The organism is Nocardia uniformis NBRC 13702 (genome assembly GCF_001613345.1).
GTDB classification, from domain to species: domain Bacteria; phylum Actinomycetota; class Actinomycetes; order Mycobacteriales; family Mycobacteriaceae; genus Nocardia; species Nocardia uniformis.
The window spans coordinates 1-113,780 of sequence record NZ_BDCE01000057.1 but is presented as its reverse complement, the minus strand read 5'-3'; the positions used below and the strand labels follow the sequence as shown (position 1 = coordinate 113,780).

The 113,780-nt window shown below is 66.0% G+C and carries 111 protein-coding genes, 1 pseudogene and 1 riboswitch (1 of these 113 running past the window's edge); of the genes and pseudogenes, 54 read left to right on the top strand and 58 right to left on the bottom strand.

Annotated elements, in window-relative coordinates:
• Nucleotides 1-1,160, bottom strand: partial view of a radical SAM family heme chaperone HemW gene (hemW, locus tag NU1_RS20700; protein WP_084521672.1) — the 5' portion only. Its footprint begins 52 nt before the window's first position; 1,160 of the gene's 1,212 nt are visible here — the first part of the coding sequence; it begins with the start codon at nt 1,158-1,160; its stop codon lies off the left edge, out of view.
• A 175-nt stretch (nt 1,161-1,335) separates the two neighbouring features.
• Nucleotides 1,336-1,743, bottom strand: a complete 408-nt coding sequence (locus NU1_RS20695) for an SgcJ/EcaC family oxidoreductase (RefSeq protein ID WP_067523443.1) — start codon at nt 1,741-1,743, stop codon at nt 1,336-1,338.
• A 387-nt stretch (nt 1,744-2,130) separates the two neighbouring features.
• Here NU1_RS20695 and NU1_RS20690 point away from each other — a divergent pair, with 387 nt between their 5' ends.
• The 5 genes from NU1_RS20690 to NU1_RS20670 all read left to right on the top strand — a co-directional run bounded on the left by NU1_RS20690 (nt 2,131) and on the right by NU1_RS20670 (nt 7,993).
• Nucleotides 2,131-3,921 carry a nitrite/sulfite reductase gene (locus tag NU1_RS20690; protein WP_067523442.1) on the top strand — a complete coding sequence of 597 codons (1,791 nt, stop codon included), beginning with the start codon at nt 2,131-2,133 and terminating at the stop codon, nt 3,919-3,921.
• 15 nt (nt 3,922-3,936) lie between these two features.
• Nucleotides 3,937-4,656, top strand: a complete 720-nt coding sequence (locus NU1_RS20685; protein WP_067523559.1) for a phosphoadenylyl-sulfate reductase — start codon at nt 3,937-3,939, stop codon at nt 4,654-4,656.
• Entirely contained in the window at nt 4,653-5,588 is a 936-nt protein-coding gene (gene cysD / locus NU1_RS20680; RefSeq protein ID WP_067523441.1) for a sulfate adenylyltransferase subunit CysD, read from the top strand. Before NU1_RS20685 ends, cysD begins: the two co-directional genes overlap by 4 nt.
• Before the next feature lie 115 nt (nt 5,589-5,703).
• The gene (locus NU1_RS20675; protein WP_067523440.1) at nt 5,704-7,002 is read left to right on the top strand and encodes a sulfate adenylyltransferase subunit 1; all 1,299 of its coding nucleotides are present in this window, start codon (nt 5,704-5,706) and stop codon (nt 7,000-7,002) included.
• A 1-nt stretch (nt 7,003) separates the two neighbouring features.
• On the top strand, nt 7,004-7,993 hold the full coding sequence (locus NU1_RS20670; RefSeq protein WP_084521649.1) for a sirohydrochlorin chelatase: 990 nt from the start codon (nt 7,004-7,006) through the stop codon (nt 7,991-7,993).
• Nucleotides 7,994-8,152: 159 nt separating this feature from the next.
• Here NU1_RS20670 and NU1_RS20660 read toward each other — a convergent pair whose 3' ends face one another.
• Nucleotides 8,153-8,371 (bottom strand): hypothetical protein, encoded by a 219-nt coding sequence (locus tag NU1_RS20660; RefSeq protein ID WP_067523438.1) that lies wholly within the window; start codon nt 8,369-8,371, stop codon nt 8,153-8,155.
• Nucleotides 8,372-8,518: 147 nt separating this feature from the next.
• Here NU1_RS20660 and NU1_RS20655 point away from each other — a divergent pair, with 147 nt between their 5' ends.
• Entirely contained in the window at nt 8,519-8,959 is a 441-nt protein-coding gene (locus NU1_RS20655) for a nitroreductase/quinone reductase family protein (protein WP_157552657.1), read from the top strand.
• Nucleotides 8,960-8,979: 20 nt separating this feature from the next.
• Here NU1_RS20655 and NU1_RS20650 read toward each other — a convergent pair whose 3' ends face one another.
• Nucleotides 8,980-9,684 (bottom strand): nitroreductase, encoded by a 705-nt coding sequence (locus NU1_RS20650; protein WP_245720221.1) that lies wholly within the window; start codon nt 9,682-9,684, stop codon nt 8,980-8,982.
• Nucleotides 9,685-9,761: 77 nt separating this feature from the next.
• Between NU1_RS20650 and NU1_RS20645 the strand changes: the two genes are divergently transcribed.
• The 3 genes from NU1_RS20645 to NU1_RS20635 all read left to right on the top strand — a co-directional run bounded on the left by NU1_RS20645 (nt 9,762) and on the right by NU1_RS20635 (nt 11,785).
• Nucleotides 9,762-10,229 carry a winged helix-turn-helix transcriptional regulator gene (locus NU1_RS20645; protein ID WP_067523437.1) on the top strand — a complete coding sequence of 156 codons (468 nt, stop codon included), beginning with the start codon at nt 9,762-9,764 and terminating at the stop codon, nt 10,227-10,229.
• The gene (locus NU1_RS20640; protein ID WP_067523436.1) at nt 10,229-10,879 is read left to right on the top strand and encodes an HAD family hydrolase; all 651 of its coding nucleotides are present in this window, start codon (nt 10,229-10,231) and stop codon (nt 10,877-10,879) included. Before NU1_RS20645 ends, NU1_RS20640 begins: the two co-directional genes overlap by 1 nt.
• Before the next feature lie 144 nt (nt 10,880-11,023).
• Nucleotides 11,024-11,785 (top strand): SDR family NAD(P)-dependent oxidoreductase, encoded by a 762-nt coding sequence (locus NU1_RS20635; RefSeq protein ID WP_067523435.1) that lies wholly within the window; start codon nt 11,024-11,026, stop codon nt 11,783-11,785.
• Nucleotides 11,786-12,059: 274 nt separating this feature from the next.
• Here NU1_RS20635 and NU1_RS20630 read toward each other — a convergent pair whose 3' ends face one another.
• The 9 genes from NU1_RS20630 to NU1_RS20590 all read right to left on the bottom strand — a co-directional run bounded on the left by NU1_RS20630 (nt 12,060) and on the right by NU1_RS20590 (nt 23,131).
• Nucleotides 12,060-14,144, bottom strand: a complete 2,085-nt coding sequence (locus tag NU1_RS20630) for an Hsp70 family protein (RefSeq protein ID WP_157552654.1) — start codon at nt 14,142-14,144, stop codon at nt 12,060-12,062.
• Between the two features lie 770 nt (nt 14,145-14,914).
• Nucleotides 14,915-16,501, bottom strand: a complete 1,587-nt coding sequence (locus NU1_RS20625; protein ID WP_067523433.1) for an FAD-dependent oxidoreductase — start codon at nt 16,499-16,501, stop codon at nt 14,915-14,917.
• Nucleotides 16,502-17,506, bottom strand: a complete 1,005-nt coding sequence (locus tag NU1_RS20620; RefSeq protein WP_067523432.1) for an AurF N-oxygenase family protein — start codon at nt 17,504-17,506, stop codon at nt 16,502-16,504. It abuts the gene before it with no gap.
• 226 nt (nt 17,507-17,732) lie between these two features.
• Complete coding sequence (locus tag NU1_RS20615) at nt 17,733-18,734, bottom strand: Hsp70 family protein (RefSeq protein ID WP_157552651.1); 1,002 nt, start codon at nt 18,732-18,734, stop codon at nt 17,733-17,735.
• Nucleotides 18,735-19,054: 320 nt separating this feature from the next.
• Nucleotides 19,055-20,662: an N-acetylmuramoyl-L-alanine amidase gene (locus NU1_RS44065; protein ID WP_067523430.1), complete on the bottom strand. Its 1,608-nt coding sequence runs from the start codon at nt 20,660-20,662 to the stop codon at nt 19,055-19,057.
• 154 nt (nt 20,663-20,816) lie between these two features.
• Nucleotides 20,817-21,248 carry a Rieske (2Fe-2S) protein gene (locus NU1_RS20605; RefSeq protein ID WP_067523429.1) on the bottom strand — a complete coding sequence of 144 codons (432 nt, stop codon included), beginning with the start codon at nt 21,246-21,248 and terminating at the stop codon, nt 20,817-20,819.
• Between the two features lie 49 nt (nt 21,249-21,297).
• On the bottom strand, nt 21,298-21,888 hold the full coding sequence (locus NU1_RS20600; RefSeq protein ID WP_371859820.1) for a DUF6529 family protein: 591 nt from the start codon (nt 21,886-21,888) through the stop codon (nt 21,298-21,300).
• Nucleotides 21,875-22,504 (bottom strand): hypothetical protein, encoded by a 630-nt coding sequence (locus NU1_RS20595; RefSeq protein WP_067523428.1) that lies wholly within the window; start codon nt 22,502-22,504, stop codon nt 21,875-21,877. The genes NU1_RS20600 and NU1_RS20595 overlap by 14 nt, the downstream gene beginning before the upstream one ends.
• Nucleotides 22,505-22,546: 42 nt before the next feature.
• Nucleotides 22,547-23,131: a sigma-70 family RNA polymerase sigma factor gene (locus tag NU1_RS20590; protein WP_084521647.1), complete on the bottom strand. Its 585-nt coding sequence runs from the start codon at nt 23,129-23,131 to the stop codon at nt 22,547-22,549.
• A gap of 250 nt (nt 23,132-23,381) precedes the next feature.
• Between NU1_RS20590 and NU1_RS20585 the strand changes: the two genes are divergently transcribed.
• The 6 genes from NU1_RS20585 to NU1_RS20560 all read left to right on the top strand — a co-directional run bounded on the left by NU1_RS20585 (nt 23,382) and on the right by NU1_RS20560 (nt 27,837).
• Nucleotides 23,382-23,759 (top strand): Rv1352/Rv1906c domain-containing protein, encoded by a 378-nt coding sequence (locus NU1_RS20585; RefSeq protein ID WP_067523427.1) that lies wholly within the window; start codon nt 23,382-23,384, stop codon nt 23,757-23,759.
• A gap of 106 nt (nt 23,760-23,865) precedes the next feature.
• Nucleotides 23,866-24,096 carry a DUF397 domain-containing protein gene (locus NU1_RS20580; protein WP_067523426.1) on the top strand — a complete coding sequence of 77 codons (231 nt, stop codon included), beginning with the start codon at nt 23,866-23,868 and terminating at the stop codon, nt 24,094-24,096.
• A 106-nt stretch (nt 24,097-24,202) separates the two neighbouring features.
• Nucleotides 24,203-24,952 carry an SDR family oxidoreductase gene (locus NU1_RS20575; protein WP_067523425.1) on the top strand — a complete coding sequence of 250 codons (750 nt, stop codon included), beginning with the start codon at nt 24,203-24,205 and terminating at the stop codon, nt 24,950-24,952.
• A 65-nt stretch (nt 24,953-25,017) separates the two neighbouring features.
• Nucleotides 25,018-25,770: an alpha/beta fold hydrolase gene (locus tag NU1_RS20570; protein ID WP_067523424.1), complete on the top strand. Its 753-nt coding sequence runs from the start codon at nt 25,018-25,020 to the stop codon at nt 25,768-25,770.
• Nucleotides 25,771-26,012: 242 nt separating this feature from the next.
• Complete coding sequence (locus NU1_RS20565) at nt 26,013-26,504, top strand: hypothetical protein (protein WP_067523423.1); 492 nt, start codon at nt 26,013-26,015, stop codon at nt 26,502-26,504.
• Between the two features lie 190 nt (nt 26,505-26,694).
• Nucleotides 26,695-27,837, top strand: a complete 1,143-nt coding sequence (locus NU1_RS20560) for an AI-2E family transporter (protein WP_067523422.1) — start codon at nt 26,695-26,697, stop codon at nt 27,835-27,837.
• Between the two features lie 173 nt (nt 27,838-28,010).
• On the opposite strand, the gene NU1_RS20555 is transcribed toward NU1_RS20560, so the two are convergent.
• The 3 genes from NU1_RS20555 to NU1_RS20545 form a co-directional block, all read right to left on the bottom strand.
• Entirely contained in the window at nt 28,011-28,958 is a 948-nt protein-coding gene (locus NU1_RS20555) for an ARPP-1 family domain-containing protein (RefSeq protein ID WP_067523421.1), read from the bottom strand.
• A complete protein-coding gene (locus NU1_RS20550; RefSeq protein ID WP_067523420.1) occupies nt 28,955-30,277 on the bottom strand; it encodes a hypothetical protein in 1,323 nt (440 codons plus the stop codon). Before NU1_RS20550 ends, NU1_RS20555 begins: the two co-directional genes overlap by 4 nt.
• A 97-nt stretch (nt 30,278-30,374) precedes the next feature.
• Complete coding sequence (locus tag NU1_RS20545) at nt 30,375-31,232, bottom strand: helix-turn-helix transcriptional regulator (RefSeq protein ID WP_067523419.1); 858 nt, start codon at nt 31,230-31,232, stop codon at nt 30,375-30,377.
• Between the two features lie 68 nt (nt 31,233-31,300).
• Between NU1_RS20545 and NU1_RS20540 the strand changes: the two genes are divergently transcribed.
• From NU1_RS20540 to NU1_RS20530, 3 genes are read left to right on the top strand one after another with little or no spacing between them, the layout of a single operon-like run.
• Complete coding sequence (locus NU1_RS20540) at nt 31,301-32,947, top strand: AMP-binding protein (RefSeq protein WP_170264286.1); 1,647 nt, start codon at nt 31,301-31,303, stop codon at nt 32,945-32,947.
• 23 nt (nt 32,948-32,970) lie between these two features.
• The gene (locus NU1_RS20535; protein ID WP_067523417.1) at nt 32,971-34,701 is read left to right on the top strand and encodes an AMP-binding protein; all 1,731 of its coding nucleotides are present in this window, start codon (nt 32,971-32,973) and stop codon (nt 34,699-34,701) included.
• A gap of 51 nt (nt 34,702-34,752) precedes the next feature.
• Nucleotides 34,753-34,953: a hypothetical protein gene (locus NU1_RS20530; RefSeq protein ID WP_067523416.1), complete on the top strand. Its 201-nt coding sequence runs from the start codon at nt 34,753-34,755 to the stop codon at nt 34,951-34,953.
• 75 nt (nt 34,954-35,028) lie between these two features.
• Here the strand turns inward: NU1_RS20530 and NU1_RS20525 are convergent, their stop codons facing one another.
• Both NU1_RS20525 and NU1_RS20520 read right to left on the bottom strand, forming a co-directional pair.
• Complete coding sequence (locus NU1_RS20525; RefSeq protein ID WP_245720220.1) at nt 35,029-36,357, bottom strand: serine hydrolase domain-containing protein; 1,329 nt, start codon at nt 36,355-36,357, stop codon at nt 35,029-35,031.
• A gap of 471 nt (nt 36,358-36,828) precedes the next feature.
• Nucleotides 36,829-37,641, bottom strand: a complete 813-nt coding sequence (locus NU1_RS20520; protein WP_067523414.1) for an NmrA family NAD(P)-binding protein — start codon at nt 37,639-37,641, stop codon at nt 36,829-36,831.
• Nucleotides 37,642-37,842: 201 nt separating this feature from the next.
• Between NU1_RS20520 and NU1_RS20515 the strand changes: the two genes are divergently transcribed.
• Nucleotides 37,843-38,373: a phenolic acid decarboxylase gene (locus NU1_RS20515; protein WP_067523413.1), complete on the top strand. Its 531-nt coding sequence runs from the start codon at nt 37,843-37,845 to the stop codon at nt 38,371-38,373.
• Nucleotides 38,374-38,686: 313 nt separating this feature from the next.
• Complete coding sequence (locus NU1_RS20510; protein WP_067523412.1) at nt 38,687-39,514, top strand: alpha/beta fold hydrolase; 828 nt, start codon at nt 38,687-38,689, stop codon at nt 39,512-39,514.
• Between the two features lie 94 nt (nt 39,515-39,608).
• On the opposite strand, the gene NU1_RS20505 is transcribed toward NU1_RS20510, so the two are convergent.
• Nucleotides 39,609-40,037 (bottom strand): hypothetical protein, encoded by a 429-nt coding sequence (locus NU1_RS20505; protein WP_157552648.1) that lies wholly within the window; start codon nt 40,035-40,037, stop codon nt 39,609-39,611.
• Nucleotides 40,038-40,275: 238 nt separating this feature from the next.
• Between NU1_RS20505 and NU1_RS20500 the strand changes: the two genes are divergently transcribed.
• The 4 genes and pseudogenes from NU1_RS20500 (at nt 40,276) to NU1_RS20490 (ending at nt 42,638) form a co-directional block, all read left to right on the top strand.
• Nucleotides 40,276-41,523 carry an MFS transporter gene (locus NU1_RS20500; RefSeq protein ID WP_084521670.1) on the top strand — a complete coding sequence of 416 codons (1,248 nt, stop codon included), beginning with the start codon at nt 40,276-40,278 and terminating at the stop codon, nt 41,521-41,523.
• 51 nt (nt 41,524-41,574) lie between these two features.
• A pseudogene (locus NU1_RS42815) lies at nt 41,575-41,892 on the top strand (YdeI/OmpD-associated family protein); the annotation flags it as partial.
• Nucleotides 41,881-42,153 carry a YdeI/OmpD-associated family protein gene (locus tag NU1_RS42810; protein ID WP_249384811.1) on the top strand — a complete coding sequence of 91 codons (273 nt, stop codon included), beginning with the start codon at nt 41,881-41,883 and terminating at the stop codon, nt 42,151-42,153. The pseudogene NU1_RS42815 and the gene NU1_RS42810, both read left to right, overlap by 12 nt.
• Nucleotides 42,154-42,194: 41 nt before the next feature.
• Nucleotides 42,195-42,638 carry a T6SS immunity protein Tdi1 domain-containing protein gene (locus NU1_RS20490; protein ID WP_067523552.1) on the top strand — a complete coding sequence of 148 codons (444 nt, stop codon included), beginning with the start codon at nt 42,195-42,197 and terminating at the stop codon, nt 42,636-42,638.
• 57 nt (nt 42,639-42,695) lie between these two features.
• On the opposite strand, the gene NU1_RS20485 is transcribed toward NU1_RS20490, so the two are convergent.
• Complete coding sequence (locus tag NU1_RS20485) at nt 42,696-42,899, bottom strand: cold-shock protein (RefSeq protein ID WP_067523410.1); 204 nt, start codon at nt 42,897-42,899, stop codon at nt 42,696-42,698.
• Nucleotides 42,900-43,659: 760 nt separating this feature from the next.
• On the opposite strand from NU1_RS20485, the gene NU1_RS20480 reads away from it, so the two are divergent.
• A complete protein-coding gene (locus tag NU1_RS20480) occupies nt 43,660-44,604 on the top strand; it encodes an esterase/lipase family protein (protein ID WP_084521645.1) in 945 nt (314 codons plus the stop codon).
• Here the strand turns inward: NU1_RS20480 and NU1_RS20475 are convergent, their stop codons facing one another.
• The 3 genes from NU1_RS20475 to NU1_RS20465 form a co-directional block, all read right to left on the bottom strand.
• Complete coding sequence (locus tag NU1_RS20475; RefSeq protein ID WP_067523408.1) at nt 44,605-44,913, bottom strand: antibiotic biosynthesis monooxygenase family protein; 309 nt, start codon at nt 44,911-44,913, stop codon at nt 44,605-44,607.
• 50 nt (nt 44,914-44,963) lie between these two features.
• A complete protein-coding gene (locus NU1_RS20470; RefSeq protein ID WP_067523407.1) occupies nt 44,964-45,923 on the bottom strand; it encodes a GlxA family transcriptional regulator in 960 nt (319 codons plus the stop codon).
• Between the two features lie 272 nt (nt 45,924-46,195).
• The gene (locus NU1_RS20465; RefSeq protein WP_067523406.1) at nt 46,196-46,399 is read right to left on the bottom strand and encodes a hypothetical protein; all 204 of its coding nucleotides are present in this window, start codon (nt 46,397-46,399) and stop codon (nt 46,196-46,198) included.
• Between the two features lie 265 nt (nt 46,400-46,664).
• Between NU1_RS20465 and NU1_RS20460 the strand changes: the two genes are divergently transcribed.
• Complete coding sequence (locus NU1_RS20460; RefSeq protein WP_084521644.1) at nt 46,665-50,255, top strand: arabinosyltransferase domain-containing protein; 3,591 nt, start codon at nt 46,665-46,667, stop codon at nt 50,253-50,255.
• A gap of 263 nt (nt 50,256-50,518) precedes the next feature.
• Here NU1_RS20460 and NU1_RS20455 read toward each other — a convergent pair whose 3' ends face one another.
• Nucleotides 50,519-51,667: an alpha/beta hydrolase gene (locus tag NU1_RS20455; protein WP_371859819.1), complete on the bottom strand. Its 1,149-nt coding sequence runs from the start codon at nt 51,665-51,667 to the stop codon at nt 50,519-50,521.
• A gap of 278 nt (nt 51,668-51,945) precedes the next feature.
• On the opposite strand from NU1_RS20455, the gene NU1_RS20450 reads away from it, so the two are divergent.
• Nucleotides 51,946-52,260, top strand: a complete 315-nt coding sequence (locus NU1_RS20450; RefSeq protein WP_157552645.1) for a hypothetical protein — start codon at nt 51,946-51,948, stop codon at nt 52,258-52,260.
• Nucleotides 52,261-52,320: 60 nt separating this feature from the next.
• Here the strand turns inward: NU1_RS20450 and NU1_RS20445 are convergent, their stop codons facing one another.
• The gene (locus NU1_RS20445; RefSeq protein WP_067523403.1) at nt 52,321-52,524 is read right to left on the bottom strand and encodes a cold-shock protein; all 204 of its coding nucleotides are present in this window, start codon (nt 52,522-52,524) and stop codon (nt 52,321-52,323) included.
• A gap of 176 nt (nt 52,525-52,700) precedes the next feature.
• Here NU1_RS20445 and NU1_RS20440 point away from each other — a divergent pair, with 176 nt between their 5' ends.
• The gene (locus NU1_RS20440) at nt 52,701-53,105 is read left to right on the top strand and encodes a PIN domain-containing protein (RefSeq protein ID WP_067523402.1); all 405 of its coding nucleotides are present in this window, start codon (nt 52,701-52,703) and stop codon (nt 53,103-53,105) included.
• On the opposite strand, the gene NU1_RS20435 is transcribed toward NU1_RS20440, so the two are convergent.
• Entirely contained in the window at nt 53,074-53,673 is a 600-nt protein-coding gene (locus NU1_RS20435; protein ID WP_067523401.1) for a winged helix-turn-helix transcriptional regulator, read from the bottom strand. The two genes, NU1_RS20440 and NU1_RS20435, sit on opposite strands and share 32 nt — an antisense overlap.
• Before the next feature lie 94 nt (nt 53,674-53,767).
• On the opposite strand from NU1_RS20435, the gene NU1_RS20430 reads away from it, so the two are divergent.
• Nucleotides 53,768-54,979 carry a pyridoxal phosphate-dependent aminotransferase gene (locus NU1_RS20430; protein ID WP_067523550.1) on the top strand — a complete coding sequence of 404 codons (1,212 nt, stop codon included), beginning with the start codon at nt 53,768-53,770 and terminating at the stop codon, nt 54,977-54,979.
• Nucleotides 54,980-55,060: 81 nt separating this feature from the next.
• On the opposite strand, the gene NU1_RS20425 is transcribed toward NU1_RS20430, so the two are convergent.
• Nucleotides 55,061-56,278: a polysaccharide pyruvyl transferase family protein gene (locus tag NU1_RS20425; RefSeq protein ID WP_067523400.1), complete on the bottom strand. Its 1,218-nt coding sequence runs from the start codon at nt 56,276-56,278 to the stop codon at nt 55,061-55,063.
• 171 nt (nt 56,279-56,449) lie between these two features.
• Here NU1_RS20425 and NU1_RS20420 point away from each other — a divergent pair, with 171 nt between their 5' ends.
• The gene (locus tag NU1_RS20420) at nt 56,450-57,208 is read left to right on the top strand and encodes a GTP pyrophosphokinase (protein WP_084521669.1); all 759 of its coding nucleotides are present in this window, start codon (nt 56,450-56,452) and stop codon (nt 57,206-57,208) included.
• Nucleotides 57,209-57,435: 227 nt separating this feature from the next.
• Here the strand turns inward: NU1_RS20420 and ltrA are convergent, their stop codons facing one another.
• The 3 genes from ltrA to NU1_RS20405 all read right to left on the bottom strand — a co-directional run bounded on the left by ltrA (nt 57,436) and on the right by NU1_RS20405 (nt 60,482).
• A complete protein-coding gene (gene ltrA / locus NU1_RS20415) occupies nt 57,436-58,773 on the bottom strand; it encodes a group II intron reverse transcriptase/maturase (RefSeq protein ID WP_067523399.1) in 1,338 nt (445 codons plus the stop codon).
• Nucleotides 58,774-59,388: 615 nt separating this feature from the next.
• The gene (locus NU1_RS20410) at nt 59,389-59,595 is read right to left on the bottom strand and encodes a DUF397 domain-containing protein (RefSeq protein ID WP_067523398.1); all 207 of its coding nucleotides are present in this window, start codon (nt 59,593-59,595) and stop codon (nt 59,389-59,391) included.
• Nucleotides 59,592-60,482, bottom strand: coding sequence for a helix-turn-helix domain-containing protein (locus tag NU1_RS20405; RefSeq protein WP_067523397.1), 891 nt, complete (start codon nt 60,480-60,482; stop codon nt 59,592-59,594). Before NU1_RS20405 ends, NU1_RS20410 begins: the two co-directional genes overlap by 4 nt.
• Before the next feature lie 177 nt (nt 60,483-60,659).
• Between NU1_RS20405 and NU1_RS20400 the strand changes: the two genes are divergently transcribed.
• On the top strand, nt 60,660-61,049 hold the full coding sequence (locus NU1_RS20400; RefSeq protein ID WP_157552642.1) for a hypothetical protein: 390 nt from the start codon (nt 60,660-60,662) through the stop codon (nt 61,047-61,049).
• On the top strand, nt 61,046-61,330 hold the full coding sequence (locus NU1_RS20395) for a hypothetical protein (RefSeq protein WP_157552639.1): 285 nt from the start codon (nt 61,046-61,048) through the stop codon (nt 61,328-61,330). The genes NU1_RS20400 and NU1_RS20395 overlap by 4 nt, the downstream gene beginning before the upstream one ends.
• Before the next feature lie 39 nt (nt 61,331-61,369).
• Here NU1_RS20395 and NU1_RS41590 read toward each other — a convergent pair whose 3' ends face one another.
• Both NU1_RS41590 and NU1_RS20385 read right to left on the bottom strand, forming a co-directional pair.
• Nucleotides 61,370-61,588 (bottom strand): hypothetical protein, encoded by a 219-nt coding sequence (locus NU1_RS41590; protein ID WP_157552636.1) that lies wholly within the window; start codon nt 61,586-61,588, stop codon nt 61,370-61,372.
• A 205-nt stretch (nt 61,589-61,793) separates the two neighbouring features.
• Nucleotides 61,794-62,339: a hypothetical protein gene (locus tag NU1_RS20385; protein ID WP_067523393.1), complete on the bottom strand. Its 546-nt coding sequence runs from the start codon at nt 62,337-62,339 to the stop codon at nt 61,794-61,796.
• A gap of 149 nt (nt 62,340-62,488) precedes the next feature.
• Here NU1_RS20385 and NU1_RS20380 point away from each other — a divergent pair, with 149 nt between their 5' ends.
• Nucleotides 62,489-63,493, top strand: coding sequence for an AraC family transcriptional regulator ligand-binding domain-containing protein (locus tag NU1_RS20380; protein WP_169815111.1), 1,005 nt, complete (start codon nt 62,489-62,491; stop codon nt 63,491-63,493).
• Here NU1_RS20380 and NU1_RS20375 read toward each other — a convergent pair.
• Nucleotides 63,472-65,250 carry a hypothetical protein gene (locus tag NU1_RS20375; RefSeq protein ID WP_157552633.1) on the bottom strand — a complete coding sequence of 593 codons (1,779 nt, stop codon included), beginning with the start codon at nt 65,248-65,250 and terminating at the stop codon, nt 63,472-63,474. The genes NU1_RS20380 and NU1_RS20375 overlap by 22 nt on opposite strands.
• 126 nt (nt 65,251-65,376) lie before the next feature.
• Here NU1_RS20375 and NU1_RS20370 point away from each other — a divergent pair, with 126 nt between their 5' ends.
• Nucleotides 65,377-66,051 carry a hypothetical protein gene (locus tag NU1_RS20370; RefSeq protein WP_067523391.1) on the top strand — a complete coding sequence of 225 codons (675 nt, stop codon included), beginning with the start codon at nt 65,377-65,379 and terminating at the stop codon, nt 66,049-66,051.
• Nucleotides 66,052-66,086: 35 nt separating this feature from the next.
• Here NU1_RS20370 and NU1_RS20365 read toward each other — a convergent pair whose 3' ends face one another.
• The 3 genes from NU1_RS20365 to NU1_RS20355 form a co-directional block, all read right to left on the bottom strand.
• A complete protein-coding gene (locus tag NU1_RS20365) occupies nt 66,087-67,658 on the bottom strand; it encodes an SLC13 family permease (RefSeq protein WP_067523390.1) in 1,572 nt (523 codons plus the stop codon).
• Nucleotides 67,659-67,759: 101 nt separating this feature from the next.
• On the bottom strand, nt 67,760-68,434 hold the full coding sequence (locus NU1_RS20360; RefSeq protein WP_067523389.1) for an intradiol ring-cleavage dioxygenase: 675 nt from the start codon (nt 68,432-68,434) through the stop codon (nt 67,760-67,762).
• Nucleotides 68,431-68,949, bottom strand: a complete 519-nt coding sequence (locus NU1_RS20355) for a DoxX family protein (RefSeq protein ID WP_084521641.1) — start codon at nt 68,947-68,949, stop codon at nt 68,431-68,433. The genes NU1_RS20360 and NU1_RS20355 overlap by 4 nt, the downstream gene beginning before the upstream one ends.
• 72 nt (nt 68,950-69,021) lie before the next feature.
• Here NU1_RS20355 and NU1_RS20350 point away from each other — a divergent pair, with 72 nt between their 5' ends.
• Entirely contained in the window at nt 69,022-69,486 is a 465-nt protein-coding gene (locus NU1_RS20350; protein ID WP_067523388.1) for a MarR family winged helix-turn-helix transcriptional regulator, read from the top strand.
• Nucleotides 69,487-69,559: 73 nt separating this feature from the next.
• On the opposite strand, the gene NU1_RS41585 is transcribed toward NU1_RS20350, so the two are convergent.
• The 3 genes from NU1_RS41585 to NU1_RS20340 all read right to left on the bottom strand — a co-directional run bounded on the left by NU1_RS41585 (nt 69,560) and on the right by NU1_RS20340 (nt 71,527).
• Entirely contained in the window at nt 69,560-69,721 is a 162-nt protein-coding gene (locus NU1_RS41585) for a hypothetical protein (RefSeq protein ID WP_157552630.1), read from the bottom strand.
• Between the two features lie 83 nt (nt 69,722-69,804).
• Nucleotides 69,805-70,650: a DoxX family protein gene (locus NU1_RS43360; protein WP_245720219.1), complete on the bottom strand. Its 846-nt coding sequence runs from the start codon at nt 70,648-70,650 to the stop codon at nt 69,805-69,807.
• Nucleotides 70,640-71,527 (bottom strand): sigma-70 family RNA polymerase sigma factor, encoded by an 888-nt coding sequence (locus NU1_RS20340; protein ID WP_067523387.1) that lies wholly within the window; start codon nt 71,525-71,527, stop codon nt 70,640-70,642. The genes NU1_RS43360 and NU1_RS20340 overlap by 11 nt, the downstream gene beginning before the upstream one ends.
• Nucleotides 71,528-71,716: 189 nt before the next feature.
• On the opposite strand from NU1_RS20340, the gene NU1_RS20335 reads away from it, so the two are divergent.
• Nucleotides 71,717-72,175, top strand: coding sequence for a DoxX family protein (locus tag NU1_RS20335; RefSeq protein WP_212761873.1), 459 nt, complete (start codon nt 71,717-71,719; stop codon nt 72,173-72,175).
• A gap of 294 nt (nt 72,176-72,469) precedes the next feature.
• Here NU1_RS20335 and NU1_RS20330 read toward each other — a convergent pair whose 3' ends face one another.
• Nucleotides 72,470-74,113 carry an MFS transporter gene (locus tag NU1_RS20330; protein ID WP_084521639.1) on the bottom strand — a complete coding sequence of 548 codons (1,644 nt, stop codon included), beginning with the start codon at nt 74,111-74,113 and terminating at the stop codon, nt 72,470-72,472.
• A gap of 272 nt (nt 74,114-74,385) precedes the next feature.
• Between NU1_RS20330 and NU1_RS20325 the strand changes: the two genes are divergently transcribed.
• Nucleotides 74,386-75,285, top strand: a complete 900-nt coding sequence (locus NU1_RS20325; RefSeq protein ID WP_067523386.1) for a LysR family transcriptional regulator — start codon at nt 74,386-74,388, stop codon at nt 75,283-75,285.
• Between the two features lie 43 nt (nt 75,286-75,328).
• On the opposite strand, the gene NU1_RS20320 is transcribed toward NU1_RS20325, so the two are convergent.
• The gene (locus tag NU1_RS20320; protein ID WP_067523385.1) at nt 75,329-76,594 is read right to left on the bottom strand and encodes a glycosyltransferase 87 family protein; all 1,266 of its coding nucleotides are present in this window, start codon (nt 76,592-76,594) and stop codon (nt 75,329-75,331) included.
• 83 nt (nt 76,595-76,677) lie between these two features.
• Nucleotides 76,678-77,460, bottom strand: coding sequence for a helix-turn-helix domain-containing protein (locus NU1_RS20315; protein ID WP_157552627.1), 783 nt, complete (start codon nt 77,458-77,460; stop codon nt 76,678-76,680).
• 100 nt (nt 77,461-77,560) lie between these two features.
• On the opposite strand from NU1_RS20315, the gene NU1_RS20310 reads away from it, so the two are divergent.
• From NU1_RS20310 to NU1_RS20290, 5 genes are all read left to right on the top strand, one after another.
• Nucleotides 77,561-78,523 carry an alpha/beta hydrolase gene (locus NU1_RS20310; protein ID WP_067523383.1) on the top strand — a complete coding sequence of 321 codons (963 nt, stop codon included), beginning with the start codon at nt 77,561-77,563 and terminating at the stop codon, nt 78,521-78,523.
• 253 nt (nt 78,524-78,776) lie between these two features.
• The gene (locus NU1_RS20305; protein ID WP_245720218.1) at nt 78,777-80,495 is read left to right on the top strand and encodes an ABC transporter ATP-binding protein; all 1,719 of its coding nucleotides are present in this window, start codon (nt 78,777-78,779) and stop codon (nt 80,493-80,495) included.
• Entirely contained in the window at nt 80,492-82,207 is a 1,716-nt protein-coding gene (locus NU1_RS20300) for an ABC transporter ATP-binding protein (protein WP_067523381.1), read from the top strand. The genes NU1_RS20305 and NU1_RS20300 overlap by 4 nt, the downstream gene beginning before the upstream one ends.
• Before the next feature lie 10 nt (nt 82,208-82,217).
• Nucleotides 82,218-82,538: a type II toxin-antitoxin system RelE/ParE family toxin gene (locus tag NU1_RS40495; protein ID WP_084521638.1), complete on the top strand. Its 321-nt coding sequence runs from the start codon at nt 82,218-82,220 to the stop codon at nt 82,536-82,538.
• The gene (locus tag NU1_RS20290) at nt 82,535-82,876 is read left to right on the top strand and encodes a helix-turn-helix domain-containing protein (RefSeq protein WP_067523379.1); all 342 of its coding nucleotides are present in this window, start codon (nt 82,535-82,537) and stop codon (nt 82,874-82,876) included. Before NU1_RS40495 ends, NU1_RS20290 begins: the two co-directional genes overlap by 4 nt.
• A 142-nt stretch (nt 82,877-83,018) precedes the next feature.
• On the opposite strand, the gene NU1_RS20285 is transcribed toward NU1_RS20290, so the two are convergent.
• Genes NU1_RS20285 through NU1_RS20275 form a run of 3 tightly spaced genes read right to left on the bottom strand, consistent with a single transcriptional unit; the run spans nt 83,019 to nt 84,314 of the window.
• Nucleotides 83,019-83,228 (bottom strand): DUF397 domain-containing protein, encoded by a 210-nt coding sequence (locus NU1_RS20285; protein WP_067523378.1) that lies wholly within the window; start codon nt 83,226-83,228, stop codon nt 83,019-83,021.
• On the bottom strand, nt 83,218-83,427 hold the full coding sequence (locus NU1_RS20280) for a DUF397 domain-containing protein (protein WP_067523377.1): 210 nt from the start codon (nt 83,425-83,427) through the stop codon (nt 83,218-83,220). Before NU1_RS20280 ends, NU1_RS20285 begins: the two co-directional genes overlap by 11 nt.
• A complete protein-coding gene (locus NU1_RS20275; protein ID WP_067523544.1) occupies nt 83,424-84,314 on the bottom strand; it encodes a helix-turn-helix domain-containing protein in 891 nt (296 codons plus the stop codon). Before NU1_RS20275 ends, NU1_RS20280 begins: the two co-directional genes overlap by 4 nt.
• Before the next feature lie 232 nt (nt 84,315-84,546).
• Between NU1_RS20275 and NU1_RS20270 the strand changes: the two genes are divergently transcribed.
• From NU1_RS20270 to NU1_RS20260, 3 genes are all read left to right on the top strand, one after another.
• The gene (locus NU1_RS20270) at nt 84,547-84,939 is read left to right on the top strand and encodes a hypothetical protein (protein ID WP_157552624.1); all 393 of its coding nucleotides are present in this window, start codon (nt 84,547-84,549) and stop codon (nt 84,937-84,939) included.
• Complete coding sequence (locus tag NU1_RS20265; protein WP_067523375.1) at nt 84,926-85,231, top strand: hypothetical protein; 306 nt, start codon at nt 84,926-84,928, stop codon at nt 85,229-85,231. The genes NU1_RS20270 and NU1_RS20265 overlap by 14 nt, the downstream gene beginning before the upstream one ends.
• Before the next feature lie 151 nt (nt 85,232-85,382).
• The gene (locus NU1_RS20260; RefSeq protein WP_212761875.1) at nt 85,383-85,784 is read left to right on the top strand and encodes a hypothetical protein; all 402 of its coding nucleotides are present in this window, start codon (nt 85,383-85,385) and stop codon (nt 85,782-85,784) included.
• Between the two features lie 82 nt (nt 85,785-85,866).
• Here the strand turns inward: NU1_RS20260 and NU1_RS20255 are convergent, their stop codons facing one another.
• The 5 genes from NU1_RS20255 to NU1_RS20235 form a co-directional block, all read right to left on the bottom strand.
• Nucleotides 85,867-86,370 carry a DUF4189 domain-containing protein gene (locus NU1_RS20255; protein WP_067523374.1) on the bottom strand — a complete coding sequence of 168 codons (504 nt, stop codon included), beginning with the start codon at nt 86,368-86,370 and terminating at the stop codon, nt 85,867-85,869.
• A gap of 289 nt (nt 86,371-86,659) precedes the next feature.
• A complete protein-coding gene (locus NU1_RS20250; protein WP_245720226.1) occupies nt 86,660-87,148 on the bottom strand; it encodes a helix-turn-helix domain-containing protein in 489 nt (162 codons plus the stop codon).
• 257 nt (nt 87,149-87,405) lie between these two features.
• Nucleotides 87,406-89,643: an ABC transporter ATP-binding protein/permease gene (locus tag NU1_RS20245; protein WP_067523373.1), complete on the bottom strand. Its 2,238-nt coding sequence runs from the start codon at nt 89,641-89,643 to the stop codon at nt 87,406-87,408.
• Nucleotides 89,640-90,614: an ABC transporter permease gene (locus NU1_RS20240; protein ID WP_245720217.1), complete on the bottom strand. Its 975-nt coding sequence runs from the start codon at nt 90,612-90,614 to the stop codon at nt 89,640-89,642. The genes NU1_RS20245 and NU1_RS20240 overlap by 4 nt, the downstream gene beginning before the upstream one ends.
• A gap of 10 nt (nt 90,615-90,624) precedes the next feature.
• Complete coding sequence (locus NU1_RS20235; RefSeq protein WP_067523372.1) at nt 90,625-92,223, bottom strand: ABC transporter substrate-binding protein; 1,599 nt, start codon at nt 92,221-92,223, stop codon at nt 90,625-90,627.
• A 38-nt stretch (nt 92,224-92,261) separates the two neighbouring features.
• Nucleotides 92,262-92,390, bottom strand: a riboswitch (cobalamin riboswitch).
• A gap of 313 nt (nt 92,391-92,703) precedes the next feature.
• Here NU1_RS20235 and NU1_RS20230 point away from each other — a divergent pair.
• Nucleotides 92,704-93,696 (top strand): TerC family protein, encoded by a 993-nt coding sequence (locus tag NU1_RS20230; RefSeq protein WP_067523371.1) that lies wholly within the window; start codon nt 92,704-92,706, stop codon nt 93,694-93,696.
• Between the two features lie 125 nt (nt 93,697-93,821).
• Nucleotides 93,822-94,409 carry an Rv1733c family protein gene (locus tag NU1_RS20225; RefSeq protein WP_157552621.1) on the top strand — a complete coding sequence of 196 codons (588 nt, stop codon included), beginning with the start codon at nt 93,822-93,824 and terminating at the stop codon, nt 94,407-94,409.
• Nucleotide 94,410: 1 nt separating this feature from the next.
• On the opposite strand, the gene NU1_RS20220 is transcribed toward NU1_RS20225, so the two are convergent.
• Complete coding sequence (locus NU1_RS20220) at nt 94,411-95,841, bottom strand: YhgE/Pip domain-containing protein (protein WP_245720216.1); 1,431 nt, start codon at nt 95,839-95,841, stop codon at nt 94,411-94,413.
• Between the two features lie 193 nt (nt 95,842-96,034).
• On the opposite strand from NU1_RS20220, the gene NU1_RS20215 reads away from it, so the two are divergent.
• The gene (locus NU1_RS20215) at nt 96,035-96,904 is read left to right on the top strand and encodes a class I SAM-dependent methyltransferase (RefSeq protein ID WP_169815110.1); all 870 of its coding nucleotides are present in this window, start codon (nt 96,035-96,037) and stop codon (nt 96,902-96,904) included.
• On the opposite strand, the gene NU1_RS20210 is transcribed toward NU1_RS20215, so the two are convergent.
• The 3 genes from NU1_RS20210 to NU1_RS20200 are packed head-to-tail and all read right to left on the bottom strand — an operon-like array spanning nt 96,905 to nt 100,852.
• The gene (locus NU1_RS20210; protein WP_067523368.1) at nt 96,905-98,122 is read right to left on the bottom strand and encodes an aminotransferase class V-fold PLP-dependent enzyme; all 1,218 of its coding nucleotides are present in this window, start codon (nt 98,120-98,122) and stop codon (nt 96,905-96,907) included.
• Nucleotides 98,123-98,126: 4 nt separating this feature from the next.
• Nucleotides 98,127-99,446 carry a pyridoxal-phosphate dependent enzyme gene (locus NU1_RS20205; protein WP_067523367.1) on the bottom strand — a complete coding sequence of 440 codons (1,320 nt, stop codon included), beginning with the start codon at nt 99,444-99,446 and terminating at the stop codon, nt 98,127-98,129.
• Nucleotides 99,443-100,852 carry a Y4yA family PLP-dependent enzyme gene (locus NU1_RS20200; protein ID WP_212761877.1) on the bottom strand — a complete coding sequence of 470 codons (1,410 nt, stop codon included), beginning with the start codon at nt 100,850-100,852 and terminating at the stop codon, nt 99,443-99,445. Before NU1_RS20200 ends, NU1_RS20205 begins: the two co-directional genes overlap by 4 nt.
• A gap of 999 nt (nt 100,853-101,851) precedes the next feature.
• Between NU1_RS20200 and NU1_RS20195 the strand changes: the two genes are divergently transcribed.
• Genes NU1_RS20195 through NU1_RS20175 form a run of 5 tightly spaced genes read left to right on the top strand, consistent with a single transcriptional unit; the run spans nt 101,852 to nt 109,088 of the window.
• On the top strand, nt 101,852-102,364 hold the full coding sequence (locus NU1_RS20195) for a hypothetical protein (RefSeq protein WP_245720215.1): 513 nt from the start codon (nt 101,852-101,854) through the stop codon (nt 102,362-102,364).
• Complete coding sequence (locus NU1_RS20190; RefSeq protein WP_067523365.1) at nt 102,364-103,740, top strand: hypothetical protein; 1,377 nt, start codon at nt 102,364-102,366, stop codon at nt 103,738-103,740. Before NU1_RS20195 ends, NU1_RS20190 begins: the two co-directional genes overlap by 1 nt.
• A gap of 41 nt (nt 103,741-103,781) precedes the next feature.
• A complete protein-coding gene (locus NU1_RS20185; RefSeq protein ID WP_157552618.1) occupies nt 103,782-105,146 on the top strand; it encodes a vWA domain-containing protein in 1,365 nt (454 codons plus the stop codon).
• A 13-nt stretch (nt 105,147-105,159) separates the two neighbouring features.
• Nucleotides 105,160-106,278 carry an ATP-binding protein gene (locus tag NU1_RS20180; protein ID WP_067523363.1) on the top strand — a complete coding sequence of 373 codons (1,119 nt, stop codon included), beginning with the start codon at nt 105,160-105,162 and terminating at the stop codon, nt 106,276-106,278.
• The gene (locus NU1_RS20175) at nt 106,275-109,088 is read left to right on the top strand and encodes a DUF5682 family protein (RefSeq protein ID WP_067523362.1); all 2,814 of its coding nucleotides are present in this window, start codon (nt 106,275-106,277) and stop codon (nt 109,086-109,088) included. The genes NU1_RS20180 and NU1_RS20175 overlap by 4 nt, the downstream gene beginning before the upstream one ends.
• A 279-nt stretch (nt 109,089-109,367) precedes the next feature.
• Here NU1_RS20175 and NU1_RS20170 read toward each other — a convergent pair whose 3' ends face one another.
• Nucleotides 109,368-109,937: a putative immunity protein gene (locus NU1_RS20170; protein WP_212761878.1), complete on the bottom strand. Its 570-nt coding sequence runs from the start codon at nt 109,935-109,937 to the stop codon at nt 109,368-109,370.
• 276 nt (nt 109,938-110,213) lie between these two features.
• On the opposite strand from NU1_RS20170, the gene NU1_RS20165 reads away from it, so the two are divergent.
• On the top strand, nt 110,214-110,828 hold the full coding sequence (locus NU1_RS20165; protein ID WP_067523360.1) for a class I SAM-dependent methyltransferase: 615 nt from the start codon (nt 110,214-110,216) through the stop codon (nt 110,826-110,828).
• 253 nt (nt 110,829-111,081) lie between these two features.
• Here the strand turns inward: NU1_RS20165 and NU1_RS20160 are convergent, their stop codons facing one another.
• From NU1_RS20160 to NU1_RS20155, 3 genes are all read right to left on the bottom strand, one after another.
• Nucleotides 111,082-111,630, bottom strand: coding sequence for a hypothetical protein (locus tag NU1_RS20160; protein ID WP_067523359.1), 549 nt, complete (start codon nt 111,628-111,630; stop codon nt 111,082-111,084).
• Nucleotides 111,631-112,048: 418 nt separating this feature from the next.
• Nucleotides 112,049-112,225, bottom strand: coding sequence for a hypothetical protein (locus NU1_RS41580; RefSeq protein ID WP_245720214.1), 177 nt, complete (start codon nt 112,223-112,225; stop codon nt 112,049-112,051).
• 679 nt (nt 112,226-112,904) lie between these two features.
• Nucleotides 112,905-113,780: DUF4132 domain-containing protein (locus NU1_RS20155; RefSeq protein WP_218027848.1), on the bottom strand; the 876-nt coding region annotated here is incomplete at its 5' end.

Below are 113,780 nucleotides of genomic sequence, written 5' to 3'. Positions count from 1 at the left end.
GTCAGAATGAGGTGCTCTCCGGAGCGTTCGGCCAGGCCGTCGGCAATGACCCGGGTGGTGGCGGCGCGGCCGTCGGCGTCGAGGTCGGCCAGGGGTAGGCCGGTGCGGAGGCGGGCGGTGAGCATGACCCCTTCGGTGTAGCGCTCCTCGTCGGTGAGCAGTTCCCAGCCCGCGGCCGGAAGTACGCCGTCGGCGACTCGATCCGCGTAGCGCGCGGGGTGTTTCACATTCCACCAGCGGGTGCCGCCGACGTGGCTGTGGGCGCCGGGGCCCGCGCCGAGCCAGTCGCCGCCATCCCAGTAGCCGAGGTTGTGGCGGCAGCGGGCGGCATCGTTCGCGGCCCAGTTGGAGACCTCGTACCAGTCCAGGCCCGCCGCGCGCAGACGCGTATCGATGCGCTCGTAACGGGTGGCGAGGACGTCTTCGTCGGGGGCGGGGAGTTCGCCGCGGCGGACTCGGCGGGCCAGGGCGGTGCCGTCCTCGACAATGAGGGAGTACGCGGAGACGTGGTCCACGCCCGCCGAGAGCACCGCGTCGAGGCTGGCGTCGAGGTCGGCGTCGGTTTCGCCCGGGGTGCCGTAGATGAGGTCCAGGTTGACATGGTCGAATCCGGCGGCCCGGGCCTCGCGCGCGGCGGCGACGGCACGGCCGGGGGTGTGGGTGCGATCGAGGATTTTCAGGACGTGCGCGGCGGCCGACTGCATGCCGAGGGAGATGCGGGTGAATCCGCCGTCGCGCAGCCGCTCGAAGAATTCCGGTGCGGTGGATTCCGGATTCGATTCGGTGGTCACCTCGGCATCCGCCGCGAGGGTGAAGTTGGCGCGAATGGCGTCGAGCACGTTCGCGAGTCCGTCCCCACCGAGCAGCGACGGGGTGCCGCCGCCCACGAATACCGTCTCGACCTTCGGCGTCACGGTGGGCAACGCATCGAATTGCTTTGCCGCCGTTTCCAATTCCCCACGCAGCGCCTCGAACCAGGACTGCGGCGAGGACGAGGTCCCCAACTCCCCCGCCGTATAGGTATTGAAATCGCAGTATCCGCACCGCGTCGCGCAGAACGGCACGTGGACGTAGATCCCGAACGGCCCGCCACCGAAATCGCGCAGCGTCAGCACGGGCTGTTCCGCGGTGGTCGGTGCGGCGGTCCCGGTGGATGTCACCTCACCAGTGTGACCGGTCGCGCGGGTCACACCGCACTCGCCTCGACCGGCTGGCCAGTGCGAACAAAATGCCCGCCCGTGGGCGCTCACCCGACGCGCGGCGGGCGAGCTCGGAGCCCAGCGGCCCAGTGGTGCCGGGTGGCCCCTCTCCTACGGTGTGCCGGATGCCTTCGGCTCAGTGATCGACAACGGGGGTGTTCTGGGCGAAGGTGATCACCCAGCGACCGTCTTCCTTGGTCATGCCGTACAGCGGGGACCCTTCGGCGGAGAGTTCGCCGTCGTGGGTGAAGTACTGCTGGCGAACCTTGACGGCAGCCACATCGGGGCGGATGAAGCGGATGAAGAACGCCTCATAGGTGGCGTAGCCGTCCTTGGTGGCCCCGGGCAGGACCGCGCGGGTGAAGGCGGAGATCTCGTCGAGGCCATTGAGGAATTTGCCGCCGCCGGTGGTCCAGATGGCGTCGGGGTGGAACAGGGCCAGGAAGGCGTCGGCATCCTCGGCTCGCTGCGCCTTGTCGACGGCCGCGACGACGGCGTGCAGGGCTTCGATGTCGGCGGTGGTGTCGATGTCCGAAGTTGTCATGACACGATCTTCGAACCTCGACCCCACTCGAGGTCAAGCCGTGCACGGGTAACCGCCCTGCCTATGAGACGCGTCACAAATCCGGTCACGTGTCCAGGCGATTTCCCGGGAAAGTGCGGAAAATAGCCACGAGGGGTCGGAACGACCCCATTGAGGTGGCACAATAACCTCTATGACCGGACTTGGAGTACGACTCGTGGCGCGACGCCATGTCGACTTCAAGCGCGTCTGCAGCGCGAGCTGTCTGGCCGGAAGCCTCCGGTAGATCGGCTCCCCATTCTTCCCGGATCCCGGCGTCCTTCGACGTCGAGCGACCGGTTCGGCTGACATCGCCAGGCGGGAGCCAGCCCCTCACGCCTGCCCGTAAGACCCTCAGGAGCGACCCTCATGACGTCGAGCACCGACGCCACCAGTTCCGATCCCGCTCACTCCACCCGTCCCGAACGTCCCGCCGCCGAGCGACGGGTGCGTCCGGACCGTCCGCGTTCCGAAGCGCCCGTCGCGCCGCGCGAACGCACCGGCAAGCCGGTGCGACGCAAGTCGGAGGGACAGTGGGCGCTCGGCTACCGCGAGCCGCTGAACGCGAACGAGCAGAGCAAGAAGGACGACAACCCGCTCAATGTGCGCGCGCGCATCGAGAACATCTACTCGAAGCAGGGTTTCGCCTCCATCGACAAGGCCGATCTGCGTGGCCGCATGCGCTGGTGGGGTCTCTACACCCAGCGTGAACAGGGCTACGACGGCACCTGGACCGGCGACGAGAATATCGACCTACTCGAGGCCGAGTACTTCATGATGCGGGTGCGCTGCGACGCCGGTGCGCTCAGCGTCCGGCAGTTGCGCGTCCTCGGCGAGATCTCCACCGAGTTCGGCCGCGACACCGCTGATCTGTCCGACCGCGAGAACGTCCAGTACCACTGGATTCGGATCGAGGATGTGCCGGAGATCTGGCGGCGGCTCGAGGAGGTCGGCCTGCAGACCACTGAGGCGTGCGGTGACTGCCCACGCGTGGTGCTCGGATCTCCGCTGGCGGGTGAGTCCTTCGGTGAGGTGCTCGACCCGACCTGGGCCATCGACGAAATCGTCAAGCGCTACATCGGCGATAAGAAGTACTCGAACCTGCCGCGCAAGTTCAAGACCGCCATCTCCGGTCAGCAGGATGTGGTGCACGAGATCAATGACGTCGCGTTCGTCGGCGTCGAGCATCCCGAACACGGTCCCGGCCTGGATCTCTGGGTCGGCGGCGGCCTGTCCACCAACCCGATGCTGGCCCAGCGCCTCGGCGCCTGGGTGCCCCTCGAAGAGGTGCCGGATGTGTGGGAAGCGGTCGTCTCGCTGTACCGCGATTACGGCTACCGCCGCCTGCGCACCAAGGCGCGGATCAAGTTCCTGGTCAAGGACTGGGGCGTGGAGAAGTTCCGCGAAGTGCTCGAAACCGAATACCTCGAGCGCAAGCTCATCGACGGTCCCGCACCGGCGAAGCCCGAACGGCCCATCGATCACATCGGTGTGCAGAAACTGCGCAACGGTCTCAATGCCATCGGCTTCTCCCCCATTGCCGGTCGCGTCTCGGGCACCATCCTGCAGCAGGTGGCCGACGCGGTGGAAAGCATTGGCTCCGACCGCATTCGGTTCACGCCGTACCAGAAGCTCATTGTCCTCGACGTCGCCGACGACAAGGTCGAAGAGCTCATCGAGAAGTTGAAGCCGCTGGGCCTGCACGGCCGTCCGTCGCACTGGCGGCGAAACCTCCTCGCCTGCAGCGGTATCGAATTCTGCAAACTGTCGTTCACCGAGACCCGCAAGCGGTCGCAGGTGCTGGCTCCCGAGCTGGAGACCCGGCTGGCCGATATCAATGCCGACCTCGATGTGCCGATCACCATCAATATCAATGGCTGCCCGAACTCTTGCGGCCGTTCGCAAATCGCGGATATCGGCTTCAAGGGCATGCTCGTCGACGATGGCGAGGGGAATCAGATCGAGGGGTTCCAGGTTCATCTCGGTGGCAGCCTCGGGCTCGACAGCGGCTTCGGTCGCAAGCTGCGTCAGCACAAGGTGACCAGCACCGAGCTCGGCGATTACATCGAGCGCGTGGTGCGCAACTTCGTCAAGAACCGCGACGGTGAAGAGCGGTTCGCGCAGTGGGCTGTCCGCGCCGACGAGGCCGACCTGCGGTAGTTGGGAGAACTGGTCATGACAATGGAACCGACAACGAAACTCGCCGAAGCCGAACTTCGCGCCATCGCCGAGAAGGGCGCGGCCGAACTGGGTCCGAATGCCACCGCGCTGGAACTGCTGCAGTGGACCGAGGACACCTTCGGCAACGATTACATCGTCGCCTCGAATATGCAGGACGCGGTGCTGGTACAGCTTGCCGCACAGGTGCATCCGAATGTCGACATCCTCTTCCTCGATACCGGCTACCACTTCGCGGAGACCATCGGCACCCGCGACGCGGTAGAGCTGGTGTACGGCGTGAATATCGTCAATGTGGAACCGGAAAACACTGTGGCGCAGCAGGATGAGTTGCTGGGCAAGGATCTGTTCGCCCGGGACGCCGCCGAATGCTGCCGGCTGCGCAAGGTGGTGCCGTTGACCAAGTCGCTGTCCGGCTACAACGCCTGGGTGACCGGCATCCGTCGGGTGGAATCGCCCACCCGCGCCAATGCGCCACTGATCTCCTTCGACGAGGGCTTCGGGCTGGTGAAGATCAATCCGATCGCCGCCTGGTCCGATGAGGAGATGGCCGCCTATATCGAGGCCAATGGCATTCTCGTCAATCCCCTTGTGGAAGAGGGATATCCGTCCATCGGTTGCGCTCCGTGCACACGGAAGCCGGAACCGGGATCCGATCCGCGAAGCGGCCGTTGGGCTGGCCTCGCCAAGACCGAATGCGGGTTGCACGCCTCATGACTTCAATAGCTGTATCCGATGTCCGAGCTCCGCTCGAAGCAGAATTCGACACCCTGGCCGCGCTGGAGTCGGAGTCCATTCACATCTTCCGCGAGGTAGCGGGTGAGTTCGAGCGACCGGTGATCCTGTTCTCCGGCGGCAAGGACTCCACGGTGCTACTGCACCTGGCGCTCAAGGCCTTCTGGCCCGCGCCGCTGCCGTTCGCGCTGCTGCACGTGGACACCGGGCACAACCTGCCCGAAGTGCTCGCATTCCGCGATCATGTGGTGGAGAAGTACGGCCTGCGGCTGCATGTGGCCTCCGTCGAGGAGTACCTCGCCGACGGGCGGCTCACCGAGCGCCCGGACGGAATCCGCAATCCGCTGCAGACCGTGCCGCTGCTGGACGCCATCAATGAGAACCGCTTCGACGCGGTCTTCGGCGGTGGCCGCCGCGACGAGGAGCGTTCGCGCGCCAAGGAGCGCATCTTCTCGCTGCGCGACTCCTTCGGACGCTGGGATCCCAAGCGGCAGCGACCCGAACTGTGGAACCTGTACAACGGCAAGCACGCTCCGGGTGAGCATGTGCGGGTGTTCCCGATCTCCAACTGGACCGAACTGGATATCTGGCGCTATATCGCCCGCGAGGATATCGAGCTGGCCAGCATCTACTACGCCCACGAGCGCCCGGTGTACCAGCGCGACGGTATGTGGATGACCCCCGGCTCCTGGGGCGGCCCGAACGACAATGAGGAACTGCTCGTCAAGTCGGTGCGCTACCGCACCGTCGGCGATGGATCCACCACCGGCGCGATTCTTTCCGAGGCCGCCGACAACGAGGCGATTCTCGCCGAGGTGGCGGCTTCCCGACTGACCGAACGTGGCGCGACCCGCGGAGACGACCGTGTCTCCGAGGCAGCGATGGAAGACCGCAAACGAGAGGGCTATTTCTGATGCGTGTCATACCGCTCACCACACCGAACGTGGCGCACGGCGTCCAATCCTGGGCGGGAGACGACCGTGTCTCCGAGGCAGCCATGGAAGACCGTAAGCGAGAGGGCTACTTCTGATGTCCGACCTACTCAGACTGGCCACCGCCGGCAGTGTCGACGACGGCAAGTCCACCCTGGTCGGACGCCTGCTGTACGACACGAAATCCGTTCTCGCCGACCAGATCGACGCGGTCACCCGCGCCTCGGTCGACAAGGGCCTGTCCACCCCGGATCTGTCACTGCTCGTCGACGGCCTGCGCGCCGAACGCGAACAGGGCATCACCATCGATGTGGCGTACCGCTACTTCGCAACGCCCGCAAGGTCTTTCGTGCTCGCCGATACGCCGGGGCATGTGCAGTACACCCGGAATACGGTATCCGGCGCGTCCACCGCGCAACTGGTGATCCTGCTGGTCGATGCCCGCAAGGGTGTTATCGAGCAGACCCGCCGCCACGCCGCCGTCATGGCGCTGCTGGGTGTGCCGAAACTCGTGCTCGCCGTGAACAAAATCGACCTCGTCGATGATCCGGCGGCCGTATTCGCCACCATCCGTGACGAATTCGCGGCGCTGGCCGCCAAGCTCGGCTGGGCCGCCGAGGATGTCGTGGAGATTCCGGTCTCGGCGCTGCACGGCGACAATGTGGCCTCCCGCTCGGAGAACACTCCGTACTACGACGGGCCCTCACTCATCGAGTACCTGGAGTCGGTGCCGGTGGATGCCGACAGCACCCGCCACGAGGTCGGGCTGCGCTTCCCGGTGCAGTACGTAATCCGGCCGCGCACCGCCGAATACCCGGATTACCGCGGCTATGCGGGCCAGGTCACCGCGGGCACCGTCCGCAAGGGCGACGAGGTCATCGTGCTGCCGTCCGGCACCCGCACCACCGTCGAGCGCATCGACACCCCCAATGGCGAGCTGGCCTCGGCGCAGCCCGGCCGCAGCGTGACACTGATCCTGGCCAATGATGTGGACGTCTCCCGGGGCGACACCATCGTGGCCGCCGATGACGCACCCGAGCCGATCGATTCCTTCGACGCCACGGTGTGCTGGCTGGGCGATAAGCCGCTGCGCCCCGGCGCGCGCCTGCTGCTCAAGCACGGCACCCGCACCACCCAGGCCATTGTCGGCGCGCTCATCGAGCGTTTCGATGAGCAGCACCTGGCGGCCGCGCCCGATCCGGAGTCGCTGGCGCTCAATGACATCGGCCGGATCTCGGTGCGCGTCGCCGAGCCCATTGCGGCCGACGATTACAGCGTCAACCGCTACACCGGCAGCTTCCTGCTCATCGACCCGGCGGGCGGCAATACCCTGGCCGCGGGCCTGGTCGGCGATGTGCTGACCAAGGTCGAGGTCGGCGCGGAAATCGGGGTCTGAGATGAACCCGCCTCCCCACGGCCCCGCCTCGGTGGCGCCGTCGGGCGGCATCGGACAGCCGTCGCCCAACCGTTGCGCGGCGGCGTCCGAATTCACGCCGTTCGGAACGGCTTGCGCCGCGCCGGTGCCCACCGCTGGCGGAGTGCGCGCACCCGCGCTCATCGCGGTCGCACATGGAAGCCGCGACCCGCGATCGGCCGCGACCATGCATGCCGTGGTCGAGCAGGTGGCGGCCGCCCGGCCGGATATCGATGTGCGACTGGCATTTCTGGACCTCAGTACCCCCTCGGTGGATCAGGTCGTGGACGCCATTGCGGCGGAAGGCCATTCGCATGCCCTAGTGGCACCGCTCCTGCTCGGCAGCGCATTTCACGCGCGCGTGGATCTACCCGGACTACTGGCCGAGGCGCGCTCGCGACACCCGCGGCTACGGCTGACGCAGGCCGATGTGCTCGGGCCGGATCCGCGCCTCGTCGAGGCGCTTCGGGATCGGGTAAGCGAGTCGCTTTCGGACACACCGCCCGCGAGCGTGCCGCGTGCCTTCCCCGGCGGGCCATCGCCCCGCCTCACCTCGACGTGGGATCGCCCCTTGGAAGCCCTTGCCGCACAGGGCCGGTCACCTCATGGTCGACCGTCACAGCGGGTCGGCATCGCGGTAGCGGCCGTCGGTTCCAGCTCCGGCGCGGCTAACGCCCGCACGGCGCGGGTCGCACATCGGCTGACCGTGATGACGGGCTGGGATACCGAAATATGCTTCGCCACCACGGAACCGACCGTGGCCGAGGCGGTGGCTCGGCTGCGTGCTCGCGGGGCCGATCAGGTGCTGGTGGCACCCTGGTTCTTGGCTCCGGGCCTACTCACCGACCGGCTCCTGGCCAACGCCCCCGACCTGGCACACGCCGAGGTCATCGGAGCGCACCCGGCACTCACCGATATCGTCTGGGACCGCTACGACGCGGCGATCGCGATGCCGCTCACGCTGTCGGCCTGACTGTCGCACACCGGGCTGGAGGTCGCACCGGACAATGCCGCCGACCGGGCCGTCACACATATCGCGCGGCGGAGCACCAATCCATCCTGTCGGCCGAAGCGTTGTTCCTGCCCGGGAACCGCCTGGCCGACAGTGGCAATCGCGCCCATGCGGCACGTCCTACATGCAGGCCTTGTAGTCCTTGCCGAACGATCCGGTGACCTGCGAGCACATCGCGTCACCGTCACCCAGGATGGGGGCAGCGTGCGTGGCGTCGGGGGTGACTACCTCGACGGCAGGAGCTTGTTCCAGAGGAATCTCGGCCGAGGCGGGCCCGGCCACGAGGGCCGCAGCGCCGATTCCGAAGGCGATAACGCCGGTCCGCAGCATAATGCGCATGATGGAACTCCCTTTTGAAAGACCGTATTTTCACAAGTGTCGCCCGCACGATACCTACTGCGGACCATTCACGTCCCCGAAATCGAAACACCCGAGTACTCATCCGCGCGACACTGGTTCAAAAGCACCTCCGAACGGAAGTTCGCCATGAACCCAGCCATGAAGAAGATCGTCACTCTGGGCCAATCCGCCACGACAGCGCTCTACCGCAGAACCAATGGCAAGGTCGGCGGCTCGGTCAAGGGCCTCCCGGTCATGCTGCTGACCGTGCCGGGCCGAAAGACCGGGACACCGCACACGGTGCCGGTCGCCTACTTCGACCACGACGGCAAGTATCTGGTCTGCGGCTCCGCGGGCGGGATGGCGAACGACCCACAGTGGTTCAAGAACCTCCGGGCAGCCGAGCACGCCCAACTCCGCATCGGAGCCGAAACCACCGCGGCGGACGCGCGCGTCGCGGACGGGGCCGAACGGGACCAGCTCTTCCGCGAAATCGTCGAGCGGGCACCGTTTTTCGCCGACTACCAGCGCAAGGCCGGCAGCCGCTTCCTCCCGATAGCCGTGCTGACCCCGGCCACGAAGCCGTGAACCTCACGTCGTCCTGATCCTCATTCCGAGTGCCAGGTCACCACCTCGTCGAGATCCGCGCGGCGGGTGCGGAATCCATTGACCGGATGCTCGGAGTCGGCGTAGCCGAAGGAGATTCCGGCAACCACTCGACGATGCTCCGGAATCTCGAAGTACTCGCGTAGAAACGGCGAATAGCTCGCCAGCGCCGCCTGCGGTGCCGCACCCAGCCCGAGACTCTGTGTGCCCAAAAGGAAATTGCCGATATAGAGACCCGAGTCGACCGCGCCGTAGACGCCGAGATCGGCTTCGCTGGTCACGATCGCCACATGCGGGGCATCGAAGAGTTCGAAGTTGCGCACGGCCTGGCGCATGGTGCCGGCGTGGTCGCCCTTGACGATACCCACGCTGTCGTAGAGCTGGAATCCACACTCCCGGCGGCGATCCCGGAATACTCCGTCGTACTTGGCCGGGAAGTCGAAGTCCGATTCGGAAGCGGCGGTGGGTACATGCTCCAGGAGTTCCTTGCGAAAGCGATCGGTGCCCGCACCAGAGGTGACGATCACCTGCCACGGCTGGGTATTGCACCAGGAGGGGGTGCGCTGCGCGAGCCGGAGCAGCCGCTCGATGGTCTCCCGCGGGACCTGATCGGGCCGGAACTGCCGACAGGTCCACCGTTCGTCGAGGATGCTCCGCAGCACCTCGTACTGCTCGGTGCCGGTATCCGCCATGGTCGAAGCCTCCATCAGATCTGGTCTCTTTTCGAGACCGAACACTAGCAGGGGTCGGTCTCATTTCGGAACCATCCGAGTAGCATCGACAGGTGCGCTACGAAGAACTCGCCGATTACCCGTGCTCGATCACACGGCCCCTGGTGATCTTCGGCGACCGCTGGACCCTCTTGATCCTCAAGTTCGCCTTCACCGGCGTACGACGGTTCAATCACTTCCAGACCACTCTCGGCATCTCCCGCAGCAGACTGCAGGACCGCCTCGCGCGGCTGGTCGAACACGGCATTCTGGTGAAGCAGCAAGCCACCGACGGCCCGCACGAGGAGTACCGCCTCACCCCCAAGGGCCATGACATCTACCCGATTCTCATGGCCATTCGAGACTGGGGCGACACCTACATGGCCTCCGATGGTCCACCCGTGCATTACGGGCACCGCGACTGCGACGGCGAGGCGCACGTCAGGCTCGAATGCGATTCCTGCCGTACGGAAGTGACGGCCCGTGAGGTAACCCCGACGCCCGGCCCCGGCATGACGGTCGGCACCGATACGCTGGCCTGATGACCAAGGCAGTGGTGTTCGATGTGGGTGAGACGCTGATCGACGAGACGCGGATCTGGAGTCGGTGGGCCGACCGTCTCGGGGTGTCCCGCTTCGCCATGCTCGGGGTGATCGGCGGTATGGCCGCCACCGGGCGTCCACTTCGTGATGCCTTCGAACTCCTCTCCCCTGGAATCGATCTCGAGGCCGAGCAAATCGCTTGGGCCGCAGCCGAGCCCGAGAGTTTGCGGGTCAATTTCGATGCCGACGATCTGTATCCGGATGTGCGCCGGGCACTGAGCGAACTGCGCAGCCGTGGGCTCACGGTAATCATCGCGGGTAATCAGCCACCGCAGGCCAAGGCGGCACTGGAGCGGATGGGGTTGCCGGTGGACGCCATCTACACCTCGGCCGAATGGGAGCTCGAGAAGCCGGACCCGGAGTTCTTTCTCAAGGTCAAGGAGGTAGCGGGAGTCAAGGCGGCGGAGATCTGCTACGTCGGCGATCGGGTCGACAACGATGTAATGCCCGCCCACGCCGTGGGCATGCACCCTGTACTGATTCGCCGGGGCCCGTGGGGGTACCTGCACGCGGAGCTGCCTCAGGCCAGCCGGTATGGGACGGTTGTCGACAGCCTCGATGCCCTGCCGGACCTACTCACACCCGCCTGACCTGCATTTATCGCTTGATATCGATCACCTCGGTCAATTACATGACATATCAAATGCGACGACCGATTCCCGCCAGACCCACCCCTTGATTCGACGTTTACTGGACACGTCAACAAAAAATGCCTACCGCAAGGGGATAGAGCGATGGATTCTCGTTTCGAGTCGAAGGTTGTCCTGATCACCGGTGCCACCTCCGGGGTCGGCGCGGCGGTCGCGCGGCGCATTGCCGCCGAGGGCGGCGCGGTCATGTTGGGCGCGCGGGGTAAGGAGGCCGGTGACCGGATGGTCGAGGAGATCCGGGCGACCGGCGGACGGGCCGCGTTCGTGCCCACCGATGTCACCGTCGAGGCGGATGTGGAACGTCTGACCGCCGCCGCGATCGCCGAATTCGGGCGGCTGGACGCGGCCTTCAACAATGCGGGGGCGTTGAACACCTTCGGCAATGTCGAGGAGATCGACGAGTCCGGGTGGCGGGCCGATATCGAGTTGAACCTGACCAGCGTGTATTACGGTCTGCGCCACCAGGTTCCAGCGTTGGTGGCGGCGGGCGGCGGGGCGATCCTCAATAACGCGTCCAATCTCGGCGTGGTGGGTATGGGGCAGGTCGCGCCGTACGTGGCAGCCAAGCACGGCGTCGTGGGCCTGACCCGCGCCGTCGCGCTGGAGTCCGCGGAGCGCGGAGTTCGGGTGAATGCCATAGTGTCCGGTGCGATCGATACCCCGGCCTTCCGCAATTCCATGGGTGCCACCCCGGAGGGTGAGGCCGCCATTGCCGCACTGCATCCGCTGGGTCGAATTTCCCGCCCCGAGGAGATCGCCGCCTTCTGCGCCTTCCTGCTCAGCGACGAGGCAAGCTTCGTCACAGGCGCGGCGCTGGCAGTCGACGGTGGATTCACGGCTCGCTGAGCCGAATCACAAGGGACGCAGTAACAGAGGAAGCCCACACCGCGTCGGGGGCACGAGGAACGACGCGGGGTGGGCTGGCTCCGATGCCGACCGGCACCGATCCGGAAGGCCGCAGGGGCGACGAATCTCCGGTAGTGCTGGGCGGCACAAGCCGACCGTCAAATTGGGTCACACCGGGGGTATGACGGTCGGCCGTCTGGACGGGCTACCCGACGGGCGACATCGGTAGCCGATTGTGTGGATAGGTGATTCGCGAGCGTTCGCGGTTTCGTGGTCAGCGGCCACCAGCACCACCGCCACCGCCACCGCCGCCTCCCCCACTACCGCCGGAGGAGCCGCCGGAAGATGTTCCACCCGAGGATGTTCCGCCGGAGGAACCGCCGGTCGAACCACCCGAGGTAGAGCCGCCACCCGACGTGGAACCACCCGACGTCGACCCGCCCGACGTGCCGCCACCCGAGGTCGAACCACCGGAAGTCGAACCACCACCGGAACCACCACCCGAGGTCGAACCACCACTGGAACCACCACCGGAAGTCGAACCACCCGACGTGGAACCACCCGACGTCGAGCCGCCCGAGGTCGAACCACCACCGGAACCACCACCGGAAGTCGAACCACCCGACGTGGAACCACCCGACGTCGAACCACCACCGGAACCACCACCGGAAGTCGAACCACCCGACGTGGAACCACCCGAAGTCGAGCCACCGGTCGCGGTACCGCCACCGGTGGTCCCACCGGAAGTTCCACTGCCATCGGTACTTCCACCACCGGTGCCCGTACCACCATCGGAGGGCGTACCGCCGGTCCCGCCACCGGGGCTCGACCCTCCGGTGTCGACACCTCCGCCGATCACACCACCCGGATCCGTCGTACCCCCACCTGCTGTCCCTCCCGAATTCGCGGGATCGCTCGGTGCGGTGCCCCCGGGCACCTCCGGCACGCCGGGGCTCGGTGCGCCGGGAACGGTTCCGGGCACCTCCGGCAGTCCAGGGCTCGGTGCGCCGGGTACGGTTCCGGGCACCCCGGGAATCTCCGGCGTAACCCCGCCGACCGGAGTGGTCCCCGGCAGCTCGACACCGGGGGTGCCGGGCTGCGGCACCTCGATCGGATCCGAAATCGGTTGCCCCGTATTAGGTGTCCCCGGCAGCCCAGGCAGTCCACCGGGCAGACTCACCGATGGCAGCTGCCCCGGTTTCACCGGCCCGACCTGCACCGGAACACCGATCGACGAGGGCGAGGTCTGGAACGGCACCGGATTGATGAACTTCGTCGGGTCCGCATAGGTGAGACTGCCCGAGATGGAACGGGTATCGCAGTGATTGCCGCCCCGCGCTTTGCTCACCGGCCGTCCGCCGGACCACACACTGGTCACCGTGGGGGCGACCGGTCCCGCGACCGCCCCGTAGCCGCGGATGGCCGCGGCGGGACTCACCCCGTGCACGCGGCTCCCGGGACCGGCGCTCACGTCGTCGAGGAGGAGGACGTCGTGCGCGCCGGTCCCGGAAGTCTTTGTGGCCCCGGCATTGTCGAGCGCGGCCTGGAAGCCGGGGGCGCCGGGGGCGCCGCCGAGCATGCTGGCGGCCGACATGGCCAGCGCCGAAGCCACCGCCGCACCGCCCAGGGCGGCCGCCTTGGGCGCGTACTTGCCGATATTGGAGGCACCTTCGGCATTGCGGGCCGCGGCGATGGCCGCGCCGACCGCCACGGTATGCGCCGGATCCGGCGACATGACAATGGGCAATCCCAGTTCGGTGAGCGCCCGCGCCACCTCGGCCGGCCGGGCCGCACCACCGATGAGCAGCACCCGGTCGATGTGGTTCATGCTCAAACCGGACCGGTGCACGCAGGCACGTACCAGGCGTAGCGAATTGCGAATATGCCAGCTGCGCAGGCGACTCGTATCGGCGGCCGGAACCACCACCGATACCGGCTGGGTGGCATCGGGCGCGATACTGCGCGCATATCGGGCCAGCAATGTGCCGAGTGGTCGCCCACCGTAGTCGTGCGATCGTGCGGCGCGACCGAGGACGCCGCGCTCACCGCGATCTTCCTCGGTGCGCACCACCGCGATATCAAGGCTGTTGCCGCCCAGGTCGTAGACGAGGGTGAGGCCGTTCTCGGAGATACCGTGCTGGGCATCGAGCCATTCCACCGCCGCGACGGGTTCGGGCATGAGGGTGATATCGGCCGCCCCGGACCAGTCCAGTGCCCGTCGCATGCGGTGCACGTACTTCTCCGAATAGCTTGCCGGATAGGTGGTGACCGCCGGAGTCTCGGGCGCATTGGTTTCGATGAGCCCATTCACCACCGCGGCCAGCAGGTCCGCGGGCGACCAGATCCGGCCACCGACCACTACCGGATCGGGTTCGCGGCTGAGATCGGCGAAATCCGTTACTACCGGAGCAAATCGGGGAATTCCGCCAATTCGGGCACCCCCCGCGCTATCGAACGTAATAGCGGTTCGCCGAACCCGCACAGCTGGCCGGTTTCGATCACCGCTCGCCCGTGAATTCGAGCCAGTGAGTGCCCATACAGAGTTCACTGTGCCGATGCTCATACCAAAGCCAACAGTCATCGCCATCCCGTCAAACGCACCGTGACCACGGCCCCACGTCGCACAACCATGTGGTCGCGGTCGTTTACCAAACAGCGCGTTCAGGTTAGCTGGCCCATGCCGGACACGAATGTTGAATTGCGGGAAAAGTTTTCATGACCAGTAGCCAAGTTTGCGAATCTACTGGTTGGGCAACTAATGAATCAAGATCGAAGCGAACCAGCAGCCCCTAAATACCGACCAGTCTTGCTTTGTGGCTACAACTCAGCGAACGACCAATTCATACCAACCGGTAGGCGATAAGAGTCCAGCAAAGAAAACCGCAACGTCCGTACAACACAGCGAAATTCGGGTCACTGTTCGGTTGCTCACCCGATGCCCGGGGATCGAATAAGGCTTGGCCGCCTGCTCGATCGTGAGTCCGACCGGCACCCAGGGGATGTCACGCACCCCCGCCGATGGCAAGACCGGAAGATCACACAACACACACACGAAGAAACCAACCGCCCCACGAACGACGGCCGCCGCATGCGAACAAGTCGCATGCGGCGGCCGTTGTCTCGAAGGTGCTACCGACTGCGCACCAGCAGTCGCAGCGAACGCCGCGGCTGGTTGGCCGCACCGCCCCGAATGACATTCGGCTGCCGACCGGCAATGAGCCGATCGACGTCACCCGCACTGCCGCGGGGTTCGGCCAGCCGTCCGGCATTGAAATCGTCGACCAGCTGGCGCACAGTTTCCTGAGCGCAGGACTTATTGGTGCCGATAAAACCGGTCGGTCCCCGCTTGATCCACCCGGTGACATACGTCCCGGATACCACCGCGCCACCGGCCGACTCCAGCACCCGACCGTCGAGATTCGGGATGACCCCGGCCTGCTCGTCGAACGGCAGTCCGGTCAGCGGCACGCCCCGGTACCCGACCGAAGTGAGCAGCAGGCCGGTCTCCAGCGTTTCGGTCTCATCGGTGGCCACGGCACGCACGACACCATCGGCGTCGGTCACGAGCTCATTGCGCACCAACTCCACACCGGTCACCCGGTCGATACCGGTAATGGCGTTCGGCGAGGACAGGTACCGCAGCACGATGCGCTTGCGTCCACCGGTGGGGCGCTCGGCCAATCCGCGCAGCAGCTTCAGCTTGTGCTCGACCTTCTGCGACTGTCCCGCCACGGTTTCCGGTATCTCACCCTCGACCACGATATCCACGTCCGCACCGAGCAGACCCACGAATTCCGGCACGGTGAAAGCGGATTCGGCCGGTCCACGCCGTCCGACAATGACGACTTCCTCGATCTTGCTGCGCCGCAACGCGGTCAGCGCCTTCGGCGACACATCGGTACCGGCCAGCAGCTCCGGATCGGTGGTCAGAATGCGCGCGACATCAAGGGCCACATTGCCATTGCCGACAATGACGACTCGCCGCTGCGATAGATCGAAGTAGCGATCGGCGTGATCGGGATGGCCGTTGTACCAGGCCACGAATTCGGTCGCGGAGACGCTGCCCGGCAGCCCCTCCCCCGCGATCGCGAGCTTGCGATCGGCGGAGGCACCCACCGCGTAGACGACCGCGTGGTAGTGCTTCAGCAGCTCGTCATGCGAAATATGCTGGCCGACTTCAACGTTCAGATAGGAACCGAAGCCCGGCTGCGCCGAGATGGTGTCGAACAGCGTACTCACCTTGCGGGTCTTGGTGTGATCCGGCGCGACGCCGAACCGAGCCAGACCATACGGCGTCGACAGCCGATCGAGTACCGTCACCGATACACGGTGCTGGGTGAGCAGCTCGTCGGCGGCGTACATGGCCGACGGTCCGGAGCCGATGACGGCCACCCGCAACGGTTCCCGACCCGGCTTCACCTCCGGCGCGGGAATGGGCCGCGCCAGCAGTGGCCGCGGCCGTTCCTCGCGGTAGAAGTCGGCGTTGATCTCGATGAACGGCAGCTGCTCGTCGGTCAGCTTCTTGGTCGAGACAATCGCGTCCACCGGGCAGGCGGTCGCGCACGCGCCGCAGTCCACGCAAGCCTGGGGATCGACGTAGAGCATCTCCGCCGTCCGGAAATCGGGCTCATCGGGCGTCGGGTGAATGCAGTTGACCGGGCAGGCGTAGACGCAGGAGGCGTCGCTGCAACAGGACTGCGTGACGACGTAGGGCATCTACGCCACCTTGTTGCCGCGCAGCGGCTCCGAACGGTAGCGCGAGGTCGCGCCGTCGATACGCAGCAGCTTCCAGACCGCCTTGGATACCGGGTTGATCAACCCGATCTCCTTGGCCAGCGCCCGCACGTCCACGAAGTAGTCGGCGAAGACCTGCTTGGCCTCCTTGGAGCCGTAGAACAGCTCCTTGCGGACCTTGTCCGGAATATCGAACTCCTCGAAGAAGGCCTTGGGCGGGGTCGCGATGGAGCGGCCCAGAATCCACATGATGATGGGCATGGCGACCGAGAGCACGAGACGCTGGGGCGCACCCCGCTCCGGCACATGCTGCTTGAGGAATTCGTGCGCGAAGGAGATGTGGCGCGCTTCCTCGGCGACGTGAATCGCCATGACGCCGCGCATGATCGGGTGCACGTTCTCACCGGAACGCAGGATCTGCTTCTGGATGTGGTCGATGGGCTCCTCGCCCGCCAGCACCGCCATGAAGAAGAGGTTCGGGAACAGCACGGCCACCGGGACACCGAGGTGGCGCAGCTGGCGCACGATCGGGCCCATACCGGGCACATCGATGCCGATGCGGTTGACCATCTCCTGGAACATCAGGGTGTGGTTCAGCTCTTCGGACATCTCGTGGGTGCAGTACCGGAATTCCGGATCACCATTGGGCAGCGAGAAGGTGTGGTTCACCATGCCGCTGATCAGGATGGACTCGAACTGCAAGCCGACCTTGGCGATATTGGACTGGCGGTACTTGCCGATGGCGATCTTCTGTTCGTCACTGAGCGCCTGGTACCAGGGGTGGCGGCCGAGCGGGTCGGCGGACGCGGGGAGAATCCAGCGCTCGGGCTTGGTGTTCGCGTCGAAGTCAGGGTTATCCCAGTCGATGTCGTCGAACGGATCGAAGTTCTTGTTGACCGACCCTTCGGAAAGCAGCAGAAGTTTCTGCGCGTATTCCTGAGCTTCGGCAACCACAGGGTCGTCGATGGGCGTTGTGGCTACGGACATCGTCGTCACAGCCTCTCCAGTTCAGTGCCGGGTAACTGTGTCCCATAGTTACACCAAACTGGAGTTACGTCAACAATGCTGTCATGACGCAGCAGTCACCCGCGAGTCCAAAACGAGCGGGACTAGCGGGTAGACGTGCGGATTGTGGTGGATTCCGGCCAAAAGCACGCCGGAATGACGGGCGAGGTCGGTTCGGGCGGCACGAGTCGCACGAACCGATCGCGCGTCAGATTGCCGCGACCCTGGCCATGCGGCGGCGGAAGAGACTGAAGCCGGAGTGCCGATGGGTAGCCGCATCCTCAGCGAGCAGGGCGTCACGCGCCGAAATGGCGGCGCCTTCGGCAATGGTGCGTTCCGGATCCGAGGCCACTATGACCGGCCGTGCGAGTTCGGCCTCCAATACTTCGGTCACCTCATGCGGGCGGGCCGCACCGCCGACCACCAGGACACGGTCGACATCAGCCATGGTGACGTCGGCAATGCGCAGGCATTTGTAGACGAGTTCGAGGGACTTGCGGACATGGCGGGTACGCAGCTCGCTGGCGTCGGCGTCGGAGATCCGCGCCGCGGCCGCGCCCTTACGCTTCAACTGCTGGGCCAGCAGGCTGCCGAACGCCCGACCGCCGTACTCGATCGAGTGCAGTGGTTCGCCCACAATCGGATTGCTCGACGCGCCCGCGCCGACTCGCACCAGCGTCACATCCAGCCCGGATCCACCCAGGTCGTACACCAACAGCAGACCCGGGGTGAGCGGACCGTGTTCGGCCGCCAGCCAGATGGCGGCGGCGACGGGCTCGGCCAGCAGTGTGGCCTGGCCGAGCCCGACCCCGTCCAGGGCGGTGCGCAGGTCGGTCACCCGATCTTCGGAGTACCCGGCCGGATAGGTCACCGTAATCGCGGCGCCTGCGGCCGGAGCCTTCCCCAGCACCTCCTCGATCACGCTGTAGGCCACGGTGGCGACGAGATCCGCGGCCGTGAGCGCTCGGTGACCGACCCGCGCGGTCGGTGCCCCCAGCTGAGTCAGATCGGCGAATTCGGTAATCACGCGGCCGTGCTTGGGTATTCGACCCACCCGCGCGGTTCCCGAACTGTCGAAGGTGAGGGTGGTTCTCCAGGTGTCCGGCGTCCAGCCCCGGCGACGGCCCGGCGGATATTTGCCCACACGATCCGATGCCGTCGAACACACCGTATTGATCGTGCCGATACTCAAACCCACGCCGAACACCATCAGTCCCACCTCGATCGACGAGTCGCTTTCGCCAGTCACCGTGACCCGACCCGCGTTTCAGGCAACCACTGCGCCGGATGCTTGCCAACCACCGGACATGCGGTTGTCCGCTCGTGCGCCTGTCCGGGTGCGCACCGCCGGTGAGCGGGAATGGCGGTGGCTGGCGCGACTCCCGCAACACCGGTCGCGAGAGATTTGCCCACACCCTATTTGCCGGTCGGTCCGGACCGCCGCCGGTGGGCGAACGAAAACCGCCCCCGCACCGAAGGATTCGATGCGAAGGCGGCTTCGTGAGGAGGTCGATCGGTCCCGACGAACGACTAGTTGCTCGGCGCGACCAACTCCGACACCAGGGTCGACACCAGGGTGTACGCGAGGTTGACCAGACTCGAGGCGACGCCCGTATCCGAACTGGTCATGCCGAGCATCTTCGCCATCGGCGAAAGCAGCTGCACGACCGTCTGGATCAGGGTCTTTATCGACGAATCGCTCGAGGTGCCCTTATCGGTAGCGCCCGGAGCAGACGGCGTCGCACCCGGATTCGGCTTGACACCGGGATTCGGCTTGGCGCCCGGAGCGGCCGGAGCCGGCTTGGCCGCCGGTGCCTGCGGTGCGGCCACCGAATTCGCACCGGCCGGAACCGGATACGCGATGCCCTCCGAAACAGGCTGCGCGACCGGAACCCGCGCGGGCTGCGGGTTCTGTTCCGGGACGACTTGCGGATTATTCGGCAGTTCGGAAATCGGAGCGTCCACGGCGGCCGGTTCCGGTGCGGGCTGCTGAGCTTCCTGCGGTGTGCCCGGAACACTCTGCTGCGGCTGGGGATTCGGCGCCGCATCCTGCGCCTCGCCCCCTGGCCGCACCTGATCGTCCTGCGACTCCGGGACCGCCTGCTCCGCGGGCACCGCTGGCTCCGCGGGCACCGCCGGTTCCGGTTCGACCGCCTGCGGTTCTACGGCGGCCGGCTGCTCCGACTCCGGCTCCGGCGCAACGTCCGCGGGCGGTGCCGCCTGCGGTCCTACCGCCGCCGGTGGCGCCGACTGCGTGTCGACTCCCGCGGGCTGGGCAGCCTGCGGAGCCGGGGCCTGCTCGGGTGCGAGGACCTGTTCGGATTCGACCGGACCGGGCGACAATCCGAGGAGGAAAGCCGCGATACCGGTGGTGATGGCCACCGCGTGGCGCAGCTGCCCCTGCTGCGTCTCCAGCAGGCTGGCATCCTCGGCATTGGCCCCATTACCCATTTCGAGGAAGACATCGGGCACCTGGGTCAGTGCCGGTCCCGCGATATCGGCGCGGGTCATCAAACCGTCGACCGCTCCGGCATAGCCGGCGGCCGGGAAGCCCGACTTCAGGTAGGCGTCGCGCATGACCTGGCTGGCCGCCAGTCCGGCTCCGGCCTGCACCTCATTGGCCTTGGCGTCCGGAACGGGCAATTGCGGGATGATCAGGTGGAACCCGCGCAGTTCGGGGGGCGCGCTGTCGGCGTGAATACTGACCGCGACATCGGCGCCGGATTGATTGGCCGCCTGCGCGCGTTCGTCGACGCAGCCACCCCAACCGGTGTCGTCGGGACGACTGAGCACAACCTGTGCGCCCAGGCCTTCCAATGAGGTCTTCACCAACTGCGCGACATTCCAGTTGATGGTGTGTTCCGGAATGCCGTTCACGGTGGTCATTCCGGTGGTCTGGCACGGTTTCGTGCCGCCGCGGCCGTCATTGACCGGCCGGGCCACATTCTGATTGTGATTCGGGCCCTGGTGGCCCGGATCCAGGAAGACGGTCTTCCCGGCAAGCTTCTGGGGTAGTTCAGGCATTCCTGGTACGACAGGTACGGCCCCGGCGATGACCGGGGCGAACCCGGTCACGGTGGTGAATGCCGCGGCCGTGATGGCGGTGCGTATTCCGGCCTTGATGATGCTTGGCTTCATAAGCGGTGACGGCGTTCCCGGTTGGGCACGCCCCTCCCTTCCCACTAGTAACACCAAACCCAGGAGTTCACTGTCGCAACGCCAGCTACTCCATAGCAAGCACCTGCCGGTGCCGTGATCGAACTGTTACCAGTGGTCAGAAGGGTTCACATGGTCAAGAAGACACAACGTGGTCGCCCTCGACCCGAATCGAGCGACCGTCCAGCGGGCGGGCGGCGGGACCATTCGCCACGGTGCCGTCCAATCGAAAATCGCTCTTATGACATGGACACTTGATGAGCCCATCGACCACCTCGTTCACCTTGCAGCCGAGGTGGGTGCAGGTCGATGAGAAACCCTGGAAGGTTCCGGCGGTCGGCTGGGTGATGACGGTATCGCCGCTGATAACTCCGCCGCCGACGGGTACGTCCGCGGTCTTGGCCAACTCCGCGCCCGGATTCGGCTCCGCCGCGGCCGGGCTGGATTCACTGCCGCCGTAGCTGGAACAGGCCGCGAGGGTGAGCGCGGTAGCGGCCGCGCCCGCGCCCGCCAGCGCCGTGCGGCGGTCGACGCGCGGCCGCGGGAAGGACGAATTGTCGTATGTCATGGAACTACTCCTCGATCGCCGAATTCGACATATAGGCCGGGCGCGGGGTTCATGTCGCGAAACCCTTGACCCGGAAGTACCAGACCGCGGAGCTGAACCACAACCCCACGAACCCGGTGAAAAGCAGGCCACCGGCGACCGGAATCACCCAGCCGGGCAGGCCTTTCCGGGTGAGCAACAGCATCTTGGTGACGAAAACGCCGTAGACGAGGCAGCCGAGGAGCGAATGCACCAGGACCCGGGTATCGGTAGCGGCGAAGCCGAAGGCATAGAGGCAGTGCACCGCGACGGGCACGCTCAGCAGCACCGCGATACGGCCGGACCAGATATGCCACCACGCGGTCCAGCGGGCGGGACGTATTTTCGGCAACAGACCGTACATGGCCAGGGCGCTGACATCCTGCCCGACAACCAGGAGGACCACCGCGGTGGCCAACCAGGATTTGACCGCGCCGGGGCTGGAGAAGCCGGCCAGGCTCACGGCCTTACCCGCCGGGGTGTGCACAGCACCGTAGACGCCGAGCGTGACGGCGGTCGCGGCACCGGCTAGAACGATCAGCGCGATAATCGAAACCGTTGCGATAGTGGTGGATTCGCGGACCGCAGGGTGCCCCTGCGGCATGGTCTCAGAATTCGTCATCGCCCTGTACCTTCCGTGCGTCGACGGCCAATTGCGGTGCGGGGGTGGTGGTTCCGTCCGACTGGCGGCGTACGCCGGTGACCGAGCCGTCGGGGCCGACGATCCAGCTGTCGCGACTGCCTTCGGTGCGGGCGGTGTAGAGCCCGGCGGGCGGCTCGACCGGCGGGGCGGTGAAATCGTGGCGGCGATCCCCCAGCGCGAGGGTGCCGCGCAGGTTCTCGCCCTCGGGTGTGGCATCGATTTGGGAGTTATTGCCCGTCAGGAGCATTCGTCCGTCGATGGCCGTACCGCGCAGCCAGCTCTCCACGGCGGCCCCGTCGCAGACATAGGCGACGGCCTTCGTCCCGGTGACTGTCACCGACAGGGTCAGCGGACGGCTCGAGGTCGCGACGGTGGTCACGTAATCCGCCTGCGCCGGGAATACGGCGGCGGTGGAACCGGGGTTCGGCGCACCGGTGGTGGCGGGCACGCCCGGAGCCCCGGCCGAGGTGGGTGCGACGGTCGCCGCGGTGGATGTGGGCGACGAGTCCACGCCGTGGGTGAAGTTGGTCAGCAGCAGTCCGCCGCCGAGGGCGGCCACGGCGAGCAGTGTCACGACCGGACCGGCTCGTTTCATCGGTTCTCCTGAATATGACGCGGCATGGGCGAGTGGGGCGAATCAGGCGCTGAGCGGCAGTTGCCGCAGCGATCGCAGGGCGTAGTGGACGCGGGTTTTGACGGTTCCGACGGGAACGCCCAGGTCGGCCGCCACATCCCGGTAGGCGCGATCATTGAGAATGACCTGGATGACGGCATCGCGCTGCGGACCGGGCAGCCGGGCGAGCAGGTCGGCGACCAGGAGGCCGTCAGCCAGATTGTCGGCAAAATCCGGCCCGGCGTAACGGCCTTCGGCGACGTCACCGATCTCGTCCCAGTTGGTATCACCCGGGCGGGCGGCACGGACGCGGGCGATATCGATCAGCACATTGCGTTCGATGGTGAGTAGCCAGGTGCGGACACTGCCGCGGGCGGGGTTGTAGGTGGCACAGGCGCGCCAACCCCGCAGCAATGTCTCCTGGACGGCGTGCTCGGCGAGACCCGGATCGCCGAGGCGGCGCATGGCACGCCAGTGCAGCAGCGCCTTATCCGCGGTCAGGACGGCGGACAGCCCGGAATCAGTGCACAACCGGGCGCAATGGGCGGTGCAGCCAACCGGACCGGTGGGCGCGACGGTGAGACTCCGGGTGGGAAGCGAGCGTGTCATGTCCTGAATATCGCGAGCGGAGCCCGGAACGACATCGGTGGTTGATACCTATTTTGGAACCGATCTCGCTCCCCTCGAACACCCCCGGTAGCAGGTAGTCGAAACCGGTTTGTACGCAATCAATTTGGTCGTTTCACCCTTGAATCGGTCCATTCTTTGATAGACCTGCGCCCTGGGAGATTCGGGGATCCCACCAGAGAACCACGCACAGAGCAATTCGTGCGGGTCGCGAGATTCGAGGAGGACCGCCGTGCGTGCACGCACGTTTGCGATCGCGGGGGCAATGACGTCCGCGCTGACACTGCTGGCATCCGGATTCGCCGCCGCCGATCCGGCCGCGGAAATGCCCGGAGACGGCCTGTACCTGGTTGGCGTCGATATCCAGCCCGGTTACTACGAAGCATCCGGCGCGGACGATCCGGGTATCGCGTGTTTCTGGCGGCGGCTGTGGAAAGTACAAACGGAATCCGACTACAACGACCCGAACTTTTACATCACTGCCAGTGATTTCACCCGGACCCGTCCGATACGGGTGGAGATCAAGGCGAAGGACGCGGCCTTCAGCAGTGAGAACTGCGGCAGCTGGCGTATGGTGCCGGCGCCACCGCCCACCGGTTCCTTCGGGTGAGTATCACTGGAATGGGGTAATCCGAGAGAGGCGCGGCATTCTCGCGCGCCATCTTTCGGCAATGTCGCCGTGCAACCAGCAATCTCATCGAGGCAGAGGTGCACACATGAGGATAACCAAGCCGTCCCGAAATCGTGAACTTCGGTTCGGCGTTTGGCGTAAAAGCAGCTTCAGCGGATGCAACGGAGAGTGCGTCGAAACGGCATCGATATCCGATGGAACGATTGCCGTTCGCAATAGCAACAATCCGGGGGCCGGGACGCTCGTGTTCACGCGAGCCGAAATCTCGGCATGGATCGCCGGGTGCAAAGCCGGAGAATTCGACGATCTGATCTGACCGCTCGTTACTGTCGCGATACGCGATCGACCGGGCCACACCGCTCGCGGTGTGGCCCGGAAGTTGACGATGGGCGATACTCCGCCCGGACGCTAGGGTGACGGGTATGACCAGGCGAAAGATCCTCATTACCGGAGCGAGTTCCGGGCTCGGCGCGGGTATGGCCCGCGAGTTCGCCCGTCGGGGGCGCGACCTGGCCCTGTGTGCGCGCCGCCTGCCGAATCTCGAGCAGCTGCGCGATGAACTGCGCGCGGCTCATCCGGAAATCACCGTCGCGGTGCGAGCGCTCGACGTGGACGATCACGCCGCGGTGCCGAAGGTCTTCGGGGAGCTTCGCGACGAGCTCGGCGGCCTGGACCGGGTGATCGTGAATGCGGGTATCGGCAAGGGCGCGCTGATCGGCACCGGCCGCGCGGACGCCAATCTCGCCACCGCCACCACCAATTTCGTCAGCGCCCTGGCACAGGCCGAGGCCGCCATGAGTCTTTTCCGCGCGGCTGATTCCGGTCACCTGGTACTGATATCGTCCATGAGCGCGGTGCGGGGACTTCCCGGTAAGAAGGCCGCGTATTCGGCCAGTAAGGCCGGATTGTCAGCGCTCGGCGAAGGGCTGGCGATCGAACTGCGACACAGTCCGATCAAGGTGACCACGGTACAGCCGGGATTCATTGCCACCGACATGTCGTCCAACGCCGGAGACGCGAAACTCGTCGCACCACTGGATAAAGGTGTGGCATCGATGGTGGCAGCGATCGAACGTGAGGCCGTCCGCGCCTGTGTTCCCGAATGGCCGTGGCGGGTCCTGGATTTCGTACTGCCGCGGCTGCCGCGCGGAATAGTCGCCAAACTCGGCTGAGCGGCGGGACGGTCGGCTCCAGCGATTCCCCCCGATCGTCCGGTATGCCGACTACCATCCGCACGATGGCGAAATTCACCACCTGGGACGGTCTCCAGCTGAACTATCGAGTGTGGGGCGGCGACCGACTACCGGTGGTGTTGCAGCACGGCATAGTGGCCGATACCAATGCCAACTGGATGAGCACGGGCGTGGTCGCGGCCTTGGAATCGGCCGGGCACAAGGTTATTTCGCTGGATGCGCGTGGGCACGGCCGTTCCGAGAAGCCGCGCGATCCGAGCCGGTATACCTGGCAGGCAATGGCGTCGGACGTGCGGGCGCTGTTCGATGAGCTGGGGCTGGATCAGGTTGCGCTGGTGGGATATTCGATGGGTGCGATCATTTCCCTACAGGTGGCCGATCAGGATGAGCGGATCACGCGACTGGCGATCGGCGGGATCGGCTCCGGGGTGATCGATTGCGGCGGCATCGACGAGCGGGTGATCGCCGCCGACGACATTGTCGCGGCCATGCGGGGTGACGGCACCGAAACCAAGCGGCTCGCAAGCATATTCCGCTTGCTCGCCGATGCCGTGGGGGCCGATCACGATGCGATAGCGGCAGTGGCTACCGGGCTGAACGAGGCTCCGATTCGTGGGGTCGCCCACCTCGCCATGCCCGCCCTGGTGCTGGCCGGAGCATCCGATCCCTTTGCCGCCGAACCCGATCGGCTGGCCGCGGCGTTCCCGGATGCCCGGCTCGCCGTCGTACCCGGAGACCACCTCACCGCGATCACCGATCCCGGCTTCGCGGCGGCGCTGGTGGAATTCCTACGCTGACCCCGCGGTTTGATTCGGTGCACGTCGGATCCCAGGTCCGGGCACCTACCGCGGCGCATCTCCGATGGCGCTCCGCGGTCCGGTCGTCACCCTGGCGGCCGGGAAAGCTACCCGCCCCACAGCGAAACTCACAGTAGTGCAATCTATTTCGCAGTATCCTTGGAGATCTCAATGAGTCCCGCCTCGACAATCGAGGAGTGGCCACATCGGGGCGTCGCAGCAGGGAAAGGGGGCTGATCCGGATGAACGCAACCGTGGGTACGGCATACGCCGTCGTTGTGACCGCGGTCGTCGATCCGCGCAGCGTCGAAGGACTGGAATGGGATCGCGCTGTCGAATACCTGCCGAGCATCGCCTCGCGCGCCATGCGAACGTGGTTGAACAGCCAGGAGGACGTGGGGGGCGGTATCCGGCACCCGGTCGTGATTCCGGGTTCGCGACGCCGCGCCGCGCTGCGACAGCTGCCGAACCGGGAGGTGTGTGTTCCGTCCGCGGAATATCTGCTCTTCACCGATGCGGTACGGGCCGATGTGCGGGCCCGCCGCGCCGGGTCGGATAGCCACTCCGACAGCCGCGTCGCGGGGTCGACCGACCATGGCAGCAGCTCCGGCGATCGTCGCCGCCCGGTGGCCGACGGCATTGTCGGATCCGACGATCGACTAGCAGCGGCTGGACGGTATCCGGGCCTGCCGATCGGGCCGGGCCGCAGTTCCGCAATGCTGACCGCCCGATAATGCCGACACCTCGGCTTGTCGGCGGCGACTCACCGTCGCGGTCATCGATCCGGATCCGCCCCCGGCCGTGGTGCACCGGTTGGGCGGCAAGGTGGGGCGAGGCCGTGGGTTAGGTCGGCGGTCGGAATCCGCTCCGACATGTGCTGCGGCGAGACCGCGAATTCGCTGGAAGATAACCCAGACTGGGGCCATGGCCGCAGACGACCCGAAGACCCGCACACGAATGCCCGGCTGGCTACCGCGTGCCATGGTGTTGGCGCTGGTACTGCTGGGTCTATTCGAACTCGGGAACTGGGCCGCCCATAGGTTGCTACACATTGCCATCATCCTAATGGTGGCCTTTTTCATCTCCTTGGCAATGGAACCGGCGGTGGATGCGTTGGCGGCCCGGGGAATTCCGCGTGGTCTCGGCACGGCACTGATCTTCGTGGTGGTGAACGGGTGCGTCGTCATCTTCGCCCTCGCGCTCGGTGTGCTGCTGGTGCAGACCGTCGGCAACGGAGTGAACGAATTGCCGCGGCTGCTCGACCAACTGATCGACTGGATCAATTCGACCTTCAACCAGCACCTCACCCCGAATCAGCTCCGGGATCGGCTATTGCACGATTCGAACAACATCAGCGAGTACGCCGAACGCGCGGCGAATACGGGGCTCGGGATTTCGGGGACGGTGCTGGTCGGGTTGGGTGAGCTGCTCACCATCGCGCTGTTCAGCATCTACATAACCGCGGACGGTCCGAAGCTGCGGCGCACCGTGTGCTCGGTGCTGCCGCCGCAACGGCAGGGTGAGGTCCTGCGCGCCTGGGAGCTGGCAATTACCAAGACCGGCGGCTATCTCTACAGCCGTGCGCTCCTCGCGGTGATCTCGGCGGTCTGCCATGGCGTCTTCCTGGCGTTGATCGGGATACCGAATGCTCTCGCCCTGGGTATCTGGTTCGGTGTGGTCGCCTCGTTCATCCCCACCATCGGCACCTATGTGGCGGCCGCTCTGCCGATCCTGGTCGCCCTCACCGACAATCCGGTCGACGCGATATGGATCATTATCTTCGCGGTGCTCTACCAGTGGTTCCAGGACTACCTGCTGCAGCCGCGGATCACCGCCCGCACCGTGGATGTGAATCCGGCGGTGGCGCTGCTGGCGGTGCTGTGTGGCGGGGCGCTGCTCGGCGCGGTCGGTGCGATCCTGGCCATTCCGGCGACGGCCACGGTGCAGGCATTCCTCAGCGCGTATGTGAAACGCTATACGGTGGAGGACGACCCGCGCATCGAACGGGTGGGCCGGAAGCGAGAACGCGAGGCGGAGGCACGAAAGCCGTCCCCCGCGAGCGAATAATCGACGCGGCGAACGGCTTTCGGAGGGGTGGGGACAGGCGGCCGACGCTGTGGTGGGGCGAACTTCGCTTCTCAGGCGATATCTTCATTTGGGATGAAGTTGATTCCCACCGTGCTCGGCACAGTTCCCGTAGTGACTATTCAACTCCGCGGTTCTGTTGTAGCGCAACCTATTTAATTGGCCGCGAATACCGATGCATAGACGATGCGGTCCTGTTCGCTGACCACCTGCCCCGCCAGGGCCGTGCCGGTGACAGTGTGCAGCCGCAGGTCCAGGTAGCGCTCCTCCTCCACCGCCCGCAGGTCGGTGGTGTCCGGGAGCCAGGACAACACTTCGCGTTCACGATCGGCCCGGGCACGTTCCAGCGCGGTGCGCAGGGTGTCCAGGTCGGTGGCTTCGAACGGCTCCGCATCGGCGCGATCCGGCTCGGCGTGCCAGGCGGCGACGCCGTAGGCGAAACACACCAGCGGCATCCACATTTCGGCGAAGAACCGGGGATCCGGGGCGACCTCCAGGCCCGCGAACCTGTCACCGACGAAGAACAGCGCACCCAGCTGGCCGGGCATGAGTTCGAGGCGGCTGCGGAACTGGGTCAGCACCGCGCGTTTGCGGGTGAGGATCTGTTCCAGGTGTCCGCGCTGGGGCAGGCCGTAGCGCCGATTGACCGCGGAGATATCGGGCCACAGCTTCGAATACCCCTCGTGGCCCCGCAGTTCCAGCGCCCTGGCACGCAGCTCCCAGGGCAGCACGAAGAACCACTGGTCGCGGCCCTCGAGATAGCCGCCCTGCGCGGCCTGGACACAGCAGGCGTCGGTGAACCGGCGGGTCTGACCCGCGGCCAGCAGAGCCGCCGAGCAGAGCGCGTGGTTCTGCGCGCCGTCCTGGATGTAGCCGATATGCAGCGGCACGATGGCGACGCCAGTGTCGGCGCCGTTGTGCAGCTCCACATCTCCGTAGCCGACCACCCGCTTCAATTTGAGTCCTGAGCGCGGCGGCACGATACCCGGGCGACCGGGGCCATGGATGGGCACCATGGTGAGCGCGCCCGCGGTCTGCGGCAGACCCAGCACATAGCCGGGCAGCCGCAAGGTGGCGGGGACCAGGTTGTCCAAGCGGGTCATGGGTGGGCTCCTTCCTTCTGCTCATCGAGTGCGAAGCGGCCCGCGCGTTCGGCGAGGAATCGCAGTGCCGCGGTGCGAATCCACTCGCGGCCGGATGTCGTGCGCGCAAACAGCCACGGCAGCAGGGTGGCGAAATCGTCCTGATGCCAGAAGCCCTGATGTGCCAGCGCGGGTGCGGGGTCGCGGAGGGTACGGTCGTCGCTGCCGGTGAACAGGGCCTGGCAGAGCACGATCGGGGTGCTGATGCCGAGGCGCGGCAGCGTGGCGACCACCCGGGCGAGGTCGCCCGGGCAGCGGTTCTCGCAGCCGTCGGTGACAATGGCGACGAGATCCGGTGCGGTGTCGAGGGCATCGAGCAGGCCGGTCGCCAGATCGGTGGATCCGGTCTGCTCGCCACCGATTTCGATGACGATGAGCCGTTCACACACCTCTCCCAGCACCATTCGCAATGCCTGCGCCTGTGACAGCAGCGCCCATTCGCGATCGCCGTAGCCGCGCATGGATTCCGAGGTGTCGAGCACCAACGCCACGGTCGCGTCGAGACGCGGCAACGCGCGCGTGACGTCGGCGACGTAACCGGCGAGTGCGGAATGCAATTCGGTGTCAGCGCCACCGCGGTACACGTGCACCAGCGTGGCCGCGATATCGCCCCGATTGGTCACGGTGACCATCTGTGGGCGCTCACGCCGCGGCTCCAGCGGTGCGACCGGGTCCGTGGGCGCGGCAACGCCATACGTCCCTGGCGCGTACAGCGCGGATACCCGCGTGACGGCGATCTCCGGATCGGCGGTGAATCGCAGCAGACTGCGCCGCAAGTCCGGAGAATCACTGTCGCCCTCCGCGATTCGCCGAGCGCAACCACGAGCCGTCGCCTTGCCGACCGCATGCTCGAAGCAATCCACGAGCGCCGGCCGCCGAGCCGCGATGAGCCACTGCGCGTCCGGATGCTCCAGCACGAACGCGAGAATCGCCCGGGTGGTGTGCTTGTGATTGACCCGCAGCCGCCGCGTCGCGAGCAGCACGGTCACCACCGACTCCGGCGGCAGTCCGAACAGCAGGGCGCGCATCGCCCGATCGAGGACGTCACGGGTATTCGTATCCATCCCCGCGCGCGAAGAACACAACGCCTGCAGCAGAATTCGTGCCCGCTGCTCGGTGTTTACACCCGGCACGAGGGCGAGCAGTACGTAACCCTCGGGGTCATCGGCGTAGGCGGCGCGGTGCAGTTCCGCGTCATCCCAGCCCACAACCCCGGCTCGGGACACCGCGAATGGCGCACCGTGCGAACGGAAGTGATCGAGAAGAACTGCGGTATTCATCCCCGAAGTGTAGAAACCACACGTCCGGTACCACTACTGATTTTCGCTGCGCCACAGACCCTTTCGACTACACCGAAAGCGACGCGGGAACCGCCCGCTAAGGCAACAGGCCGTGACGGCGGGCGTTCACCACCGCTTCGTGGCGGTTATGGGCTCCCAGTTTGGTCATAGCGCTGCGGAGATAGCTCTTCACCGTCTCCGGCTTCAGGGAAAGCCGCAGCGCCGCTTCGACATTGGTGCAGCCCAGGGCGATTTGGGCGAGGACATCGAGTTCTCGGGGAGCGAGGGTGATCGGGTCGTCCCGGTCCGTTACGCCGGAGACCAGGCGCGCCAGGCGGTCGGAGACATCGCGCAGGCGGGTTCGGGCCAGGGTATCGGGGAGCGATTGGGTGAGTCCGCGGAGTTCGGCGTGCAGATCTCGGAGCTGTTCGGTGACCACGGGGTCCACGGCGGGGGCGGTCGGCCGGGCGGTTTGGAAGCGGAGGCGGCGGTCCACCTCATCGCGAATGGTGAATTCGAGGGTGAGGCGGCGGCCCGCCTGGACCATGAGTTCGGCTATGCGGTCGCCGATGGGGCCGGGGTCGCGGTTGGCGACATAGAGGACCGCGCGGGATTCACCGCACACGACCACCGGGACCGCGACCACGGCACGCAGGCCTTCGCCGAGGACGGGACCGTCGTACTGGTGGGTAATGGTGGCGGCGGAGCGGTAGTCGGCGACCGAGGTGGGGCGGCGGCTGGCCACCGCCACACCGCCCAGACCGGACTGGGGTCGCACCGCGAGTCCGCGCATGCCATTGGTGCGGGTGCCGATGAATTCGCTCAGTATCAGCGTCCCGGCGGTGACCGCACCACCGAAGGCCACCGGCGCCCCGGTCACGGTGGCAATACGCCGTAGCTCGGCCCGCAGCGCATCAGCGTCGCTGGGCCGGAGCAGGTCGACGTAGCCTGTCATCGGGTACACCCTTTCGGGGGTAGTCGGCGGTTCGGTGTGACGTGGATCCTATCGGAGTGAGTGTGAGCATGGACCGGCTCCGGCCGGTGAGCTATTCCTTCGGCGTCTGGGACGCACCGCTGCTCGGCGATACCATCGGCGATAATCTCGACCGCACGGCCGCCGCGCATCCGGACCGCGAGGCCCTGGTCGACCGCCCCGCCGGGGTGCGCTGGACCTACCGCGAGTTCGTCGCGGAGGTGGACACGCTGGCCCTGGGCCTGTTGTCGTCCGGGCTCGGCAAGGGCGACCGGGTGGGTATCTGGGCCCCGAACTGCGCGCAGTGGACGCTGACGCAGTACGCGACGGCCAAGATCGGCGCGATCGTAGTGAATATCAACCCGGCTTATCGATCCCACGAACTCCGGTACGTACTTCGACAGGCCGGAATTCGCACCCTGATCGCGGCACGGTCCTTCAAGTCCTCGGACTACGCGACCATGATCGAGGAGGTCCGGGAGGACTGCCCCGAGCTCGAACAGGTGGTGCTGCTCGACAGCGCCGACTGGCGGACCCTGTTCGAGACCGGCCGCTCCGGCGACCCGGAACTGCTGGCCGAAGCCCAGGCGGGGCTCTCCCCCGACGATCCGATCAATATCCAATACACCTCGGGCACAACCGGTTTCCCCAAGGGGGCAACACTCAGCCATCACAATATCCTGAACAACGGCTATTTCGTGGGCGAGCTGTGCGGCTACACCGAGCAGGACCGCATCTGCATTCCGGTGCCCTTCTACCACTGCTTCGGCATGGTGATGGGCAATCTGGCCGCCACCAGTCACGGCGCGACCATGGTCATTCCGGCCCCGGCCTTCGATCCGAAGGCGACGCTGGAAACCGTTGCGGCCGAGCGCTGCACCTCCCTGTACGGCGTGCCGACCATGTTCATCGCCGAACTGGCCGATCCGACCTTCGACGACCACGACCTGTCCGCCCTGCGCACCGGCATCATGGCGGGCTCGCCGTGTCCGGTCGAGGTGATGAAGCAGGTCATCGAGCGGATGGGTATGCGCGAGGTGTCGATCTGCTACGGCATGACCGAAACCTCCCCGGTCTCCACCCAGACCCGCAGCGACGACAGCCTGGCGCAACGCACCGCGACGGTCGGCCGCGCCGGACCACATATCGAGATCAAGATCGTCGATCCGGCCACCGGACTGACTGTGCCCCGCGGCGAACCGGGCGAGTTCTGCACCCGCGGCTACTCGGTCATGCTCGGCTATTGGAACGATCCGGAGAAGACCGCCGAGGCAATCGATTCCGCGCGCTGGATGCACACCGGCGATCTGGCGACCATGGACGAGGACGGTTATATCGCGATTACCGGCCGCATCAAGGATATGGTCATTCGTGGCGGCGAGAATATCTACCCGCGCGAAATCGAGGAGTTCCTCTACACCCATCCCGACATTCTCGACGCCCAGGTGATCGGGGTGCCCGACGCCAAATACGGCGAGGAGCTGATGGCGTGGGTCCGAATGCGCGAGGGTGCGCCACCTTTGACCGCCGAAGCGCTCCATGAGTTCGCGACCGGCCGCCTGGCCCACTTCAAAGTCCCCCGCTACGTCCACGTCACCGACGAGTTCCCCATGACAGTGACCGGCAAGATTCGCAAGGTCGAGATGCGCGAGGTCGCCGCGCGACTACTCGGCCTGCCCGAGCAGGAGCAGAAATGAATACAGCATCGTCCAGCGATTCCATGGGGGGCGGGGGTCGGGTGACGGGTGGGCCCGCCAATACCGACGCCTACCGCGCCGCCCGCGACCACTTGGTCGCCACCGCAACCGATTACGACGCCGCGGTGAACTCCTTCTGCTGGCCGCACCTGACCGGCACCTTCAACTGGGCCACCGACTGGTTCGATGTGATCGCCCGCGGCAACCATCGCCCCGCGCTGTGGATCGTGGAGGCCGACGGCCGGGAGGAGCGAATCACCTTCGACGGTATGGCTTCCCGCTCCGACCAGGTCGCCACCTGGCTGGCCGCACTCGGTGTCGGCAAGGGTGATCGGGTCATGCTCATGCTCGGCAATCAGGTCGAGCTGTGGGAGGCAATGCTGGCCATCGCCAAACTCGGCGCGGTCATCATGCCGACCACCGCGGCCCTGGGTCCCGCCGACCTGTCCGACCGGATCGACCGGGGCGCGGTGAGTTTCGTCATTACCAATGCCGCCGACACCGGGAAGTTCGATGAGGTGCCGGGTGATTACACGCGCATCGTGGTGGGCGATTCGGTACCCGGCTGGCACGGCTACAACGAGGCGTACACCTACATGTCGGCGGGGCCGTTCCAGGCGGTCACCGAGGTCGGCGATCCGCTGCTGGTGTATTTCACCTCCGGCACCACCAGTAAGCCGAAGATGGTCCAGCACTCTCAGATCAGTTATCCGGTTGGTCATCTGTCCACCATGTATTGGATCGGCGTGCGGCCCGGTGACCTGCATCTGGCAATCAGCGCACCCGGCTGGGCCAAACACGCGTGGAGCTGTTTCTTCGCGCCGTGGATCGCGGAGGCCACCGTATTCGTCTACAACTACTCACGATTCGATGCCACATCACTTTTGGGTCAATTACGGCGTGCCGAGGTGAATACCTTCTGCGCACCACCTACGGTGTGGCGCATGCTGATTCAAGCCGAGCTCGGAGAGCGCCCGGCGGGTCTACGCGAAATCCTGGGCGCGGGTGAGCCACTCAATCCGGATGTCATCGCGCAGGTGGAAAAGGCATGGGGGCTCACCATTCGCGACGGCTTCGGTCAGACGGAAACCACACTGCAGGTGGCCAATACGCCCGGCCAACCGGTAAAGGCCGGTTCCATGGGCCGCCCCGCACCGGGAGTGCCGGTGGTGCTGGTCGATCCGATTACCGGGCAATTGGCCGACGAGGGCGAGATCTGCCTGGATCTGGCCGCCGCGCCGGTCAATCTCATGACCGGCTACCTGGGCGATCCGGAGCGCAATGCCGCGGTCATGGCGGACGGGTACTACCACACCGGCGATGTGGCCAGCCGCGATTCCGACGGATACATCACCTATATCGGCCGTACCGACGATGTCTTCAAATCCTCCGACTACAAGGTATCCCCCTTCGAGCTGGAGAGTGTCCTGATCGAACATCCCGCTGTAGTGGAAGCCGCGGTGGTTCCGCAACCCGACGAGACCCGCCTCGCCGTTCCGAAGGCGTATGTAAGCTTGGCTGCGGGGTGGGAGCCGAACCACGAAACCGCCCGCAGCATTCTCGAATACGCGCGCGACCACCTGGCCCCGTACCTACGTATCCGCCGGGTGGAGTTCACTGAGCTACCGAAGACAATTTCCGGCAAGATCCGTCGCGTCGAACTGCGCCACCGCGAGGAAGAGGCGCACGCCGCGGGTTCTGCCCTACCTACCGAATACCGCTACGAGGACGTATTTTTCGACGCCAAATCGTGACCGCCGCACCACCGCATACGCCCACACCATTCAATGATGATTGGAGTACGCATGCCCCAAACGCCGCACTCGCCCGAAAGCGCGACCGCGTATGTCATCGCCGCACTGGAAGCGAAAGGCACCGCCAGCCGCGACGATTTCGATGTCTCCGCCATCGTCGCGAGAACCCACGCCCTGAGTGAGACATGGGATTTCGACTCCGTGCACAGTGAAACCTTCTGGAAGATCGCAGCGGTTCATTTGAAGCTCTGACCCGTACCTGAGGTTCGAACGAGGCAATGGTTCGCGACGGTCGGCGGGCGGAGCCACCGCCGACCGTCTCGCTGTCTACCGTATACCGGGTGTAGCCGGATCCGAACCGAGGCAACCGAGGACGAAACATCCTGGCGGCCAATTCGAGAACGGCGGGGACAGCGGTTTGCCGAGACATTCGATCGCATTGCAGCCGGGATAGGCCATGGGCCCGAAGCCGAGTGCGGCGAGCGTGGCATCCGGATTGGAGATCATCGGATCGGCCAGGCTGATATCCGGTCGCTGGATGTAGGGACCGGGATCGGTCAGCGTGGGTGCGAGAAACGCACCGGAGACAGCGCGCAGCACATCGTGCGGGAAGCTCACCGAGCCGCCGGGCACGGTGACGCCGGTCCAACTGACCAGCAGTCCGAGACTCGGCACGATGAAATTGTCCTGGCGCATCATGCCCGACATCTGGATGGCGTCCGACGGCAGGCCGGGGAATACCGCGTCACAGCCGGGGCCGTTGACGGTGAACAGGAAGCCATAGCAGGAGTTGGTCTCCGCCGGGGTACTGGCGTGGCGCAGGTAGTCGGCCGAAATAATCTGCGCGCCATTCCAATTACCACGATTGACCAGCAGCAATCCGAGTTTCACGAAATCGTCGGGCGGTAGTACCAGGTGTGCGTAGCCATAGGTGTTGCCACTGCGGTCCCGTGCCCAGTGGTAGTCACTGGCGGGAATTCCCAATGGCCCGAACAGTTTCCGCTGCGCGTACGCCTGAAAGTCCTCGCCCACGGACTGCTGCACCACGTAGACGAGCAGATCCACGGCCCGTTGGCTGTACTGCCACTCCGTACCCTGCTCGGCGACAATGGGCATGGCCAGGGCCTGCGCCACCACATTCGGATCGATCTGCGCCAGGCCGGTAATACCTTCCGAGGCCACCGCCACCTGCATGCCCGAGGATTCGGTCAGCAGGTTCCGCACGGTGATGGCCCGGTGCGCCGAATCGCCCAGTCCGGCGGGCAGGTACGCGTCGATCGGATCGTCGACGCGCAGGTGCCCCTCGTCCACGGCGATTCCGGCCACCATGGCCACCACGCTCTTGGTACTGCTCCACAGATTCCACGCCATCTTGCCGCTGCGGTCATTGCTCTCCCGCCCGGCAACCAGGCAGTTGTTCCGATATACCCGCACCGTGAAGCGGGTCGGATCGGTCGCGAGGTCGATGGCTCGCGCCACGGCGGACGAATCCAACCCCACCTCTTCGGGTTTCGCCGCCTCCGGTTCTCGACCGGCGCTGACGGCGCATTCTCTCAGTGTCTCCGGCGCGGCTCCCGCGATCGGCGATTCGACGCCGACGAGCAGCATTCCCACCGAAATCACCGCCATCGCAACGCCCATGAAAGAACGACGCACGTTCAGCCTCTCCACTCCCCGACCCTGTTTCGGTACCGGTAGCAAGGCTATTGATCCGTTATCGCCCGGCCAGACCCCACTTGTCGGGCCCCTCTTTCCAGGGGCCACACCGAATTCCGCAATCACCGCGGTGGTCGACGCCGCGACGACCTCCGTGGGCATCATAGGAATCCGGCAAACCGTCAGCTACGAGCGGCACGCGTCAAGGCACGGCGGTGTTCGACCGGCACTCCCCTCCGGATGCCGGTCGAGCACCACGAGCTCGCCCGAGCTACCGGAGTGAATACAGCGGAACGACAGTGCAGGGCAGGCCCACGCGGGACCCGGTGTGGCACAAACGGAAACGGCCCAGCGATGGCCGGAATAAACCGGCCGCCACCGAACCTGGCGACAGCACAGGCGAATTCGACCATTATCGCGGTGCAAGAACCCTCCGCCGGATGCGCGAGTGGGCAGGTCGCGCTCGCCGAGCTAGCGCCGGAAGCGGTCCGCGTGCTCGGTGACCCAGTCCGCGAAGGTGCGGGCCGGGCGGCCGGTCACCCGTTCGACGGTGTCGACGACCGTCGTGGATTCGATATTCGGGGCGGCGTACCAGCCGACGACATATTCGGCGTCCGCGCGCGGGACACCGGTGGCAATGAGTCGGTCGATGGCCTGCTCGTGCGAGATTCGGACAAAGCTGATGTCACGACCAATCGCGTCGGACAGCATCTCGAGTCGTTCGTGCGTGGTGAGCGACTCCGGGCCGGTGAGGTTGTAGGACTGCCCCGCGTGGCCGTCCTCCAGTAGCGCGGTGGCGGCCACCACGCCGATATCAGCCTCGTGCACAAGGGCACTGGTGCGGTCGTAGGGTTCGCGCACGACACCCTCGGCGCGAATCGAATCGATCCAGCCCGAGGTATTGGACATGAACTCCTGCGGCTCGACCAGTGTCCATTCCACGCCGGACTCCGCTACGGCCTGCTCCACCGGTCCGACCCCGCCACCCCATACGACGGTCATGCGCCGAACGCCCGCATCGACCGCCCGCTGGACCAGTTCGGGGCCCACCTCGGCGAGTCCGGCGGTCACGGTGATGTGCAATCGGGTGACGCCGTCGAGCGCGGCGGCCAGGGTCGCGGGTGCGGTATGTGTTCCCGCCACCAATTCCACGCCGGATGGGAGTTTCGCGGCAGCGGCGGCCGGGTTCCTGGTGAGTGCCCGGACCCGGTCGCCTCGGCGCACGAGTTCGGTCACGACATGACGGCCGGTGTTTCCGGTCGCGCCGGTTACGAGTGTTGTCACGGTGGATTCCTTTCGTCACCGACGACGCTAAAAGCCCAACCAAGGTAGAGGTCAAGCCGGTCCGACCCCCCATCCGCAGATATGCGTACCGGCTCCGGTGATCGGCCGATAGCAAATCACCCGCAATACGCATTCGAGTGGATAGGCTGACAAACGCCCCGGGTTCGAGGATCGCCGTAGATCGACCGAGAGGAGTGACCGATGAGTGCCGGTCCCACCAGCACATCGAACTCTGCCCTCACCGGCGACCTATCCGGACTCATCGGCAAGCATCTGATCTACGCCTACGAGAACGGCTGGAAGTACGAGCTGTATGTACGCAATGCGGAAACGATCGAGTCACGCTGCCTGATGGGGCCCATGTTCGGGCGCTGGTCGAAGAATCAATCCGCGAAGTTCGTCCAGCTCAGCGGTGATTTGTACAAGCTCGCCTGGGTCGAGCCGACGGGCACCACCACCAATGTCATTCTGTGGCTGAGCGATCGCCGGGTACACACCACGATCTCCTATCCGCAATGGATGCTCGACTATCCCGAAAGCACCCTCGGCCGCTACGAGGACAATCTGGCGGCGATCATCGCCGACCGGGAGCGGGGTCCGACGTACCCGCTGACCCTGGTCTCCTCCACCGGCCGGATCACCTATCTCGAGACTCGCGATCCCGATGACGATACGGTCATCGACCGTCCCCCCAACAGACTTCCGCCGGGGTACGCGGACCGCACCAATTGACCGAGCCCCGTGTACGTCGGCGAACGGTCACTATGAGGAGCGCGACCGTTCCGGCGGTGTCACGATTCTCGGCCTCGGATGAGGGTTCCGGAACACCCGCGATCGACCGCTGTTCGATCCGGATACTGTTCCCCCCGCGCCGGCCATAGGTATCCATGCCACCCGAACCGCCCCCTGGCAGCCGGTCGGCAACACTGTGCTGCGAGTCACACCTCAGATTCCACGCACCGCGATGATTCCTCAATTTCCACCTCGTCTGAGTAATCGACGGCACGATGCCGACGGACGCTGAGTCAGCAGGAAAGGCACGAACATGGAAACCATCACGACGCCCGCCGGTGTGCAGATCGCCTTCGATCGCTATGTCGGAGGTGACGGCGGAACGGTGATTCTGGTCGGCGGCGCATTCAGTTACCGGAAGTTTCCGAAGATGGTGGAGTTGGCCGAGAAGCTGGCCGCGGAATACGGGCTCACCGTCATCAACTACGACCGGCGCGGGCGCGGCGACAGCAGCGATACGCCGGGTATCTACGACGTCGACAATGAGATCGACGATATCGCCGCACTGGTCGACGCGGCCGGTGGGAAGGCCGCGCTGTTCGGGTGGTCGTCGGGTGCCGGACTGGCGCTCCAGGCCGCCGCATCCGGGCGGATTCCGGGTATTACCAAGGTGATTGCCTTCGAGCCGCCGTTCGTCGTGAACCACGACAACTTCGTTCCAGCCGCGGATCTGCATATTCGCCTGCACGAGTTGATCAAGGCGGACCGCCGGGGCGAGGTCGTGAAGTTCTATATGGCCAAGGCGATGGGTATGCCGCGCGCCTTCGTCGCGATAATGCGCTTCACGCCGTTCTGGAAGAGCCTGATCGCCACATCCACTGCGACGGCGCACGACTGGGCGATTATGGCGCGGTTCATGCGCGGTGAGGCGCTGCGGGCCGAGGACTGGTCCGGCGTCGACGTGCCGACCCTGGTGATCTCCGGCGCGAAGAGTGGTGCGCTCTTGCGCACCGGCGCGGCTGCCATTACGGCGGTACTGCCCAAGGCTCAGCATCGAGAACTCGCGAAACTCAGCCACAATCCGAATATCGCAATCCTCACGCCACCGGCGGGCGAGTTCCTCACCGCGATCGCGGAATAACAGCAGACGAATGCGGCCCGCCACGGAGTGGCGGGCCGCATCAGGTTGTCACCGCGCCTATCCGGCGGCAGCGAACCGGCCGTGCCCGGTCGAACTAGGCGCAGATGCCATTGAGATTCACCGCGGTAACCGTGGTGTAGCCCGCACTCGGCCGGACATCCGGCGGGCCGTCGAAGTAGACGGCGCTGATGACGTGCTGCCCCTCGATATCGGGCACCCACACAATGCTGGCGACCCCATTGGATACCGGCACCGTGCCGACAATATTTCCGCCGAGGCCGGGCAGCCGACTCGTGAAGTCCACCGACCCGTGCGATACCGGACTGCCGTCGGGCATCTTCACCGTCGCGACGGCAGTCTGCGGACAGTTGACGGCCGCGAGCCTGGTGGCCCCGAGCGCCGAACCCGCCATGGTCACCGACAGGCTCGGCGAGACCAACGCATTCGCCTGCGGTGCCATCACCATCGGAACCGACAGCAATGTCACCATCGCGGCACCTGCCATACCGCTCGAAATACCCACACCACTCATCGTTGTCAGCCTTTCGCTGTACCCGGGTCGAACGTGGCCAGATCCTCGAATCGGGTGGCAGGGTACCCGACGTCAGGCCCGTTGTCGCGCAGGTGAATCGGCGCGTACGCGAAAGACCGGTGTTCGGAGAATTTTAATGGCTGGGGTGCGGCGGAACCGTATGGCACGATGGTGCGCTGCGACGGTCGATCGCCGGCCGCTGTTCGTAGAGCCGGTGGAGGTCCAGCCGATGCCGACCTCCACCGGTGACCGCGGCCGCATGCTGCACCTCCTGCGAGGTAACCGCCCGCTCAGTGCGTTGTTCGCCGCCCGAATCGTGTCCTACGCGGGCGATTCGATGAGCCTGGTCGCCCTGATGCTGCATGTCGCGAACACGACCGGGCAGGGTCTCGCGGTCGCGCTACTGCTACTCGTCGGCGATTTCGTACCGTCGCTGTTCAGTCCGATCGCCGGAGCGATCAGTGACCGATTCGACCGCAGGCGGGTGATGATCTGGTGCGAGCTGGTACAGGCCGCACTCGTCGGGCTCATCGCGCTCTCGCTGCCGCCATTGCCCCTGCTGCTGGCACTGGTGGCGGCGCGCTCGATCGCGGCGAATATCTTCATGCCCGCGTCCCGGTCGTCGATTCCCGCGCTGGTCGACGGCAAGGATCTGGCGACCGCGAACTCGGTCATCGGCTTCGGGTCCAATGCCGCCGAAGCCTTCGGACCGCTGCTGGCCGCCGCCATGCTGCCGTTCCTCGGCATTCGGGGAGTGCTGTTCGTCGACGCCGCCTCGTTCCTGCTGTCCGCGCTCGTCCTGCTCGCGCTCCGGCCGATGCCACCCGAACGCACCGGTGGTGAGCCGGAATCGCTACTGGCGCAGGCGAAAACAGGCCTCGGCTATATCCTGCGCACCCCGGTTATCCGAATCATCGCACTCGGTTTCTGCGCGGTCGTCGCCTGCAATGGTGTCGATGACGTCGCCCTGGTCATGCTGGCGAAAGACACGCTGCGGTCCGGTGATTCATCGGTCGGACTGCTGCTCGGCGCGGTCGGTATCGGCCTGCTGTTCGGATATGCGCTGCTGGGCCGCTACGACACCCGGCTATCCATGGCGGCGCTGCTCATCGGCGGCTTCTTCGTCAGCAGCGCGGGCAACCTACTCACCGGTCTGGCCTGGTCGGTCGCCGCGGCATTCACCGTGCAGGCGGTGCGTGGCATCGGTATCGCGGGTATGGATATCGCATCCAGCACCATGCTCCAACGCATCGTCCCCGCCGGAATGCTCGGTCGCGTCTTCGGAAATCTGTACGGCGCGATCGGTGTCGCCGCTGCGGCCTCGTATATCGGCGGTGGACTACTGCTCGACGCCACCGACGCACCCACCACCCTCGTCATCGCGGGCACCGGCGGCATTATCGTCACCGGCGTAGTCGCCGCTGTACTCCCCCGCGCCCTGCGTCGCCACCAATCTCCACTGTCGAAGCCCACCTGATCGGACCGACGAACCCGCAAACCTGTCGGTAACGGGCGATAACCTCGGTGAGTGCAGGTACTCGACGGTGTGGCGATCAGGACGTTCGCGGATGCCGAGGCATTCGACGGTTGGCTGGCCGAGAACTACGGGCTCGGCGAGGGTGTGTGGATCAAGGTCGCCAAGAAGAAGTCCGGAATCGCATCGGTGACCGATGACGAGTTGGTCGATGTCGGCCTGTGCTGGGGCTGGATCTCCGGGCAGCGAAAAGGCCTCGACGAGCGGTACTACCTACAGTAATACGTACCGCGCCGAGCCAGGAGCCTGTGGTCGCAGGTGAATGTGGACCAGGTCGCGATGCTGACCGCGCAGGGGCGTATGCGCGAACCCGGACTGGCGGAGGTCCGCAAGGCACAGCGGGACGGGCGCTGGGCCGCGGCCTACGAATCCCAGCGAACGGCGACGGTGCCGCCGGATCTCGCGGCCGCGTTGGCGGAGAACTCGCAGGCCAATGCCGTATTCGAGACGCTGGACAAGTCCGGACGCTACCAACTGATGCTGCCGCTCCTACAGGCGCTGTCCCCGGAAGCCAGGCAGGCCCGCCTCGACAAGGCCATTCAGTTCCTGACGGGGGCCGCACCGGGCGCGTGACCAACACCGGCCCGCAGGTCACCGATTCGGAGTCTGGTTGGATGGGCGAAGTGACCAGCGTGCCCTTCCGATTGTTCTCCTCCGTCCGTATCGACGAGGCAATGCCCGCGTGGGCGGAACACTTCCCACAGTTCGATATGGTCGTCGGCTACTCGGACCTCGGCCACGCCTTCCTGATGAGCACCCGGACCGGCGAGTACGCGGTACTCGACCCCTACAGCGCGGCGTCCAAGACGTACGGGACCTTCGCCGACGTCACCGCCTTCATCCAGGACGTGCTGTTCGACCCGAACTTCATTACGTATGTGCTGCAGCCCCAGCATGTTTCGGCCATTCGCCGCCGCCTGGGCCCGCTCGGCGACGACGAGGTCTATATCGCCACCCCGTACCCGTTCCTCGGCGGCTCCGAGTCGCCGGAGGCCTACGACAAGGGCGGGGTCTGGGTGTTCTTCGACCTGGTCGCGCAGGCACACGGGTTCGAGTGACACGAAAAAACCCCGCACCCAATGGGTACGGGGTTCAGTCGTTTTTAGCTACGACGCTCAGATCGCGCGGACGTCCTGGGCCTGCGGCCCCTTCTGTCCCTGGCCGACCTCGAACTCCACGCGCTGTCCTTCTTCAAGGGACTTGAATCCCGAGCCGGACACGGCGGAGTAATGGACGAAGACGTCAGGGCCGCCACCGTCTTGAGCGATGAAGCCGAAGCCTTTTTCGCTGTTGAACCACTTCACACTGCCTTGAGCCATTGCTTACTTACTTCTTTTCTGTAGATGAGCCAAGCGGATCTCTGTGATAAGCCTGATCTCGTTGACCACTCTGCCATGGATCGGCCGAGAACCCCAGAAAAAGATGCAACGTGTGAGCTACCCGACTCTCACGGCGCGTTGCGGTCCGCGCCTCGCTGGGTCATTTTGACACGTCCCGGGTGCGGCCGGTAAGCCGCCCCCGGCCCGCGCCGCGTGGCGTAGCCCGGCAGCCTTTCGGGGGTGTGACGGGCCCTCGCGGCGGCGAATCCGGCGCACTGTTACGCGCGCCTGACCGAGCGTGTCTCCCTTCGATTCGCTATTTCCCGTGGGTGAGAGGACGATTCAGTAATGGATCAGAGTCACAGGCCCACACCGAGCCTCTTCAGTCACGAGACGGCTCCCCTCGAGACCGACTCCACAGCCTCGAACGGCGCGATCCAACGCCCCGTCTTCAGCAGTGGTACCGCACCGCAAACCGCGCCGCCGGACGTCACCGACGCCGGCGGGGCCGGATGAGCCCAATCGCACGATCCGCGGCAATGCCGCACTACAGAGTCGGATAGCTCCGCCACTCGACGGCGGGAGCACCCCCGGGGGGGATTTCAACGGGCGCTGCTTCACGCGCCACTCCGATGGCATGTTTGCTACCTATTCGCACTAATGGTTCCATAGGGCCGCGATACCTGATGACGAGGTTTGCGGTGACACAGCCGAATTTGCCGAGCAGTCCTGATTGCTTGGCGAAAGGAGCCGTGTCCCCATGTCTGTGCGCGATTCCCGCCGATGCCGCTGGGGAATCGGCAGTCCCCTGGTGGCGCTCGCGGTCGCAGGGATATGCGCGGCCGCGGCCGCGCATGCCAATGGATTCGCCGATGGCAGTGTCGCACCCCAGGGCGCGAACGATTGGGCGTGCAGGCCGACGGCCGCTCGACCGGAGCCGGTTCTGCTGATACACGGCACCTGGGGCAATCAGAACTCCTGGGACACCCTCGCCCCACAGCTGAAAGCCCATGGGCTATGCGTGTTTTCGCTCAACTACGGTCGTGCGGTGTTCAGCGTTCGCGGTTCCGATCCCGGGGTGTACGGCACCGCCGATATCCGTTCCTCCGCCCGGGAGATCGCGGGGTTCATCGACCGGGTGCGCACCGCCACCGGTGCGGCGAAGGTCGATATCGTCGCCCACTCACAGGGCGGGCCGCTGGCGCGACAGTACCTTCGATTCGAGGGCGGCGCACACCGAAATGACCCCGGCCGCAATACCGTCCGCCGACTGGTCACCATTGCCGCCACCAACCACGGCACCAACGCGGAGGGTCTCGACTCCCTACTACCCAGCGGCAGTGCCGCGGCGACCGTCGATGACATGATCGGCAGAGCGCTTGGTACCGCTGCGGCGCAACAACTCCCGGATAGCGAATTCCTCCGCACGCTGAATGCGGCGGGCGATACCGAACCCGGCATCGACTACACCGCGATCGCCAGCCGGGTGGACCGGGTCGTCACCCCACCCGAGGCCACCTTCCTCCGCGCCGGTCGGGGCGCGACCGTCGACAATGTCTGGGTCCAGGACCTGTGCCCCACCGACACTTTCCACCACGGCACCCTCCCCGACTCCCCCGCTGTCGCCTACCTCGTACACCGGGGCCTCGACCTCACCTACCCGGGCAGTCCCTGCCCCGCACCGAGTGCTGACCAGCAGAACTGATCAAGTGTATTCGGCGACAACGTGATAGAGGGCGGGGTTCGCGCTCGCGACCTGCCTGGCGGTATCGACCGAGGCCACCACGGCCGGATTCGCGCCAGCGGCCGCACAGGCTTCGGCACTGTCCCAATGTGCGACATTGACGAGTTGAAACCGCGCATCCGGCAGCAGCGCCCGGTGCAGGCGTACATCGCGAAATCCGGGTGCGTCGCGCATGAGCTTCGCGCGTTCGCGCCATTGCTCGATGAACCCGTCGATCCGGTCGGCGGGGATGTCGAGGACATTGATGAATGTGACGCCGTCGTCGGACATGCGCGCGCACTTCCCTTCCTGAGTTCACCTGTGTAACTTGCGTATACGTGTCAGAGGGCTGCCGCGGGCGAGGGCGCGCGGAATCGGGCGCGGTAGTCCGTCGGCGAAGTGCCGAGCACTTTCCCGAAGACGCGCCGCATTGTTTCCTCGGAGCCGAACCCGCAGCGGCGGGCGATCGGGGCGACCGGGTCATCGCTGGTCTGCAATAGCCGCTGGGCGGCCTCGACCCGCACCCGCTCGACATACTGCGCGGGAGTCGTGCCGATCTCCTTGCGGAACAGGCGAGTCAGCTGCCGCTCACCTACCGTGGCCCGTGCGGCCATGGCGGCCAGGCTGTGATCGGCCGACGGATCGGCGACAACGGCGTCGATCACCCGACGCAGACCGGATGTCCGCGGCGTCCCGACACCGGTCCGCACGCTGAACTGCGACTGCCCACCCGGCCTGCGTAGGAACACCACCAGATATTTGGCGAGGGAGCGCGCGACATCCGCGCCCTCATCCTCCTCCACCAGCGCGAGCGCGAGATCGATACCCGCCGTCACGCCCGCCGACGTGATGACTGTCCCGTCCCGCACGAAGATGGCGTCCGGGTCGACCTCGATCTCCGGAAAGCGTTGTGCGAGATCGGTACACGCCATCCAGTGTGTAGTCGCCCGGCGTCCGTCGAGCAGACCAGCTTCGGCCAGGACGAAGGCGCCGGTGCAGATGGACGCCACCCGCCGTGCCACCCCTGCCACCGCCCGCACCGACCTCACCAGATCCTGCGAAATCGCTTCCTCCACACCGATTCCCGGAACCAACAGAGTGTCGACGCTGTCGGCGAAATCCTCGATCGTGCCCTCCACTCCCAGGGGCACACCGACATCACTGCGCACCGGCCGACCATCCGGTGAGGCGAACCGAACCCGCCGCCCGGCCCAGTGCAACACCTGCACCGGACCGGCGACATCGAGCAGCACAACCCCATCGGTCAGGGCGACCACCACATCACTTCGCTCCACCACCACGTTCGTAGTCTCTTCGAGACGGGAAAAGTCCGCAAGGACACGGTGCCCACAGATCCAGACATACAGGCCAGGTCGGGACCGCGCATGAGCGGTCCCGACCTGGAACTACCTACGGTGCCGCGTCGCCAGTGCGGTGTCCTCATACTGCCGAGGGTGAACGTATCCGTCATCCGACGCGCTTTGGCCGGGATCCACCACGGGCAGTGTGGATTCCGGCCAAAGGCACGCCGGAATGACGGGGCGGGGGTGCCCCGGACACTGCTGGACGCCGACTAGGACGAGATACCCGCCGACAGGGAACTCAGCAGGCAGCCCCAGTGCGGGGCTCCACCGGGGCAGCCGGGGTTGGCGACCGGGCCGACCTGTTCGACGGATTCGACCGACTGCAAGGGGACGGCCGAGGCCGGGATGGCCACGGCCATGGGAGCGAGCAGCACAGCGCCGATGAAGATTCCGGCGCGAAGGCGGTTACGCATGGATGGGTTCCTCTCCGGACGGCGATGAGGGGTCAGCCGTCGGCGGAACCGTATCGATGGCCGATCGTCGGCGCATAGACCCATGAACCTCTGTCCCTGAGATTCTGGGCTTCGACGCAGCGCCGACCGCATCCCGCGCCATCCCCGCACCTACGCTCCGCATGGGCTCCGAACTGCGGTGATGCCGGGATTCGGTAGCTACTACGGAATGAGAGCGATTAACTGACAAAGAGTTTCGCTGCGGCTGTGGCTAGCATCGGCGATCGTGCGTGTTGATTCTCCCGGACTTGTCCGGGTTCAGTTGATCGGGCTCATCTCGGGGGTGCTCGGTATTTTGCTGGCGGTGCTGACACCGCTACTGCCGGTTCGGCAGGATCGAGCGAGCCTGGATTGGCCGCAGGCGCAGGGGGTTCAGGTCACCGCGCCGCTGGTGGACTATGTGCCGCTCTCGATGGATGTGCGCGTGCCGTGTACGGCACTGCGGGATCTGGAGAGTGGGACCGTGGTGTCCACGGTGCCCGCGCAGGCACAGGGGGGTCGTTCGAAGGGGTTGTCGGCGCGGATCGAGGATAAGCCCGGTTCCGGGCGCACCCTGTCGGTACTGCTTCGCGATATCCCGCTGTTGAGCGCGTCCGTCGCCGAAATCACCGGAACGGCAACGGGGTCCGAGTCCGTGCTGCCCGCGGCTGATGACACCGGCGGGGGAACCGATCCGGCCGCCAACCCCGGTCCCGGTACCGCCGGGCCGTCCGGCGAGGGCCCGGCGGACGGTGCCGCACCGCCGCCGGGTGCCCCGCTGCCCGCGGGCACGCCACCGCCCGGCGCTCCGCTCCCGTCCGGCACGCCACCGCCCGGCGACGCGCCGCCCTCGGGCACTGCGCCCGGCACCGACGCGAAGCCCAGCACCACTACAGATCCCGGGGTCAGAGGGGCACCCCGGATCGATACGGGCCCGACCGTGAACGCGGAGTCCGCGCCGCCGCCCACCTGCGGCGCGCTCCTCCTGCACTCCACCGCCACGGCCACCACCATCGAACTCACCGGTGTCACCCGCGCGGACGGCACGCCCTTCCGAAACACGATTACCCGCGATGTGCGGCCGCAGATCGTCGGTGTCTACACCGATCTGGAGCGTGCCCAACTCGGCGACGCCCGGCTGCACGCCGAGGTGGACGCACGGTTCTCCTCCAGCCCGAGCCTGCTCAAGCTGGCCGCCATGGGCGGTGCGGTGCTGTTCACGATCGTGGCGCTGATCTGTCTGCACCGCATCGATACCACCGACGGCCGCCGGGCGCGCCGGTTCCTACCGGCCCGCTGGTGGCGGTTCACCGGCACCGATGCCATTGTGGGCGGCACGCTGCTGCTGTGGCATGTGATCGGGGCCAATACTTCCGACGACGGCTACATCCTCACCATGGCCCGGGCGTCGAAGCATGCCGGATATACGGCCAATTACTACCGCTGGTTCCAGGTCGCGGAGGCACCGTTCGGCTGGCCCTACGAGGTGCTGGCCCTGATGACCCGAATCAGCGATGCCAGCCTCTGGATGCGGCTGCCGTCACTATTGGCCGGGTTGCTGTGCTGGTGGGTGATCAGTCGAGAGGTCCTGCCCCGCTTGGGTTCTCGGGTGCGCATCAGCACCGCCGCGCGCTGGACCGCCGGATTGGTCTTCCTGGCCATCTGGCTGCCCTACAACAATGGCCTGCGCCCGGAACCGCTGATCGCCCTGGGGGCACTGCTGACCTGGTGCTCGATCGAACGCGCCATCGCCACCAGGCGGCTGCTTCCGGCCGCCGTGGCGGTCCTGATCGCGGCCTTCTCGCTGGCCGCCGGCCCGTCCGGATTGATCTGTCTGGCGGCCCTTTTCGCGGGAGCTCGCCCGCTGCTGCGGACGGTCATCACCCGCGCCCGAACCGGTTCCGGCCGCGCCGCGGGTCCACGAGTACTGCTGAATTACAGCGCACTGCTGGCTCCGGTCCTGGCCGCGGGCACGCTGGTCCTGGTCGTGGTGTTCGCGGATCAGACGGTGGCGACGGTGCTGGAGGCCACCCGCGTGCGCCAGCTGGTGGGCCCCAATCTGGCCTGGTTCGAGGAGACCACCCGCTGGAATTCGCTTTTGGCACTGACCCCCGACGGCTCGCTGACCCGCCGCTTCGGCATCCTCGGCATGCTGCTGTGCCTGGGAGTCTGTGTGCTGGTGGCGCTGCGCAAGGGCGGCCGGATCCCGGATACCGCGCGCGGCCCGGTGGCGCGTGTGCTCGCCATCGTGTTCATGTCATTACTGCTGATGATGTTCACCCCCACCAAGTGGACCCACCACTTCGGCGTGTACGCCGGACTGGCCGGTGCTCTGGCCGCGGTGACTGCAGTGGCGGTGGGCAGTAATGGAATTCGCGCCCGGTACAACCGCTCGCTGTTCGCCGCGGCGGTGCTGTTCCTGCTGGCCGTCACCTTCACCGGCTCGAATGGCTGGTGGTATGTATCCGGTTACGGGGTGACGTGGCCGAATCAGGCACCGACCGTGGCGGGGAAGGGCCTGTCCACGCTGTTCCTCGCCCTGGCGGTGCTGTGCCTGCTGGTGGCGGCGTGGCAGTACTTCCGGGAGCCGTACCGAACACCTGGTAGCGCGACGGCCGCAAAGCCTTTCGACCGCTTCGCCATTCGTCCGCTGACGGTGGCCGCGGCCGCGCTGGTGCTGTTCGAGGTGGGATCATTGGCCCAGGCCGCCTACGCGCAGTATCCGGCCTATTCGGTCGCGCTGTCGAATCTGCGCACGCTCGCGGGCCAGAACTGCGGACTGGCCGATCACGTGCTGGTGGAAATGAATACCGCGGATTCACTGCTACAGCCCTATACCGGCTCGGCCGCCGACGGACTCGCCGCCGAGAACACCGGATTCACCGCCAATGGGGTGGGCGATCTCGCGCCCGATGCGGACGGTCCCGGCGGCGGGGGCGGCGATAAGGGCAGTGGTGGCGACAAGAAGAAGGGCGGTCCCCCACCCGGTGGCGAAAAGCCCACCGAAGCCGGAATCAATGGCAGCACAGTGGCCTTGCCATTCGGTCTGGATCCGAAACGCACACCCGTGCTGGGCAGCTACACCACCGACGAGAAGCAACCGGCTCGCCTCACCACCCAGTGGTACCAATTGGATCTGGCTGCCGTACAGCAGGATTCCGCCTACCGGGTGCTGATTGTGACGGCGGCCGGGCGGATCGCCTCCGTGGACGGCACCGGCAAGGAGATCTACGGCCAGCAGTTGCGCGTGGAATTCGCACACCGCGCCGACGACGGCACCGTGCGGCCACTGGGCGAATTGGTGCCGCCGAATATCGGGGGTGCGCCGACCTGGCGGAATCTCCCGGTGGCGCTGGATCGAATTCCCGAGCGGACCAACGCCGTTCGCCTCGTCGCCAGTGCCGACGACCTCACCGATAAGCAGTGGCTGGCCATCACCCCGCCCCGGCTACCGCGCCTGGCCACCCTGAACTCCGTGGTCGGCGGCACCGATCCGGTGCTGACGGATTTCCATGTGGGCCTGGCCTTCCCGTGCCAACGCCCCTTCGATCACCGGGACGGCGTCGCACAGCTGCCGAACTGGCGGATCACGCCCGACAAGCTCAATTCCCAGGTCTCCGAGTCCTGGCAGGACGATATCGGCGGCGGTCCACTCGGGTGGACCGACCTGCTGGTGAAATCCCATGCCATCCCGGCGTACCTCGAGCACGATTGGGCGCGCGACTGGGGCGAACTGCGGCGACTCACCCCGTATACCGAAGCCCCTGCGGCCGAAATCGACGTACAAGTCGAAAGCCGTTGGGGCTGGGTGGATGACGGGCCCATCAAGGCTCGTTGACGGCGGACGCCCGGTGCCCGGTGGCCGGATATAGCTGAAATCGACGTCGCCTGGCCGCCTTCGTCATTCCGGCGTGTTTGTGGCCGGAATCCACATCCCGCCAGGATGACGGGGCGCTTTACGCCGGACGACAGGGAGTTACGCCAGGACGACAGGGAGTTACGCCGGAGCGCAGGGGGCGTTCCGACACCGCGACCTGTCCCGAACGCGGTCCGCCGCTGTCCGAATACCGAACAGCGGCGGACCTTTTCGTACTGACGTCGCTACTTCGGCGGAGCCTGACCTTCGCCGCCCGGCGGGCCCTCGGGCGGGGCCGGCCGCGCCCCTTCGGGCAGCGGCTTTCCGATGTGCTTCGCCAGATCGGGGATCAGTCGGTTGGCCACCTGCTCCCATTGACCCCAGTTGTGCACACCGATACTCGGGAAGTCATAGGTCACGTTCTCGTAGCCCAGCGACTCCATCTTCGACTGGAAGGCGCGGGTATTGGCCAGGGCGATGCCTTCCAGCGGCATGCCCTGGATGATCGCGTCCGACGAGGACAGGTCCTGCTGGGCCGGCTGACCGCTGCCCGCGGAGATGTACAGCCGGGTGCCATTCGCGGCCAGGGTGGACGCGAACCCGTAGGGGTCCAACCGCTTCCACTGTTCACTGCCCGCCGGTGCCATCGAATCGATGTTGTAGCCACCCGCGGCGAGCATGGCCATCCGCAGGGCCTCACGCATGCCCGGGGCCGACTGATACAGGTAACCGGACAGCGAACCGGCGTACACGAACTGCTCGGGGTGATAGGCGGCCATTACCAGCGCGGCACTACCGCCGCTGGACAGACCGAATACCCCATTGCGAGTCGAACTGAAGCCCAACCGATCACGCAGCGCGTTGGGCAGATTTTGAGTGAGGAAGGTTTCCCACTTGTAGGTGTAGGACTTACCGGAGGTCTCGGTCCATCCGGAGACCGCCGATCCGGAATCCGAACCGGGCAGACCCGACCCGTCCGGATTGACGCCGTTGAAGCTGCTCGGTTCCATCCAGTCGGCATAGAAGCTGGACTGACCGCCGACCGGGGTCACCACATTGATATTGAACTTGGTCAGCGCGGCCGGGATCTCGGTGTATTCCTCCCAGCCGTTCATATCGTTTTCGGCTCGCTCACCGTCGAGCAGGTACACCACCCGGTCGGTATTGCCATCGGCCGCACGGAAGATCCGGTTCTTGATCGAACCCATACTGGAGTCGACGAAGAAGTCGAACCCGGCCGGGTCGTACTCCGCCGCAGCGGGTCCCGCCATTGCCACCGACGCCCCGAACGGTAGCAATACGGCCACGACGGCACCCATTACGGTGCGCTCGAGCCATCCACCCCGGGTTCTGTGTCGGCGCTCCTGCGCCCCTCGCACAGCCACGCCACGCATATCCTGTTTTGCCCTTCCGTTGTGCGGCCGTACTCGACCGCTTCCCCGATCCACCGCCGCCCGCGTGGACGCGAGGCGGCGGCTCCTGTCGCGCAGCATATCGCGCGCCCCGGTCAGGGGTCTCTTCGAATCGATATGCGACACAGGCCGCTTGAATGTGAAGCGGGAGCATTTTACTGGAAGGTTGCTGGATGGCTTGGCCGAGCCGACTATCGCCCCGTACGGTGTCGGGAGGTCGGGAACCGGAACGAATCCATCCCAACAGCAAGGAGATTCACATGATCAACCTCCGGACTGCGGCTTTTGTAGGCCTCGCCGCGGCGGCACTGACCGCTGCCAGCAGCGCCTCTGCCAGCGCCGGGACCCCCGCCGAGTTCGATCAGCAGGCCGCCGCGGTGTGCTTCGAGACCGGTGGTGGCGAGTACCAGAAGGTTCAGTTCGCGATCCAGGGCTACCCGGCCTTCGTGAACTGCATCAGCGGCCCGGATATCCGGGTCACGCCGATGCCCGCTGGCGCCTACTGCACGATCATGGGCATGCCGCCGGTAGTCGGCGAGGCCGACGGCACCGGCGCGTGCCGCGCGCGGGGGTAGTCGAACAACGCAAAAGCCCCGCACCGGAGAGGTGCGGGGCTTTTCAGCAAGCTGAGTCGATCAGATCGCGCGGACGTCCTGGGCCTGCGGCCCCTTCTGTCCCTGGCCGACCTCGAACTCCACGCGCTGTCCCTCTTCGAGGGACTTGAATCCCGAGCCGGACACGGCGGAGTAGTGGACGAAGACGTCAGGGCCGCCACCGTCTTGTTCGATGAAGCCGAAGCCCTTTTCGGCGTTGAACCACTTAACAGTGCCTTGAGTCATTGCTACTTCATTCTTTTCCGTAGATGAGCCAAGCGCATCTGTGCGACAAACCTGGACTCAGTGTGTGGATGACGATTGCCGAGGAACCGGCGATTACCCCCCATAAAGTACCGCAACTTCCGAGCTACAAGCCCCCGCGGGCTGGCGTGTCCTCCGCCTCAGCGCAGACTTCGAGTGTGACGGGTGACAAATTTCGGCTGATTGTCGTGGACGGGGCCAATGTCGTCGGCGCTCGACCCGATGGTTGGTGGCGTGATCGCGCGGGTGCGGCCCACCGGTTGCTCGAGCGCCTCAGCTACTGGAGAGAAGCTCTGGATCAGCCCGCTGACCTGGTCGTTGTGCTCGAAGGCGCGGCGAAGGCAGCAATTGCCGGTGCCACGGAATTCCATGGAATTCGTGTCGTTTCAGCGGCCGGTTCCGGCGATGACGCGATCGTCGAGGTCGTGGCGGAAACCATCGCGCGCGACAATAACCTTTTGATCACGGTTGTCACGGCGGATCGCGGACTCCGCGAACGGGTCGAGCAATTAGGGGCCGTAACCGTCGGGCCTAGCTGGCTGCTGGATCGCATCGAGTCGTGACGATCGCGACCTCGGCGAGGGCGCGAGCCCCGGTGGCGACATCGGTCGCGTCGGCCAGATCGAGGCGAAGTTCGAGGTCGGGGGCGGTGGCCGGGCCGTCGTGATGAGTGACTCCGGTATCGGTCACGACGTAGTGCAACGTGGTGTCGCCGATGTGCACGGTTGCCGTCCCTGCCGAAACCATCTGGGCGACAGCGCGTCCCAGCGGTAGCGCGAACCAGTGGGCGCGCACCGCGTCGGTGGCGCGCCGCTCACCGAGTAGGGGGGTCCCCCAGATCGACAGCGCGTCGAGCACCGGGCGCAGCCCCAGCCCGGCGGGGGTGAGTTCGTAGACCACCGTCGAGGCGCGGGCCCCGGCACGCCCGCGGGTGAGGATGCCGTCGCGCTCGAGATCCTTGAGTCGGGCCGCGAGCATATCGGTGCTGATGCCAGGTAGGTCGGCGAACAGGTCGCTGTAACGGCGTGGGCCCGAACACAATTCGCGCACCACCAGCAGGCTCCACCGGTCCCCCACGATTTCGAGGGCCCGGCTGACGGCACAGTAGTGGTCGTAGCTTCGGCGTGGCACGAGCCCCACTGTAGCGAATCACTTGGAAAATCCAAGTGCATACTTTGAATTTCCAAGTAGAGTGTCCGGCAACCGGATCGAGAAGGGGTTGTTCATGCAGGTCAAGCAGTCCAGCAAGCTGGCGGGTGTGTCATACGAGATCCGCGGCCCGGTGGCAGAGGAGGCGGCCCGACTGGAGGCCGAGGGCCACCACGTGGTGAAGCTCAATACCGGCAACCCCCTGCCGTTCGGCTTCGAAGCGCCCCCGGAGCTCCTGCAGGACATTGTCCGCAATCTGCCGGCTTCCAGCGGCTACACCTCATCGAAGGGCCTGCTGTCGGCCCGGCGCGCGGTGGTGCAGTACTACGAGACCCTCGGCCTGAACGATATCGATATCGAGGATGTCTTCCTCGGCAACGGCGTCTCCGAATTGATCATGATGGCCATGACGGCACTGCTGGAGAACGGTGATGAGGTCCTGGTGCCCGCGCCGGACTTCCCACTGTGGACCGCCGCGACCGCGCTCAATGGCGGTCGGCCCGTGCACTACATCTGCGACGAGTCCGCCGACTGGTTCCCGGACGTGGCCGATATCGAATCCAAGATCACCGACCGCACCCGCGCCATCGTGCTCATCAACCCCAATAACCCCACCGGCGCGGTCTACTCGCCGGAGGTGGTGCGCGATGTCCTCGAGGTCGCGCGTCGGCACAATCTGGTGGTCTTCTCCGACGAGATCTACGACAAGATCATCTACGACGGCCTCACCCACACCGCCACCGCCACGCTGGCCCCGGATCTGCTGTGCCTCACCTTCTCCGGGCTCTCGAAGTCCTACCGGGCCGCCGGATTCCGCTCCGGGTGGCTGGTGGTCTCCGGACCGACCCAGCACGCACAGAACTATCTGGAGGGCCTGACCATGCTCGCCGGTCTGCGCCTGTGCGCCAATGTGCCCGCGCAGCAAGCGATTCAGGCCGCCCTCGGCGGACATCAAAGCATCTACGACCTAACCCTGCCCGGTGGCCGGCTGCACGAGCAGCGCGACCGCGCCTTCGAGGCGCTCAATGCCCTGCCCGGCATCTCGTGCGTGAAGCCCAAGGGCGCGCTGTACGCCTTCCCGCGCATCGACCTCGACATGTATCCCATCCGCGACGACGAGCAGCTCGTGCTGGATCTCCTGCTGCAGGAAAAGATCCATATCGTGCAGGGCACCGGCTTCAATTGGCCACGCCCCGACCACTTCCGCATCGTCACCCTGCCGCACGCCGACGATCTGGAGGCGATCATCGAACGTATCGGCCGCTTCCTGGCAACGTATCGCCAGTAGGCGCAATACTTTTCGCGAGCACCCGGCGCTGACGAACGTGCGTGACACTTCCGCCGGAAGTTCCCTCGGTTGCCGCGACCGTCAGCGGAGGGCGCCGAACCCGAGCGCGACACTCAACCGGCCCGCGGCGGCGGCCCACATCCGGCGCGATTTCGGCGACCCCGCAGCGGACTCCGCGCCGCCGGGCCGGTAAATCGCGTCGGCCAGGGCACGTTTCGCCTTTCTGGACGCTGAGACGACGGCGGTGTCGAATCCGGCGGACACCGGTCGCCGCGGTGTCGCGCTCAGGTCGTCCAGCACTGTCCAACCCGAACCGAGTGCCACCAGCGAATGGTGTTTCGTGCCGTAGAAGTCGGCGCTGATCGGTATCGCGACACCGGCCGCGCCGGTCATCGCCGCGACGAGATGCATATGAAACCGGGTGGTCAGCCAGGTCTGGGTGGCCGACACCGGCAAACCGTGCTCCCATACCTCGACGAACGGGTAGAACCGCGCTCCGGGAAGCTGGTGCGCGATCAGATCGAATACCGCCCGATCGACACCGGGAATGGCCTCGACCACGCCCACCTGCTCCGGCGATACGTTCCACGCTCGCAGCATCCGCGATACCACCGACACCAGGTCACCGATCTCGATATCGAGCAGATCGCTCTGCAAGCAGAGCATCACCTCGGGCACCCGCTCATCCTCGGATGTTCGGATCATCGGATCCGCCAGAAACGCATCATCGACCCCGACAGCCGACCCGAGCAGCTCCGCGGAGGCCAGGTCTCGGACATCGACGATCTCGAAATCCGCGGTCAGTGCGCGAAGCAGTTCCGCGGACCCGGGCGGCTCCGGGAACACACCGAGACCGGATGTCACACCGCGCGCGCCTGATCGCTGTACCGCTGCCGCGGCCCCTGCCAGCAGACCGATATGCCGTGGCCAGATCCGATTGATGTAGCCGCCGCCGAGCAGATGGACGACATCGGCCCGACCGAGTAGCGCGATCCCGCGGTCCCAGCGCGGAGCCATCCCCGGGTCGCCCACGGCCCGACCCACCCAGGACGCCACCTCCGCCGGGTCGTCGGAAGGCGCCTCCCAGCACAACCGCCACAGGGTATCGGTGAACCGCACCCGTGGATGGAGTTCACCGAGCAGCACCTGCGCCGGTCCCGGCGAATGTGTATCGACCCACACCGTCGCCTCCGGCGCGGTCTCGGCGAGATACCGCAACCAGCCGGCGGCAATGAGTTCATCCCCGTAGTTCGGGTGGCCCGCCGGACTGACCAGGTAGTAGAGCGGTGACGCAGGCATGGTGGGTCCGTTCGAACGAGGGGTTTCCGACCCATCGTAGGTGGTGGGTCCCTGCGGAACTCTTCCCAGGGGAGAGCGCCCGGCGGTATCTGCGCGTCCCCGCATTCACATCGCGGGGCGGCGCAGGTCGATGTCGCAGCGGACTCCGCTCGCCATGTCAGTATGGAGGTAATGAGATCACCTCAGCGTCCACTGATCGACAGCATCGATACCACCGGCACAGCCGCCGTACGTATCGATGAACTTCGTGTCCTGCATGGAGAGTTCGTCGACTTCATGCTGGACTACAAGTTCGCGATCGACGAGATCACGACGAAGTTCAATATCCTGCGTGAGGATCTCCACAACGCGAACGAGTACAACCCGATCGAGCACATCAACTCGCGGTTGAAGTCGCCGGAGAGCGTGCTGGAGAAGGTTCAGCGCAAGAAGTACCCGATGAGCCTGGCCAGCATTCGCGAGAACGTGCTCGATATCGCCGGCGTCCGGGTGGTCTGTAGTTTCATCTCCGATATCGCCAATGTCCGTGACATGATCGCCGGTCAGGAGGACATCACGGTCGTCGATGAGCGCGACTACATCACCAACCGCAAGCCCAACGGATACCAGAGCCTGCACCTCATCGTGTCCATCCCGGTATTCCGCGTCGACCGCACGGTCCGCGTCCCGGTCGAGATCCAGATCCGCACCATCGCCATGGACTTCTGGGCCAGCCTGGAACACAAGATCTACTACAAATACCGCGGCGAGGTCCCCCCGAACCTCCTGAGCGAACTGACCCAGGCCGCCGAGGCCGCGAACCAACTCGACGAGAAGATGGAATCCCTGCACCGCCTCGTCGACCACAACGGCGAGCGCGATAGCACCCCGGATCGCTCGGGGTCTCTGGACTTCACCGCCCTGTACGAGAGTCTCCTCACCGACCGCTGACACGCGTTGTCGGCTCACCGCAGGCGAAGACTCTCGGGATGAAACTCCGTAGCGGGTGGCAATCGCGGACTTCATCGGTGGCAGCGCCGGCGTACCACGTAGGGTCGGGCCGGAGCGCGGTGGCCGTCTTACGACGACTCCGTTTCTCCAGCCCGCCCTCCGAACCGGACGTGTCTGTTTCCAGACATCCGGCTCTCCACAAGTCCCGGCAGGTCAGGGGTATTTCCTCAGGCTGCGGTCGCCCAGGGGGTGGGGATTTTCGCTCCTCGGTAGCGGTAGCGTTTGGTGCTGACGCTGTTGAGGTCGATCAGCGTGATCCCGTCCTGGGTCCGCAGCCGTGACGGCCCGTAGAGGCGGCGGAGTTCCTTCCACGAGAGCCCAGAGTGCTTGCGCCGCATCCATTTCCCCACCCGCAACCACGCGTGGTTGGTGAGGTAGCTGAATGTCGCGTGAGACACCCCGTAGCGGAAGTATTCCGCCCATCCGCGCAACGTCGTATTGAGCAGACGCAGCACGATGGCCAGTGTCCGGTTGATGTGCTTGCTGGACCCCTTCTGGCGGTGGCGCTGGATGCGCCACCCGAGGAAATCCATTCCCTCGTCGATGTGGGTGATCAGTGTCTTTTCCTCCGATAGGCGCAGGCCCACGGTGGAAAGAACTTCCGCCAACTCGGGAAGAAGAGCTTGCGCATCGGCACGAGTGCCGATGACCAGAATCACGAAATCGTCTGCGTACCTAATGATTCGATAGTTCGCCAACCCGTGTTTCCGGCGTCGCTCCCGCTCCCGAGGCGTTTCGGCCTTACCCGTCATGTGTTCATCGAGCACACTCAAGGCGATATTGGCCAGCAGCGGAGACAGCACGCCCCCTTGCGGAGTCCCGGCATCAGAGAATCCCAATGCGCCACTCGCGGCGAGGATCCCCGCTTTGAGGAACGCTTTGACCAGCGCGAGCACCCGCTTATCCCCGATTCGCTTGCCCACCAACGTCATCAACGCTGGATGGGAAATCTCATCGAAGCACGCCTTGATATCGCCCTCGACCGCCCACTCATAGGAATGGCCGGCGAAGTGGCGAATCTCGGCGATCGCGTCATGTGCGCGCCGATTCGGGCGGAAACCGTAGGAACACGGCAAGAAGTCCGCCTCGAAGATCGGCTCCAACACCAGCTTCAGGGCCGCTTGCACGACCCTGTCCCGCACGGTCGGAATCCCGAGACGTCGCAACTTGCCGTTCGCCTTCGGAATCATCTGCTCCCGCGCGGGCAACGGAGTGAAACTACGAGACTTCACGTCCGCCCGCAGTTTCTGGAGGAAGACCTCCACCCCGATCTCGTCCTCGATATAGCGGACCGTCTGACGGTCCACTCCGGCCGATCGAGCACCCCGATTATTCCGCACACGTTCCCACGCCACAGCCAAGAACGTGGGATCGCAGACGAGGTTGTATAGATCATCGAACCGGCGATGAGGATCATCTCCCGCCCAACGGTGCAGCTTGGCCTGGATCTGCGGTACTCTGCGCTCAACCTGTGGCAGGTCGATCACCGAAGCGTCGGTATTCACCAGCGTCCTCCCGATATTCCAGCATCCTTACTACCGACTTGCTGGCCCCCTTCGCCATGTGGACGGCTTTCCCGCCCTCGAACTACTACGGGGCCTCCGCCCCACTCTCAGCCAACAGCTGGCAATGAGCCTGTCCGACAACCGAATCCGGCTGATTCCGTACCGGACAGCTGAGAGTGGTTCCCACGTTCACGACATGACCGTTCGATGTGGGAGGTGCTCAGCTATACCCCGGCAGCATCGCCGCGCCTACGCCGCAGACCTTCGGCGCGGCCTCCTCACCGACCCATAAGAACGGCTATGGAGTTGACCCAATCCCGTTCAACTACAACGGAACTCGGTCACGCACTGCACCCCTGCCCATATCCGCCAGATTTGAGCCGGTTCGACCTTTACGGGGCCTCGAACACTGATTCCTCGCGTACACCTTCACATCTCGCTTGCCGAACCCGCACCACCTGGCAGTATCGGTACGTCACGGCTTTGTCAGGGCTGCTCCCACCCTCCCCGGCATTCCCCGGACCAGGCTGCCCTCAGCTTCACCCAGACCGCTGCGACGGCCCAGGGGTAGAGGTCTCGAACCTCTACACGGTCACATCACGCCTCGTGGCGCACTTACCGGCGGTCGAACTCGCCGTCTGCGACACCTGCCGTGAATGCGTCCCATGCGCTCAACGTGAAGACCAGTGCCGGTCCGGCCGGGTGCTTCGAGTCACGCACTCCGACCATTCCGTCATTGGCCCACGCGACCTCCACACACGCTCCACTGCTTTCGCTGTAACTGCTCTTGAACCAGTTCGCCCCGGACAGCTCGGTCTTCACCGCTCGTAACTCCTTGTTGCCCGCCGGAGCAGGTCTCTTGTGGTGTCCTCATCGAGGGCAGTAGCCCGCAGGGCCCCAACCAATTCATGGTAGCGGCGCAAATCGGCGGGCTTCTCGAGGTAGACGTCGTTGCTCATTTGGATCTCGTGATAGACCACGGACGGTTCGATCGGCTCGCCTTTGGTATCGGTGCCGAAGTCGAGGATGACGAACGGGCCGTGCAAAAGTCCCCATGTGCAACCTGCGGAGTAGGGGTGGATACGCAGCGAGACGTTGGCCGGTTTGCTGATCTCCGCGAGGTGTCGCAGCTGCGCCGCCATGACTTGCCGATCACCGATAACGCGATGCAGGGCCGACTCGTGCAGAAGCACTTCGAGCTTCAATGGGCGGGTCTTGCGGGTGACGATTGCTTGGCGTTTCATCCGCAGTTCGACCCGTCGATGGATATCGTCGTCGCTGTCGTCTCGGTAGAACGCGCTGATGAGAGCTCGTGCGTAGTCCGCGGTTTGCAACAGCCCCGGGACGTGCTCGTGGTAGGTAATCAGTTGGCGCGCCGAGGCTTCCAAACCGACGTACATATTGAAGGTGTCGTTGAACAGGCCACCGAATGCGTGATACCAGCTCGTGACTTTGGCTTGCTCAGCCAATTCGACCGCCCGCTGGGTGTTCTCGGCGGTGATCTCGTAGATTTCACACAGAGCCTGCACATCGCGGATGCGGACCTTCTTCACTCGCCCGGCCTCGATGCGTTGCAGCCCGGGTTCGCTGAGTTCGACCATTTCGGCGGCGACCTTCTGCGTCAGTCCGAGCCCTTCACGGGCTTCACGCAGGAACCGGCCGAGTTGGCGGCGAGGCAGGGTGGAGGGCTGGTTGCCAGTGTCACTCATGGGATCTCCCTGAAAGTGAAGGTGACAGCACTTGATATCTGAAGCTATGTGTACCGCAGATCTGCGGTACATCCTGGTGTTTTGAAGCAATTCAATCTGAAGCTTCAATTTTGCCTCTACCTGCTGGTGGCCGGTGGTGTGCTGGGACCACAGCCACAACCCAGGGAGGTCAGCACAATGTCCAGCGACAACCCGTGGTCGGTGCAAGCGATCATCGACCGGATCGACCGCGAGAAACAGCAGGCCGACAATGTCGAGTGCCCGATAACCGCGACCGTCGCGGTCGGGTATTCGATACGCGGATTGTGGTCGTGCTACACCGATCCCGGCGAGTTGACCACCGCTCAGGCCCACACGGCGATGCAACTGCACCTCGGGTGCGGGACCAACAACTGCCGGGTGCGGTGGCGGGCACGTACCGCACTGGTCGCGGCCGGGCACATGGTGCTCGACGCACGTGCCACCCGAACACCGCAGGCAACGCGGAAATCTCTACTCACCCTGCTGCGTATTGCGCTTTCCAGTTGCGCCGCACTGTTTCACGGAGGCCATCATGCCCTCCGATGATCGTGACCAGATCGAACTCCAACGTCATCGACACCGTGGAAGCCCAGCTGCGGGAGCGCGAGCACCACGGCTGGCGGCTCACCGCGCCCCGCTCACACGTCTACGCCATGGTGCTGTACGCGGTCATCCTCAGCGCCCGTGCGGCGCACAGGTTCCCGGCCACCCTCGACACCGCCGACATCCTCGACGCGATCTTCGACGGCATCGAGCCCTCCGACTCCGATGCCGCCGCCCGACCGGTCGAGGACGCCATCGCACATCACACAGTGAACGTGAACTGACCAGCTCCGGCCCGGTCGGCGCCGCCTCGAACAGCTCAGTCAGAGCAGGAAGATTCGCCCACCCACGCCCCATCCGGCGCTGGACCAGTTCGGGCCGAAGCAACTCACCGTGCCCGCTTGTCCAACTGGCAAGTCTTCGCGGATCGTGTACGGGCCCACCGCCAGCGGAGCGAGGTTGTATCCGAGGCAATCGATCTCGAGTCGATAGGTGCCCTCGCCGCCCTTGCACACACCGTTGTATGCGAACCCAGCGTTCATCGACCCTTCACAGCCGGGTGCGGCAGCGGCTGTACCGGCACCGATCCCCGTCAGCGCGACAGCCGCAATGGGAGCGGCCAGACATATCGCAAGTGCTCGAGCCGAGGTTCGCATATAGAGATCCGATCGCTGGTTGTCGTTGATAAATGGGATGTAACCGAAATTGTGCCGAGGCACGTTACGAGTGAGCAGTGTGTTCCCGGCACTACGAACCGAGCCGTATCCATTCGTCCGCAAGCTGATCCCGTGTGCACTGCAGGAACGGGATGTACCCGCCACCGTCGATGGGTGTCCGCTGTTCTCCGCAGTGCCAATCGATCTCGCGAATGGTCACGGTCAATGTCGACCATCCGCGAGTGTGTCCGGTTTTCTCCTTGTCGTGCGCTGCGAGATAGGTGTTGATGACCGGCTCCGCAATGACACAGATATTGCCGGGACGACCGCTCGACGCATGGATCGCAAGCCCGTTGGCAGCTTCGCCACAGTATTGGGCCTCGGCGGCCGGGGCGGCCTGAGTCGTCTCCGGTGACGGTTCGGAATCCGTGCCCGAATCCCCGGTCTCCGGTGCGCTGGTCGGTGATGGAAGCTCGGACTCCGTGGTAGCGGTGGATATCGATGTGGTGGCGCTCGCTGAGACCGACGATGTGGTGGTCGAAGTCACGTCTCCGGTGACAACGCTGTCATTACAGGCTGCCAGCGTAAGCGCGGCGATGACCGAAAGGGCCGCACCCGTTGCCTTTCCGATGGACATGTTCACCCTGAATCGTTCGTCGGGATAACGGCTTGATCTACGCTACGACCCGGAATCCAAACACGATGGTGCCGAACACGTCAGCAACCGGACCGTTCACGCCATCGCGAATAGACACCGTCCCTGCCCTCGCGCATAGACTTCGAGCCGTGCATGAGGACACCGTTTCCACTCATATGGCGCGGTTCCTCGTCACCTCAGCCTTGCGCGCGGGCGCGAAGCCGGCCGACCTCGCCGATCTGCCCGACCTGGGTAGCGACATACTCGCCGATGAAACCTGTCGCGTATCGACCGGTTCGCTGCTGATCGTCTGGGAAATGCTCACGGCCGGCGCTGCACACGAGGATGTCGGCATCCGGATCGTCCAGGATGCGCCGATGGGTACGTTCGGCGTGTGGGATTACCTGTTCGGGGCGGGTGAAACGATTTTCGCCGGCCTGCGCGATAGCGTCGGGTACCTCGATGTAATAGCTGACGTCGGTAACGAACATGTCGAACTGCGGGAAGACGGTGGCCTGGTCACGGTCTCGCACTCGACCGGGGCGTTCGAACCGAATGTCGTCGCCGCACTGGGTGAGTTCGCGCTGGGGATATTCACCATGCGTGCGCGGGAAGTGGCCCAGCGGCCGGTATCGCCGGTGCGCGTCGGGTTCAGCCATACCGCACCCCGACACCACGGGCAGCTCAGCGAGTACTTCGGGACAACCCACATCGATTTCGAGATGCCGACGAACTCGATCACCTTCCTCACCGAGGACGTCACACGTCCGATCCAATGGGGCCCACCGGGTCTGGCCGTGGTGCTGCGTCAACATGCCGAGCTGACGAGAGCGACCGCCCGGCACGTCCCCGATTGGCATACCCGCTTCCGCACCACACTCGCGGCCTCGCTCAGCCGGAGCGCTCCCTCGCTGAACGAGATGGCGGCGCGACTCAACATGGGTCCACGCACCCTGCAGCGCCGCCTCGATGAGAGCGGCACCAGCTGGCGTCGCGAAATCGATTCTGTCCGTTACGAACATGCTCAACGGCTGATACGCGGCACCGAGCTGACCATGCACTCGATCGCGCAGCGCGTCGGCTATCGCGACGACCGCGCTCTGCGCCGCGCTATGCGGCGGTGGCAGGCGTCCTATCCCCCGTCGTGCGCGTGACGAGTCGCGACCAGCGCCAGACCGTGCCCCAGTCGGCGGAAGTAGGTGGCCCGGCTCAGATGCAACCGGGACGCAACCTGTCGATGAGTGGCGGACGGGCGCAGGTAGTAGGCAGCGAGAATGGTCCCGGTCTCGGCAGTGACGGGATCAGCGCTGTCGGCGAGTTCGGCCACCGCCGCACGGAGCCAGCGCCGTAGCGCGGGCACACTCGGAGTTACCGGCGATTCCAGCAACGAACTTTCGGCCAGTGCGGCCGCGTCATGAATTCTGCTCAGCGCGAATGCGATTCGATCGGTGTGCGGTTCGGCCGGACGACCCGTCACTCGGGCGAGCCATCGTTGCCCCGCGGCTGCGGCGAAGTCATTGCTGTAGACCTCGGGCGCGCGACCGGAACGGTAGACATCGTCGCGCAACGCACCGTGCGGGTCGAAGCGCAGTCCGCGCAGCAGGGCCAGATACTCCGGATTCGCAGTGGAGACCACCAGTTCACCGACACTGGCCGCCGCACGCAGCGTGTGGCGCAGGATATGCGGATGTACGGCCGGATCGATACTGAAGGCGGCACCGAGGAACAAGCCGCCCATTCGCTTTCCGATGATCTCGTCGGCGTACTGCTGCAGCAGTGGATCGATGCTGTCGGCGGTGCGATCGGTGATCGGCATCAGATTCGCCAATCCCACCAACCGGCCCTCGTCATTGCGAACCAGGTGATAGCTGGTGATGTCGGCATCGGCCCAGCCTTCGACCATGCGCGCGACCGAACTCTGGCGAAAGTCATTGTGGTGCGCCCATTCTCGCATCAGCCGCGCGATATCGTCGGCGTCGGCGTCGGTGGCCTGGAGAATCGGCAGGACCGACGATACCGAGGGGAACAGAGCCGACCGAATGGGCGGCGTCGCGGCCAGGAAGATCGCCTGCTCGACGAGCGCCGCGCGTTCCCCGGCGTCCACGGGGCCGCGCAGCCGGTCCAGCGTGTGGGCCTCGGCGCGGACGCGAACATTGCGGTGGCTCTCCGGCCGACGCCATCGGAAGGCCAGTTCGACAATGCCGCGATAGGGCTCGCGCAGCACCAGACCCACCTGCCCTCGACCAACCACGCTGAGTCGTGACACCCGAGTGAACAGGTCCGGACCGCCTGCCAGCACCGTCTCGTCGGCGGTTCCGGCGGTTGCCAGCAGTCGGAGCGCGTATTGCCAACGCCGACCGGGTGATTCACGTTCGAGGAGCTCGAAGAGTTCGACGGCGATGTGGTCGGCCACCGCACCCGGGGCATCGGCCGACGCCCCGCCGTGCAGTGCGCGGACTGCCGCGAGAGCCAAGAGGGGAATACCAACCGCGAGCCGGGCAATGAGCTCGCGTTCGGCACGATCGACGATGCCCGACTCAGCAACAAGATCGTGAATTTCATTGTTCGACAATGGCTTTACGTGGACCACAACCATGTTCCGACCGGTCCATCCGCGCTCGGCGAACAGGGGCTGTCGACTCACCACCACCAGCGGTCCCCGATGGCTGTCAGCGGTCGCGACCGCCGCCGCCAGCCGCGCGGGGCCGTCCACCCCGTCGATGACGAGACATCGGCGGCCCGCATCCACGTCGCCGACCTCGCCCGCGTCCAGCCGGATCACGTCGGCCAGCTGTTCGACCAGATGGGTCTTTCCGACCCCGAGTGGGCCGCACACATTGACCAGGCGGTGGGTCGCCATCGCCGCCTCGAGTTCCGCGAGCTGGGGTGGGCGGGGACCAGATCTTCCCATCAGCGCGCCCTCTCCGTCTCATCCTGCGGGCACTGTACCCGGGCCGAAGTGAGACCACGATGAGACTCCCCACGCCTGCGTCGCCGATAGCGTCGCCGTCGCAACGAAAACTGGGAGGTTTCAAACATGGTCTGGGGCAATATCCTTTCCACTCGACCGGGCAGGGCGAGCGCGGGAGTCCTGACCGCCGTCGTGCTGTCGGCGGCCGTCACCGGATGTGCGGGCAATGACGACGCCGCTACCGAGACGACCACCTCGACCGGTGTCGCGGTGGCCGCCCCGATTACGACGACTTCGACGGTCGCGCCCAGCGGTGTCGGTTTCGATCCGGAGTCGGTGCCACTGTCCGAGGTGGCATTGGGCACGTTCCCATATTTCGCGATCCCCGCCGGATTCGAGAACCCCAACAAGGAGGAGCCCATAGCCGACCGGGACCGGGTGCCGATGTGGACCGGGGACCGCATCGAATGGGTGATCGGTAAGGTTTACCAGTCCATCATCCATGCGGAGGAGGACCGCGCATTCTCGAAATTCGCCCTGCTGGAGGCGATCGAGAAGGCCGTCACCGATGTCGGCGGCGTGCAGGTCACCGAATCCAAGTTCCCGTCCGCCGTCGCCGACACCATCGACCGGGATATCCGGGTGGCCTACAGCTCCGGATTGGGCAATATCTACGGCGGTACCGTCACCACCTACCTCGTACGGCAATCGGATCGCCGCATCTGGGTGCATCTGTCCGCCGACTCGGCCGGAGGCAGCTGGATGATCGCCGAGGAAGAGGTCGAGGCGGACGAGAACTGAAATACCATCTTGCGGTATCGATTACGGTGACCGCACTACCGCTCGACTCCGAGAATCGGGCCCGCGATGGTGAACATGGCGATCGTGATCAGCACCATGCCGATCACATTGAGTACGATTCCGGCCCTGATCATTTGACCGATTCGGACGTGGCCGGAGCCGAACACCACCGCATTCGGTGGGGTGGCCACCGGGAGCATGAACGCCGATGTGGCGGCCAGTGCGACCGGAACGGCCAGCAGGGCCGGATCCAATCCCATTCCACCGGCCACACCGATAATGATGGGCAGGAAGGTGGCGGTGGTCGCGGTATTGCTGGTCAGCTCGGTGAGCAGCAGTACCAGCGCGGCCACCACGACCACCAGCACCACTATCGGCACGGTGCCGATCGCCGCCACCTGATCGCCGATCCACGCGCCGAGGCCGGTCACCCGGATCTGGTTGGCCAGCGACAGGCCGCCGCCGAACAGCAGCAGGATGCCCCACGGGATCTGTTTGGCCGTCTCCCAATCCAGCAGCCGTTCGCCGTTTCGGCCGACCGGAATAATGAACAGCGCGATGGCCATGGTCATGGCGATGACCTCGTCACCGACCCGGGTCAGTAGCGGTATCGCGTCCCGCAATGCGTCGACGCCATCGGATCCGAACAGGGTGGGGATGAGAATCCATGCGAGCGCGGTCGTTACGAATACCACGAGCACCGTGGTCTCGCCCCGCGACATCGTACCCAGTTCCCGGGTCTGCGCGGCGATAGCCTCACGGCCACCAGGGATTTCGGAAATTCGCGGCGGAAATACCAAGCGGGTCAACACCAGCCATGCCAGTACCAGGAAGACCGCGGCAATGGGAACCCCGAACAGCATCCAGGTGCCGAAGGAGATATTTATCCCCTCCTTGGCGAGATTCGACACCAGCAGCCCATTGGGCGGGGTTCCGATAATGGTGCCGAGCGAACCGATGGACGCCGCGTAGGCGATACCGAGCATGAGCGCCGTCGCGAAATTCGGATCGACCGCACTGTCATCATCTTCGAGGAGCCGCTTCGTCAGAAGGATTACCGACACGCCGATCGGCAGCATCATGACCGTGGTCGCGGTATTGCTCACCCACATCGACAGGAACGCCGTGGCGAGCATGAATCCGGCGACCAAGCGCACCGGTTGGGTGCCCACCACCCCGATCGTCCGGAGGGCGATCCGCCGGTGCAGCCCCCAGCGCTGCATGGTCGCGGCCAAGAGGAAGCCACCGAGGAATAGGAAAATGATCTTGTCGGCATAGGGGGCGGCCGCGCCGAGCAGATCGCCGGTGGTGACGCCCTCCTCGTCCGGGTCCAGCGTCCGGGTTCCGATGGGCGCGACACTCAGCACGGGAAACGCGACCAGCGGCACCAACGCCGTCGCCGCCAGCGGAATCGCCTCGGTCATCCACCAGGTCGCCATCAGAATGGCCACCGCGGCGGTCGACCGGGCGGGGACCGACAGCGAGTCGGGCAGCACCCAGTACACGAGCACCGCGAACACCACGCCGAGCCCGAGCCCGAGCCACCTCCGCAGCGACGTCCGGCTGGAATCACCGACGGTCACCGGGGAAGCATCCGTTTGTGACATAAGACACCTTTCAACGCCGTACCGGCGTGACAGTACCGGTCAGTGCGGTTACTCGGGTGCGAAACAGCGCGTCAACCCGGCCATCTGTCCAGACCTGCGGTTCATGCCCTGACCCCGATGGTGATGTCGGCCCGGTACCCGGTGCTCGGATGTCCGGCCACTGACAGCAGTGCGTGATCGTCGCCTCGCCGGAAGAGGAAGTCCTGGTCGTTGCGGGTGCGTGGGTCGGCGCGGTCCGCGTACGGCGCGACGGCGGCGACCGCCGCGGTGACTTCGTCATCGAAATACACCTGGCCGGTGTGCACCTCTTGGCCTCCGACGTGCACCTTGACATGTATGTGGATGGTGCGGTTGTCGTACCAGCCGGGGACGATGGTCGAGAAACTCACGATCCCGGCATTGTCGGTGTGCTGGATCCCGCGCAAGAACCGGCTTTCTTCCTCGACGCCGGAGTAGGCCCCGCGGGCGTCGGCATGCCAAATGTCCACAGCGGCGGCACGGAGCGGGTCGCACGAGTCAGCATCGACGACGGTGACGCGTAGTGACAGCGGCGCTCCGGGCCTACCCTCCCGGATATCACCGCGTATCAGGTCGGTGTCCACGTAGTACGGCCCCTCGGTGCCCTCCGGGGTGAGGACGCAGCCAGGTGCGGACTCGCCACCTCGCCGCGAGGTTGCGACCGGGCGGCCCGAGTCGACGGCCCCGCACCCCGCTGTCGCCAACCCCAATCCGAGTGCGGTCAGTACCGTACGTCGGTTCGGTGCGCCCGCGCTCATGCCGGCTCGCCCGCTCGAACACGACCGCCCCCTGTCCATTGAGCCGCGACCGGACCGTCGACGCCGAAACGGCCGGCGCCCTGAACGACGAGCACGGCACACGCGGCGGCGAGGATGAGAACCAGTTCGAAACCGCCGTCCTCGACGAAGATGCCGTTCGGCGCGTGGATGAATGCGAAAGCGCCGACCATGAGCCCGGCCAGTGCTGCCGCGGCAAGGCGGGTGAGGGCGCCGAAGACCAGCAGCGGGCCGCCGATGAGCTCGACATACACGGTGAACGGCCCGGCGAGCCCCGGTAGCGGAATACCCGATTCGCGCTGGAGTTCGACGACGCCCGCCACCCCGAGGTTCTGGATCGAATCCCACCCGTGGGCGAAGAAGATCACCCCGAGACCCAGGCGTAGCAGCAGCAATGAACCGTCGATGAGCGATAGCGGAGCGCGGCCGCTCAGCAGCCCCACCAGACTGGGGCGTTCGGCGCGGATGAGTCGTGATGGCCGGTTTTCGTGGTTCATGCGCACTCCTACTCAGTGGAATGTCGCAATAGTAGCGGAATGCAACAGTTTCGTCGCGGCTATAGTCGCCTGATGGCAGAACACCGGCAGCGCCCGCCGTCCTTGCTCGCGCAGCCGTCGTACCTGGCCTCCCAGGTGTCGAAGTTCGGACGCAAGCGACTGGAGGCCGCACTGGCGGATCGAGGGCTCCGGCTGGGACACCAGGCCGCACTCAGCGCCCTGGACGATTTCGGCGCCCTGTCGCAGCAACAACTGGCCGATTCACTCGACCTCGACAAGAGCCACCTGGTCGGCCACATCGACGAGCTGCAACGCCGCGGTCTGGTGACCAGGGTTCAGGACCCCGCCGATCGGCGCAGGAACAAGATCGCGCTCACTCCCGAAGGCAAGACGCTCGCAGGCGAGCTGCGTCCTGTCGCGGCCGAATCCCAGCGAGGGTTTCTGGATGTGCTCTCGACGGCGGAACAGGAGACGCTGACCGCACTGCTGCGTCGGGTGCTCGCGGCCAACGACGCCGAACGGTGGAGCAAAGCCTGACCGCGTCGCCGGTCGCCGGGTCGTCGTGGGTAGAGGACCGCACAGGCGAATCGGACACCGCGGCGCGCGGGAATCACCGCGGCACTGCGAAACCGGCCTCGACGCGACGTCGAAACCCGCCGCGCATGCTGATCAAGAACAGCACCACGAGCAGCACACCGAGCCCGAGCCACCGCCGCAGCGACGTCCGGCCGGAACCACCAACGGCCACCGAGGAAGAACCAGGATGTGACATAGGCCACCTTTCAACGCCGTACCGGCGTGACAGCACCGGCCGGTGGGCTTACTCGGATGCGAAATCGCGGCTCGTCGCGAGAGTCAGTGGGCGTGCGAACGCGGCATCGCCGCCATTGTCGGCGGCAGACTTCGAGAGGTGGGGCGCAGGGCCCATGAGATCAGCACGCACAGCGCGAACGCCGCGGTCCACACGAGATGCGTTGCGGCCGAACCGATCGCGAGGTGAGATGCGAATGCTCCAGCGAAATTGTAGAACGCTCCGGCATACGCCCATTCCTTCACACGCCCGAAGCCGGGGGTGAGAATCGCCAAGGCCCCCAGTATCTTCCACACTCCCAGCATGGTGATGAAATAGGTGGGGTAACCCAGTTCCAGCATTCCCGCCACTGTCGCGTCGCGGCGCAGGAGATCGGCCATGCCACCGCTGAGCAGAACGCTGGTCACGATGGCGGTCGCAACCCAGAACGTGATGACGACCGCGCGCCCGGACCCGGCGCGCGAGCCGAGTCGTCCGGGTGTCCATGACCCGGCCGCCATCATCCTGCGATCCTGTGGGCGGGTTGCCCACGACAAGCACGTCATCGTGGCGAAACCGAGGGGCCCGGCGGCAGCGGGTTCGCCCTGGACGGCCAGCGAGATCGCCGCACCGAGGTAGATGAACAGGACACCCGCGTACACCCATTCCTTCAATCGGGGCAGGCGCGGCGCGATCAGGACGACCGCTCCCGGGATCTTGGCGATTCCGAGAATGACCAGGACGTAGGACGGGTATCCGAGTTGGTCGACGGCAATATCGCGAACCGTATCGATGCGCATGATGTCCCATACGCCACCCATCGCGGATTCGAACGCGATGATTGCGGTGGTTATCCAGTAGACAACGCTCCGGAGGCGGCCGTTGGTCGTGATGGGCAGGCTATCGATCATTGTTGATCCCCGAAATGTCGGTGAATTCCATGGTGCCGATCCGTTCCGGATCGCCGATCATCTCGATGCCGGTGATCCTTCCGTGCCCGATCGTGAAGGCGAATACGATTCGTGGGCGGCCGCCGACCGTCCAGACCGCGCCGGGTGTTCGGTCGATCAGGACCGGCCGGGCGCCGTGTGCGCGGCCGGTGAATGTGCGAGCGACCGCGTCGGAGCCCAGAAGTTCCGGTGCCGCACCGGATGCCACGACGGTGTCATCCGCTTGCAGTGCCACGTCCGGATCGAGTAGCTCGAGCAACGCTTCGAATCGTCCCGTGCGCGCCGCACGTAAGAACGCGTCGACGATCTCGCCGTGCTGGGCGACATCGATGGGCGCGGGCTGGTCGACGCCTCGAACCCGACGCCGCGCGCGGCTCGCGAGCTGACGTGTCGCCGCGCTGGAACGGCCGATTATCGCGGCGATCTCATCGAACGGTATGGCGAACATATCGTGCAGCACGAAGGCGAGCCGTTCGGCCGGAGCGAGGGTATCGAGGATAACCAGCAGTGCCGAGCCGACCGAGTCGGCCATGATCACCTCTTCGTCGGGTGCCATCGCGGTGGCCCGTTCCGCGCCGTCATCGGCCACCGTCCCGTACAGCTGCTCGCGGCGACTCTTGCGGCGCTGCAGGACATTCAGCGATACCCGAGATACGGCGGTGGTCATCCAGCCGGCCAGATTGTCGACGTCGGAGACATCGGTTCGGCTCAGCCGTATCCAGACCTCCTGCACGGCGTCCTCGGCGTCGCTGACCGACCCCAGCATCCGATACGCCACGGCACGCAGGTGCGCCCTATTGCCTTCGAACTCCTCGACAAGCCATTCCGTGCGGTCCATATGTCACATTCCTCGTGAGGGGATCTGTCACTCATATGACCTGCCGACGCGAGCGGATGTGACATCGCGAGCACAGCGCATGGCGGGATGTCACATTCGCGGGGCTCGGACGGTCATGGCAGCGACGGGCTGTTCCCCCGACTGGCACCGCCAGCGACGCTCGTTCAGGCAGCTTCAGGAGGAAATACCGTGATTACACGCCGCGCTGTACCGCCGTGGGTGCGCACCGGCTTCTACTGGTTCTTGGCATTCGAATTCTTCGTGGGCTTCGCCACCAAGTTCTGGGCGGGAGAGACCTTCTTCGGCCCCGCCTACTCCGAGAAGTTCGCGGACTGGGGTTTCGACCCGAATATGCGATATCTGGTCGGAGCGATCGAACTGGTCTGCGCGATACTGCTCGTCATTCCGCGCCGACAATCCAGATTCCTCGGCGCCGCCGGATTGGTGCTGTTGCTCACCGGGGCGGTCACGACGCATGTCATCGATGACGCACCGATCTATGAGGAAGTGTCGGCGCCACTGCACCTGGTGATCATGCTGTGTGTCGTAGCCGCGAACTGGCCGGCCGACGTGCGGGAATTGTTCCGATGGCGACCTTCGGAAGCGCTGACACTGTCACAGCCGGGCGAGCTGCGCGGACGCACGTGAAGGGCGGTGCTGATCGGGAACAACGCCATGAAGTGCTCCCATGGTGTCCGGGCCGATTCGCGGTCCTCACCATCCGGCAACCAGTTCTGCGGGCCGCAGACGAAAACCGCGGCGGTGATCAGCGGAATCGCCCCGGTCATCCACCAGTTTGTCGCTATAGCCCATCCCCGTCATCCCGGCACGCTTGCGGCCGGGATGACGGGGATGGGGCAGGCGGACAGTGCGAGGGGGTGGATTCCGGTCGGAAGCACGCCGGAATGATCAAGGCGGTCAGGTGAGCCCGACAAATTCGGGTCAGCGCGAGGCTCGTTGCGGCACCGGGGTTGTCGCCTCCTCGTCGGTGAAGTCCGGGTCCGTCGTGGCCTCGAGTTCCGAATCGAGGGCGTGCTCCGGCACCTGTGTGCCGATCGGCGGGACACGACGGAGCAGGGTCGCCGAGAGCACGGCCGCGATGGCGACCAGAACCGCCGCGGCCACCGCCGCCAGATTGAGGCCGTGAGCGAACGCCGCTTTCGCCGATGCCAGCAAGGCGTCGCCAGCGGCGGTGGGGAGCTGCTCGGCGGCGGCCAGTGCTCCGGAGAGCGTGTCACGTGCGGCGGCCTCGACACCGGCGGGAACGCCGGCCAACTCGACATCGGACATGTCGGCCCGATAGGCGGCGGCGCCGATGCTGCCGAGCAGGGCGATACCGAGCGAGATCCCGAGGTCGCTCGCGGTGCTGTTGAGCGCGGACGCGGCACCGGCCTTCTCCGGTGGGGCCGACCCGAGGGCGATATCGGTGACCAGGGCCATCTCCGGCGCGATTCCGGGGTAGAGGATGTAGAAGCCGACGATCAGCAGGGTCAGTCCGGAGGCGGGGTCGACCTGGGTGAGTACGAGATAGCCCACCACAGACAGCAGACTGCCCGCGGCGACGATATACGCCGGCCGGATGCGGCGGGCGAGCACGGGCGCGAGCATCGAGACGACCACCAGCATCACCGCGGCCGGCAGAATCAACAGGCCCGACTCCAGCGGCGACCGTCCCTCGACCAACTGCAGATACTGGGTGAAGAGCAGATAGACGCCGCCGAGGGCGACCGTGTTGAGCAAGGTGACGCCCAGCGCACTACTGAAGGTGCGATTGCTGAACAGTCGCATATCCAGCAGCGGCTCGTCGAGACGCAATTGCCGGCGTACGAAGACCGTCAGCAGTGCACCACCGGCGACGACCGCGACGACCGCGGTGGTGGTCACCCCGTACCCGGCGAGCTCCTTGATCCCGTAGACCACCGGCAGCATCATGACCAAAGACAGTGCGACGCTGGGCAAGTCGAGCCGTCCGGCACGCGGGGCACGGTATTCGGGGACCAGAGCGGGCACGGCGAACACCACCACCGCCATAACCGGCACACCGATGAGAAGTGTGGAGCCCCACCAGAAGTTCTCCAGCAGCAGGCCGCCGAACAGCGGGCCGGTCGCGACACCGACCGATACCGACGCCGCCCACAGACCGACGGCGGTCCCACGCTGCTTGACGTCGGGGAACATGCTGCTGATGAGCGAGAGGGTGGACGGCATGACAGCGGCGGCGCCCACGCCCATGACCGCGCGGGCGGCGATCAGGGTCTCGACACTGGGTGCGAAGGCAGCGACGGCCGACGCCGCGCCGAAGGCGATGGCACCTATCAGGAGAATCCGGCGGCGACCGATCCGGTCACCGAGGGTGCCCATCGCCACCAGCAGGCCGGCCATCGTGAACCCGTAGATGTCATTGATCCAGAGCAATTGCCCGCTGTTGGGACTCAGGTCGGCGGCGATATCCGGCGTCGCCAGGAACAGCACCGTCATGGTGAGGAACAGCAGCGTCGTGGGAAGCAGCAATACCGCGAGTCCGAGCCATTCCTTCGCGCCCGCACGCGGGGAGATATCGGCAGCAGTGGGTGGGGATGATCGCATGAGGAATCCATTTCCAGTCGAGCGACAATCGGGACCGATCGTCGGCAACCGCGGCCGGAAATCGGCCGCTCTTCGTGCCTGTCCAGCCTCAATCAGCGCGGTGACCTGGAGCAATGACGATCTGGCGAAGGCAGGTTTAGCGAAACTAAGCCCGCCCGAATCACAGCAGGCGCCCAACGCTCGATGGGAAATCCTCCATCGTGGTCCGGACGACGGGCCGGAACAAGGACGATATGGTTAACGAATGTTTAGTAGGCCTAAAGGGTGGTGCGATGGAACGGCATGAGATCGAGACCTTCCTGACCCTGGCCGAGGAACTACATTTCGCCCGAACCGCCGAACGCCTGCGCCTCTCCCCCGGACGGGTCAGCCAGACCATCAAGAAGCTGGAACGGCGCATCGGCGGCCCCCTGTTCGAACGCACGAGCCGCCAGGTGGCTCTCACCGCACTCGGACAGCAATTCAGCGGCGAGCTGCGTACCGGGTATCAACAGGTCCAGCAGGCAATCCACAATGCCACCACCGCCTCGCAGAGCGTTACCGGCCAGCTCCGCCTGGCATTCTCAGGACCGTGGTGCGGCAAGCTCATGTTCCGAGCAGCGGACGAGTTCCGCGCCGAATACCCTCGGTGCGAGGTGCGGGTACGGGAGATGTCGCTGGCCGACCCCATCGATCCCCTCAGAGCGGGCGATATCGACCTGCAGCTCAGCGAGTGCCCGATCGACGAACCGGGCATCACCGCCGGTCCCATTCTGTTCTCCGGTCCCCCCGCACTGCTCGTCCCCGCCGATCATCGACTCGCACAGCAGGAATCAGCGTCACTGGAAGATTTCGCCCAGTTTCCGCTGGTCACCTTCGCCGGGTTGTCACCGAGACTCTACGACCGGCACTACCCGCGGCTGACACCGCGCGGCACACCCATCCAACACATACCCGTGGATATGACTTTCCACGAAATGCTCTGCTTCGTCGGCGAAGGTAATGGCATGACAGTCCTCTCCGCCCATGCGGAGAAATACCATACCCGCCACGATGTCGCCTACATCCCACTTCCCGACGCCGCACCCGTCGAATACGGCCTACTGTGGCCAACCGGGCGCGAGAACGCCACCATCCGCGCCTTCATCCGAACCATCAGCCGCGTCGCACACAACGAACCAGAACCTCGCTGACCTGGCGAATCAGCACACAGCGAGAACGCCGCAGTCCCGGGAATTACTGAGGCAGTCCGGCTGCGGCCTCGTCACCACTCCGCACCCGGCGGCGGGTAGCGATCAGGAACAGCGCCACGAGCAGCACACTGAGCCAGATGTAGGTATTGCCGATGAAGTGTTCCCACGGCGTCCAGGCCGATTCGCGCTCTTCACCATCGGGCAGCCAGTTCTGCGGGCCGTAGACGAAGACCGCGGCGGTGATGGCGGTGACCACATACCAGCCGACCGCGCGGCGGCGTGGGAGCTGGGTCGCGTAGCCGACCATGGCCAGCAGAACCGGGGCGATCCAGATCCAGTGGTGTGACCAGGAGATCGGGGATACCAACAGCGTGAATACGGCGTTGATCCCCAGTGCCAGCGGCGGGAAGTCCATGGCGCGGCGCATGGCGATCACCACCAGCGCCAGCAGTGCGGCAGCGCCCAGGAGCCACACGATCGTGAACAGTGGCTTCCCGATCTCGAGCCGGGCCAGCACGGCCTGGATCGACTGGTTGGTGTGGAAGGCCGAACCGCTCAGTCCCGACACATTGCCCAGCCCACCGAACCAGTAGTCCATCGACGCCTGGGGCAGGATCGCGAAGCTGAGCGCGGTCGCGACGGCACCGGTGATCGCGGCGGTGGCGGCGGCCCGGTAGTCGCGGCGCACCAGGAAGTAGAGGACGAACGCTGCCGGGGTCAGCTTCACCGCGGCGGCGATGCCGATCAGCATGCCGCGCCGCCACCGCGGCTTCTCGGTCAGGCAGTCGGCCGCCACCAGCGCCATCAGCAGCAGGTTGACCTGGCCGAAGTCCAGTGTCGAGCGGGCCGGTTCCAGCAGCAGGGCCAGCGGCGTGGCGCAGGCGGTCACGAATACCGCGAGCCGACGGCGGTCCTCCCCCGGCCAGACCCGCCGGGCGACCAGGTAGAGCGTGAGCGCCAGCGCGGCCACCGAGGTCACGAAGAATGCGAAGGCCGCGGCATTCCAGGGCAGCAGGGCGAACGGCGCCAGGACCAGCGCGGCGAATGGCGGGTAGATGAACGGCAGCCCGATCCCGATGGTGGTCTCCGGTAGCTGCCCATACATATCGCCGCCGTCGCGCAGCGTCTCGATCCCGAGCCGGTACACCTGTAGGTCGATGAATCCGCCGGTGATCTCCTTGAACGGCCAGACCGGCAGCAGCAGGCACAGCGCGGTGAGGGCCACACAGAACGCCGGAGCCAGCCACATCACACGCCCGAAACGGCGGTCCAGCGACTTGGGCGGGGCAGCAGTGGTCGAAAAACTCATCCGCGGCGACTATACCGGCGACCTCGGCAGGTGCCGAAGTCGCCAGCGGCGATCGTCGGGTCGGCGCCGCGATGACCGACGGATCAGGGCGCGGGTGCGGCGCCGAGGTCGAAGCGGATACCGGCACGCAGCATCGTCGTGGCGGGCAGTCCGATCATGTCGCGGAAGGTTTCACTGAAGTGGGACGGGGTGGCGAAACCGGCGTCGATGGCGGATCGGGTGAGGTCGTGTCCGGCCACGGTATTGCGGATCGTGTGGATGAGGCGGTTCCACCGCTGATAGCCGCGGAATGTGGTGCCGTACTGCTGGGTGAACAGGCGCAGGAAATGGGTGGTGGACAGGCCCATATTCGCGGCGATCCGGTCGGCACGGAAGGTTCGGGCCGGATCGTCACGGATGGTGGCGGCGACCTGCTCGATACGCGGATCGGGGGTCGGTGCGGCGCCGCCGATGGCTGCGGCATAGACGCGCTCCGGATTCACGTTATCGGCCAGGCACAGCTCGACCAGCTCACGTTCGCGTCGATGGTTGAGGCCGAAAGGGCCTGCGGCAGAGGTCATCACGCCGGCTATGGCGGTGGCCGACGCACTCGCGGGGTCGACGAACAGCGTCAGAATCCAGCCCTGTGTGGCGACCGCGCGCTGCATTGTCCGCGCGGGGGCGAAGGAACTGCCGGCGCGAATCTGCCCGTGTGCGGCGGTGTGTACCAGGAGCGGCGCTTCCAGCCCGACGCTGAGCATAGCGACCGAGGGCGCATGCGGGTCGACGCCGAGATCCGGTCCGACATAGCCGATATGACCCGGTCGCATCCACGCCACCGGCGTCCGCGGCGGACCGCAGATTTCCGAAAGCGGATCGGTCGTCACAACTGCCAGGGTATCGCTACGCCGCCCGGAACACAGCGGCCGATGAGCACATCACACACAGCCCGGAGGGCACATCATGCGAGGCAGAGTCCCCCTGCGAATGCGAATGCTATCCGCACTCATGCCCGAGACGGACTGGGATTCGATCACCCCGGAGCAGGTCATCGAACACCGCGAAGCCTTGAACCGGAAGCGTCGCTCCCCGTTGTTCGGGCTCATTACCGGTAGACCTGACCGTGGCGCTCGAATCACCACGCACACAGTCGATCTCCCGGGTCGTCAGCTGGGTGTCCGCGTGTACCGGCCCGAGCGCGGAGGTTCGGCACTGCCGCTGATCGTCGCGTTCCATGGCGGCGGATTCATCAATGGCACACCGGATCAGGACGACTGGCTGCTCAGCTATCTGGCGGCCCGCTGTCCGGCCGTGGTCGTGTCGGTCGACTATCGGCTGGCACCCGAGCATCTGCTGCCCGCGGCGGTCGAGGACGCCTACGACGCCCTGCCCCGCCTGATCGAACAGGCCGGGCCGTGGGGAGCCGATCCCGCTCGGACAGTCGCATTGGGTTCGAGCGCGGGAGCCACGCTCGCGGCGCTCACCGCGATCAGGGCAGCCGAACTCGGGCAGCCGGTACGCGCCCAGATTCTCATCAACCCGCAACTCGACTGGACCGACCGCGTGTTCCGCTACCCCTCGTTCACCGAGAACGCGGATGCACCGACCGCGACGCCGGCCAATTGCCGTGCGGTGCAACGCATTGCGTTTCCCAGCTCCTTCGACGCCCGGACAATGTCACCGTTGCGTCTGGAGAACCTCGCGGGAACCGCCCCGGCCCTCATCCAGGCCGCAGGTCTGGACACCCTGGAGGACCAGGCTCCGGCCTACGCCGACCGGCTGCGGCAAGCGGGAGTCGACGTGACGCTGACCCGCTATTCGACAGCTACGCATGCCTTCCTGAGTATGCCGAGATTGGTTCCCGCGGCCCGTCCCGCACGTGCCGAGATGCTCGCCTACCTGCGTAGTCATCTGCTGGAGCGCTCGGAAACAGCGACGCGCGACAGGTAGGAGCCGTGCGACAGCGCCGGGCGGCGACCGGCCTCGGTGATTCCCACACAACGTTTCCAGCAACGGCACTACGAACACGGGAGAGCAAATGGATGCGCCATCGCGGAGCGACTCGATGAGGGGCGGTGGTCGGGAGACGGGTGGGCCCACGGACTCTGCCGAGATGGGGCAGCGGCCCCCGCCCCCATCGGAAGCTACGGCCGGGCCGAGCGTGGCGGGGCTGCTTCGCCCCTACCTGGGAAGTTTCGCCGGCGTGGCGATCTTGCAGGTCATCGGCGCTGTCGCGGGTCTCGCGCCGCTACTGGCGGTTGTCGAACTGGGTCGTACCCTGTTGTCGCCCAACCCGATCGACCATGGTCATGTCTGGCTGGTCGTTATCGCGGGTGCGGTCGGCCTGTTCGTCCGGCTGCTGTTCACGGCCGCGTCGTCGGGAATCGGGCATCTGCTCGACGGCCGGGTGGAGCTGTCGTTTCGTCGGCAATTGGCCGCGCGGCTGGGGCGGGTGCCGATCGGCTGGTTCTCCCGTCGCCGCACCGGCGAGCTGGCGAAGGTGGTCGGTGAGGATGTGAGTGCGGTGCACCCGTTCATCGCCCACGCCCCGGGCGAACTCGTCGCCGCGTTCGTGGTGCCGCTGGTATCGCTGATCTATTTGTTCAACGTCGATTGGCGGCTCACGCTGATCACGCTGATTCCGGTGCTGCTGGCCGTGGCGCTGGTCCCGCTGATGATGACCCCGACCCGGTTGCGCGAGCAGGAGGAGTTCGACGCGTCCATGGGGCGGATCGCGAGTTCGGTCGTCGAGTTCGTGCAGGGCATCGCGGTGGTCAAGGCGTTCGGCGGATCCGGGCGCGCCCATCGCGAATTCCGCTCGGCCACAGATGATTTCGTCGGCACCTTCTACCGCTGGGTACGTGGCATCTCCCCGATCGCCGCGGGAATGCAGTTGGCACTGTCGCCGCCGTTCGTGCTGCTGGTCGTACTGATCGGTGGTGCGGTCCTGATTACGGCCGGTGAGCTGGCCCCCGCCGACCTGCTGCCGTTCCTGCTACTGGGACTGGGCCTGACCGCTCCGGTGGCGGCCCTCGGCCACGGATTCGACGATATACAGGCCGCCGGGCGCGCGGTCGGCCGAATCCGCGACGTACTCGCCGTGCCGCCGCTTCCGGAGCCCGCCCATCCGGTCGCGCCACGGGGGCACCGGGTGGAGTTGCGTGACGTCCGATTCGGCTACGACGCCGACCACGAGGTACTGCGCGGGATCGATCTGGTACTCGAACCCGGGACGGTCACCGCAATTGTCGGACCTTCGGGCAGTGGCAAATCCACGCTGGTGCAACTACTTCCGCGATTCTTCGACCCGACCCACGGTGCGGTCCTGCTGGGCGGTGTCGATCTCCGTGAGGTCGGCAGCCGTGAGCTCTATCGGATGGTCTCCTTCGTCTTCCAGGATGTTCGGCTGCTGCGCGCCTCGGTCGCGGACAATATCGCGCTGGCGGTACCGCATGCCGACCTCGACGAGGTGATGCGCGCGGCTCGGCTGGCGAATATTCACGATCGAATTCTGCAGCTGCCACAGGGATACGACACCGTGCTCGGTGCCGATACCGCACTGTCCGGTGGTGAGGCGCAACGGATCTCGCTCGCTCGCGCACTGCTCGCCGACGCGCCCGTACTGGTACTCGACGAGGCGACCGCCTTCGCCGACCCACAGACCGAACAGGCGGTGCGACAGGCCCTTTCGACGCTGGCCGGTGATCGAACCATTCTGGTCATCGCCCATCGGCTGGAGACCGTCGCCGATGCCGACGCCGTTGTGGTGCTGGAGAACGGCACCATCGTCGAGCGTGGCAGGCCCGCCGAGTTACTGGCACAGCACGGCAGGTTCGCGGCGTTCTGGCAGTCGCACCGATCGGCGATCGCCGACGAGATGGCAAGCCACAGTGACATATTGCAAGGAGACGAGTCCCGATGATTCGAATGCTGCTGCGAGTGCTGGGGCACCAGTACGCCCAGCCGGTGCGTCGCACCGTGGCCCTGATGACGACGACCGCCGTAGTCGAGGGACTGTCCTACGCACTGCTGGTTCCGGTGCTACGGGAACTGTTCGGCAGTACGCCCGCGAATGCCTGGCCCTGGCTGATCGCATTCGGGGCCGCGGTCGCGTGCTACGCCGGATTGCGCTACCTCAGTGATCTTTCCGGCTTCCGGGTCGGGACCACGCTATTGCGGGGTATGTATCACCGGCTCGGCGATCATCTGGCCCGCCTGCCCCTCGGCTGGCACAGCACCGGCCGGGTCGGGGAGGTGTCGGTGCTGGCCAGTCGCGGTGTGCTGGAGGCGATGAGCGTGATCGCGCATCTGCTGACACCGTTCATCTCCGCAGCGGTGACGCCGCTGACGATCGTTGTCGTCATACTCGCCTACAATTGGCAGCTGGGTCTGGCCGCCTTGGCCGCCGCGCCACTGGTGGCGGCGATTCAGGTCTGGACCGGGCGCTCGATGGCCGCCAGCGATGCCGAGAACGCCGAACGCGGCCATGAGGCGACCGGACGGGTCATCGAGTATCTCCAGGCGCAGCCGGTACTGCGCGCCGGCGGCCGGACCGGTGAACGCTTCGGAATGCTCGACGATTCGCTGCGGGAGCTCCAGCGCGCGTCGCGCCGCTCCACCCTGTCGGCCCTGCCCGGCGTAGTGGGTACGACGCTCACGGTGCAGGCGATGTTCACCGCGCTGCTGGCCCTGGGCGCCTATCTCGCGCTCGGCGGAAGTATCGGTACGGCAGAGGTTTTGGCGATCCTGGTGCTCGCCGCCCGCTGTGCCGATCCACTGCTGTCACTGGCGGATATCGGTGGCAAGCTCCGCGGCGCGCGTGCCGTGCTGACACAGCTCGACACGGTATTGCGTACCGAACCACTGCCGGAAAGCCGCGAACCGATCCAACCGGTACGCCACGACCTGGAGTTCGAATCGGTCACCTTCCACCACGGCGACCGCCGGGTGTTCGACAATCTGTCGCTCGCCGTGCCAGCGGGCCAGCGCCTCGCCGTTGTCGGACCGTCGGGTGCGGGCAAGAGCACCCTGCTGCAATTGCTGGCACGGTTCTACGACGTGGACACGGGCGCGGTACACGTGGGAGGTGTGGATGTGCGCGCGATCAGCACCGAGGTACTGATGGCGCGGTTCGCCATCGTCTTCCAGAATGTCTACCTCTTCGACGGCACCATCGAGGAGAACGTCCGCCTCGGCCGCCCCGACGCCAGCGGTGCCGAGGTGCGGGCGGCCGCCGCCGCGGCGCGCTTGGACGAGGTGATCGAACGCCTCCCCGAGGGATGGGCGACCACTGTCGGTGAGGGCGGCGCACTCCTGTCAGGCGGTGAGCGCCAACGGGTCTCGATCGCGCGAGCCCTGCTGAAGGACGCGCCCATCGTGCTACTGGACGAGGTGACCTCCGCCCTGGACCCGGTGAACGAGGCAGCCGTCCACGAGGGTATCGAGCGACTGATGGCGGGCCGCACGGTGGTGATGGTGGCGCACCGCCTCCGAACCGTCCAGCGCGCCGACCACATCGCTTTCCTGGACGGCGGCCGAATCGTGGAGGAGGGCAGCCACGACGAGCTGCTGCGCCGCGGCGGGCGGTATGCCGATTTCTGGGAACTCTCGCTGACGCCGGTCAAGAGTCGGTGACCAGCCCGGACTGAGCGATCACGAATCGCCACAAGGCGACAGGATTCGCCGTCTCACGGCGATTTGTGACCGCTCAGAGCCCTACGCTCGATATCGCGGCGACGGCGTCCGCGAGCTACGCCCGACAGTCGATGGTGCCGCCATCCGCATCACCTACTGGCTTGCGCCTGGACGACGCGTCATCCTGCTGACGGTGTTCGGTAAGACTCGGATGCGAGAACACGCCGAAGTCAAACGCGCGAAGCTCGCGCAGCAGGTCTGTCAAGCCGAACATGAACCCGCCCACCAAGAATTCGTCGGCACGATCGAGAGAGGGGAACTGGACCGATGAGTCACGCACGCTGGAAGAGCCTCCGGGAACGCAAGCTAGCCGAGGGCTATACCGACACCGACGATGTCGCCGAAATCCGCCGCGAAATCCGGCTCTCCATGGCGTTGGCCCAAGCCGTCTACGACCGTCGGACCGAGCTCGGCCTCACCCAAACCGACCTCGCCGAACGCGCCGGGCTGACGCAAGCCAAAATTTCGCGCATCGAAGGCTCCGATACCGTGCCCACCCTCCCCCTGCTCGCCAAACTCGCTGACGCCCTGGACGCCACCCTCCACATCGCCCTCGACGCCGATGACACTCGCGTGAATTTCACCAGCCATCGCACCGACGCAGCCTGAAGCCGTATGTCGAGCGCTCTCAGTGCTTACCAAGGTCGGTCGATGCACGCGACTGCGTGACTCGGCGGCAATAAAGTACCCGCGATCGGGAAACAGCGACTTCGGGCTAGGCACCAATGGGATGGGGACGCGACAGAAGGGGTCACGAGGGTCGCTGAAACTCGCCGGCTTGCATGCCTGCTGCGAAGGCATCCCACTCGCCCGGAGTGAAGACCAGCGCGGGGCCGGACGGATTCTTGGAGTCGCGTACTCCGACCATCCCCGCATCGAGGAAGGCGACCTCGACGCATTCCTTGCCCGCTGAGCTGTGATCGCTCTTGAACCAGCGGGCTCCAGTCAGGTCAGCGTTCACTATCGAAGTCACCGTTAGCGATACGGGCGGTGAATGCGTCCCATGAGCTCGGAGCAACGATCAGTGCCGGACCGGACGGATTCTTCGAATCACGTACTCCCACCATGCTTCCCGCCAGCCAGGCCACCTCGACGCAATCGGTTTGGCCGCTGCTGTGACTGCTCTTGAACCAGTGTGCCCCGGATAGTTCGATGTTCATGCTTCATAGCTCCTCGCTGCCCGTCTGAGCAGGTCACGCGTCTGTGTCTCATTCAATGCCGTATCCCGGACGGCCGAAGCGATTTCGTAGTAGCGACGCACGTCATCACCATTCTCCATGTAGAAGTCCGGCCTCCCGGCTCCCTCAAGATAGACGAGCGAGGGCTCGACCGGACGGGCCTTGGCATCGACCCCGAAATCGAGAATCACGAAAGGGCCATGCAGTAGACCCCGGCTGCAGCCACTCGTGAATGGCTGTACCCGCAGTGAGACGTTGGGCAGTTTGCCCACCTCCGCCAGATGCCGCAGCTGCGTCGCCATCACGCGTGGGCCGCCGATCACGCGATGCAGGGCCGATTCATGTAGCAGCAGTTCGAGTTTCACCGGATCTGCCTTGCGGGTGATGATCGTTTGCCGTTTGAGACGCAACTCGACTCGACGCTCGATGTCTTCGTGACTGCTATCGCTGTAGAAGGCGCTGATCAGCGCGCGTGCGTAGTCGGCGGTCTGCACGAGGCCGAGGACGATCTCGTGGTAGGCAATCAGTTTGCGCGCGGAGGCAGCCAGTCCGACATACATGTTGAACGTCGCATCGCTATAGAGCCCGCCGAAGGCGGTGTACCAGGAACTGACCTGTGCCTGCTTGGCAAGTTCGACGGCGCGCTCAGTGTCGTCGGAGGTGACCTCGTACACCTCGCACAATGCCCGAATGTCGCGGATGCGAAGCTTCTTCACCCCGCCGGTCTCGATGCGGTGCAAAGCGGTCTTGCTCAGTTCCACCAGATGCGCAGCGCGATCCATCGAAAATCCGCAGCTGTCGCGGGCCTCACGTAGGAAACGCCCCAATTGCCGCCGAGGCAGTGTCGAGGGTTCATCATCGCTGGTCATGTCGGCATCCTCCGGAATTTCGGAACGAAACACACGCCATCGCGGAACGAACCTTACGCCGGACGCGGACCCCGTCCTGCTGGTTTGAACCAACCAGAGGGAAACGTCCGAATTCGATGATTCCAGCTGGATGCCGGTGGTGTGCTGATCGCATGCCCGGCAACAAATCACGCCGTCCGCTTCTTCAAATGCCGTGCACTCCACACTCACCCGATGACAAGGGGGTCAACCGATGTCCAGCAGGAACCAATGGTCGGTGCAGGCGATCATCGAGCGCATCGACCGAGAGAAGCAGCAGCAGAGCGAAAGTACCGGGCGCTCGACGACCGAGACCGTCCCGGCTGGGTATTCGGTGCGCGGGTTGTGGTCGTGCTACGCCGATCCCGGCGCGTTGACCGCCGCGCAGGCGCACACGGCGATGCAGTTGCACCTCGGGTGCGGGGTGAACACCTGCCGGGTGCGGCGGCGAGCGCGTACCGCCCTGGTCACGGATGGGCGCATGGTGCTCGAGGCGCGTGCGACGCGAACACCGGCGGTGGCTCGAAGATCTCTGCTGGCCCTGTTGCGCATGACGGTTTACGGCTGCGGTGCACTGCTTTTCGGAGGTCGACATGCGCTCCGATGACTACGACCAGATCGAACTCCAGGTAATCCAGGATGTCCTCGACACCGTCGAAGCCCAACTGCGGGAACGGGAACGGCGTGGCTGGCGGTTGACCGCGCCGCGCTCGCGGATCTACGCGGCCGTGCTGTACGCGGTCATCGTCAGCGCCCGAGCGGCACACACCTTCCCCGCCACCCTCGACCGGGCCGACATCCTCGACGAAATCTTCGACGGCATCGATCCTTTCGATTCCGCCGCTGTCAGGCAGCCGGTCGAGGACGCCATCAACAACCACACCGTGCAATTGCTCTAGTGGTCGCTGGCAGTTCCGCAGTGCCCTGGCCTGGCACAACGAGGAGGAACACCGTCTTCGGTGGCCGTGTCAGGCCGCTGACAGGGTGGTGTCAGGTCGGTCGCTGATAGTTGGACCCATCACGAAGAACAACACTTCCGAGGAGCACACCATGTCGATCACCATCACCCTCAGCGACCAGGACAAGGCCATCGTGCGGACCGCCGCCTACGGCGCTGTCTCGCTGCTGGCCGCCGCCAGCGCCAAGCCGCACAAGGTCGCGACCGCGGGCAGTACCGCCTTGTACTCAGCGACCGGCGCGGTCGGGCATGTGCTCGCCGCGAAGTCCAAGGACATCAAGTTGCCGGGCAAGACCGTCGCCGCCCTCGCCGACCAGGTGTTGCCCGCGCTGGCGGCGGCGGTGAGCCTGCTCGAGCAGCAGGATCCGGCCGAGGCCGACAACTTCCGCGGCATTGTCGCCGTCGCGCTCGAAACCGCGCAGGCTCAGGGCGCGCCCAGCCCCACCCTGGCCGAGATGATCCGCAAGATCACCGCGGCCCTCGATGCCGCCTGACGGGATGTCGACCCGCAAGTCTGGTGGGAGCCGCCCTGCTGGTGCAGGGCGGCTGCCGGGGCGGGGAGGACCTACACCCAGCTCAGCGGACGTTCGCGGTGCAGATGGTGTCCAGGACGAACAATGGCTTGACGATTCGGGCGAGGCCGAGCGTGAAGAACATGCTGGTGGGAAAGCCCAGACCGGCATTTCCCTTGGCCATCGCGGCCTGTTCCGCGGCAGCGGCTGTGGGGCCCACTCCGGTGTGGTAGACGGGTTCGACGGCGTTCGACCATGCCGCCCAGGTGTCGTATTCGACGACCGAGGCGCACTCGTTGTGGGCTCGCGCCAGGACGAAGCAGCGGTCGGCATCACACGCATCGATGGCAGCCTGGTCCGCGGCGGCCTGCGACGGGAAGTCCACCGCCACACCAACTCCGGTGGCATACGAATCAGCGGCACCGAGGGGAACCGAGTAGTACGTGTACGAGACAGCCATCGCACCGTAGAGATCCCCGGCCGCGTTCGCGGTCCCGGTTCCGGTGACGATCATCGCCGCCGCTGCCGGAGCAACCATGGCCAGCGCGGCTTTTCCCGACAACGACATGTAAATCAACCCCCGAGGTTGGACAGCGGTAACCGGGAGATCATTGCCGTAATCGTGCCAACTGTCCAGCCCAGGGTCGTTCCGGTGAACCGAACGACACCAGATCTGGATCAGCGTGTAGCGCACGGTGTTTCGCCGGTGCGGAGCGGTAGTCAAGCGTCCTCGTGAGACGCGGGCGGTGGCACGGTTCGCTTCTTCCGCAGGTGTTCGTACCCGACTGTGGCCAGTAGCCCCAAGGCGGCGAGGCTGACGCCGAAGGCACACGTCAGCTCCAACTGGTCACGACGCATCAGCTGACCAGGCCCAGCAGATCGGCACGCTCCTCCTGTGGGAGCAGCCCACCCATTGGGGAGACCTCACGCATCTCGATAGAGCCCCGGTCCAGACCCGTCAGGACCCGGTGCAGTCCCGGTACGTCGGCGCGGTCGATCAACGACTGCCAGCGATCGAGATTGCGCAGGTGCGGCTGACCGGATACGCCATCGCGCAGGTTGCGCAGGTTGCGCTCGATACGAGGCCGCCACGACTCGATGCTCGACGGGGTCAGGTGCGTCGAGAGCCGGCGGTGTAGCTGCCATGAACGCCGCTCGGAACGAGTCAACTCGGGGACGACGTGACGCCGTACGACCTCCAAGCGGTACCCCATGCACGACAGCAGCCGGTCGAGTTGCTCGTCGCTCAGATTCAATTTGCCAGACAACGACTGACTGATGCTCGATTGCCGGACGCCGCTCACGCGCGACAGCTCCGACTGGGTGGTACCCGTTTCGAGCATCACCTCGCGCAAGAGATCACTTCGACTGGACATATCCGAATTATAGCGTCATACGCTATAGACGACCAGCGTCAGTCACCCCATGATCAAGGCGTTGATCGACATCTCGGTCGAGCACGCCGCAAGCGCCGGACGTGATCGGTTGATCCCCCCGGAACCCAGCGCGGCACAGGTCTCGGGTAGCCGATGAGCGAGCCATTGGCGAGACATCCGAGTTTGCCGGCAGCCAGTGCCGACCGGGGCTGCCGAGGAAGGTCGGTTCAAACGCGCGTCGTCCGGGTGGTTTTCGATTCGGGCAGACTCAGCACCGTATCGGCGAGACGGTCGATAACGGTGTCCTGATGGCTGATCACAATGAGCGCCAGACCTGTTCGGCGCAGTTCGTCGAGTAGGTCGATCACCATGTTCTGAGTGCCGGGGTCGAGTGAGGACGTGATTTCGTCGCAGATCAGGATGCGGGGTTCCGCGGCGAGGGCGCGGGCGATGGCAGCTCGCTGTTGCTGGCCGCCGGACAGCTGGCGAGGATGCCGTGCCGCCAGTTCGTTATCGAGGCCGACTCCGTCGAGCAGGTGCCGGGTCTGTTGGAGCGCGGCGGCACCGTCCATACCGTGCAGCAGGCGCAGTGGACGGCCGATCTGGCCGCCGATGCGGTAGGACGGGTTGAGGGAGGTGGCGGGGTTCTGGAAGATCAGTTGGATGGCGCGACGGTGGTCCAGGGGACGCCGGTCCACGCGCGGATGCAGTGGCGCGCCGTCGAGTTCGACCACTCCCCCGGCCGGTACGTGCAGTCCGGACAGCGCCCGTGCCACCGTGGTCTTGCCCGCCCCGGATCGGCCGGTTATGGCCAGACATTCACCGGCGCGCAGCGTGAACGACAGTCCGTCGACGACCGGCCGACCATCGCCGTGACGCCGGTGCGTCACCGTGAGGTCTTCCACCCGCAGAATCGGTGGCGTCGCGGTCTCGGTGCGCGGCACGCGCACAATGGTTGTCGCACTGGAGGTTTCGGCGCGGTGCGGTGCCATCGACATCACCCTGCCCCGCTCCAACCGCAGTACCCGGTCGACCAGCGGGGCCAGCGCGGCCAGGTCGTGGGTGATCACGAGCAGTGTGGTCGAGGTATCGTGCCGGATCCGCCGCAGCGTATCGACCAATCGTTCCCGGGTGACCGCGTCCAATCCTGTGGTCGGCTCATCGAGGACAAGCAGGGCCGGATCGCCGAGCAGCGCCATGGCCAGGAGCACCCGCTGCTGCTGACCGCCGGACAGTTCATGCGGGAATCGTCGCTGGAACTCGCGATCGTCGGGCAGATCGACCCGGCGCAAAGCCTCGGCGACGCCGTCACGACCCTCGAATGTGCCGCGCAGCCTGGCGATTTCACGGATCGCGGTGCCGATTCGCAGTGCCGGATTGAGTCCGGTCGCCGGATCCTGCGGGACATAGCCGACCGTGCGGCGGCCGACGGATCTGCCGACGCCCACGGTGCCCTCGGCGGTCAGTCCGTGCGGCAGCACACCGAGCACCGCCAGCGCGAAGGTCGTCTTGCCCGCACCGGACGGGCCGATCACCGCGATGCTGCCTCCGGCCGGTACGCGCAGCGAAATATCTTCCAGGACAGCGGTTCCACTCGGATCGCGGACCGTGAGCCCGTCCACCGACAGCCCCGATCCGTCCACGGTGGATACCACCCGACGATGCGCCGCACCACGGTGACCGGTGCCGAAGGCTCGATCGGTGACCATATTGACCGAAACCACCAGCACCATGATCAATAGCGCCGGCGCGAGCACCGCCCACGGTTGCAGGGCGAATCCGGGCCGGTTCTCGGTGATCATCAAGGCCCAGTCCGAGGACGGCGGCCGCAGTCCGAGACCGAGGAATCCGCTCACCGCGACTATCGAAATGGTCGCCGACATCCGTACACCCGCGTCCGCGAGCACCACGGACCGGAGGTTGGGCAGCACCTCCACCAGCGCCAGCCGCCACAGCGGTTCGCCTCTGGCACGGGCGGATTCGATATAGCCTGTCGAGGCAAGTTCGAGGACACAGGTGCGGACGATGCGGATAATCCAGGGCACCGACGCCAGGGCCGCGGTCACGACGATCGCGGCGGGCCCGGCTCCCATGGCGGTGGCGATCACGGCGAGCAGCAGAAACCACGGAACCACGACAATGGCGTCGACGGGGCGCATGATCACTCGGTCCCACCCGCGGCGCAGTCCGGCGATGAGACCGAGACCGAGACCCAGCGCATACGCGACAATCAGCGCCAGCCCGGCAATCGAGAGCAGCGGTAGCCCACCATGCAGCACCCGCGAGGCCACATCACGTCCGACCACATCGGTGCCGAGCAGATGATCCGCCGACGGCGGCTGGAACGGCGGCGCCGTCGCGGCGGTCGGCGCATAGGGCGCGAAGACGGGCCCGAGCAGTACGAGGAGCAGCACCGCCACGGTGACCACCAGCCAGCCCGAGCGGATCCTGTTGCGGGCCTTCATATCCGCTCCCCCATCGCTATCTGTCTCGCTCGCGGACTCACCAGCAGGGTGAGCAGATCCGCGACGAGGTAGATACCGATCCCCACGGCCGCGAGCAGTACTGCGGCCGATTGGACGAACGGGAAGTCGCGGGCCTCGACGGCGCGCAACACTTCCTGAGAAAGTCCTGGATAGGAGAACAGTGTTTCCACCACGGCGACACCCCCGATCAGTCCGACCACCGCTCCCGCGAGGGGATGGATCGACGCCGATACCGCGTTGGGCGCGACATGCCGCAGCATCAGCCGCATGCCGCCGATCCCGTTGAGCCGGATGGTCTGTATGTAGGGGCTGGCCATGACCTCGGCGGTCTGCGCCCGCACCATCCGCACCGGATGTGGCGCCAGGCCGATCAGCAGACACGTCACCGGCAGCACCAGGATCTCCGGACGGCTCCACACACTCGCGCCGGTCGGCAGCAACGAGACCGCGGGCAGCAGCCGTAGCGATAGCGACACCGTGGCCACCAGCAGTACCCCGAAGACGAACGAGGGCACCGATTCCGCCGCGAGTGCGCCCACGCTGATCACCCGGTCGGTGCGGGAACCCGCGCGAGCGCCCGCGAGGAGACCGAGCGCGAGCGCCGCCGGGATCAGCAGGCCCGCGGTAATCAGCGCAAGGGTGACGCTATTGGCCGCGCGCCCGAGCAGCACATCGCCCACCGGTCGACCCGAGATCAGCGAATTGCCGAAATCGCCCTGCGCGAAGGCGAGCAGCCATTCCACGAAGCGCACCGGCGCGGGCCGGTCCAGTCCGAGTTCGGTACGCAGTGCGCGTAGTTGCTCCGGGTTGGGATCACCACTACCGGTACGTGACAGGATTACCGTGGCCGCATCGGAATCCAGTGACTCGAACAGCACGAAAACCACCAGCGCGACGGCGAACAGCACCCCGATCCCGCCACCGACGCGCCGTACGACATAGGCGGTCACGACTGCCGGGTCACTGCTCGGCCAGCCAGGTGGTCGCGTAATTCGCCCAGTCGTCGGTGCCGGGCACGCCATTGCGCACACCGCCCACATGATTCTTCGCCGCATCGGGCCGCTTGGCGAAGCTGTGCAGGATGTATCCGCCCTCGTTCCAGAGTTCTTCCTGCAGTGCGCGATACAGTTCACCGCGACGCCGCGGATCCATCGCGGCGCGCGCCTCGGCGAAGGTGGCGTCCCATGCGGGCCGCCGCCAACCGGTGCCATTGCTGGGTGCGTCGCTGGTCATGGTCTGACCGTAGAAGTAGTCGAGACTGTAGTTCCACCAGCCGAGATGGGACAGCGGTGCCTTACCGCTGACCTGAGAGAAATAGGTGTCCGCGGGTACCGATTCGAGTTGGATGGTGACACCCGCGGCCTTGGCCTGCTCGGCGAACAATGTCGCCGATTCGAGCATGCCCGGCGAACCGTCTGCGGTGGGCAGGGTCACCGTCAGGTTCTCCCTACCCGCCTCGCGCAGCAGTTCCCGGGCGCGCTGTGGATCGTAGGACCGCTGCGGCAGGGTGTCGTGGTGGAACGGTGCGCCCTTGCCGTAGACGTCATTGCCGACCTCGGCGTATCCGTAGTACACCGAATCGACCATGGCCTGGCGGTCCACCGCCAGCCGCATGGCCTGCCGCACGCGCACATCGTCGAAAGGTGCTGTGTCCACCCGCATCTGGAATGCGCCCATCAGCCCGGCGGGCGGTACCACCACCGTGGTCCCCGGATCGCCGGACAGGGTCCGTGCCTGCAGGTACGAGATCTCGTGCACCACATCCGCTTCCCCGGAAAGGAAGGCATTCACGCGCGCTTCGGTCTCGGCGATCTGGATGATCTCCACCTCGTCCAGCAGGGCGGGCCCATCCCAGTACCGCTCGTTGCGCCGCAACAGGGTTCGGTCGCCGGGCGACCAGCGCGCCAGAGCGAACGGGCCGGTGCCCACCGGAAGTTTCGAGCCGTCGATATCGGCGGTGCCGTCCTTGACGATGTAGCAGTACCAGCCCGCCAGCACCGACCCGAAATCGGCGAGCGGCGACTTCATCGACACCACGACACCGAGTGCGCCGTCGGCGCGGGTACGCGACATATCGACCGCCGAGAGATCACCGGAGGATTTCTTGGCCAGATCGAGCATTCGCTCGAAGCTCCACAGAACATCCCGCGCGGTCAGCGGGCTGCCATCACTGAACACCACGCCCGGCCGCAGGCTGATGCGCCACTGGCTGCCGTCGGCATTGGGTTCGAGCGACTCCGCCAGGCGGTATCGCAGCGTCAGGTCATTGTTGTAGGCGACCAGTTTGTCCCAGACGTTCTTCGACACCGCGCCGCCCGCCGAACTACCGGCCTGATGCGGGTCGAGTACGTCCGCGCTCGCCGATCGTCCGGCGATCACCGAGCGCAGCCGTCCACCCGGACGCGGCGGCCCCTGCGGCGAGCCCGCCGGACCGCTGTCCGAGCCGCAGCCCGTCAATATCCCCGACCCGCCAACGACGACCGCGCCGAGCGCGCCCGCACTGCCGAGCAGGAATTTTCGGCGGCCGAAACCGGGCCGATCCGATGTGTAGTTGTTCATTGCCATCCTCGTGGGTGTGATCCCGATACCTCGGGCGCAGGTATCCTGGCTCCCGGATCGACACACCTCCGCCGGCCTTCCAACCTGGGCAGGTCGTGGCCATGAATCGGCGGATTGCTCCCCGGTGACAGTTGCGGGACAGCCCCGGATTCGCACCGGTGTTCCCTACGCCGGGTACCGACCCTACAGTGGCCGCACCGCGGGCTCGGCGCGAGTCTGCGGCGACGCACCGGCGCGAAACCGCATGCGACCGTTCGGAACACGCCGAGCGATGAGATGTAGGTCACCACTCCGGTACATTTGACGACAGGCCCGGTGCCCGGGTCATCGCGACCGGCACTGCCCGCCGCTGCTATCGACACGCCGGAAACCACAGCGGCACCGAGTATTACGGGCACCCGGCGGGCCGATTGCCCGAGGCGGAGATGAGCCGGGCACGACCGAACTGCATATCGGAGATACAACCGAGGAGAGCAGGCTATGAGCGTTCCCATTTGGCTCTGGGCGGTGTTCGTCGCGACCTTGATCGCCGGTCTGGTCGTCGATCTCGTGGCTCACCGTGGCCCACATGTGATCGAATTCAAGGAAGCGCTCCGCTGGAGTGTGCTGTGGGTCAGCCTGTCAATGATCTTCGCGGTTCTCGTCGCGGTATCGGTCAGCCCGACCGCCGGGGTGGAGTTCACCACCGCCTGGCTGCTCGAGAAGAGCCTGTCGGTGGACAACCTGTTCGTCTTCGCTTTGATCTTCGGATACTTCAAGGTGCCCCGCGAATACCAGCACCGGGTGCTGTTCCTCGGAGTTCTGGGCGCGCTGGTCTTCCGCGGGATATTCCTGTTCCTCGGTGTCGCCGTGGTGCGGCAATTCACCGCCGTCCTGTTCGTCTTCGCCGCGATCCTGCTCTACAGCGCCCTGAAACTCCTCCGGGGCGAGGACGACACCTTCGATCCCGGCAAGAGCACCGCGGTGCGGCTGGTACGCAAGGTCTTCCCGGTCCAGGAGCAGTATTCCGGCGCGCATTTCTTCGTCCGGTCGGCCGGTAAATGGGTCGCCACCCCCCTGCTGCTTGTCGTCGCCGCCATCGAAGCGGCCGATATCGTCTTCGCCGTCGACAGCGTGCCCGCGGTGCTGGCTGTCAGTCACGAACCGCTTATCGTCTACTCCAGCAACGCCTTCGCGATCCTCGGCTTGCGTGCCCTGTACTTCCTGCTCTCGGGGATGCTGGCGCGCTTCCACCATCTGTCGACCGGTCTGGCGATCATTCTCGCGTTCATCGGCGTCAAGCTGATTCTCCAAGCCGCCCATAAGACCATCAGTTCCGCGGTGCCGGAGATCCCGTCACTGGTGAGCCTCGCGGTTGTCGTCGTCGTGCTCACCATCTCGGTGGTGGTCAGTATTCGGCGGCCGCCACCGGAAGCACCCGAACTGCCGCCGCAGCGTCCCGACTCACTCGATGCCACCGAGAAGCCGGACTGACGGATTGCCCTCCGCCCGATAGGCCGGGGTGATTCCTGGTTCGAAGCGCCTCCCATGGGTATCCGTAGATGTAATCGACTGTGATCGCGTGACGACAGCCAGTTCGCCGAAAGAGGGTGACTGCGATGTCTGGCTTCCCTTCGGCTCCGCTCCGAATCTGGCGGATGCGGCCATGGAACGCCAACCCTCTCATGCACTCGTCACTGCGATTGGAAAGTCTCGGGGTGGCCCTGTTGGTGGCCGCCAGCATTGTCGTCGTACCGATCGCCGGTGCGGTGGGGACCGCGACGTACAGCGGTACGAGCACGCGAATACTGGCCGACAACGCGTCGAAAACACTGATTACCGCGACGATTACCGACAGTCCGGTGCACGTGGAATCGGAGCGCCGGTTCCGGGCGACAGTGCTGTGGGGTCAGGGGGACCAGGAGAACACCGTCGCCGCACCCGTACCCCGCACCGCCGCACCCGGCGATCCGGTTCCGGTATGGATCGGCGCCGACAGCACCCTGGCCGATCCGCCCCAGGACAGCGGCGACGCCCTGCTGGAGGGCGTCGGAGCCGGCCTGGCGGTCCTCCTCGGAGTCTGGCTCACAGCGGTATTGCTGATCTGGGGCGGTCGGCTACTGATCGACTACCGCCGAAATATCGCCTGGGCGGTGGAGTGGCAGCGGCTGAATCACCGGACCGATAGCGACCACGATCAGGGCTGAGCTACTTCGGTGCCGCACCGGCCTCGGGCTTGTGTGAGACACCGAGGCGATACAGGCCACCCAGGTCGTAGGTGTGGGTTGCCACCGCACCGAGGACCACGCCGACGCCCAACCCGCACACGGTCATCCAGAATCCGTGGCTCATCCCCGCCTCCATATGGCCGCCGAAGTAGAGCAGCGATCGCACGGCCAGATAGATCTGGTGCATGGGTTCGAAGGCGGCCAGGTTGGCGATGAAAGGCGGGGTGGCCTCGATCGGCACCGTGCCGGAGGACGACGGCAGACCCAGCACCACGAACACGATCATATTGATGACCAGGCCCGCGGTGCCGAAGGCGGCCAGCACCGACAGCGCCGTGACGGCGACGGCCGTCACCGCCAGCGTGCCGTACAGGAACAGCAGCAGTGGACGATCGATGGGCATATCCAGCACCCGGGCCGCGCCGAGCAGCGCGGCGGACGCGAGCGGTGCGGTCAGCGCGGCGAGCCCCCATTTGATGAGCAGGATGCGCCACCGGCTCATCGGCGTCGGCGACCGGTGCAGGTACCACGGGCCGTATTCGGCGGGCGCGTAACCGAAGTGGGCATCGGTCATGGTGTGGATGATGACAGCGCCGATGAATCCCGCCAGGAGCAGTACCAGGGTGTAGAAGAACGCCGCCAGACCGTGACCGGCGCCGTCGGGGAGCGGCCGATAGTCGGTGAAGACGACATCGATCGGGGTGTCCAGCAGCAATCGGGAGGCACCGCTGATCTCGGTGGGCGGCATACCCGGCGCGGGACGCAGCTTCGCCTGTACCAGGTCGGTGAGCTGAGCGCCGACGGTGGCGTTGACCTTGGTCAGCGCCTGTTCGGCAATGGTGTCCACGATCTGAGCCGCGAAGGCGCCCGCCCGCTGATTCACAGACACGGTGATGATGGGCCGCTCGACATCACCCGGGACGATGGCGGCCGCACCCAGAATGGCCAGCCGCTTGGTGAAATCGCTCGGGATGATGATCGCGCCGTAGACCTCGCCGGACTGTAGCTGCTGCTGGGCCTCGTTGATGCCGAGCAGCCGCAGATCGATCTTGCCGTCCGGGATTCCGGCGACGACGCCCTCGGTGATCGAGTCGCCGATATTGGTGGGCTTCCCGTCCAGGGTGTCACCGAGGTCCTGGTTGACCAGTGCGATCGGAAAGTCGCGCAGGTGCTGTTCCGGGGCCGAGGTGTATCCGAGGTACATGTAGCCGAACAGCGCCACGAGCAGGGTGACGATGGCGACCGGGGGTAGCAGCCCCCGCTTCGGCGGCATATCGGGGACAACCCGACCGCCGTCGTTCGAGGCCGCCTTGCCGGCGGTTCCCCCGGATGGTTTCGAACTCACCTCGGGCGCGCCCCCTTTCGAACTGGAAGCGTCGGCCGTCTCCGTCGTATCTACGTCGTTCGTCATGATGAACGCAAATGTAGACACCGCCTACAAAGTAGTCAATGACTACATTCTCGAATGTGTCCGATATCCTGCTCGGTCCCGGCGACCCTGATCCCCCGGCCGGACGGCGGGCGAGATCGCGGCGGGCGATCCGCCACCGGAAACGCCTCGGGCAAACTTCGCACTGAAAACGATGTTCAGTAATATCGCCGCCGTGACAACCAGCGAGCAGCAGCGCATCGGCAAGCCGGGCACCGGGACGTCCACCGACGATCCGGCGGCCGCCGAAGCCGTATTCCTCGACGCGACGCTGCGCCTGCTCGCGCCGCTGGGTGTCGCCCGCGGCGATGTCGTCGTCGATGTCGGTCCCGGAGCCGGGACCGCCACCGTCGTGCTCGCGCACGCCGTCGGCGAGCACGGCCGCGTCTACGCCGTGGATCTGGATCCGACGATGCTCGACACCACCCTGGACACGGCCCGAAAGGCCGGCGTGAGCAATCGAATCCGCCCGGTGCTGCACGATGTGGAGGACGGCGTGCCGCCACTACCCGAAGCCGCCGACGCCGTGTGGTCGTCGTGGTGTGTGCACCATGCCCGCGATTGGGATGCCGCGGCCCGCGCCCTGATCGGCATGCTGCGGCCCGGCGGCGTGCTGTGCCTGGCGGAGGGCGGGCTGCCCACCCGATGCCTGCCCTGGGATATCGGAATCGGACGACCCGGGCTGGAGATCAGGCTGGACGAGGCCCACGATCGGCACTTCGCGCAGTGGTTCTTCGGCAGGCCGGGCGCGAAACGACCGGGCGGGGGGTGGGAGGACATTCTGGTCCGCGCCGGACTCGCCGATGTCGCCGCGTTCACCGAACTGGTCGACATTCCCGCACCACTCTCCGACGAGGTGCGCGCGGTGGTACTCGCCGAACTGATGGCCCGGGTCCGCCGAGCCGGACCGTTCCTGACCTCCGACGATGCCGCGGTCTGGGCGCGATTGCTCGATCCGGACGACGAGGCGTGGCTCGGCCGTCGCGGTGACCTCACCCTGCTCACCGCCCGAACCGGGTGGCGGGGCCGCAAACCCGACGCGTAGTCAGCTCGCCATCCCTTCGCACCGCCGCACGACCTCGAGCACCCGGTCGATCTCCTCCGGTGTGTTGTAGACATGCGCACTCACCCGCACGGCGTGGTCGTCGGAGCCGCGGCCCGCCTGGCAATGGCTGTCGGCGCGCACCATGATCCCCTCGTCGGCGAGGACGAATCCGAGATCGTCCGAACGGACCCGGGCATGCCGGAAGGTCACAATGCCCTCCCGGCGCTGCACGGGGGAATCGGCGGTCAGACTGTTCTGGCAACCCAGCACCCGCACCCCGTCGAATCGGGCGAGGCCATTGGTGAGTCGGGCACTGAGCGCGGTGGTCCACGTCCGTACCTCGGCCAAGCCGGCCGTGTCGAGCCAGTCGAATGCCGCCGCCAGGCTGACGATGCCGGCGGTGTTCGGTGTGCCCGCCCAGCCGCGCAGGGCGAAACGCGGACCGCGCCGGTTGCGCGCCCACACCGCGCCCACCCCGGGCAGAGCCAACATCTTGTGCCCGGAGAACACCACGAAGTCGACGTCGAGGTCGGCCACCGAGACCGGCCGGTGCCCGACGCTCTGTGCGGCGTCCAGGCAGATCGGCACATCCGGACCGACCGCTGCGCGCACCCGGTGCACATTCATATCCACGCCGAAAACGTGGTGCACGTGCGTCACCGCGACGAACCGGGTCCGGTCGGTCACGATCGACGGCAGCGCCCGATGGTCGTAGTCGCCGGAATCGGCGTCCACCGGCATCGGCCGCACCGTCACTCGAATACCTTCGCGCGCCAGGTCGTCTCGCACTTCCAGCCAGGGCCGCAGATTGGACTCGTGATCTCCGAAGGGGACGATGATCTCGTCACCGTCGGCGAGCAGGCCTGCCAACCAGTCCCGCGCGACGGCACGCAGCCCGTCGCTGGTGCCGCCGACGAACTCCACCGACGAATCGCCCCCACTGTCGCCCAGTGCTTTTCGCACACGATCGCGGGCGGCCTCGATACGCGCGGCGGTGGCGGTGCCCCAGGGATAGGAGCCGCGCCCGGCATTGGCATTGCCGGTGGTGAGGTACTCGGTGACGGCGTCCAGCACCGCCGCCGGTTTCTGCGTGGTGGCCGCGCTGTCCAGATACGCCAGCCCCGGGTTGTTCGCGATGATCGGGAACTGCGCGCGCAATCCCCGCTGCCAGTGCGCGAGGCGTTCGAGCACCTCGCCCGGATTCGTCATGGTGGTCATGGCGTCAATCCCGGACCAGCGGAGCGCCCGCGTCGCGCCAGGCCACGACGCCGCCGCGCAGACTGCGCGCGTCCCTGTGCCCCATCCTCGTCAGCAGCGCCGCGTAGCGTGCGGACTTCTCACCGATCGGGCAGACCAGCAGGACCGGCCTGCTCGCACCGAATGGCAGACCGCCGCGCACCAGTTCGTCGAAGAGCTCGTCGACGATATTGACCGAATCCTCGATGTGCAGGGCGGTGTAGGCGAATCCGCCGCGCAGGTCCACCACCAGCGGGCGCTCCCGGGTGATCCACTCGCGCGCCGCGGTCACGTCCACCTGAACGGCGGCGGCGACCTCGTCGGAGGTCAGCGTATCCACCGAATTCGGCTGCGGCGGCTGCTTGAACAGGTCCGGCCTGCGCTTACGGAGATAGCTCATATAGCTCTCCACCCGGTCACACACGATGAATACCGCGGTGCGGCGCTCGGTGAGTGTGGCGTCGAGAGCCGAGAGGTGCCGCAGCGCACCGTAATACGCCGCGCCTGCGGTCGGTCCGCCGAGAATGCCGCAGCGACGGTTGAGGGTGAGCATGCCCTCGATGGCCTCCGCGGCGGTCACGGCGTCGAGGGTGTCGTAGTTGTCCGGGTCGAACAGCCCGACCTCATTGACCTCGTCGATATTGCGGATGCCGGGGATGAAATCGCGCTTGGCGGCGACCAATCCGATCACCGAGACGGCCGGATTGTGGTCGCGCAGCACGCTCGCCACCCCCGATGAGGAGCCGGCGGTGCCGACGCAGGCGACGAAGACGTCCGGGGCCTCGCCGTCGAGATCCTTGATGATCTCCGTAGCGGTGCCGACCCGATGTGCGTCCAGATTGCGCGGATTGAAGTATTGATCGGTGTGCAGATAACCGTTGCCCTCCTCGGTGAGCATCCGGTACATGCGGGTGAGCGGGTCCTCGGTATCGGTCGGGTCCAGACACTCGGTCTGCCCGGGTAGCTCCTCGATATGTGCCCCGAGCAATAGCAGCAGGTCCTTGATCTCGGGCACCCGCATCCGGTTCGTCACGCTCTTGAACGGCAGTCCGTGCATGGCCGCGACCACGGCGAGGGCCTTGGCGGTATTCCCGCTCGACAGTTCCACGATGGCGTCACCACGTTCGATGGCCCCGGACAAGCCCTCGCGCACCATATTCCAGGCCGGGCGGTCCTTGACCGAGCCGAACGGGTTGAGCATTTCCAGCTTCGCGTAGAGGTCGATATTGCGTAGCCCGTGGACATTCGGGTCGATCCGGACCAGCGGTGTATCCCCGATGACGTCGAGAATGCTGTCGTACTTCATGAGCGGTTCCCTTTCACCGGCCAGAACTGTTCATCCAGACACCAGGACCAACCGCCCGCCTCGCGGTAGGCCGCGACCGTGCGAGCGATGGGCTGCATCAGCGCGTGATCCGCCGCGAAATCCATGAAGTAGCCGGCCGTATTCACGAAGGCCAACAGATCGCCGGGCACCGGGTTGCGCGGCAGTGTGACTTTGCGGCGGGTGATCAGGTCGTCCTCGAGGCACAGGTTGCCGGCCAGGTACACGCCGGTGGGCGTGCCCGGCCGCTCCGGCAGTAGCACCGGATCCATCAGCACCGCATGGTCTTCCGCACTGATGTCGTGCGAGTTGGCCATCAGCCGGACCAGCACGTCACCGCTGTGGGTGGTGCGGACCTCGGCGACCCGGGCCAGGGTGAGGCCGCACTGGTCGACCAGCCCGCGCCCGGGTTCGATATACAGGTCGTAGAGGTTCTCCAGCAGCAGGGTGGCGAATGACCTTCCCAGTCTCGCGGATTCGTGGTTGAGCAACTCGTCCAGATACCGCGGGCCGACTACCTCACGGTACGCCGGATACACGCCGAGGGTGCCGCGCAACGTCCCGGCTCCAGCACGCAGGCCATAGCCGTGGTTCTGCCAGGTCATCGGTGGGCGCAGTCCGAGCACGGCGGTACCCAGTTCCGTTGTGTAGCGCTCCCATTCGCCGCGGTCGGCCAGATAGTTCACGCCGAAGCCGCCGCCGATGTCGACCGCGGTGGGGGTGAGACCGCGACCCAGCGCCTCGTGCATCGCCAGCAGACAGCCCTCGAGCGCCAGCGCCTTCTCCTCGACGCCGGTGGTGTCCAGGTGGTAGGCCACCCCCAGCAACCGCAGGGCAGCCCGGTGCTCGTCGAGAATGTCCAGCACCGAAGCCAGTTCGCGCGCGTGCACCCCGAAACGGCTGGGCCGACTCAGGATTGGCACCCCCGACGACTCGAAGGCCGAGAGCCGGATCATCACCCGCGCCGGCGGCAGTCCGAAACGCGCCACGGTCGACGCCAATCGCGCCAACTCCTCGCGGGAGTCGGCGTTCACCACGGCCCCGACCCGGGCGGCCAGCCACAGGAATTCGGCGTCCTTGGGCCCGGTAGCCATGATCCGGTCGCCGGTGAACCCGGCTTCCAGCACGTGCCGCAATTCGCCGAGGGAGGCTACATCGACACCACAGTCCCCCGCCGCCAGCGCACGGATCAGCGCGCTGGACCGGTTCGCCTTGTGGGCAAAGTAGATGCCGCCGCTGAGCCGATGGCTGCCGTACACGGCGCGATACTCGGCCACGTTCTCCGATATCTGTTCGGGCACAACTATATTCAGTGGCGAACCCAGGGCATCCATCATCGCGGACAATCGCTCCGGCACGGCGAGGACATCCCTGAGGAGCTCACTCACCAACGGTTTCAGAACCAGCTCCGGCTTCATCATTCATCCCCGTCCGAGCTACGACACCGCCGGTGCCGACGTGCCCTGGTCACCCCGCTCCCGCAAGATTTCAGAGCGGAACTTGCATCGAGTGGCCGAGCGAGTAATTCTGCGCCGCATACCCTTACAAATCCAGGGTAGCGACCGGCGCGACCCGGGGCCGGTTCTCGCGACGCGAGGGGCAGCGAATAGGCAGCAGGCTGCCATTGCACGGTGCCGCAGCCGGTGGGCTTCCACCTCATTCCGGTGGCATTCGGACCGGTCCGTGCCCGGTATCACCGCGGGGCCGCCGAGCATGGTTTACGTACCGAAGCGGTCGACCCGGAACTGGGAGTGTGGGCACTGCCGCCGAGTGTGACCGTACAGGCGCTCCCCCGAACCGCGCCCGGGCGGACAGGCGGTGGACCTGCGCGGACCCAGCCGCGAAATCGCCGAGCGCATGGGACTGATGGCCGGCATCCGCAAATACCAAGCCGCAGCGAGACCTACTCCGCCGCGACGGGCAGCCGAACTTTCCAGTTGCACGACCGGTAGGCGGGTCAGGAATACCCGTCGATCGCACCCATGGTCGTTGGGGGTCCACAAACCCCGACCGATGGCCCGGATGGCGGTCCGCTGCTATCCCCCAATGGTTCGTGGACCGTTGGGGCGCCCGGCACCGAGGATTGGTCTTCGACCCGCACTACCGCGGCATGCCGGGGTCGCAATGGTCTCTGGACGGTGGCGCTCCGCCCCGGACACTGCGCTGGACGTCGGCCGCGACTATGTCGGTGACCATGCGTTGAAGACCATGGGGTGGAACGGGTCGGGCCCGGCGATTCGGCGGGCCCGACCCGCATGTCCAGGTGAGGTGTTCCCCTCGGCGGGAGTGCCACCGCCGCAGGGGGTTACAGGTTTCTGGCCGGACCGGTCGGCACTTGTCGGTGCCGTCACATACCTTGGGCGCATCATGATCGACCGGGAGGGAGAATGATGGTCTCGAATCCGAGTGCCGCGCCGGATGAACCGGCATGGGAAAGCGCCGCTGTCGTGCGGGTATTGCCCGCTGTCGCACCACGCAAGCTGAACAAGGTGCCGTTCGTGGAGTTGGCGGACGGACGCCTGCAGGGGGTGGTGTCGAGTGGGTCCGATATTGCGCGCGTGTACGTGGCGTCGGTGACCGCTGGGACGCATGGACTGAGCTGTAGCACCAACAACAATCGGCCGTGCGGTGGATTGAACCAGGGGTGGTGCTGCAAACATCTGGACGCGCTCATCGATGAAGCGGTGCTTCAGTACGGGCAGGGCCGGGTGGCGCGCTTCCTGCGGGTCGAGGTGCCCGAGGGAACGCGAATTGCCAGCGCCCTCACTGGGACTCGTGACCCCGCTCCGGCCGCCGCGGTGTTCAGCCGGTTCCTGCGGCATCTGTCCTACCTGGAGTTGCCGGGTAGCGCGGCGCCGATTCCGGAGCTGCAGTGGTTCCCGGCGGGGGTGGGTCGCTGATGCAGGCAGTACAACTGGCCGCGCTGACGGATGCGCCCACCGGTGTCGCGGCGGCCCTGGACGCGGTGAACGGCTTCGATACCGCGCTGGTCAACGGGTTCGCCCGGGTTTCCGAACCGCAGGGCGCGGCGCTGGCGGCATTGGCCGCCGCCGTGGCGGGTTCGCCGCTGGCCGAGGTGGTGGCGGCGGCGGTATCGAAGGTGAGTACGGGAGCGATCGGCACGGATGAACTGTCGGCGCTGGCCGCCGCCCGTGCCGCCGTACTGGGCTCGGTTCACGACGCACTGGTCGAGCAGGCGGATACGGCCCTGGGCCGCAATCGATCCGAGTGGTCGGCCACCCCGGATGCCACCGCGCCGAGCCCGCTCGCGACGGGGTCGCGCGCCTGGCTGGGCGAACTGGCCATCGCCGGATGGCGGGGCGTGGACCACGATCTGGTGGCGGCGGCCGATCAGATCGTGGAGGCGCTGCTGGCCGAACCAGTGCTGCGGCGGTTGGCGGTGCTGCTGGACGGCTTCACCGCCGAACTCGGCGCTTACGCGCCGATCGCCACCATGGACCGGGTGCCCGCGCGCCGCTGGGCCGACCTGTGGACGCGCGCCCTGCTGCTTTCCTGGCGGGGCACGCAATCCCCTGCGAACGAATCTGTTTCGGGCCGCTTGCTGCCACTGGGCGTGGACGTGCACGAGCACGGCACCGCGGTCCAGGTACAGGTACACGGCGTACTGGAGACCGCGGGCGCACCAACTCGCCAGGTGCGGGTGTCGGTAGCGGCTCCCAAGGTGGACACCATTGTGGGACAAGCGGTTTGGCAACTGCTCGGTGCGCATCAGCAATTGCTCACCGCATTGGCCGAGCACCGCACCCTGGAACTCACCGATATGCCGCTGACGGCGGCCGGTGACCTGCTGTGGGATGACGATCGGGCGAAGGCCGGGGAGTCCGCCGATCCATTCGTCACCGCCACCGTGCAGCTGCCGCAAGCCCAAGCACCGGCCGTCGCACCGCTGGATCGCGATCCGGTGCACATCGCCCTACCGGTTCTGCTCGAGGGGTACCGAATCCGCGACGCCGCACTGGAATTGGGTGAGGCACGGATTCGAGTGGAACTGGACGCGCTGCCGTCCGCCGGTCCGCTGACTCCGGCCGGGGTCACCGGCTCCAGCACCATGATCGGATTGCTGCGCTGGGATACCAGCGGCTGGTCGGTGCGACCACTGGCCGTGCAGCGCAAGGTCAAGAACGCGCTCACTCCCTTCCACAACGGCGATTGGGCGCTCGGCCCGACCGATCCGAAAATCGCCAAGGCGCAGGCCAAGTCGGGCGATGCCGTGGCGGTGCTGCGTGAGCGCGCGGGACGGTTGCTGCGCAAATGACTACCGCATCGAGAAGCGATTCCGTGGGAGGCGACGGTCGAGTGACGGGTGGGCCGAACCACGAGACGCGGCGCCAGATCCTGTACTGGCGTCTACTGGCCGGTGTCTTCACCGGGGATCAACAACCGACACTGGAGCAGGCGAGCGCGGGCATCGTCGACGATCTGGGACTGCCGCTGGCCGTACTCGATCCGGGCATCTCCATCGACAATGTGGTGCAACGGTATCCGGCGATGCGCGCGGAGTTCGACAGCCTCGACTTCTCCGAGACCGGCGACGCCGATACCGGGGACTCCGCAGCCGAGGGCGCCGTGGCCGAAGAGGCCGAAACCCGTGCCGTAGCCGAGCCGCCCCGGGCGATAGGCGCAGCCGATGTCCGCACCGCCGCACTGGTTTCCAAGCTGCTGCTCAATGTTTTCGCCACCGGCTCCGGGCAGGTCAGCGCCACCCAGCTGGCGGGCTGGCAATCCGATGCCAATTGGCTGCGCCGATGCCTGGGCGAAGAGCAGGCGGGCACCGTGCAGGGCGTGCTCACCGGGCTGGAGGGCGAATTGGTGTCGCGCATGCGGCTGCGCGAAGTCCTCGCAGATCCGCATCTGGCCGCTCAGCTCACCCCGAGCATGTCGCTCATCGAACAACTGCTGCGCGATAAGCACAATCTGTCCGGTGTGGCCCTGGCCAATGCCAAACGCCTCATCCGCCGCTATATCGACGAGGTCGCCGAGGTCCTGCGCACCCAGGTGCAGCAGACCAGCGTCGGCACCGTCGACCGCTCGGTCCCGCCCAAACGCATCCTGCGCAATCTGGACGTGGACCGGACCATCTGGAAGAACCTGCCCAACTGGAACCCGCGCGACGAGCGTCTCTACGTCGACCGGCTCTACTACCGCCAGACCGCCAAGCGCACCGTCCCCGCCCGCATGATCGTGGTGGTGGACCAGTCCGGTTCCATGGTCGACTCCATGGTGAACTGCACCATTCTGGCGTCGATCTTCGCGGGCCTGCCCAAGGTGAATGTGGATCTCATCGCCTACGACACCCGCGCCCTGGATCTCACCCCGTGGGTGCACGACCCGTTCGAGGTGCTGCTGCGCACCAATCTCGGTGGCGGAAATGACGGCCCGGTCGCCATGGCCATGGCTCAACCCAAGATCACCGACCCGAAGAACACCGTGCTGGTGTGGATTTCGGACTTCTACGAGTTCGACCGCTCGCAGCCGCTGTTCGAGGCCATGGAGGCGGTGCACCGATCCGGGGTCAAGCTCATCCCGGTCGGCTCGGTGAACAGCTCCGGCCACCAGAGCGTCAACCCGTGGTTCCGCGAACGGTTCAAAAATCTTGGCACCCCGGTGATTTCCGGACGCATCCAGAAGCTCGTGCACGAACTCAAGAACTTTCTCGACTAGGAGATCAGCCATTATGAACGACGTTTTGCGCGCCCCCGCCGAGATCAAGTACGCCGAGGAACTCGATTGGCTGGAGTCCATCGACGACGGCCCCAAGCCGTACTCGTGGCGACTGAGCCCGAAGATGGTGCGGCTGTTCATCCTCGGCTCCGAACGCGCCGACGGACTCGACCGCGAGGTGAGCCAGAAGTGGTTCGGTGACCGCAGCTTCGTCGAGCGCAGCATCGTCACCCTGGCCTCGGACCGAGGTCTGCTGCTCATCGGCGATCCGGGTACCGGCAAGAGCTGGCTGGCCGAGCTGCTCGCCGCGGCCATCAGCCGCAATTCCACGCTGGTGGTGCAGGGCACCGCCGGCACCACCGAGGACCACATCAAATACTCGTGGAATATCTCGATGGTCATCGCCAAGGGCCAGTCGCGGGAGTCGATGATCGCGTCCCCCATCATGACCGCCATGGAACAGGGTGTGATCGGCCGCTTCGAGGAACTGACCCGCTCCACCAGCGACGTGCAGGACGCACTGATCTCCATCCTGTCGGAGAAGTACGTCTCGATTCCCGAACTCGACGACGACAATGTGGTGTTCGCGCAGCCGGGCTTCTCCATTATCGCCACCGCCAATAGCCGCGACCGGGGCGTGAACGACCTGTCCTCGGCACTGAAGCGGCGCTTCAATTTCGTGCGTATTCCGGTGGTGTCCAATAAGAAGAGCGAGGCGGAGATCGTGCGCTTCCGCACCACCGAACTGCTGCGCCGCCATTCCCTCGAACTGGAGCTGCCGCCCACCCTGCTCGACATCCTGCTGGAGAGCTTCGCCGATCTGCGCGCCGCCGCGGCCGCCGCTACCAGCGACGACGACAAACTGGAGTCGGCGCTGTCCACCGCCGAGCAGATCGGCGTGCTCGAGGACGCCATCCTGCACAGCCAGTTCTTCGGTGCGAGGGAACTGAGCGCCGAAACCCTCGCCGGTTCACTGGTCGGGTCCCTGGCCCGGCGCACGCCCGAGGACCTCGCCATCCTCAACAAGTACCTGCACGGCGTGGTCGAGCCGCGCACCAAGGACAAGAAGGGCACAGCGCCCTGGGGCGAGTTCCTGGAGGGTGGCCGGGCCGCGATCGCGAGGCTCTCGTGACCGTCTCCGATACCCGGCCCGCACCGAATACCTTTGCCGCGCTGCGGGATCAGCTGACGGAAGCGGCTGTCGCGTTCGCCGGCGCACCCGGAGCGGCGGGCGACATCCTGGCGGGCATTGTGGACGATGTCGACCGGGCGCTGTCGGAGCGGCTGGAGATCTTCCCGGTCTGCCACCACTCCCCCTCCTCAGGTCTGGCGATGGTGCGGCGGCTGCGCGAAAAGCAGCCGAGCGTCATCTATCTGGAACTGTGCGAAGATATGCGGCCGCTGCTCGACGAACTGCGCAACTGCCGGTTACCGGTGGCGTTGCAGGCCTTCGCCACCGATACCGCGGATTTCCCGCCGGAATGGGCCCCGCTGTCGGTGGTCGCCCCGATTACCGAATCGTCGGCCGAGTACCAGGCCATCGCCTACGCGCTCGATACGCCGGACGTCGAACTGGTGCTGGTGGATCGGTCCACCGATCACGTCTTCCAGTGGGCCCCCAAAGCCGACGACGCACCGCCACCGGAGACACCGGCCGACGGCGAGCAACCCGAGGACGACGGTCTACACGGCGCCGCGGTCGGCATCGAAATCGGTGATCTGCGACCACGTTTCGCCGAACTGGAAGAACACCTGCTGCACCACGGCAAGGTCCGGCACTGGTCGGAATGGTGGGACCAGTACGTCGAGCAGCCCCTCGCCGACGCCGACTACGACACCTACCGCCAGGTCATGGTGATGATCGGCAGCCTGTTCCGGCGCTTGCGGCGCGGCAGCACCGTCGAGGACGAGGACCGCGAGCGGTACATATGGACCCGTATGCGGGAACACCTGGCCGCCAATGACATCGATCCGGCGCGGGCGCTATATGTCTGCGGCGCGGCCCATGCGGCGAGCCCGGTCGAACAGTTCGGGCTGGAATCGGACGCGCCGTTCGAGATCACGCCGCGCTCCGCCACCAGCTGGCACTACGGGCTGATTCCATCCAGTCACTCCGCGATCGAGGCACAGTTCGGCCTGGCCGGCGGTGCGGTGTCGATCGCGGCGGCCACCTGGGCGAAGGGATTGCGGCGCGGCAAATTACAGCCGTTCCAGCTGGCAGGTCAACCGGGGGCGAAGAAGCGCGCCAACAAGCTGCCGCTGCTCCCGACGGAGCCGGAAACCGAAGTGGCGGATCAACTTTCGGGGTTCCTGTCGCGGCCGCCGGTACTGGACCCGCTCGATGAGGCCGAACTCCTGGAATGGTCGGTGGATATCGTCCGGTTGGCTCGCCGCAACGGCTATCTGGCCAGCACCGCCGATGCCATTGCCATCTTCGAGACCTCGATCCTGCTGGCGGGCTTGCGCAATCGCGCCCGGCCGACGCCGTACGACTTCCAGGACGCGGCCGTCACCTGCATCGAGAAGGACCGGGTGCCGGGGCGGCGCGATGTGCGGCGACTGTGCGAAATCCTGCTCGGCGGCGACCGCATCGGCCAGGTCGGCTACGCGGCGCTGCCGCCACTGGCCCGCGATGTGCTCGACCGGCTGGAACCGCTGGGACTGGACCTGTCCAAGCGGACGCTGCAACGGGCGCTGCTGGATCTGAAAGCGAATCCGGACCTGCGGCCGTGCTCGGATCTGCTGTGGTTACTGCGCAGATTGCTCCCGCAGGACGCACTGCGGCCCATTATGGGCTCGCGGGGACTGGGCGAGACCTCGATCCAGGAGAGCTGGGATATCGGGCTCGGCAAACATCAGCGGTCGCTGGTGGAGCTCGGCTACGAGGGCGTGTCGATAGAGCAGGTGCTCGAGCAGCGTCTGCGCCGCGCGGTCGCCGCACCGGACGCGACGGCGGCCGTGGCGCTGGGCGCGGTCGAGGACGCACTGGTGTACCTGAGGTCGGTCCGGCTCGCCGGCGAACTGGGCAATCGCGCGGTCGAACTCCTCGCCGCCGAACGAACGGTGGACGACGCACCCGTGGTGCTTCGGCGTATCCGGTTGCTGCTCAACTACTTCCGCTCGACCGAAGACGGCTTGCCGCCGTGGTGCGAACGGTTCGTGACAGCCGGGTACGCGCATTACTGCACCCTGCTCCCCACCGCCTTCGCGGACGAGGAGACCGGACCGCCACAGGTGGCGGCCATGCTGGGCTTCCTGTTCGGGATGGAGAACCTGGCGCTGTCGCTGGGCTGCGATCACACCCAGCTGGAATTGGCGGTGCTGCAATCGCATCCGGAGGCGCCGGCAAAGGTGGCGCTGCTGTGGGCGGCGCGGTTCCAGCTCGGCATGCTGACCATGGCGCAGCTGCGCGATCGGTGTGACGAGATGCTGGCCAATCCCCTGGTGCTGCCGACGGTTCCACAGTATGTGAGCGGTTTCGTGCAGGCCATCGACCCGGCTCCGGCACTGAAACCCTTTGTGGTGGAGCTGTTGTCGAAGGCGTTCGGCACCCTGCCGGACACGGTGCTGCTGCCGTGGCTGCCGAAACTCATCACCACCCTGAAGGACCAGGCGGGCGACCTCATTCCGGGCCTGGTCCGGGAAGCGGGCCGCACCTTCCCCGGCGCACTGCCCGCCGTGGACGCCTTCGAGCCGCCCTGGTCGGTCGAATTCAGCACCGTCGCGACGCCGATGGCGGCGGCCCCCGGCGGACCGGTCACCGAGCTACTGGCCGCCCATCCCGCCGCCTGCGATGCACTCGCCGGACTCCTCGGGATCGAGGGCGGCTGGCAAGAGGCCGGACCGGCCGGAAACCGCGAGCTGACCGACTTGCTCGACCGGTTCCCCGCCACCGCCGCCGCACTGGCGGCGCAGCTCGGAGTGTCGGCGGCGCGAAGCTGACGCGGACTGCCCGAGGCCGGTCGCTCCTACGCCATCCTCCTGGCCGACCCCCGACAGGGGGCCGAGTGCGACCGCCTCGGTGCGGCTGCTCTCGGTCAGCCGATGGTGGGTCTCGGATGTGTTGCGGTAGAGGAGCATCCGCGCTGGGTGCGACAACGCTATGTGGGCGGATGTATCAAGGGTGAGGTGCGGGCCCAGAACACCGTGTGCTCCCGACACGACCCGGTGGCCGCGTGGTCGAAGACTTCGGCTCAATCTGCTCGGATGTGAGTGCCGGTGTCACCTGCCCTGTTGCTCAGAGCCCGGCCGTTGTCGAAGGGATGTGTCCAGTTCCCGCAGTAGCTCTCCAACGCGGCCGCGACCACCCGATGCTGCCGGGTAACGCGTCAGGACGCTCACCACGACGGGATCAGCCAGATCTCTTGCCTTCTCGATGTATTCGGTGCCCACGGCGCGGTCACCGGCGGCATCGAGTTCGGCGGCTCGCGCCGCGTAGACGGCGGATCCGAGGATGTGCCACACCTGGGTTGCTTTCGCCAAAGGGTGCAGGTACGCCGCGCTGGCCGCGGCACCGGCCGCTCGCGCGACGTCGCTCGCGGCGTCCTGTCCCGCGTCACGCGTCTGCTGATACGCCCGCTGCGCCGCCCATGCGGCATCACGAATCACCTTGGTCCGCTCACCACCGTCCGCGAAGGCCCGCGCGGCGGCGATCGCGGCTCGCGGGCGGTGATCATCCGAGCGTTCGCGTTCGAAGATCGGCACAGTGGGTTCCGCACAGGCCACCGCGTACCTCGTGATCGCGCGCAATTCCGCCATGCTGAGCTCGATCGTCAGATTATCGTCAGCCATATTCATGACCTTCGACCATATCGCTGAAGGGTCGGTTGAGGATTTCCACCGATACCAGCAGGCAGATGAGACAAAACCTTCAAAACGGCCAGTCCCTCCGACGGGACGGGCCGCAGCACATTCTCGGCGGTGTCAGCGGCCCGCATGGTTCCAATTTCGGCGAGCGAGTCGACACGCAACCGTGCCGAGCGGCGGGCAGCGCAGGGCGCGCGCCGGCTACCGGCACGACAGTGCGACAGTGAACCGAATGTTGGCTCGAGCGAGGAGGCACAGACGATGAGCGGACGCACCCGCAATCAGTGGGAGGAGCTCACCGCCGCCAACCCCACGCATTCGGCGCGGTACGTCGAGCGGTTCCGGGCGCTGGCGGCCGAGGGTACGGATATCTTCGGGGAGGCGCGGCTGGTCGACGCGATGCTCGAGCGTGGGAGCCGCGTCCTGGACGCGGGCTGTGGGCCGGGGCGCGTGGGCGGCTACCTGCATCGAGTCGGCCATACCGTGGTCGGCGTCGACCTCGACCCGGTGCTGATCGCCGCGGCGGAACAGGACTACCCCGGCCCGACCTGGATAGTCGGCGATCTCGCCGCACCGGACTTCCCCGGCCGTGGCATTGCCGCCGACTTCGATGCCATCGTGTGCGCGGGCAATGTGATGACATTCCTGGCGCCCGCCACCCGCGTGACAGCGCTGACCGGGTTCGCCAGCAATCTCGCCTCGACCGGCCGGGCGGTGGTGGGTTTCGGCGCCGATCGCGGTTACGACTTCCGGGAATTCCTGGCGGACGCCGAAACGGCCGGGCTCGCACTGGATTTGCGGCTTTCGACATGGGACCTGCGTCCCTACACGGAGGACTCCGATTTTCTGGTCGCGGTGTTCTCGCGTGCGGGATGAGTGTCGGCCCGCTCCGCACCGCGGCCGCCGGCTCGGAGCAGCACCCGCACCTGCACGGAGCCGAGGTGGGCCCGGCCTGGTCGTCCACAAATGGGGCGACCACCGGGCTACACCGTCCTTGCCGACAGATCGGCGATTTACCGCGCTCGCCGGGTTTGGAGCCGTGGCAGCCGGCTTTCCACACGCACTGCGTTGGCTGGTCGGCCACAGCCTCGACCGCCATATCGCCGCCGGTACGGTGCGTCCGCCGCACTCAATGCAGCGATGTCGCCAGCGGTGTCTGTTCGACGTTGCCGAGGAGCCGGCTGCGGTAGGTCCGCAGGGCGGCCATCACCGCGAACAGTGCGGTGACCGCTCCTAGGAGGATACGGATGGCGTGCGCGACCTCGATTTCCTGGACGGTGCGGTTCAGTTCCTCGACGGTGTACTGGTCGCGATCGTCGAACAGGATCGTCCAGCGTTCCCACAGGTACAGTGCCGACAGCAGGAACAGTCCGGACACCAACGCCGCCAGCGAAGCGAGAGTCCACGTCCGTGCGGTTCGGGACCACAGGCTCGCCGCGGTCGCCACGAGCGCACTCAGTGTCAGGACCGCGCCGAGCGGGCGCATCACGCTGCCGACCGAGACCACCGCAGTGAATTCGTCGGCGACGATCAGTGAATTCGGGATGTCGTGAAAATAGTTCGGGTACAAGAAGACTGTTTCGGAAATCATGGTGCAGAACACCAATATCGCGAGCGCCGCGTAGACGGTGGCGGCAGTCAGTGCGACGGTGAGTTTCGGCAAAGCATCCCTCTGCATTCCCACGGTTGATGGACGGGTCTTGGGCAAAGTTAGGCTGCGTCCGCACGAGGCACATCCGGGATCGGCCCTGAACCGAGATCAGGGCACTCCCCGAACCGAGCCCCACCGGAGCCGCGAACGAATTGCTCCACGCGGGCGTTCCGGCATCCACCGTGGCCGCGCGGCACGACGTGCGGATGACCAGGCGCCGGCCCGCTATGAGGGCGCGCTGATGCGTACAGACGGTCGCTCGCCTGATTGCCTGCCCGAAGACGCACCCACATCGGTGGGACCCTCTGCGTCGATCAGTGCCGCCCGGACGATGGGGACCGCGCCCTGTTCGACGGTTTGCGAACCCCGATGGTCGTTGAGATCAGTGGCGGTGGGGCCGGGATCGGCTACGTTGATCCGCAGGTGGGAATGCCAGCGTTGTTGATCAGGATATCGAGCGCGCCGCAATCCGGCCAGGATCACCGGGCGGCACATCCTGGCGGATCGCCCGGTGCAGCGTGGCCAGGCTCGGGGCGGGCGGACCACCGTCGTGGGCGCGTTGCACCAGCTCGCGGTGCAGGGCGGAGGCATTGCCACGCCAATACGCGAGGCGCACACGCAATTCGGCGTCGATGCGGAACCGTTCGCGCGCCGGGGCAGTGGCGGTGGTGGTGCGCGGCCGCGCACCGCAACGCGCGCACGCTCGCCTCGGACACCGCGACGGTCCTTTCGAACCTCGTTGGCCCGCACGCCGATCCGGGCGAGCCCGCTGACAGCTACTCGACGGCATTGGACCACGATCGCACCGGCGACACGCGGGCGATTCACTGACATTTCTCGTCACGAAGGGCCGCTGGTCGCCGAGCAGGATGTAGGCGCGGGGGCGAACCAGGTGTCGATCTCGACGGAGTGGACGTGCCCGGCGATGGCGCGGTCGCGCTGGTGGCGTGGATGTGGACCTTGCCGTGACGGATCGGCCGGCGTCCGCACCGAGTCGCGAACAGCAAAGTACTCCACCATCCGGTCGTGAGCTTTACACCATTTGGCGCCGCAGATCGCATTCACGCGAAATCCAGATAGCCCGCAGCTTAAGCCGCGGGGTGCCAGAGCATGCGGGAATCGGTGGGTTGACTGGCGTCGGAGGCTTGGAGAGGTCGAGCGGGTCTATGTATCGATGGAAACGGTGATCGGTGTCTCCGTAGAATGGACGGATCGGTGATCCAAGATCGGTTGCGAGCGAAATCTCCGGCGGTGACCTTGCGGTCCTCCAGCAGCGCACCCAGCATCCGGCCCGGACGACATCAATCCACTGTAGGCAGCCGCTCGAGCGTCGCAAGGACCTCTGACGAAGCCACGAGGTCGATCTCGGTCGGATGCCCGCCGCGGCGGCGGTAGTAGTCATCGATCTCATCGGTCAGAAACACCGTGTCGAGCCGCTGCGTCTCGTTGTCCGAGGCGCCCATGCCGATCTGTAGGCCCGGATCCAGCTCAATGGCGACATACCCTCCGTCCGGCAGCGGGTAGTGCATGCCGAACTCGGTCCCGTTGTCCTGCGGCTTGCCCCGCACCCAACCGCGATTGGTCAGCCCCAGCAAGTGCCCCGGCTCGACGTACGATCCCTCGAACCTCGTGAGCCTTCCGGTGGACAGCTCCTCCTCGGTGAACGCCAGAATCGGTCGGCTCAACTGCTCGAAGGGCTGCAGGATCTCGTAGTCGGCAAGAATCTGACCCCAAGCATCGCATTTCTTCGGTTCCATGTGGATCGGATGCGCGAGGCTGAACACCGCGCCCTCGGGCAGTTCGATCGTGTCATCGTTCGCGTCGCTCGAGGTCCCGTCCTCGGCGAACCTGAACCCGATCCGGCCATCAGCGGTCTCTGCATGCCAGATCATGCGCTTGGCCAGATGCCGCATGAGCGGGTGGCGCACGAAGAACCGCTCGAACTCCTCGCGGTTCCAGCTGCGAGCGTTGACCATCGCGGCTTCGAGCCGCCGGATCTGATCGCCGGTAACCGCCCGAAGTTCCTTCTTCAATTCGCCGAACCGCTTGTAGGCAGCCTCGGAGGCCTCCGGATCGTCCTTCGCACCCGGCTTCGGAAGGCTTTTGCGGCGCTTCCCGTCCTCGTCGGTAACGTACGGCTCGAGCTGTTCGTCGAACAACACCCTGAACCGCCGCGG

Bases quoted from the DNA above. Each gene is read 5' to 3' on its own strand.
- NU1_RS44065 (WP_067523430.1), bottom strand. From the start codon at position 20,662: ATGAAGCCAAGCATCATCAAGGCCGGAATACGCACCGCCATCACGGCC.
- NU1_RS20675 (WP_067523440.1), top strand. From the start codon at position 5,704: ATGTCCGACCTACTCAGACTGGCCACCGCCGGCAGTGTCGACGACGGC.
- NU1_RS20540 (WP_170264286.1), top strand. From the start codon at position 31,301: ATGGACCGGCTCCGGCCGGTGAGCTATTCCTTCGGCGTCTGGGACGCA.
- NU1_RS20660 (WP_067523438.1), bottom strand. From the start codon at position 8,371: ATGCGCATTATGCTGCGGACCGGCGTTATCGCCTTCGGAATCGGCGCT.
- NU1_RS20290 (WP_067523379.1), top strand. From the start codon at position 82,535: ATGAGTCACGCACGCTGGAAGAGCCTCCGGGAACGCAAGCTAGCCGAG.
- NU1_RS20355 (WP_084521641.1), bottom strand. From the start codon at position 68,949: ATGAACCACGAAAACCGGCCATCACGACTCATCCGCGCCGAACGCCCC.
- NU1_RS20515 (WP_067523413.1), top strand. From the start codon at position 37,843: ATGAGTGCCGGTCCCACCAGCACATCGAACTCTGCCCTCACCGGCGAC.
- NU1_RS20395 (WP_157552639.1), top strand. From the start codon at position 61,046: ATGATCGTGACCAGATCGAACTCCAACGTCATCGACACCGTGGAAGCC.
- NU1_RS20580 (WP_067523426.1), top strand. From the start codon at position 23,866: ATGAGGATAACCAAGCCGTCCCGAAATCGTGAACTTCGGTTCGGCGTT.
- NU1_RS20375 (WP_157552633.1), bottom strand. From the start codon at position 65,250: ATGGGAAGATCTGGTCCCCGCCCACCCCAGCTCGCGGAACTCGAGGCG.
- NU1_RS41590 (WP_157552636.1), bottom strand. From the start codon at position 61,588: ATGAACGCTGGGTTCGCATACAACGGTGTGTGCAAGGGCGGCGAGGGC.
- NU1_RS20550 (WP_067523420.1), bottom strand. From the start codon at position 30,277: ATGAATACCGCAGTTCTTCTCGATCACTTCCGTTCGCACGGTGCGCCA.
- NU1_RS20450 (WP_157552645.1), top strand. From the start codon at position 51,946: ATGATCAACCTCCGGACTGCGGCTTTTGTAGGCCTCGCCGCGGCGGCA.
- NU1_RS20625 (WP_067523433.1), bottom strand. From the start codon at position 16,501: ATGCCCTACGTCGTCACGCAGTCCTGTTGCAGCGACGCCTCCTGCGTC.
- NU1_RS20270 (WP_157552624.1), top strand. From the start codon at position 84,547: ATGTCCAGCAGGAACCAATGGTCGGTGCAGGCGATCATCGAGCGCATC.
- NU1_RS20620 (WP_067523432.1), bottom strand. From the start codon at position 17,506: ATGTCCGTAGCCACAACGCCCATCGACGACCCTGTGGTTGCCGAAGCT.
- NU1_RS20160 (WP_067523359.1), bottom strand. From the start codon at position 111,630: ATGCAGAGGGATGCTTTGCCGAAACTCACCGTCGCACTGACTGCCGCC.
- NU1_RS20685 (WP_067523559.1), top strand. From the start codon at position 3,937: ATGACAATGGAACCGACAACGAAACTCGCCGAAGCCGAACTTCGCGCC.
- NU1_RS20325 (WP_067523386.1), top strand. From the start codon at position 74,386: ATGGAACGGCATGAGATCGAGACCTTCCTGACCCTGGCCGAGGAACTA.
- NU1_RS20165 (WP_067523360.1), top strand. From the start codon at position 110,214: ATGAGCGGACGCACCCGCAATCAGTGGGAGGAGCTCACCGCCGCCAAC.
- NU1_RS20430 (WP_067523550.1), top strand. From the start codon at position 53,768: ATGCAGGTCAAGCAGTCCAGCAAGCTGGCGGGTGTGTCATACGAGATC.
- NU1_RS20490 (WP_067523552.1), top strand. From the start codon at position 42,195: ATGGGCGAAGTGACCAGCGTGCCCTTCCGATTGTTCTCCTCCGTCCGT.
- NU1_RS20405 (WP_067523397.1), bottom strand. From the start codon at position 60,482: ATGAGTGACACTGGCAACCAGCCCTCCACCCTGCCTCGCCGCCAACTC.
- NU1_RS20575 (WP_067523425.1), top strand. From the start codon at position 24,203: ATGACCAGGCGAAAGATCCTCATTACCGGAGCGAGTTCCGGGCTCGGC.
- NU1_RS20690 (WP_067523442.1), top strand. From the start codon at position 2,131: ATGACGTCGAGCACCGACGCCACCAGTTCCGATCCCGCTCACTCCACC.
- NU1_RS20220 (WP_245720216.1), bottom strand. From the start codon at position 95,841: ATGACGAACGACGTAGATACGACGGAGACGGCCGACGCTTCCAGTTCG.
- NU1_RS20400 (WP_157552642.1), top strand. From the start codon at position 60,660: ATGTCCAGCGACAACCCGTGGTCGGTGCAAGCGATCATCGACCGGATC.
- NU1_RS20560 (WP_067523422.1), top strand. From the start codon at position 26,695: ATGGCCGCAGACGACCCGAAGACCCGCACACGAATGCCCGGCTGGCTA.
- NU1_RS20260 (WP_212761875.1), top strand. From the start codon at position 85,383: ATGTCGATCACCATCACCCTCAGCGACCAGGACAAGGCCATCGTGCGG.
- NU1_RS20385 (WP_067523393.1), bottom strand. From the start codon at position 62,339: ATGTCCATCGGAAAGGCAACGGGTGCGGCCCTTTCGGTCATCGCCGCG.
- NU1_RS20510 (WP_067523412.1), top strand. From the start codon at position 38,687: ATGGAAACCATCACGACGCCCGCCGGTGTGCAGATCGCCTTCGATCGC.
- NU1_RS20330 (WP_084521639.1), bottom strand. From the start codon at position 74,113: ATGCGATCATCCCCACCCACTGCTGCCGATATCTCCCCGCGTGCGGGC.
- NU1_RS20170 (WP_212761878.1), bottom strand. From the start codon at position 109,937: ATGGCTGACGATAATCTGACGATCGAGCTCAGCATGGCGGAATTGCGC.
- NU1_RS20455 (WP_371859819.1), bottom strand. From the start codon at position 51,667: ATGCGTGGCGTGGCTGTGCGAGGGGCGCAGGAGCGCCGACACAGAACC.
- NU1_RS20590 (WP_084521647.1), bottom strand. From the start codon at position 23,131: ATGACACGCTCGCTTCCCACCCGGAGTCTCACCGTCGCGCCCACCGGT.
- NU1_RS20565 (WP_067523423.1), top strand. From the start codon at position 26,013: ATGAACGCAACCGTGGGTACGGCATACGCCGTCGTTGTGACCGCGGTC.
- NU1_RS20695 (WP_067523443.1), bottom strand. From the start codon at position 1,743: ATGACAACTTCGGACATCGACACCACCGCCGACATCGAAGCCCTGCAC.
- NU1_RS20340 (WP_067523387.1), bottom strand. From the start codon at position 71,527: ATGGACCGCACGGAATGGCTTGTCGAGGAGTTCGAAGGCAATAGGGCG.
- NU1_RS20535 (WP_067523417.1), top strand. From the start codon at position 32,971: ATGGGGGGCGGGGGTCGGGTGACGGGTGGGCCCGCCAATACCGACGCC.
- NU1_RS20670 (WP_084521649.1), top strand. From the start codon at position 7,004: ATGAACCCGCCTCCCCACGGCCCCGCCTCGGTGGCGCCGTCGGGCGGC.
- NU1_RS20365 (WP_067523390.1), bottom strand. From the start codon at position 67,658: ATGTCACAAACGGATGCTTCCCCGGTGACCGTCGGTGATTCCAGCCGG.
- NU1_RS20360 (WP_067523389.1), bottom strand. From the start codon at position 68,434: ATGAGCGCGGGCGCACCGAACCGACGTACGGTACTGACCGCACTCGGA.
- NU1_RS20350 (WP_067523388.1), top strand. From the start codon at position 69,022: ATGGCAGAACACCGGCAGCGCCCGCCGTCCTTGCTCGCGCAGCCGTCG.
- NU1_RS20225 (WP_157552621.1), top strand. From the start codon at position 93,822: ATGTCTGGCTTCCCTTCGGCTCCGCTCCGAATCTGGCGGATGCGGCCA.
- NU1_RS20205 (WP_067523367.1), bottom strand. From the start codon at position 99,446: ATGAAGTACGACAGCATTCTCGACGTCATCGGGGATACACCGCTGGTC.
- NU1_RS20275 (WP_067523544.1), bottom strand. From the start codon at position 84,314: ATGACCAGCGATGATGAACCCTCGACACTGCCTCGGCGGCAATTGGGG.
- NU1_RS20595 (WP_067523428.1), bottom strand. From the start codon at position 22,504: ATGAAACGAGCCGGTCCGGTCGTGACACTGCTCGCCGTGGCCGCCCTC.
- NU1_RS20300 (WP_067523381.1), top strand. From the start codon at position 80,492: ATGATTCGAATGCTGCTGCGAGTGCTGGGGCACCAGTACGCCCAGCCG.
- NU1_RS20640 (WP_067523436.1), top strand. From the start codon at position 10,229: ATGACCAAGGCAGTGGTGTTCGATGTGGGTGAGACGCTGATCGACGAG.
- NU1_RS20310 (WP_067523383.1), top strand. From the start codon at position 77,561: ATGCGAATGCTATCCGCACTCATGCCCGAGACGGACTGGGATTCGATC.
- NU1_RS20255 (WP_067523374.1), bottom strand. From the start codon at position 86,370: ATGTCGTTGTCGGGAAAAGCCGCGCTGGCCATGGTTGCTCCGGCAGCG.
- NU1_RS20280 (WP_067523377.1), bottom strand. From the start codon at position 83,427: ATGAACATCGAACTATCCGGGGCACACTGGTTCAAGAGCAGTCACAGC.
- NU1_RS20190 (WP_067523365.1), top strand. From the start codon at position 102,364: ATGCAGGCAGTACAACTGGCCGCGCTGACGGATGCGCCCACCGGTGTC.
- NU1_RS20570 (WP_067523424.1), top strand. From the start codon at position 25,018: ATGGCGAAATTCACCACCTGGGACGGTCTCCAGCTGAACTATCGAGTG.
- NU1_RS20230 (WP_067523371.1), top strand. From the start codon at position 92,704: ATGAGCGTTCCCATTTGGCTCTGGGCGGTGTTCGTCGCGACCTTGATC.
- NU1_RS20530 (WP_067523416.1), top strand. From the start codon at position 34,753: ATGCCCCAAACGCCGCACTCGCCCGAAAGCGCGACCGCGTATGTCATC.
- NU1_RS20480 (WP_084521645.1), top strand. From the start codon at position 43,660: ATGTCTGTGCGCGATTCCCGCCGATGCCGCTGGGGAATCGGCAGTCCC.
- NU1_RS20600 (WP_371859820.1), bottom strand. From the start codon at position 21,888: ATGACGAATTCTGAGACCATGCCGCAGGGGCACCCTGCGGTCCGCGAA.
- NU1_RS20465 (WP_067523406.1), bottom strand. From the start codon at position 46,399: ATGCGTAACCGCCTTCGCGCCGGAATCTTCATCGGCGCTGTGCTGCTC.
- NU1_RS20655 (WP_157552657.1), top strand. From the start codon at position 8,519: ATGAACCCAGCCATGAAGAAGATCGTCACTCTGGGCCAATCCGCCACG.
- NU1_RS20420 (WP_084521669.1), top strand. From the start codon at position 56,450: ATGAGATCACCTCAGCGTCCACTGATCGACAGCATCGATACCACCGGC.
- NU1_RS20195 (WP_245720215.1), top strand. From the start codon at position 101,852: ATGATGGTCTCGAATCCGAGTGCCGCGCCGGATGAACCGGCATGGGAA.
- NU1_RS20320 (WP_067523385.1), bottom strand. From the start codon at position 76,594: ATGAGTTTTTCGACCACTGCTGCCCCGCCCAAGTCGCTGGACCGCCGT.
- NU1_RS20635 (WP_067523435.1), top strand. From the start codon at position 11,024: ATGGATTCTCGTTTCGAGTCGAAGGTTGTCCTGATCACCGGTGCCACC.
- NU1_RS20650 (WP_245720221.1), bottom strand. From the start codon at position 9,684: ATGGAGGCTTCGACCATGGCGGATACCGGCACCGAGCAGTACGAGGTG.
- NU1_RS20615 (WP_157552651.1), bottom strand. From the start codon at position 18,734: ATGGTGTTCGGCGTGGGTTTGAGTATCGGCACGATCAATACGGTGTGT.
- NU1_RS20265 (WP_067523375.1), top strand. From the start codon at position 84,926: ATGCGCTCCGATGACTACGACCAGATCGAACTCCAGGTAATCCAGGAT.
- NU1_RS20500 (WP_084521670.1), top strand. From the start codon at position 40,276: ATGCCGACCTCCACCGGTGACCGCGGCCGCATGCTGCACCTCCTGCGA.
- NU1_RS20180 (WP_067523363.1), top strand. From the start codon at position 105,160: ATGAACGACGTTTTGCGCGCCCCCGCCGAGATCAAGTACGCCGAGGAA.
- NU1_RS20475 (WP_067523408.1), bottom strand. From the start codon at position 44,913: ATGTCCGACGACGGCGTCACATTCATCAATGTCCTCGACATCCCCGCC.
- NU1_RS43360 (WP_245720219.1), bottom strand. From the start codon at position 70,650: ATGATCGATAGCCTGCCCATCACGACCAACGGCCGCCTCCGGAGCGTT.
- NU1_RS20235 (WP_067523372.1), bottom strand. From the start codon at position 92,223: ATGAACAACTACACATCGGATCGGCCCGGTTTCGGCCGCCGAAAATTC.
- NU1_RS20485 (WP_067523410.1), bottom strand. From the start codon at position 42,899: ATGGCTCAAGGCAGTGTGAAGTGGTTCAACAGCGAAAAAGGCTTCGGC.
- cysD (WP_067523441.1), top strand. From the start codon at position 4,653: ATGACTTCAATAGCTGTATCCGATGTCCGAGCTCCGCTCGAAGCAGAA.
- NU1_RS20425 (WP_067523400.1), bottom strand. From the start codon at position 56,278: ATGCCTGCGTCACCGCTCTACTACCTGGTCAGTCCGGCGGGCCACCCG.
- NU1_RS20605 (WP_067523429.1), bottom strand. From the start codon at position 21,248: ATGACATACGACAATTCGTCCTTCCCGCGGCCGCGCGTCGACCGCCGC.
- NU1_RS20555 (WP_067523421.1), bottom strand. From the start codon at position 28,958: ATGACCCGCTTGGACAACCTGGTCCCCGCCACCTTGCGGCTGCCCGGC.
- NU1_RS20245 (WP_067523373.1), bottom strand. From the start codon at position 89,643: ATGAAGGCCCGCAACAGGATCCGCTCGGGCTGGCTGGTGGTCACCGTG.
- NU1_RS41585 (WP_157552630.1), bottom strand. From the start codon at position 69,721: ATGTCACATCCTGGTTCTTCCTCGGTGGCCGTTGGTGGTTCCGGCCGG.
- NU1_RS20210 (WP_067523368.1), bottom strand. From the start codon at position 98,122: ATGACCACCATGACGAATCCGGGCGAGGTGCTCGAACGCCTCGCGCAC.
- NU1_RS42810 (WP_249384811.1), top strand. From the start codon at position 41,881: ATGCGCGAACCCGGACTGGCGGAGGTCCGCAAGGCACAGCGGGACGGG.
- NU1_RS20545 (WP_067523419.1), bottom strand. From the start codon at position 31,232: ATGACAGGCTACGTCGACCTGCTCCGGCCCAGCGACGCTGATGCGCTG.
- NU1_RS20445 (WP_067523403.1), bottom strand. From the start codon at position 52,524: ATGACTCAAGGCACTGTTAAGTGGTTCAACGCCGAAAAGGGCTTCGGC.
- NU1_RS20370 (WP_067523391.1), top strand. From the start codon at position 65,377: ATGGTCTGGGGCAATATCCTTTCCACTCGACCGGGCAGGGCGAGCGCG.